The organism is Streptomyces sp. NPDC037290 (genome assembly GCF_055603245.1).
In genome coordinates, this window is the sequence record NZ_JBVJVZ010000001.1 from 775,542 (window position 1) to 888,748 (window position 113,207).

Below are 113,207 nucleotides of genomic sequence, written 5' to 3' on the forward strand. Positions count from 1 at the left end.
GAAGCAACACCTATACCCCCTCCCCCCCCCCCCCCCCCCCCCCCCCCCCCCCCCCCCCCCCCCCCCCCCCCCCCCCCCCCCCCCCCCCCCCCCCCCCCCCGCCACCGGTGTTCTCCGGGGGAGCGGCACTCACATGGGGACCGTGCAGTCGAAGGCGTGCAGATAGGGGTTGACCGGCCGGATGTCGCCGACCCTCAGGCCCGCCGCCTCCAGCCGTCCGACCATGCTCTGCGTGGTGTGCTTGGCCCCGCCGACGTTCAGGAGCAGCAGCAGGTCCATCGCGGTGCTGAAACGCATCGAGGGGGTGTCGTCGACGAGGTTCTCGATGACCACGATCCGTGCACCCGGGCCGCCCGCCTCGACGACGTTGCGCAGCAGCCTGGCCGTGGACTCGTCGTCCCACTCCAGGATGTTCTTGATGACGTACACGTCGGCCTCGACCGGGACCGACTCGCGGATGTCACCCGGCACGATCCGCGCCCGGTCCGCGAGGTCGCCGCCCGGACGCAGCCGGGGCAGGGCGTTCTCCACCACCCGCGGCAGGTCCAGCAGCCAGCCCTGCATCGCCGGGTACTTGTCCAGCAGGCAGGCCACCACATGCCCCTGCCCGCCGCCCAGATCCGCCACCGACCTGCTGGCGGACAGGTCCAGCAGTGCGGCGACGTCGCGCGCCGACTGCTCGCTGGACGTGGTCATCGCCCGGTTGAAGACGTCGGCCGACTCCGGGGCGTCCTCGTTCAGGTAGGCGAAGAACTCCTTGCCGTAGAGGCCCTCGACCACGTTCCGGCCGGTGCGCACCGCCTCGTCCAGCTTCGGCCAGGCGTCCCACGTCCAGGGCTCGGTGCACCACAGGGAGATGTCGCGCAGGCTGTGCGGGTCGTCCTCGCGCAGCAGCCGGGACATCTCGGTGTGGCCGAACGTCCCGTCCGGGTGCTCGGCGAAGACGCCGTAGCAGGACAGGGCGCGCAGCAGCCGGCGCAGCGGCTTCGGCTCGGTCTTCACCGCGGCCGCGAGGTCCTCCACGGCCGTCGGAGCGTCCCCGAGTGCGTCGGCGACCCCGAGCCGGGCGGCCGCGCGGACGGCGGCGGCGCACGCCGCTCCGAACACGAGCTCTCTCAGCCGCATCGACGGCGGCGGGGACGGGGGTGCCCCCTGCGCGGGGGGAGCCGAGAGCTCGGGGGATGGTGCGGTCATGTGCCGCCTTCCTTCCTTGCCTGGGTGGGTTACGGCGCCTGGGCCTGGGTACGGCCGTCCGGTCAGCACAGACCCGCGGGCTTCGAAGCCCCGCAGGCGTTGCGCTGGAAGACGTTGCTGCTCTTGGTGGCTTCCTGGTTGACGAGGTCCGCCGGGCCGTTGCCGGCCAGCGAGTTGCCGCTGATCCGGTTCCGCTCGCTCGTGGCGCCCACGAAGCTCTTGAACAGGACGATCCCGCCCGACAGCGGGGACGCGCCGGAGTTGTTCCTGACCAGGTTGTGCGTCACCAGGGTGTCGTCGGCGCCGGTCAGGATGATGCCGGAGCCCTGCAGGAAGGGCAGCCGCGCGGTCGCCGCGCAGTACTTGTTGTTCTGCTCGATGAGGTTGTGGCTGACCGTCAGGGCGCCCGCCTTCGGCTTGTTCTCGTCGCCGACGACGAAGACGGCCGCGCAGTTGCCGGTGAGGACGTTGTGCTGGACGGTGAGGTTGCGCAGCCTGCGGACGGTGATGCCGATCCGGTTGCCCTCCAGCTGGTTGTGGTCGAGGACGGTGCCGCCGGTGTCGGTGGCGCCCTGCTCCGCCGAGATGGTGTTGGCGAGGAACAGGCCCGCGTCGCCGTTGGACCGGGCGGTGTCGTTGCGGTAGACGCTGCGGGTGGAGCGTTCCTCCGCGATGCCCCACTGGCCGTTCTTGTCGGCGGTCACTCCGCTCACGGTGAGGCGATCGGCGCCCACGGCGACGACGCCGATCCTGGAGAAACCGGTCACGGTCAGGTGGGCGACGGTGACGTCCTGGACGGGCTGGGTCTTGGTTCCGACGACACAGATGCCGTTGCCCTGCTCCGCGCAGCTCTTCTGGGCCTTGGCGCCACTGTCGGCCTGCGCGGTGGCCGCGGCCTCGGCGGACGGTTCGAGTACGGTGGCCGGGCCCACGCCGCGCAGCGTGATCCCGGAGGTGGTCACCTTGACGCTCTCGTGGTACGTGCCGGCCTGCACGAACACCGTGTCGCCCGGCTGAGCGGCGTCCACCGCCTGCTGGATCGACTCACCCGGATGCACGACATGCACCGCGTGGGCGGCCGACGCCGGGGTGGTGCCGAGGAGTGCGCCGAGAAGGGCGGTACTGCAGACAACGTACGGGATATGGCGTTTTGTCACATTCCGAAGGCTAGGAGCGCATGAGCCGATAACCGGCAGGATGCTCCGTTCGGCGGCGTGTCAGGCCCTGGCCCGCGCCACACCGAGGCCCGAGCGCCCCGGGAAAGGTCACCCCGGCTGCTAGCTTCGCCAGCTGTCGAAGGGCCCGACACCTCACGCCGAGCCGGGACCATGCCGAAGCGGAGGCAATGTGACGGACACGAACACACATCCGAACGGACCGACGGCGGCCTCGGCTGGGCCGGCGGGTGCCCCGGTGGGGTTGGCGGTTGCTCCGGCGGGGGCAGTGGGCGCCTTGGACCTGGCGGCGGCTGCCCTGGTGAGGCCGGTGGTCGCCTCGGCTGGGGCGCCGGTCTCGGACGGGGAGGCGGTCGCCTCGGCCGGGGCAGCGGCCTCGGACGGGGCAGCGGTCGCCTCGGCCGGGTCGGCGCGGGCTTTGGCTGGGCCGGCGGGTGCCTCGGTCGGGTCGGGCGTCGCCTCGGATGAGTCGGGGGGCGCCTCGGCTGGGCCGGCGGGTGCCCCGGGTGTTCCGGTCGGGTCGGCGGGGGCCCCGGCCGGGCCGGCGGGGGTCCCGGAGGGGCTTGTGGGCGCTGCGGTCGGGGCAGCGGGCGTCCCGGTTGGTTCGGGTGGGCCAGGGGGTGTGTCCGTTGGGCGGCGGGATTTTTTGGCGTCGGCTGCGTTGGCCGCTGCCGCCCCGGTTCCGGTTGCCGTGCCTGCCGTCGTGGCGGCCGCGCAGGGCGTCGAGATGCCGGCTGCCGTGCCCGGGCACGGCTCCGTGGCCCGTCTGCTCGCGGTGCCCGGACGCGACCGCGGCGTCGACTGGCTGCGGGCGGCGCTGCAGCTCGCCGTGGAGCTGGAACTCGCCACCATCCCGCCCTACCTGTGCGGCTGGTGGTCGGTCAGGGACCGCCGCAGCGAGGCGGCGCAGCTCATCCGGCGCATCGTCGGCGACGAGATGTACCACCTGGGCGTCGTCTGCAACCTGCTCGTGGCCGTCGGCGGACGGCCCCGGATCAAGGACGCCGCACCCCGCTACCCCTGCTCCCTGCCCGGCGGGGTGCGCACCGGGGTGCACGTGTACCTCTCGGGTCTCACCAGGGACTTCGTGCACGACGTGATGATGGCGATCGAGGCCCCCGAGGCCCCGCTCGCCCGGACCGCGGCGGACTCACCCACCATCGGCGGCTTCTACGGCGAACTGCAGGCGGCGTTCCGGCGCACGGCGCCGTATCTGTCGGCCGAGGGGCAGCTGTCCGACCGCATCGGCGCGGACGTGCTGGAGCCGGTCACCGGCCTGGACGACGTCGAGCGGTCCCTCGAGATCGTCAGGGAGCAGGGCGAGGGCACCGCGAGTTCCCCGGCCGACGCCTTCCAGGACGACCACCCGGCCCACTTCTACGCCTTCGCGGAGATCTACCACGGCCGGCGGCTGCGCAGCACCGCGAGCGGCTGGCAGTACACCGGCGCGCCCGTGCCGTTCCCCGACGCACGCCCCATGGCCCCGGTCCCGCCCGGCGGCTGGGACCGCCCCCCGGCACAGGTCCAACGGCTGCTGGACCAGTTCGACAGCACCTACTCCGCGGTGCTGGACGCGCTCGACGAGGCATGGAGCGGCGGTGGCGGCCGCAGCCTGGGTGCGGCGACCCGCGCCATGCGCGGCATGGAGGAGCCGGCGGTGGAGCTGATGGAGACGCCTCTTGCGGACGCCCCGGGCAGCTACGGCCCCCAGTTCCGGCCCGCCCGGTGATCAGGCAGGCCGGACCGGCAGTCCGTCAGCGGCCCTTCGGCATCCGCATGCCCTTGGGCATGGGCCCCTTGGGCAGCGGCATGTTGCTCATCAGGTCCCCCATGGCACGCAGCCGGTCATTGGTGGCCGTCACCTGGGGACCGGTCAGCACCCGCGGGAACTTCAGCATGGTCGTGCGCAGCTTCTTCAGCTCGACCTGACCCTCGCCGTTGCCGACGATCACGTCGTGCACCGGTACGTCCGCGACGATGCGGTTCATCTTCTTCTTCTCGGCGGCCAGCAGGCTCTTCACCCGGTTCGGGTTGCCCTCGGCGACCAGCACGATGCCGGCCTTCCCGACCGCCCGGTGCACCACGTCCTGGCTGCGGTTCATCGCCACCGCCGGAGTGGTCGTCCAGCCCCGGCCGACGTTGTCCAGCACGGCGGCCGCTGCCCCCGGCTGGCCCTCCATCTGGCCGAAGGCGGCCCGCTCGGCCCGGCGGCCGAACACGATCGCCGTCGCCAGCAGACCGACCAGCAGGCCGAAGATGCCCAGGTAGATCGGGTGACCGAGCAGAAAGCCGATCGCGAGGAAGACACCGAGGGTGCCGATGCCGACGGCCGCGAGTACAAGACCGATCTTCTTGTCGGCCTTGCGGGTCATCTTGTACGTGAGAGCGATCTGCTTCAGTCGCCCTGCGTTCGCGGCGTCCGCCGCGGTTTCCTTCCTCGCCATGCCACGAAGTCTACGTGTCCCCGGGAGTGCGGACGACGGCAGTGCCCGGGGCGACGGCGTCAGGAGCGGTCGGCGGCCTGTTCCAGGACGCGCTGCGCCTCGACCCGGTCCTTGGCACGCCGCCGGTCCTCCAGCACGGAGGTCCACGCGTTGCGGCGGGCGGTGCGCTGACCGCCGCTCATGAGCAGGGACTCGACGGCGCGGAGTGCGTCGGTGAAGGACGGGATGGCGGTGGCGCGTACGGGCGCGGCCTGCATGATCGAGGTCCCCCCTCGGATCGGGTGGTGTACGAGGCGTGATACCAGAGTCACTGATTGGTGTTACCAGGGCGTGTCCGACCGGTCAAACACCAATGAAGCCTTGATGCAGAGCACTGAAACGCTGACGCGGCCCTGATGTCCGCCCTCATCAGCGAGGACGGTCAGGACCGCGTCGTCTCGGCCATTACTGGCCAGTAATTGCTTGTGCGCGAATTCACACGGCTTGCGTGGCGATGTAGGTTCCGCGCTTCTCGACCGCCATCTGGTACAGGCGCCCGGCACGGTACGACGACCGCACCAGGGGGCCGGACATCACACCGGAGAAGCCGATCTGCTCGGCCTCCTCCTTCAGCTCCACGAACTCCTGCGGCTTCACCCAGCGCTCCACCGGGTGGTGCCGGACGGAGGGGCGCAGGTACTGGGTGATGGTGACCAGCTCGCAGCCCGCGTCGTGCAGCTGCTTGAGCGCCTCGCTGACCTCCTCGCGGGTCTCACCCATGCCGAGGATCAGGTTGGACTTGGTGACCAGGCCGAAGTCGCGGGCCTCGGTGATGACCTTCAGGGAGCGCTCGTAGCGGAAGCCGGGGCGGATCCGCTTGAAGATCCGCGGGACCGTCTCGACGTTGTGCGCGAAGACCTCGGGGCGGGCGGAGAAGACCTCGGCCAGCTGCTCGGGGACGGCGTTGAAGTCGGGGGCCAGCAGCTCGACCTTCGTACGGCCGCCCTCGCGGTCCGCCGTCTGCTGGTGGATCTGGCGCACGGTCTCGGCGTACAGCCAGGCGCCGCCGTCCTCCAGGTCGTCACGGGCGACGCCGGTGATGGTGGCGTAGTTCAGGTCCATGGTGACCACGGACTCGCCGACGCGGCGCGGCTCGTCACGGTCGAGCGCCTCGGGCTTGCCGGTGTCGATCTGGCAGAAGTCACAGCGCCGGGTGCACTGGTCGCCGCCGATGAGGAAGGTCGCCTCGCGGTCCTCCCAGCACTCGTAGATGTTCGGGCAGCCGGCTTCCTGGCAGACCGTGTGCAGGCCCTCGCTCTTCACGAGGTTCTGCATCTTCGTGTACTCGGGACCCATTTTCGCCCGCGTCTTGATCCACTCGGGCTTGCGCTCGATGGGGGTCTGGCTGTTGCGGACCTCCAGGCGCAGCATCTTGCGTCCGTCGGGTGCGACTGCGGACACGACCGGCTCCCTAAGCTTTGATTCCTCGGCGCACACCAGGGTACGCCCGTGTTCACTGCGCCCTGCCCGGGAGATCAACCTCTCTGTCGCAGGGCGCATTCCCCGGTCAGGCGGAGGCCCTCTCGATCACCCTCGGCTTGAGGTGCGCGTTCTCCAGGATGTCCTTCAGGTGCTTCTCGACCACCGGCAGGACCTCCTCGATCGTGACGTCCCGGCCCAGCTCGCCCGCGAGGGAGGCCACCCCCGCGTCCCGGATCCCGCACGGGATGATCCGGTCGAACCACTTCATGTCGGGGTTCACGTTGAACGAGAAGCCGTGCATGGTGACGCCCTTGGCCACCCGGATGCCGATCTGGGCGATCTTGCGGTCCTCGCGCCGCTGGCCCGCGTTGGAGGGGGCGTACTCGGGGCCGTTGAGGCGGGGGTCGAACTCCTCGTCGGTGAGGCGCGGGTCGAAGTCCAGGGACAGGCCGCCGAGCGCGGGCCGCTGCTCGACCGGGTCGCCGAGCACCCACACACCGCTGCGGCCCTCGACCCGGGTCGTCTCCAGGCCGAACTCCGCGCAGGTGCGGATGAGCGCCTCCTCCAGGCGCCGTACGTGCGCGACCACGTCCACCGGGCGCGGGAGCTTCTGGATCGGGTAGCCCACCAGCTGGCCCGGGCCGTGCCAGGTGATCTTGCCGCCGCGGTCCACGTCGACGACGGGGGTGCCGTCCAGTGGGCGCTCGCTGTCCTCGGTGCGGCGGCCGGCCGTGTACACCGGCGGGTGCTCCAGGAGGATCACGGTGTCCGGGCCCTCGTCGGCGAACCGGGCCGCGTGCACCCTGCGCTGCTCGTCCCAGGCCTCCTGGTAATCGACGGCATCCGCACCGAACCCCATGCGGACGAACCGCAACTCACTCACGGCAAGCGCCTCCCTCAGCGACCGGCGTGTCAGGCACATAACGCGCCCACGCCACTGTACGACCGACCGGCGTACGTCAGCCCCGCGGGCTTTCCTCACACGATCGGATGAATGCCTCGCGAAGGCTGTGATCGCCTGCTCACTCTCCGCTACATTCACGCCGTTCGTGCGGCCGTAAGGGCTGCTCAAAGGCAATCCGGCACTTCAGAGGCACGGAAGGCAGGAGACCGCACCGCAGATGACGGACCGACCCGCGCAGCGCACCCCCAACCGCCAGCTCGCCACGCTCATCGCAGAGGCGGGGTTCTCCAACGCGGGTCTGGCTCGTCGCGTCGACCAGCTCGGCCTGGAGCACGGGCTGGACCTCAGATACGACAAGACCTCGGTCACCCGCTGGCTGCGCGGGCAGCAGCCGCGCGGTACGACGCCCGCCCTGATCGCCGAGGTGTTCACGCGCCGGCTCGGGCGCCGGCTCACCGCCCAGGATCTCGGCCTGGACGCGTGCGCTCCGGTGTACGCCGGGCTGGAGTTCGCGGCCACCCCGGAGGAGGCCGTCGACATCGTCAGCGGGCTGTGGCGCAAGGACTCCGGCAGCCACGCCGAGCTGCGCAAGATCGCCTTCACCCCGGCGGGACTCGTGGTCCCCAGCCGGGACTGGCTGATCGGCAAGCCGGACGACAAGGTGGCCCGTGACCAGGTGCTCCGGGTGCCCCCGCAGGGCCGTCCGGGCCCGGCCAAGGCCCAGGGGCGGGCGGTGCTCGCGGTCCCGCCCCGGGTGCGTGGGCAGGCCGAACGCGCCCCCGGCCACAGGGTCACGGGCGGCGACATCAACGCGCTGCGCTCGGTCGGCGAGCTGTTCCGCACCCTCGACGACCGGTTCGGCGGCGGCCACGCCCGGCAGGCCCTGGTGCGCTACCTGGAGCACGAGTGCGAGCCGATGCTCCGTGGCACCTACGACGAGCAGACCGGCCGCCGCCTCTTCGGCGCCGCCGCCGACCTCACCCGCCTCGCCGGCTGGACCTCGTACGACATCGCCGCGCACGGGCTCGCCCAGCGCTACTTCGTGCAGGCCCTGCGGCTCGCCCAGGCGGCCGGCGACCGCGCGTACGGCTCCTACGTCCTGGTCACCATGAGCCGTCAGGCCGTCTACCTCGGCCACGGCAGGGAGGCCGTGCAGCTCGCCCGCGTCGCCCAGCAGGGCGTGGGGACCGGTGGCCCGCCGGTCGTGCAGGCGCTGCTGCACGCCTCCGAGGCGAGGGCGCACGGCGTGCTGGGCGAGGTGCGGGCGTGCACGGCGGCGCTCGTGCGGGCCGAGCGCGCCCTGGAGGCGGCCCGGCCCGGGGACGAGGTGCCGTACTGGGCCAAGTTCTTCGACGAGGCGCAGCTCGCCGACGAGTTCGGGCACTGCCACCGGGACCTGCAGCAGTTCCGGGCGGCCGCCCAGCACGCCGAGCGCTCGCTCCAGCTCCGGGCGCCCTCCTATGCCCGCAGCCGCCTCTTCTGCCGTGTCGTCCTCGCCACGGCCCGGCTCGGCCTCGGCGAACTCGACCAGGCGTGCGCGCTGGCCGCGGAGGCCGCGGGCCAGGCCGCGGAGATGCGCTCCGCCCGCGCCGTCGAGTACGTGCGGGACTTCGAGCGCCGGCTGGAGCCGTACCGGGACGCGGCTCCGGTGCGGGGGTACCGGGAGAAGGTGGCGGCGTTGGGGTGAGCCCGCCCCTGCCGGGGCGCGTTCACGCCGCCCTCGGCAGAGAGGGCGCCGGTTCCGCGCGATTGAGCGAACCCGCTGCGCCCAGGTCGGCCAGGATCGCCGCCGTCGCCCTGTGGGCCGAGTGCAGTGCGCCCTGGACCGTGCTGGTGTCGCGGTGGTCGCCGCAGACGTACAGGCCCGCCAGGAGGCGTACGGGGCGGCGCAGGTCGTGCGGGGGGCGCATGGCCGGGACCGCCTCCGCGGTGTGGTGCACCGCCAGCGTCTCCCAGCGGCGTGTCGAGGTGCCGTAGAGGCGGGAGAGGTGGATGCGGACGGCCGTGTCGACCCCTTCCGGCGAGGTGCCCAGCACCGTGGAGGAGATCAGCACCCGGCCGGCCGGCGCCCGGCTCGGGTCCACGTTGCTGAGCACCGCCGTGTGCGCCACCGGCCCGCCCCGGTCGGCGTCCAGCAGCAGCGAGGTACCCGTGCGGAACGCCGGCGCCGGATCGTCGGTGGTGTGGTGGACCACGGTCACCGCGTGGAAGTCGGGCACCCTGAGGCCCGGCAGCAGCTGCGCCGCGGCCCGCGCATCCGTCGCCAGCAGCACCGCCCGGCAGCGGATCTCGCCGTGCTCGGCGGTCGTCACCGCGGTCGTGGCCACCGAGGTGACCCGTACCCCGGTGTGCACCGTACCGGGCGGCAGCGTCCGCGCCAGCAGCTCCGGCAGCATCTCGGCGCCGCCCTCCGGCACACACAGCCGGCCGCTCGCGAAGGCGCGCAGCGCGAGGTCGGCGCACCGGCTGGAGGTGGTCAGTTCCGGGTCGCACAGCAGAGTGGCCAGCAGCGGGCGCAGGAAGCCGTCGATCGTGCGCCCGGGCATCCCGCGCTGGGCGAGGGCCTGGCCGGCGGGCATCTCGGGGCGGGCCAGGATGCGCTCGACCGGGGTGGTGGCGAGCCGGCCCAAAGCGGCGCCGAGCCGCGCCTGGTCGACCGCGCCGCCCACCGGGGCGCCGACCCGGCCGGGGGTGGCCGCCGGCCCTCGGGGGGCGCTCGCGAGAGCGCGCACCGCATGCAGTGCGCCCCTTGCGCTCCCTCCGGCCGCCGGTGCGCCCGCTCGCTGCGCGCGTCCGTCGCGGTGCAGCAGGACGCCGGGCGCGAAGGTGCGCAGGACCAGGGAGTCCAGGCCCGGGGTCGTGCGGAGTTCGGGGTAGGACGTGGACAGCAGCTGTCCGATGCGGTCGAGCCGGAAGCCGTCGACCTTCTCCGTCGACATGCGGCCGCCGACGTACGGGGCGGCCTCGAGGACTGCGGTCGAGATTCCTGCGCTGGTCAGCCGATGAGCCGCCGAGAGTCCGGCGATGCCGGCTCCCACGATGACGACGTCCACCTGGTACGCGGGCTCAAGCACGAGGCCCCTCCTGTGGTTGCGCGGCCGGTGGAGACGTCATGCCCCCAACTGGCTCCGGGGATACCCGAGTTCGGGTCGAGGTTAGGGCCGTGATCGGTCACAAACAGTCGCGCATCAACAGAGCACGGTCGCATGGAGGTCGCATGCGGTCACAACAGATCTCAGGAGGTCGCAGGAGGTCGCAGGAGGTCCGCCCTGTCCGTCAGGCCGCCCGGATGGCGTCGTCGATCCCCGGGAACGCAAAACGGAAGCCCGCCTCCAGCAGCCGCTTCGGCACCACCCGTTGACTGCCCAGCACGTCCCCGGCCAGCTCACCCAGGGCCGCCCGCAGCACCGGCGCCGGTACCGCGAACGGCGCCGGACGGTGCAGCACCCGGGCCATCGCCGCCGTGATCTCACGGTTCGTCAGCGGCTGCGGGGCCGTCAGGTTGAACGGCCCGGACAGCGTGTCGTGGTCGATGAGATACCGGATCGCGGCGACCTCGTCGTGCAGCGCGATGTACGACCAGTACTGCCGCCCGTCACCCAGCCGTCCCCCGAGCCCCGCCCGGAACAGCGGGAACAGCCGCCCCCAGGCGCCCCCGCCGCGCGCCACCACCAGCCCCGTACGCGCGAACACCGTCCGCACGCCCGCCTCCTGCGCACGCGCCGCGGCCTCCTCCCACTCCACGCAGAGCGAGGGCAGGAAGCCGTCGCCCGGCGGCGTCCGCTCGTCCACCACCCGGTCGCCGGTGTCGCCGTAGATGCCGATCGCGCTGCCGCTGACGAACACCCGTGGCGGCTCGGGCAACGCGGCCACCGCCTCCGCCAGCGCGGCCGTGCCCAGCACCCGGCTGTCCCGCAGCACCCGCTTGTACGCCGGCGTCCAGCGCCGGTCGCCGATCCCGGCCCCGGCCAGAGAGACCACCGCGGCACAGCCGGTCAGCCCCGCCGCGTCCACGTACCGCCCCTCCGGGTCCCAGCAGACCTCCTGCGGGCCCACGGCCGCCCGGCGCACCAGTCGTACCACCTCGTGCCCGTCCGCGGTCAGGGACCGCACCAGGGCGCTGCCGATGAGCCCGGACGCACCGGCCACGGCGATTCGCATACGCTCCATGGCCCCAGCATGCCCGTGCGAAAACGCTGTGAGGCGCTCCCGCACCCGCCGTAGGGTGATCGTCATGCCGGAGCCGTACATACGCATCGCCGTGGCCGACGACGAAGAGCGACTGGCCGCCCTCGACCGGGCCACCTGGTCCACCCTGCACGCCGTGTCCCCACGCCCGGCCCCGCCGTACCGGCCCTTCTTCGACGAGCGTCACCTCCCGGAGGACTACCTGGTCGCCGAAGCCGGCGGACGGCTCGTCGGCTACGTCCGCATCGCCCGCCCGACCCCGCTCCCCTCCAACGCGCACGTCCTGCAGATCCAGGGCCTCGCCGTCGCGGAGGAGGCGCGCGGCCAGGGGCTCGGGCGCGCGTTGATCCGGGCCGCCGTCGGGGAGGCGCGCGAACGCGGCGCACGGCGGCTGAGCCTGCGTGTGCTCGGCCACAACGCCCCGGCACGCGCGCTGTACGAGTCCGAGGGGTTCACCGTCGAGGGCGTGCAGCCGGAGGAGTTCCTCCTCGACGGCACCTATGTCGACGACGTGCTCATGGGCCGGCGCGTGTGACCGTCCTGGACCGCTAGGAGCTGACCAGCCGGCCCGTGTCCACCCGTGCCGTCGCCCTGGCCGCGCGCTGGGCGTCGGCCGCCACCTCGTCCGCCGTCAGCGCGTACCCCGTCTCGGTGTCCGAGGTGGAGCGGGCGAAGACAACGCCGAACACCCGGCCGTTCGTGGTCAGCAGCGGGCCGCCGGAGTTGCCCGGCCGGACCGTGGACCGGATCGAGTAGATGTCCCGGGTGACCGCGCCGTCGTTGTAGATGTTCTGCCCGGTCGCCCGCACCCGGCTCGCCACCGTCGCCGCCTGCAGGTTCAGGCTGCCGTCCTGCGGATAGCCCGCCACCACGGCCGCCGCGCCGCGTACCGCGCTCGTGTCGAACCGCAGCACCGGGGCACGCAGCCGGGGCACATACAGCACCGCCACGTCCCGGTCGGGGTCGAAGAGCACCACCCGGGCCTCGTACGACCGCCCGACGCCGCCGACCCGCACGCTCGGGTGGTCGATGCCGGCCACCACGTGCGCGTTGGTCATCACGTGCCGCGCGGAGAAGACGAACCCGCTGCCCTCGCGGCCCTCGTTGCCCGAGACGCCCTCGATCTTCACCGTGCTCAGCTTCGCGGCGCGGGTGGCGGCCGGGGTGACGCTGTCACCCGAGGGGCGGGCCACCTGGGCCGTCGACTCGTTCTCGAACGGGTTGAAGACCTGCGGGAATCCCGCCTCCGTCAGCGCCGACGTGGCCCGCGAGAACCATGCGGGCGTGGTGTCCGGCATCGCCTCCTGCACCGCGCCGAGCAGCGCCGAGTTCCGTATCGCCGAGGTCAGGGTCTGGGAGGGGGCCGCGGACAGCACGCTCGCCGCCACCCAGGCCACGATCAGTACCGCGACCGAGTTCGCCGCCGCGCCCCCTATCCCGTCCGCCACCCGCAGCGGGCCCCGGTCCAGCTCCCCGCGCAGCCGCAGCGCCAGCCGGCCCGCCAGCTCGTGCCCCACGACCGCCGGCACCAGCACCGTCACCACGGCGAGCACCGTCGCCTGGGCCGTACCGCGGTCCACCAGGCCGGTCACCCAGGGCAGCAGCCATACGCCGACGACGGCACCGCCGACGAACCCGGCCAGCGAGACACAGCCGGCCACCAGCCCGCGCCGGTATCCGGACGCCGCGTAGACGAGGATGACCAGCACAAGCACCAGGTCGAGCAGGTCCACGGAGCCGCCTTTCTCTCGGACCCCTCAGTACGGACGGGACGGGCCCGGTGATCAGTCACCCACACACGGGCACGGCCACCGGACGGCGAACCGGCCACGTATGTGTGTACCCCCAGAAACGTCCCGGACCAGGACGATGGTTCCGCCGGGTGGCACAGCGCACATCGCGGGCACACCCCGACGCCCCGAGAGTGGGACCATGCACGCCGTCCGAAGAACACTGCGCAAACCCACAACCCGCCGGACCCCACAGCCCCCGGAGAGCGGGGAGCCGCAGCGGAGCCTGGACACGCCGGGGAGCGGGGAGACGCCGGGGAGCGGGGAGACGCCGGGGAGGCCGGATACGCGGGGGACCCCAGAGTCGTCGGGGGGCCGGGAGGCGCAGCGGAGCCTGGAGACGCCGGGGAGCCGGGAGGCGCCGGGAAGCGCGGAGGCGGCCAGGAGTCTGGCGGCGGACGGAGACGGGAACCTGGCGGCGCAGGGCCAAGAGAGGCAGACGCACGGCCAGGAGAGGCACAGGACACCGGAGACGGAGCAGGCCTCTGGGCCGACGCGGAGTGCGGGGACGCCGGAGACACCCGGGCCTTCGGAAACCGCCGACACCTCCGGGCCGCCGCCGGAGCCGTCGAGGCCGTCGGCAGTCTCCGAGACGCGGGCGCCGCAGGTGCCGGAGGATCGGCCGGCAGCCTCCGAGACCCTCGGGACGCCGCCCACACCGGGCTCGTCGGCCAGCCCCGAGACGCTCGGAGCGCAGCAGACGCCGGGGCCCACCGAGACCCTCGACACCTCCGTGCCCCCGGACGCTGCCGACAATCCCCAGCCCCCGGACACCACCCGTTCTCCGGGCACCATCGACACCCCCCGGTCCCCGGACACTGCCCCGTCTCCGGACGCCGCCTCACTATCGGGCACCGCCGACGGCCCCCACCCCCCGGACACCCCCCGGTCCCCGGACGCCGCCGCGCCATCGGGCACCGCCGACACCCCCGGTCCGCCCGAGCGCCCCGCTCCCGAGCCTGCCGAGTCGGGCGAGGCCGGTCAGGCGGTGGGGTGGGGGAGGCGGGCTCGGGGGCGGGGGCCAGGGGTTCTGCTGGTGTTGCTCGGCTGTCTGCTCGGGCTCGTGGCCGTCCTCACGCTCGTGCTGTGCGCCCGTGGTGCCGAGCGCCCCGAGGCGGTCCGTCTCGACCGGCCCGGGCCGGCCCGCGCCCCGGCCCACCGCGCCGCCCGGCCGCGCATCGTGCCCCGTTCCGTGTGGCTGGGCACGGCACAGCGCACCCAGCCGCCCCCGCGCTACGACGACAAGGTGGTCGCGGTCTTCGTCCACCACACCGACTCGCCGGGCACGTACGACTGCGCCGACGCGCCGCGCATCATCCAGCACCTGTACGCCGGGCAGACCGGCGACCGCCGCTGGGACGACATCGGGTACAACTTCCTCGTCGACCGCTGCGGCACCATCTACGAGGGCCGTGCCGGAGGCGTCGAACGGCCCGTCACCGGCGCCCACACCCTGGGCTTCAACCATCGCACCGCCGGTATCGCCGCCCTCGGCACCTTCACCGCCGGTGTCCCCGTGCCCCGGGCCATGACCGACGCGATCGCCGCACTGACCGCCTGGAAACTCGGCCTCGCCGACGTCGACCCACGCACCACCGTCCGCCTGGTGTCCAGCAGCAGCCACAGCCGCTACCACGCCGGCACCACCGCCACCCTGCCCGCCGTCTCCGGTCACAACGCCGGGTTCATGACGAACTGCCCCGGCGCCGCCCTCGCCGCCCGCCTCCCCGAGATCAGGGAGCAGGCCGCCCGCCTGCAGGGCCGGACCGTCCTCCGGCGCCGGACCGCACCGGCGCCGACGTCCTCAGCAACGCCATAGCCGCCACGCAGCCTCCTCCGAGCCCCGCGCCCCACGGTCGTGCACGTCACCGAGCCGATGCCGCGCGGTCGCGACCGTCGTCCTCGGCCCGGCCGCGGTCACCGCGTCCGCGCTCGCCAACGCCGCCCCGCTGCACCACGCGGTGGGAGCGGACCGCACGGCCGGCTGAGCCGCGGCGGGCTACTCCCGGAAGCGGTCCCACAGCCGGGGAAACCGTTCGGCGAGCGCCCGCTCGTTCTCGAAGTCCAGCGGCGTGCCCTCCGGCTCGGCGGGCGCCGGGGCGATGCCCAGGTCGGGCGCGACGGTGCCGGTCAGCTGCTCGTAGGCCTCGTCCGCCGCGTAGCCCAGTTCCTCGCCGTCGCCGTCGATCTCCTCGTCGAACTCGTCCAGCAACTCGGCCAGCGAGTCCGGATCGTGCAGGGCGCCCTCGTAGACCTCCCGGCCCTGGCCGATCAGCCAGCACCGGAAGAAGTCGAACGCGTCGTCGCTGGCCCCGTCCAGCAGCACCCAGGCGGCGCCCCACAGGTCCCAGTGGTAGGCGCGGTTGTACCGGGCCTCGAAGTGACGGGCGAAGTCCAGGACCAGGTCGGGGTCCAGCTGGAGCAGCCGGTCCACGAGCACGTCGGCCTGTTCCTCGGGATCGCCTTCGGCACTCTCGCGGGCGGCGTCGATCAGCTCCCAGAACTCCGTCTCGTCCATCACGGCACCAGCATCGGGCCTCCACCGGAGGGACGCACGCGGAGTGCGCCGGAGTGCGGCGGATCGTTATCCGGTGTCCACACCGGTGTCCGCGCCGGCGCTCGTACGGCCGTACAGAGCGGCCAGCCGGGCCGCGTCCCTCGCGAACCGCTCGCGCAGGCTCCCGGGGGCCAGCACCTCGACGTCCGCGCCGAGCGCCGTCAGCTGCGCGTGCGCGACCTCCTCCGACTCGACCGGCACCGTCACCGTCACCCAGCCCGCCCCGTCCGGCTCGCCCGCCTCGCGCAGCGCCTCGCGCGCCGACATCGGTTCGACGGCGTACCGCAGCCCGCGCACACCCTCCGGGGACAGCCGTACGACCACCTCGGCGCGCAGCAGCGAGCGTGCGAACCGCTCGGCCTGCTCGGACCAGTGGCCGGGCAGGTCGAAGCCGGGATCACGGGTGAAGCGTTCCTCCAGTGGATCCACCGTGCTGAACCGGTCGATCCGGTACGTCCGGAAGGAGCCACCGCCGGCCACCCGCGCGCACAGGTACCAGACGCCCGCCTTCAGCACGAGCCCGTACGGCTCCAGCAGCCGCTCCACCTCGTCCTCGGCCCGCCGGTACCGGGCGGTGACCCGGCGGTCGTCCCACACCGCCTCCGCGACCACCGGCAGCAGCGCCGGCGTCTCCGGCTCCCGGAACCAGGCCGGAGCGTCCAGGTGGAACCGCTGGGCGGCGCTGTCCGGGGCGTCGCGCAGGGACGGCAGCAGTGCCGCGGACACCTTCAGCCGGGCGGCACAGTGGGCGTCCTCCAGTCCCATGTCCCGCAGCACCCCTGGCACCCCGCTCAGGAACAACGCCTCCGCCTCGCTCCTGGCCAGTCCCGTCAGCCGCGTCCGGTATCCGCCGACCAGGCGGTACCCGCCGGCCCGCCCGCGGTCCGCGTACACCGGCACGCCCGCCTCCGACAGGGCCTGCGCGTCCCGTGTCACGGTCCGCTCCGACACCTCCAGCTCGCGGGCCAGCTCGGCGGCGGTCATGGACGGCCGGGACTGCAGCAGGAGCACCATCTTGATGAGCCGGGCCGCACGCATGTCCTTCATCATGCCGGGCGCCACCGACAACGAAGGGGTACGGCAGCAGCCGTACCCCTTCGCAGCACCTCGGTGCCTACAGCCCGTACTTCTCCCGGGCCTCCTTGACCGCCGTGGCCTTCACCTCGCCGCGCCTGGCCAGCTGGGCCAGGGCCGCGACGACGATCGACTCGGCGTCGACGCCGAAGTGGCGGCGGGCGGCCTCGCGGGTGTCGGAGAGGCCGAAGCCGTCGGCGCCCAGCGAGGAGTAGTCCTGCTCGACCCACTGCGCGATCTGGTCCGGGACCTGGCGCATGTAGTCGGAGACGGCCAGGACCGGGCCCTCGGCGCCCTGGAGCGCCTGGCGGACGTACGGCACGCGCTCCTCGCCGCGCAGCAGCGCCGCGTCGGCCTCCATCGCGTCCCGGCGCAGCTCCGACCAGGAGGTGGCGGACCACACGTCGGCGGCAACCCCCCACTCCTCGGCGAGCAGCTTCTGCGCCTCGACGGCCCAGTGGATCGCCGTACCGGAGCCCAGCAGCTGGATGCGCGGGGCGCCCGCCGGGGCGGTCACGCCCGCGGACTCCGCCGTGCTGAAGCGGTACAGGCCCTTGACGATGCCCTCGTCGATGCCGAGGCCCTGCGGCTTGGCGGGCTGCGGCAGCGGCTCGTTGTAGACCGTCAGGTAGTAGAAGACGTTCTGGTCCTCGCCCGGCTTGGCCTCGCCGTACATCCGGCGCAGACCCTCACGGACGATCACCGCGATCTCGTAGGCGAACGCGGGGTCGTACGTCAGCGCGGCCGGGTTGGTCGCGGCGATGACCGGGGAGTGGCCGTCGGCGTGCTGCAGGCCCTCACCGGTGAGGGTCGTACGGCCGGCGGTCGCGCCGACGAGGAAGCCGCGGCCGAGCTGGTCGCCGAGCTGCCACATCTGGTCGGCGGTGCGCTGCCAGCCGAACATCGAGTAGAAGATGTAGAACGGGATCATCGCCTCGCCGTGCGTCGCGTACGCGGTGGACGCGGCGATGAAGTCGGCCATGGAACCGGCCTCGGTGATCCCCTCGTTGAGGATCTGGCCGTTCTTGGCCTCCTTGTAGTACATCAGCTGGTCGCGGTCGACCGGCTCGTACGTCTGGCCCTTGGGGGAGTAGATGCCCAGGGACGGGAACAGCGACTCCATACCGAAGGTGCGCGCCTCGTCCGGGACGATCGGCACCCAGCGCCTACCGGTCTCCTTGTCGCGGACCAGGTCCTTGACCAGGCGGACGAAGGCCATGGTGGTGGCCACGTTCTGCGAGCCGGAGCCCTTGTCGAAGGAGGCGAACGCCTTCTCGGCGGGGGCGGGCAGCGGGGCCAGCGCGTGGGTGCGGCGGGCCGGGGCCGGGCCGCCGAGGGCCGCGCGGCGCTCCTGGAGGTAGCGGACCTCGGGCGAGTCGGCGCCCGGGTGGCCGTAGGGCACCACGCCGTCGACGAAGTCGCTGTCCTTGATCGGCAGGTCGAGCAGGTCGCGCATCGCCTTGAACTCGTCCACCGTCAGCTTCTTCATCTGGTGGTTGGCGTTCTTCGACGCGAAGCCCTCGCCGAGGGTGTGGCCCTTGACCGTCTGGGCCAGGATCACGGTCGGCGCGCCCTTGTGCTCGACGGCGGCCTTGTACGCGGCGTAGACCTTGCGGGCCTCGTGACCGCCGCGGGAGAGGTGGAAGACCTCGAGGATCTTGTCGTCGCTCAGCAGCTTCGCCATCTCGACGAGCGCCGGGTCGGCGCCGAAGAAGTCCCGGCGGATGTAGGCGGCGTCGCGGGTCTGGTACGTCTGGATCTGCGCGTCCGGTACCTGGCGCAGCCGGCGTACGAGCGCGCCGGTGGTGTCGAGCCGGAACAGCTCGTCCCAGGCCGAGCCCCACAGCGTCTTGACGACGTTCCAGCCGGCGCCGCGGAACTGGGCCTCCAGCTCCTGCACAATCTTGAAGTTGGCGCGGACCGGGCCGTCGAGGCGCTGCAGGTTGCAGTTGATGACGAAGGTGAGGTTGTCCAGCTCCTCACGGGCCGCGAGCGCGAGGGCCGCCGTCGACTCCGGCTCGTCCATCTCGCCGTCGCCCAGGAAGGCCCAGACGTGGGACGCCGAGACGTCCTTGATGCCGCGGTTGGTGAGGTAGCGGTTGAAGCGCGCCTGGTAGATGGCGGAGAGCGGGCCGAGGCCCATCGACACCGTCGGGAACTCCCACAGCCAGGGCAGCCGGCGCGGGTGCGGGTACGACGGCAGGCCGTTGCCGCCGGCCTCCTGGCGGAAGTTGTCCAGGTGCGCCTCGTTCAGGCGGCCGTCGAGGAAGGCGCGGGCGTAGATGCCGGGGGAGGCGTGGCCCTGGATGTACAGCTGGTCGCCGGAGCCGTCGCCCTCCTTGCCCTTGAAGAAGTGGTTGAAGCCGGTCTCGTACAGCCAGGCGGCGGAGGCGAAGGTGGCGATGTGGCCGCCGACGCCGTGCTTCGAGCCGCGGGTCACCATGGCGGCCGCGTTCCAGCGGTTCCAGGCGGTGATCCGGGCCTCCAGCTCCGGGTCACCGGGCAGGCCCGGCTCGGCGGAGGTGGGGATGGTGTTGACGTAGTCCGTCTCGAGGAGCTTCGGCAGCGCGATGCCGCCCGCCTCGGCGCGCTCCAGCGTGCGCCGCATCAGGTACGCGGCGCGGTGCGGCCCGGCCTCCCTGGCGACGGCGTCGAGGGAGGCCTGCCATTCGGCGGTCTCCTCCGGGTCGCGGTCCGGGAGCTGGTCGAGCGCGCTCGGCTGGATGGCGTTGGGGTCGGTCATGTCGCCGCCTTCCTCAGTCGAAGGGGGTTCCCTCATCGGTAAGGGTTCGGGGGTGCCCTAGGTCTTTGGCAGGACAGGGCTGGACTTCGGTGGAAGTCCGTCGGCGACTGTAACTCCTTGATCGATGATCGATCAAAGGGTTGAGGGTGAAAAAGTCTTGATTCCGAGAAAGTAGGCACGCGGTGCCTTCGACGATGGCACCGGGTGACGCTGAAGCGCCTTGTTTTCGCAGGTGGGGAGGCGTATGAGCGGGGGTGTGCTCGACTGAAATCAAGGGCGGGGGGCGCAGCCGAGGACGTGCGCCTTCACCAGCTCCGCGATCCGCGGATCCCGGCGCTTGAACGCCTGTACGAGCTCCTCGTGCTCCTCGGCGTACGACTGCTGGACCGTCCCCAGCCAGCGGATCGACAGCGCCGTGAAGACCTCGATGCCGAGGCCCTCCCAGGTGTGCAGGAGCACGGAGTTGCGCGCGGCGCGCACGAGTTCCCGGTGGAAGCCGACCGTGTGGCGGACCTGGCCGGTGCCGTCGGCGTTGCGGTCGGCCTCGTACAGGGCGAAGACGTGCGGTTCCAGGGCCGAGCAGTCCACCGCGAGGCGGTCGGCCGCCAGCTCCGCCGCGATGGCCTCGAGGCCGGCCCGGACCGGGTAGCTCTCCTCCAGGTCCGCCGCCGTGAGGTTGCGGACCCGTACGCCCTTGTTGGGGGCCGACTCGATCAGGCGCAGCGACTCCAGCTCGCGCAGGGCCTCGCGGACCGGGGTCTGGCTGACCTCCAGCTCGGTGGCGATCCGCCGCTCCACGATGCGCTCACCCGGCTGCCAGCGCCCGCTGACGATCCCCTCCACGATGTGCTCGCGGATCTGTTCGCGCAGCGAGTGGACGACGGGCGCGGTCATTGAGGGCTCCTTCGGGAGGGCTGACGTTTAGACAATACGGCGGGTTCGCTTGGCGGGTAGGACCTCTGGGGGTGCTTTTGCGCAGGTGAGACGAGGCTTACACGCTCCGGGTGCCGACAAACACGAACACCCCGCCCGGAGAGGCTCCGGACGGGGTGTCGTACAGGCACAGGACCCGAGGGTTACAGACCGAGCTCGACCTCGAACTCGCCCGCCTCCAGGATCGCCTTGACCGCCGTCAGGTAACGGGCCGCGTCGGCGCCGTCGACCAGGCGGTGGTCGTAGGAGAGGGTCAGGTAGGTCATGTCGCGGACGCCGATGACCGTGCCCTCCTCAGTCTCGATGACGGCCGGACGCTTGACCGTGGCACCGATGCCGAGGATCGCGACCTGGCCCGGCGGCACGATGATCGTGTCGAACAGCGCGCCACGCGAACCGGTGTTGGAGATGGTGAAGGTCGCACCGGACAGCTCGTCCGGGGTGATCTTGTTGGCGCGGACCTTGCCCGCCAGCTCCGCCGTGGCCTTGGCGATGCCCGCGATGTTGAGGTCGCCGGCGCGCTTGATGACCGGGGTCATCAGGCCCTTCTCGGAGTCCACCGCGATACCGATGTTCTCGGAGTCGAAGTAGGTGATCGTGCCCTCGGCCTCGTTGATCTTGGCGTTGACGACCGGGTGGGCCTTCAGCGCCTGCGCGGCGGCCTTGACGAAGAACGGCATCGGGGAGAGCTTGACGCCCTCACGGGCCGCGAAGGAGTCCTTCGCCTTGGCGCGCAGCTTCATCAGGCGGGTGACGTCGACCTCGACGACCGACGACAGCTGGGCCTGCTCGTGCAGCGCCTTGACCATGTTGTCGCCGATGACCTTGCGGATGCGGGGCATCTTGACGGTCTGGCCGCGCAGGGGGGAGACCTCCAGCGCGGGCGCCTTCTTCGCGGCGGCCGGAGCAGCGGCGGCCGGAGCCGGGGCAGCGGCGGCGGCCTTCGCGGCCTCGGCGGCGGCGAGGACGTCCTGCTTGCGGATACGGCCGCCGACGCCGGTGCCCTTGACGGCGGACAGGTCGACGCCGTTCTCGGCGGCGAGCTTGCGCACCAGCGGGGTGACGTAGGCACCCTCGTCGGTCGCCTGGGTGGCGGTCGGCGAGGTCGGCGCGGTGGTCGGGGTGACCGGGGCCGGGGCCGGGGCGGGCGCCGGAGCGGCCGGAGCCGCGGGCTGGGCCGGAGCCGGGGCGGCAGCGGCGGGCGCGGCCGGAGCGGCGGGCGCGGCCGGAGCCGGAGCCGGGGCAGCCGGAGCCGCCGGGGCAGCGGCGGCCGGGGCCGGAGCGGCGGCCGGGGCGGCGGCCGGGGCGGCACCCGGGGCGCCGATGACGGCGAGCTTGGCGCCGACCTCGGCGGTCTCGTCCTCGTTCACCACGATCTCCAGCAGCACGCCGGAGGCGGGCGCCGGGATCTCGGTGTCGACCTTGTCCGTGGAGACCTCGAGCAGCGGCTCGTCGGCCTCGACGGAGTCACCGACCGACTTCAGCCAGCGGGTGACGGTGCCCTCGGTGACGGACTCACCGAGCGCGGGCAGGACCACGTCCGTGCCCTCGGCGCCACCGGCCGGGGCGGCAGCGGGGGCGGGGGCGGCCGGAGCCTCGGGGGCGGGGGCCGGGGCCTCGGCCACCGGAGCGGCCGGGGCCGGAGCCTCGGCAGCGGCGGGAGCCGGGGCGGCAGCGGGGGCACCGGTGCCGTCGTCGATGACGGCCAGCTCGGCGCCGACCTCGACCGTCTCGTCCTCGGCGACCTTGATCGAGGCCAGCACACCGGCGGCCGGCGAGGGGATCTCGGTGTCGACCTTGTCGGTCGACACCTCGAGCAGCGGCTCGTCGGCCTCGACGCGCTCGCCCTCGGCCTTCAGCCAGCGGGTGACAGTGCCCTCGGTGACGCTCTCACCGAGCGCCGGAAGGGTTACGGAAACCGCCATGGTTTCGGTTGCTCCTAACGAATTGCGGAAGTCTGTGTCGTCGCGCCCGTTGACCGAAGGCTCAGTCGTGGGAGTGCAGCGGCTTGCCGGCCAGCGCCAGGTGCGCCTCGCCGAGCGCCTCGTTCTGCGTCGGGTGGGCGTGGATGAGCTGGGCGACCTCGGCCGGCAGCGCCTCCCAGTTGTAGATCAGCTGGGCCTCGCCGACCTGCTCGCCCATGCGGTCGCCGACCATGTGGACGCCGACCACGGCACCGTCCTTGACCTGGACGAGCTTGATCTCGCCCGCGGTCTTCAGGATCTTGCTCTTGCCGTTGCCCGCCAGGTTGTACTTCAGAGCGACGACCTTGTCCGCGCCGTAGATCTCCTTGGCCTTGGCCTCGGTGATACCGACGGAGGCGACCTCCGGGTGGCAGTACGTCACCCGCGGGACACCGTCGTAGTCGACCGGAACGACCTTCAGACCGGCCAGACGCTCCGCCACCAGGATGCCCTCGGCGAAGCCGACGTGCGCGAGCTGGAGCGTCGGGACGAGGTCACCGACCGCGGAGATGGTCGGGACGTTGGTCCGCATGTACTCGTCGACGAGGACGTAACCGCGGTCCATGGCGACCCCGGCCTCCTCGTAGCCCAGGCCCTGCGAGACGGGGCCGCGGCCGACGGCGACGAGGAGGACCTCGGCCTCGAACTCCTTGCCGTCGGCGAGGGTGACCTTCACGCCGTCCTGGGTGTACTCGGCCTTCTGGAAGAAGGTGCCGAGGTTGAACTTGATGCCGCGCTTGCGGAACGCGCGCTCAAGAAGCTTCGAGGAGTTCTCGTCCTCGACCGGGACGAGGTGCTTCAGGCCCTCGATGACCGTGACGTCCGAGCCGAAGGACTTCCACGCCGAGGCGAACTCGACGCCGATGACACCGCCGCCCAGGATGATCGCGGACTTGGGCACGCGGTCCAGGACGAGGGCGTGGTCGGAGGAGATGATGCGGTCGCCGTCGATCTCCAGGCCCGGCAGCGACTTCGGCACGGAGCCGGTCGCCAGCAGGACGTGGCGGCCCTGGACGCGCCGGCCGTTCACATCCACGGAGGTGGGGGAGGACAGCCGGCCCTCACCCTCGATGTACGTCACCTTCCGGGACGCGATGAGACCCTGCAGACCCTTGTACAGGCCCGAGATCACGTCGTCCTTGTACTTGTGGACGGCCGGGACGTCGATGCCCTCGAAGGTCGCCTTCACACCGAACTGCTCGCTCTCGCGGGCCTGGTCGGCGATCTCGCCCGCGTGGAGCAGGGCCTTGGTGGGGATGCAACCCCGGTGCAGGCAGGTGCCGCCGACCTTGTCCTTCTCGATCAGGGCGACGTCAAGGCCCAGCTGCGCCCCGCGCAGGGCCGCGGCGTAACCACCGCTACCACCGCCGAGGATCACTAGGTCGAAAACGGTGCTGGCGTCGTTCGCCACGTCACGTCCTCCATGCATGTGCGCCTTGCGCCGGTCTCCGATGACCGGCGGGCGGCTGGTGTCCGGCCGCTTGATGCTTCGGCCCTTCGGTGGGGGCCCTGTCCTGCCGGGCTCCATCTTTGCACTTGTTCGAGGCGGACGAGACGCCGGGCTGGAGTGTGAGACACCCCACGTACAGCTGAAAACGACGTGCGGGAGAGCAGGGCACGCGGGGCCGTGTCCGATGTGCGGCTCCGCCGCGTGGGCGCGCACAGCCCCCACGCGGCGGATCCGTCCTACCGAACGGACCGGGCCATCAGGCGATTCAGCCCAGGTCACCCGCGGCGGTGAGCTCCGCGAGCCGGACCAGCGTCCGCACCGCGGAACCCGTGCCTCCCTTGGGCGTGTACCCGAACGGACCGCCCTCGTTGAACGCCGGGCCGGCGATGTCCAGGTGCGCCCAGGTGATCCCCTCGCCCACGAACTCGCGCAGGAAGAGACCGGCGACCAGGCCGCCGCCCATCCGCTCGCCCATGTTCGCCATGTCGGCGACCTGCGACTCCATGCCCTTGCGCAGGTGCTCCGGCAGCGGCATCGGCCAGGCCGGCTCGCCGACCTCCTCCGCCGCCTCGTGCACCGCAGAGCGGAACGCGTCGTCGTTGGCCATGACACCGAACGTCCGGCTGCCCAGCGCCAGCATCATCGCGCCGGTGAGCGTCGCGACGTCCACGATCGCGTCCGGGTTCTCCTGCGAGGCCGCCCACAGCGCGTCGGCGAGCACCAGCCGGCCCTCGGCGTCGGTGTTGAGCACCTCGACCGTCTTGCCGCTGTACATGCGCAGCACGTCACCCGGGCGCACGGCGGAGCCGGACGGCATGTTCTCGGCCAGCGCCAGCCAGCCGGTGACGTTGACCTCCAGGCCGAGCCGCGCGGCGGCGACGACGGCGGCGAACACGGCGGCCGCACCGCTCATGTCGCACTTCATCGTCTCGTTGTGCCCGGCCGGCTTCAGCGAGATGCCGCCCGAGTCGTAGGTGATGCCCTTGCCGACGAAGGCGAGGTGCTTGGCCGCCTTCGGGTGCCGGTACGACAGCTTCACCAGGCGCGGGGTGGCTGCCGAGCCGCCGCCGACGCCGAGGATGCCGCCGTAGCCGCCCTTGGCCAGGGCCTTGTCGTCGAGCACCTGCACCTTGAGGCCGTGCTCCTTGGCCGCGGTCTGCGCGATGCCCGCGAAGATGGCCGGGGTCAGGTCGTTCGGCGGAGTGTTGATCAGGTCGCGGGCCCGGTTCAGTTCCTCGACGACCGCGACGGCACGGGCGACGGCACCCTTGTGGGCGGCGTCGCGCGGCTTGCCACCGAGCAGCGCGGCCTCGGCCAGCGGCGCCTTGCCGTTGCCGGCCTTCGCGGCACCGTTCGCCTGGCGGCCGTTCTCCTTGTAGAGGTCGAAGGAGTACGCGCCGAGCAGCACGCCCTCGCCGATCGCGCCGAGGGCGCCCGGGCCGTCGACGGGCAGCGCGAACGCGGCCTTCTTCGAGCCGGCCAGCGCCCGGGCCGCCACGCCGGCGGCCTTGCGCAGCGCCTCGGCGTCGTAACCGGCGTCCTCGCTCTTGGCGTCCGGCTCCGCGCCCAGGCCCACCGCCACCACGAGCGGTGCCTTGAAGCCGGCCGGTGCGGGCAGCTTCGTCAGCTCGCCCTCGGCACCGGAGGCGCCGAGGGTCTCCAGGACGCCGGCCAGCTTGCCGTCGTACGCCTTGTCCACGGCCTCGGCGCCGGGCGCGACGACGGGTCCCTTGGCGCCCTTGGCGACACCGATCACGATCGCGTCGGCCCGCAGGCCGGGCGCCGCGGCGGTGCTGAGAGTCAGAGCAGTCACGGTGGTGAAATCTCGCTTCCGATGTGAAGTTTCTGTGGCCGATGTGGGGGTGGGTCGACCGGGCCCGAGAGCCGACCCTAGGTCCAAACCTGGGCGCAGGTGGCAACCGGGGCCTTCACCCTGTCGGCGAACACCCGGGACGAGACTACGCGCGTGTGCCCGTTCGCTCATTCCTTCGGGTGTTCACCTGTGCGTGGCGTCGTGGCCACTTCCGGCTGCTCGGAGCCCGGGAACCGGCCACGGCCGCCGCGTCCCGGCTCAGCCCTGGGTGGTGCCGCCCAGCGCGGACTCCGCCCGCTTGAACGCGCCCACCACCGAGGTGCCGGCCAGCCGGTCGGCCAGGGAGCGGCGGCCGGGGAAGAACACCGTCAGCGCGTTGACCAGGAACAGCACCACCGCGACCGCCCACACCAGCACCGACAGCGCGAACCGCCCCTCGACCAGCAGCACACAGGCCAGCGCGTACACCGCGACGTCGGCGGCGGTGGTGACGGCGGCCCGGCGCAGGGCGTGCCGGGACAGCCGCGGGGTGACCCGCAGGCCGAGCAGGCCCTTGCCGAGGGTGCGGCCGAGCCAGGTGAGGCAGGCCCACTGGTAGAGGAACGTCACGACGACGAGCGCGCCGAAGGCCTCCTCGACATCCAGCACCACCTTGTCCCACAGGGACAGTCCGAGGTGCTCGGAGGCGCCGATGACGTCACCGCGCGAGGTCACCAGGTCCAGGCCGCCCTTCGTGGCCAGTTCCGGTACGTCGGTCACCAGCGCGCTGATTCTGTGGAAGGTCAGGACGGCGAGCAGGGTGGCTGCCGCCACGACCAGCGCGAAGTCTATGGACCAGGCCACGGTGCGGCGCAGTTTCAGCACGGAATTCCCCCGATGTGCAGTGCTTTGGTGCGGTTCTTTTGTAGGTTCTTTTGTGGTGCGGTTCTTTTGTCCGTGTACGGGCAGAGAGCCTAGCGCTCGGCGTCCGCGCCCGTCCGGGGCCGCCTTCAGCGACCCAGCGCCAGGATCACCAGCGACGCCGTCGCCCCGGTTTCCGCCAGCGCGCCGAACACGTCCCCGGTGACCCCGCCGAAGCGGCGTACACAGCGGCGCAGCAGGAGTTCGGCCGTCGCCAGGGCCAGTACCACCGCGGCTGCGGCACGCACGGCACCGTACGGGCCGAGAGCCGTGCCGCAGGCGGCCGAGCCGATCGTGACGGCCGCCGCGGTCGCCAGCGCGCCCGGCGCCGGCACCACCCCGGCCACCGCCGCCCCCAGCCCCTCCGGCCGGGCGGCCGGCACCCCGGCGCGCGCGGCGAGGGTGAGGGCGAGCCGGGCCGTGACCGCCGAGGTGACGGCCGCCGCGGCCCCCCGGCCCCAGGAGTCGCCGTACAGCTGCGCCAGGACCGCGGCCTGGGCCAGCAGTGTCAGGACCAGGGTGAGGACGCCGAACGGGCCGATGTCGGACTGTTTCATGATCCGCAGCGCGTCCTCCGCGGGCTTGCCGCTGCCCAGGCCGTCGGCGGTGTCGGCGAGTCCGTCGAGGTGCAGACCTCGGGTCAGGGCCGCCGGAACGGCGACCGAGGCGACGGCGGCGAGCAGCGGGCCGGCGCCCAGGGCGAGCAGGAGCAGTCCGAGTCCGGCCGCGCAGGCGCCGACGGCCAGCCCGGCGACCGGGGCACCCAGCATGCCGCCGCGTGCGGCCGGCCGGTCCCAGCGGTGCACCCGGACGGGCAGCACGGTGAGGGTGCCGAAAGCGAAGCGGAGGCCGTCGAGGCGGGGGGACTTGAGCACCGGCGAAGGCTACCCGGCGGTCGCGGAGCCGCTCTCCGTGGCCGGGGATAAGGTGCGCATATGGGGCACTGGTGGGAACGGGACATCGTCGAACCGGGCAAACTCCCGCTGCTGCTCGCCCTCGTCGCCCTCCTGCTGACCTTCCTGGTCACTCGGGTGATCACCCGTCTGATCCGGGCGGGCAAGGGGCCGTTCGGCAACGTCAAGGCGGGCGGGCTGCACGTCCACCACGTCGTCCCCGGGGTCGTCCTCACCGTCGTCGGCGGGTTCGGCGCGGTCGCCAGCGACCGGCACGGTGTGGGCGGGGGCGTGTCCGCCGTCCTGTTCGGGATGGGTGTCGGTCTGGTCCTGGACGAGTTCGCGCTGATCCTGCACCTGGCCGACGTCTACTGGACCGAGGAGGGCCGCAAGAGCGTCGAGGTCGTCGTGGTCACCGCCGCGCTCGTCGGGCTGCTGCTCGCCGGGTTCGCCCCGTTCGGTGTCAACGACCTGACCGACCAGGAGCTGCAGGACCGCGGGGGTGTCCTCGGCACCGTCGCCGTGAACTTCCTCTTCGCGCTCATCGCCCTCAGCAAGGGCAAGACCCGCATCGCGCTCTTCGGTGCGATCGTGCCGCTGGTCGCGCTCTTCGGCGCGATCCGGCTCGCCCGCCCCGGCTCCCCGTGGGCCCGCCGTTTCTACGGCCGCCGCCCCCGCGCCCGCGCCAGGGCCGCCCTGCGCGCCTACCGCCACGACCGCCGCTGGGCCGGGAGGGGCCGTGCCCTTCAGGACTGGATCGCCGGCAAGCCCGACCCCCGCCCGACCGACCTGCCGGACCGCCGCTGACGGCGCCGCAGCCGGGTGCCTGCGGCGACTCTGCGGGGCCCCGCCGCCGTCCCCGCGCCACCGCCGCCGTGCCCTTCAGGACTGGATCGGTGGCAAGCCCGAGCCGCGGCCGGCCCGGCTGGCCGGGCGGCGCTGGCCGCGCCGCAGTGCGTGGCCGTACGCGCGGCGCAGCCGGTGTCCGTGGCGGCTGCGCAGGGCCACCGCGAGGCACAGCATGCCCACGGCCATCAGCGCGGCCAGGTGCTCCTTGCCCGCCAGGTTCTCCTTGAGCAGTACCTCGACGACCATCGCCAGGGTCACCGCGCCCGCCGTGAGGTAGGCGCCGTACCGCCAGCTCACGAACACCGCGAGGCCCACCACCGCCGCCGACGGGCCGGTGTCCACCACCTGCGCGTCCGTCCACGGCAGCCCGAACGCGGCGTGCGTGCCGAGTGAGATGCCGATGCGCGCGTACAGGGTCCCGGCGAGCGTGGCGACGTACGCGATGCCCAGCGTCCGCCACCAGCCGATGCACATCTCGGCGATCCCGAAGACCAGCAGGATCTGTGCCAGCGCGCCCCACACCGGCAGGTCCAGCGCCGGAACGAACAGCGACAGGGGGGTGCGCAGCAGGGCCAGCCACAGCGGGTCCTCGGCCCGTACGGCGCCCGCGTACTGCACGAACTGGTAGCCCCACGACTGGTTCTGCACGTACTGGAGCAGGGCCGTCAGGCACACCGCCGAGACCGTCATCGGGATCGCCCGCAGGCGCCGCTTCAGAAGGGCCTCCCGTACCGTGACGTACAGCAGGCCCCACTCCTCGCGGGCCCAGCGGGCGAGCTCTCTCATCAACGGTTCCTCATCCCCCGTGCGGTCATCTGTGCGTGTCCAGGTGCCTGCGGTGCAGCCACTTGGGCAGTCCCGGCGCCTCCAGGAAGCCCTCCGCGCGGGCCGAGGCGAGGCCGATGCGCAGCAGGTCCGCGCTCTTCTCGAAGAGCAGGAACCGCGGCTCCCAGATGGGCCGGTACTTGGCGTTGGCGCGGTACAGCGACTCGATCTGCCACCAGCGTGAGAAGAAACTGAGCAGCGACCGCCACAACCTCAGCACCGGACCGGCACCGAGGCGCGCGCCACGTTCGAAGACCGAACGGAACATCGCGAAGTTGAGTGACACCTGGGTGATCTCGATCTCTCCGGCCCGCCGCAGCAGTTCGAGGACCATGAACTCCATCAGCCCGTTCTCGGCGTGCCGGTCGCGGCGCATCAGGTCCAGGGACAGCCCGTGCGGGCCCCAGGGCACGAAGGACAGCAGGGCGCGCAGCCGGCCCTCGGCGTCCGTGCACTCCAGCATCACGCACTGCCCGTCCCCCGGGTCCCCGAGCCGGCCGAGCGCCATGCTGAACCCGCGTTCGGTGGCCCCGTCCCGCCAGTCGTCCGCGCGCTCGACGAGGTACGCCAACTCCTGCGCGGGAATGTCCTCGTGGCGCCGGATCCGGGCCTCGTACCCGGCCCGTTTCACCCGGTTGTACGCCTGCCGGACCGTCCGCATCGCCCGGCCCTCCAGCGTGAAGTCGGCGACCTCCACGATCGCCTCGTCGCCGAGTTCCAGGGCGTCCAGCCCGTGCCGGGCGTAGACGGTGCCCGCCTCCTCGCTCGCCCCCATCACCGCCGGGATCCAGCCGTGCGCCCGTGCCTGGGCGAGCCACGGCGCGATCGCGCCCGGCCAGGCCTCGGGATCCCCGAGCGGATCACCGGAGGCCAGGCTCACCCCGCCGACCACCCGGTAGGCGACGGCCGCCTTCCCGGTCGGCGACCACACCACGCTCTTCTCCCGGCGCAGCGCGAAGTAGCCCAGCGAGTCCCGCTCGCCGTGCCGCTCCAGCAGGGCCCGCAGCTGCTTCTCGTCGTCCTCGGTGAGCGGGTCGACGGCGCGCCGGGAGCGGAAGGCGGCGTAGAGCACGGCGAGGACGAGGGCGGTGCTGAGCACGTTGACGGCGACGTTGGCCCAGTTCGGCGGTTCGATGCCCTGGAAGCGGGACTCGTCGGCGGCCACCGACACCAGGCGCAGGGTGCCGTAGTGCCAGCGCTCCAGGAAGGTCGAACGGGCCGCGTCCGGCGCCTGGTTGGTGACGGTCACCAGCATCCCGGCCAGCAGACTGGCCACGAGCCCGCCGCCGAGGGCGACGGTCGCGGCCAGCCGGGGGTTGGACCGGTCGCCCTTGGCGTAGAACTCCCGGCGGCCCACGAGCAGCGCGGCGACGAACGCGGCCGTGAGGACGAGGGAGATCCAGTTCTGCGGGTACCGCCGGAGCTCCGGGAACGCCATGGCGAGTGCGAACAGGGCGAGGAAGGAGCCGCTGAGGACGAGGTTGAGGATCCAGGCGGCCCGCTTCCTGCGCCGCATGGTGATCGCCAGGAACGCGGTGAAGACGCCCGAGGCGAAGCCGGCCGTCAGCAGGTACGGCGTGAAGAAGTCGTCCTGGTTGTGCCGGCGCACGTCCTGGCCCAGCGAGACCCAGACCGCGCTGAGGAAGTTGATGAAGGCGACGGTCCGCAGATACCAGACGGCGAAGGCGGCGGCCCGTCGGGAGCCCCCGGTGAACCGCCGCCTCTCCTCACCCGGGCTCCCCGGCTCGGCCTGCTGCACGGCAATTCGGGCATCTCCCATGGGGCAGGATGATATGGGCGCTGCCCGGGCCAACCGTACTATTCAGCTCCCTGTGGCGTGCGTGCTCCCGGGGCGTCGAACCGGCCGGAACCCGACTACTGCTTCGTCTCTTCCGGCTCTTTCTCGGGCAGCTCCGCGGCCAGCGCCGCCGCCGCCCGGACCAACGGCAGCGCCAGCAGCGCACCCGCCCCCTCGCCGACCTTCACGCCCTGCTCCAGCAGCGGCTCCAGGGCCATCCGGTCCAGCGCCTTCGCCTGCCCCGGCTCCCCGCTGCCGTGCCCGGCCAGCCACCAGTCCGGCGCCCGGAACGCGACCCGCTGGGCGACCAGCGCGCACGCGGCAGCCACGACACCGTCCAGGATCACCGGCAGTTTCCGCACCGCGCACTGCAGCAGGAACCCGGTCATCGCCGCGAGGTCCGCCCCGCCCACGGTCGCCAGCAGCTGCAACTGGTCCCCGAGCACCGGCCGCGCCCGCCTGAGCGCGTCCCGGATCGCCGCGCACTTGCGCATCCACGCCAGGTCGTCGATCGCGAGCCCGCCCCGTCCGGTCACCACCGACGCGTCGGTCCCGCACAGCGCGGCGATCAGCACCGCCGCGGCCGTGGTCCCGCCCACGCTGATGTCGCCGAGCACCACCAGGTCCGTACCCGAGTCCGCCTCCTCGTCGGCGACGGCGACGCCCGCGCGCAGCGCCGCCTCGGCCTCGTCCAGGGTGAGCGCGTCCTCGATGTCGATACGGCCGCTGCCCCGCCGCACCCGGTGCCGTACGACGTCCTCCGGGAAGGCGTCGGGCGCGCAGTCCAGAGCCATGTCCACGATCCGCACGGGCACCTCCAGCCGCCGCGCGAGGACCGCCACCGGGCTCGCGCCCTCCAGCACCGCGCGCACCAACTGCTCCGCACTGCCCGCGGGGCGCGCCGAGACGCCCAGCCCGGCGACTCCGTGGTCACCGGCGAAGAGGATCACCCGCGGCCGTTCCACGGTCCGTACTGGTACGGCGCTCTGCGCGGCGGCCAGCCACTCGCCCAGCTCGTCGAGGCGGCCCAGTGCCCCGGGCGGCACGATCTGGCGCTCCCGCCGGGCCTCGGCGTCGCGGCGCACGCCCCCGTCCGGGCGCTCGATCAGATCGGTGAAGTCGTCCAGATTAAGCCTGCTCATTCGCCGAACAGTACCGCCAGAGAACGAACGCTTCCGTGCCACATCGCCACCACACCCCGACGACATCATTGCACCCAAGATCGGGATCCCATACGTTCCGGTTTGCAGCGGAATGTCGCACAGGGAGCGCCCATGCCGACCTCGCCCTTCACGCCGACGACCCCCTCGCGGTCCTCCGACCCGTTCCTGGAGCCGCGCCGTGAGACGTGCCCCTGGTGCGGCTCGGACCGGCTGCGCACCCGGGTGCGCCCGAGCGACCCCCTGCGCCACCGGCCGGGCAGGTTCGTCGTCGACCGGTGCCGTGACTGCGCCCACGTCTTCCAGAACCCCCGGCTCACGGCGGAGGGGTTCGCCTTCTTCCACCGGGACTTCTACGAACGGCACCTGGAGGAGTTCACCGCCCTCGTCCTGTCCGACCGCGCGACCCGGCGCCGGCAGCGCGCCGCCGCCCGCAGGCTGTCGGCGCTGGCCGAAGCGGAGAGCTGGCTGGACGTGGGCACGGGCCACGCCCGCTTCCCCGAAGCGGCGAAGGAGTTCTTCCCGTACACGAGCTTCGACGGGCTGGACCCGACGGCCCGGGTGCAGCAGGCCCAGCTGGAGGAGCGGGTCGAGGAGGCCCACCGGGGTTTCCTCTCCACGCCCGGGATGACGGCCCGGCTGCGCGGCCGCTACGACGTGGTCAGCATGTTCGGCCATCTGGAGCACGCGCCCGACCCGCGTGTCGAACTCCGCGCGGCGCTGACGGTGCTCCGTCCCGGCGGCCACCTCGTCGTGGAGACCGCCGATCCGCGCTGCGCGTTCGCCGCCCTGCTCGGCAGATGGTGGCTCCCGTACGGCCAGCCCCGCCATCTGCACCTGGTGCCCCTGGCCAACCTGCGCGCGGAGCTGGAGAGCCTGGGCTGCACGGTTCTGGTGACCGACCGCACGGATCCGCACGTGCCGTACGACCTGTCGGCGGCACTCGCCCTCGTCCTGGCCCACCATCCGCTGCTGCGAGCCGCCGCGGCGCCGGTGCGGGCGCTGGCCTCGGCCCTGGACCACGCCCTGGCACCGTTGTTCCGCCACACCCCGTTCTCCAACGCGTACCGGATCGTGGCGCGCAAGGCCGCCGTCTGACCGCACCCCCGCCCGGTACCGGCACCGGGCACCCCGTCAGCCGCGAAGCACCACGGCCTGCCCCGCGACAACCAGCAGCACTTGCTCGCACTCCGCCCCGAACGCCGCGTTCAGCCGGCCGAGCTCATCGCGGTACCGCCGCCCGGACGCGGTCGCCGGCACGATTCCCGAGCCCACCTCGTTGGACACGGCGACAACGGTCCGGCGCGTACGGCGCACCGCTTCGGCCAGCTCCCGCACCCGCTCCCGCAGCACCTTCTCGCCCCCGCCCGCCCACTCCGCGTCGTCCCACGCCCCCACGGAGTCCATGACGTCCGTCAGCCACAGCGACAGACAGTCGATCAGCAGCGGCGGCCCGTCCTCGCGCAGCAGCGGCACCAGGTCCGTCGTCTCCGTCGTACGCCACGACCCCGGCCGCCGCTCCCGGTGCGCGGCCACCCGCTGCGCCCACTCGCCGTCCCCGTCCCGGCTCCCGCCGGTCGCCACGTACAGCACGTCCGGGAAGGTCTCCAGACGCCGCTCGGCCTCGACCGACTTGCCCGAGCGCGCCCCGCCCAGCACCAGCGTGCGGCGCGGCACGTCCGGCACGTCCTCGTACACGCCGACCACCAGCGTCGTACCGTCGGCGACCGCCCGTGCCCCGGCCGCCGCCAGCCGGCGCCGCAACTCCGGGCCGGGCGGCACGTCGTGGTCGAGATGGACGGCGATCACGTCCGTGGTCGGACCGACGGACCCGACCGCCCGCAGCCGGGCCAGCGCGTCCGGGCGGCCCACGACGTCCGCGAGAACCATGTCGTACGACTCCGCCCGCGCCTCCTCCAGACCTGCCGGTACGCCGCCCGGCGGCAGGTAGAGCAGCCGCCGGCCGTCCGGGCCGGTCACCGCGTATCCGGTGCCGCCCGCGTCCATCGCCAGGGCCCGCACCCGATGCCCCGTCAGCAGGGCCAACTCCCGCCCGTCCGGTACCCGCCCGGGCTGCGGCAGCCCGGCCGGCACCTCCACCGCCGGCCCGTCGTGCGGATGGGACAGCAGCACCTGGCGCACTCCGCCCAGCGAATGCCCGGCCCGCGCCGCCGCGAACGCCGCGCCCGGCGTCAGGTCGAGCAGCAGCGCCCCGTCCACCAGCACGGCGGTGGCCGCCCGCGCGCCGGGCCCGAGCGCGGTCGCACAGGCGGCGCAGGGGCAGTCGGGCCGGGGCAGTCCGGGCGGGGCGCCGGTACCGAGCAGAGTCACTTCCACGGATCGATTTTCGCCTGTCTGATCAGCTCTTGCGCTTCCGGCTAGTCTTCCAGCAACTTGGATCACAAGGAGGCCCACATGACGGCATGGACGTGGCGGTTCGAGAAGGCCGACGGGACGGAGGTCCAGCCTGCGGTGCAGCCCGAGGAGTTCACCACGCAGGGGGATGCCGAGTCCTGGATCGGGGAGCACTGGAAGGCGCTGCTCGAGGGCGGGGCCGACCAGGTGCGGCTGTACGAGGACAACTCCGAGATCTACGGACCGATGAGCCTGCACGCCGACGCGGCGTAGTCCGGCCGGCCGGCGGGGAGGGGCACGGCCCGGGTGAGCCCCCGGGCCGTGGCTCCTTCACTGCTCGCCCAGCGTCACCTCCGCGGTCCGCTCGGCGCCGTCCCGCTGGAACGTCACCGTCGTGCGCTGACCCGGCTTGTCCGCCGCCAGCGCCTCCGAGAGCGAGGTGATGGTGGTGATGGGCTCGTCACCCACCCTGGTGATGATGTCGCCGGGCCGCAGACCCGCCCTGCCGGCCGCACCACCGCTCTTCACCGTGACCACCGCCACCCCGGCGGGCTGGTAGCGGTCGTCCACGACGGTCCGCGCGGTGATGCCGAGCGCGGCCCGCCCCGAGTCGACGACCTTGCCGCTCCTGATGATCTGGTCGGCGACCGTCTTCACCATCGACGCGGGGATGGCGAACCCGATGCCGGGCGCCGCACTGCCCCCGAGGTCGGGATCGGCGGCGGCGAGCGTCGGGATCCCGATGACCTGCCCGGCCAGGTTCACCAGCGCGCCACCGCTGTTGCCGGGGTTGATGGCGGCAGAGGTCTGCACCATGTTCGCGATCGTCGCGCCCGTGCCCCCGCCCGAGCTGCCCTCGCTGACGGTCCGCCCGGTCGCCGAGACGATGCCCTGGGTCACGCTGGAGGACAGCCCGAGCGGCGAGCCCATGGCCAGCACGATCTGGCCGACCTCCACCTTCTCGGAGTCGCCGAACTCCGCCGCCTTCAGCCCGGCCGGCACCTTGTCCAGCTTGATCACGGCCAGGTCCTGCTCGGGGTAGGAGTAGACCAGGTGTGCGGTCAGCGGCTCCTCGGTGTTGGCCGTGGTCACCCGGAAGGTCTTCTCCGACTGGACCACGTGCGCGTTCGTGACGATGTGCCCCTTGTCGTCGTAGACCACTCCGGAGCCCAGGCCGTGGCTCGCCTGGATCTGCACGACCGACGGCAGGACCTCCCTGATGACCTTCTGGTACTGGGCCTGCAGATCGTTCGCGGCCATCGGCACGGCCGCCCGCGCGGGAGCGTCGGTGTCCTGGCCGGCCGGGGCGGCGGAGCCGGTGCAGCCGGCGCCGAGGGCCACGCAGCACGCCAGCGCGACGGCGGACAGGGCCTTGTGGAGGGCACGGGTGCGGGAAGCGTCCATGCCCCGAGTCTCACGTCGCGATGATCATCCGGCCCGCGCTGCTCCTCCGAACGGTCTCAGCCGCGTACGCCGCACAGGTGCAGCAGCGCCGCCACCCCGCGGTAGGGGTCCGTGCGCCCGGCCCGTTCCTCGGCCGCGAGCAGCGTCGGGAGGTCGTCCGGGAGCGGTGCGTCGTCCGCCGCGGTGTCCGTGAACACCCGGACGCCGTACCAGGCGTGCAGGGGGGCCGCGATCCCGGCGAGCGTGGCGGTGAGCGCCGACAGCCGGTCGGCCCGTACGTCCAGTCCGAGGCGGTTGCGGTAGGCGGTGGTGTCGAAGGCGGCCAGGGCCCCCGCCCAGTCGCCGGCGAGGCCCGGGCGCACGGCGAGCGCGTCGCCGTTGCGGACCAGGAGGGACAGCAGTCCGCCCGGCGCCAGCATCCGGGCCAGGCCGGCCACCAGCGGGTCCGGGTCCTCCACGTACATCAGGACGCCGTGGCACAGCACCACGTCGAAGCTGCCCGGCAGGAAGTGCACGCCGGTGTCCCGCCCGTCGCCCTGCACCAGGCGGACCCGCTCCCGGATGCCCTCCGGCTCAGCGGCCAGCGCCTCACGCGCGGCGGCGATCATCGTCGCGTCCTGCTCGACGCCGGTCACCTGGTGGCCGAGCCGGGCCAGGCGCAGCGCCTGCGTGCCCTGGCCCATGCCCACGTCGAGCACCCGCAGCCGCTGCCCGACCGGGAAGCGCCCGGATATCTGCTCGTCGAGCTGGCGGGCCACCAGCTCCTGCCGTACGACATCACGCAGCCCGCCCAGCCTGCTCAGCCAGGCGCTTGCCGCACCCCCGGTGAAAGCCTCAGCGCTCAGGGCCGCTCTCCGCGCTTGACCTGCGGCTTCGGCAGCCGGAGCCGGCGCATCTGCAGGGACCGCATCAGGGCGTAGGCGACCGCGCCACGGGTGTTCTCGTCCGGGAAGCGCTCCTTGAGCCGCTTCTTCAGACGGAAGCCGCTGAACGCCGCGTCCACCACGATCAGCACGATCACCACCAGCCACAGCAGCAGCGCGACCGACTGGATCGCCGGCACCCGCACCACGCTCAGCACGAGGATCACCACGGCGAGCGGCAGGAAGAACTCCGCCACGTTGAACCGCGAGTCCACCCAGGCGCGGGCGAACTTGCGGACCGGGCCCTTGTCCCGGGCGGGCAGATAGCGCTCGTCACCGCTGGCCAGCGCCTGGCGCTGCCGCTCCAGGGCCTGGCGCCGGTCCTCGCGCTGGCGCTTCGCGGCCTCCTTGCGGGTGGTGGGCGTGTTGGCCACGCTGCGCCGCTGGGACTGGGCCTCACTGCGCTTGGGCGTGGGCCTGCCCTTCGGGGCCTGCGGGTCACGGGACTGCTTGGAGAGGGTCACCGGCGACTTGTCGGCGGGAGCCTTCTCTTCCTTGGCACGGCTACGGAACACAAAACCCAAGGGTAAGGGCTCCTCCGGCATGGACCCCAGCCCGGCGGGGAACGATCCGGCAACACCGGACGTCTGTAGGGGGACAGAGGGGACGTTACGGCAGCGGATCACGGCAGGGGTTCACCTACTCCTCACGCCGGAGCGGTACCGTCCGCAGTCGTCCTTGGGGATGAGCTCATCACTCCCCGAACAGTGCGGTAATGGAGTCAGGGCCCGTACTGTGGGTCCTGTCGCAGGATCTGTGAGCTGGAGTCCGTCAGAAGGGGGCGCGCGAAGCCCATGAGCGGTGTCATGAAGCGTATGGGGATGATCTTCCGCGCGAAGGCGAACAAAGCCCTTGACCGGGCCGAGGACCCGCGCGAGACCCTCGATTACTCGTACCAGAAGCAGCTGGAGCTGCTGCAGAAGGTGCGCCGCGGCGTCGCCGACGTGGCCACCAGCCGCAAGCGCCTGGAACTCCAGCTCAACCAGCTGCAGCAGCAGTCCACCAAGCTCGAGGACCAGGGCCGCAAGGCGCTCGCCCTCGGCCGTGAGGACCTGGCCCGCGAGGCGCTGTCCCGGCGCGCCGCCCTCCAGCAGCAGGTCACCGACCTCGAGACGCAGCACGCCACCCTCCAGGGCGAGGAGGAGAAGCTCACCCTGGCGGCCCAGCGCCTGCAGGCCAAGGTCGACGCGTTCCGTACGAAGAAGGAGACCCTCAAGGCCACCTACACCGCCGCCCAGGCCCAGACCCGCATCGGCGAGGCCTTCACCGGCATCTCCGAGGAGATGGGCGACGTCGGCCTCGCCATCCAGCGCGCCGAGGACAAGACGCAGCAGCTCCAGGCCCGCGCCGGCGCCATCGACGAGCTGCTCGCCTCCGGTGCCCTGGACGACCCGACCGGCATGGCCAAGGACGACATCGCGGCCGAGCTGGACCGGCTCTCCGGTGGTAGTGATGTAGAGCTGGAGCTGCAGCGCATGAAGGCCGAGCTGGCCGGAGGCTCGCCGCAGCAGGCCATCGAGGGCGGCACCGGCCAGGGGCAGACCCAGCAGCAGCCGCAGGACACCCCGCGCTTCGACAAGCAGTAGCCCGCGCCGGGACCCGAGCCGAGGAGGCCGACGTGATCGTACGGATCATGGGGGAGGGCCAGGTGAAGCTGGACGACTCCCACTTCGTCGAGCTGAACAAGCTGGACGACGAGCTGCTGGCCGAGATGGAGAACGGCGACGAGGAGGGCTTCCGCCGTACGTTCACCGCCCTCCTCGACTCCGTCCGCCGGCTCGGCACGCCCTTGCCGGACGACGCGCTGGAACCTTCCGAACTGATCCTCCCCGCGCCGGACGCGTCGCTGGAGGAGGTACGGGCGATGCTCGCCGACGACGGCTTGATCCCGGGGTAGCGCCACAAGCACCCGCCGTTCCCGCCCGCGGGTGCGGGGGGTGGGTCGCGCAGTGCCCCGCGCCCCTTCGGGGCACCGCCGAGCACCCGTACTGTTCCATCCGTGAGTACCGCCCGCACCCTCGACCGCGCCCGCTGCAGTCTCAGGGCCCACCCGCTGGCCCTGGACGCGTCCATCGCCGCAGGTGTGCTGGTGTGCATGGTCGCCGGCTCCTTCGTCGTACCCCGCGGAGCGCACGGCGTCACCTGGGGCGTCCGTACGCCCGACCCGCTCAGCCTCCTGCTCATGCTGCTCGCCGCGGCCGCCCTCGTCTTCCGCCGCCGCGCCCCCAAGACGGTCCTCGCCGTCACCGGTGCCCTCTCCGTGCTCGAGTGCGTCACCGGTGACCCCCGCGCCCCGGTCGCGATGTCCGCCGTCATCGCCCTGTACACCGTCGCCGCGACCACCGACCGCACCACCACCTGGCGCGTCGGCCTGCTCACCATGACCGTGCTGACGGCCGCCGCCATGCTCGGCGGCCCGCTGCCCTGGTACGCGCAGGAGAACCTCGGCGTGCTCGCCTGGACCGGCATCGGCGCCACCGCGGGGGACGCCGTACGCAGCCGGCGCGCGGTCGTCCAGGCCATCCGGGAGCGCGCCGAACGCGCCGAACGCACCCGCGAGGAGGAGGCCCGCCGCCGGGTCGCCGAGGAGCGGCTGCGCATCGCGCGCGATCTGCACGACGTGGTCGCCCATCACATCGCCCTCGTGAACGTGCAGGCCGGGGTGGCCGCGCATGTCATGGACAAGCGGCCCGACCAGGCCAAGGAGGCCCTGGCCCACGTGCGTGAGGCCAGCCGTTCCGCGCTGGACGAGCTCCGTGCCACCGTCGGGCTGCTGCGCCAGTCCGGTGACCCCGAGGCCCCGACCGAACCCGCGCCCGGCCTCAGCCGCCTGGAGGAGCTGGCCGACACCTTCCGCAACGCGGGCCTGCCGGTGCAGGTGGCCCGCGCCGACCAGGGCACCGAGCTGCCCGCCGCCGTCGACCTGGCCGCCTACCGGATCGTCCAGGAGGCCCTGACCAATGTGCAGAAGCACGCCGGGCCGCAGGCGAAGGCCGAGGTCAGCGTCGTACGGGTGGGGACGGACATCGAGGTGACCGTGCTGGACGACGGCGCGGGGGCGGCCGGTGTGCCCGGCGCCGGGAGCGGGCACGGGCTGCTCGGCATGCGGGAGCGGGTCACCGCGCTCGGCGGCACCCTCACCACCGGGCCCCGCTACGGCGGCGGCTTCCGCGTCCATGCGATCCTGCCCCTCAAGACCCGTACGACGGCCCAGGGGGAGCCCGCATGACGATCCGTGTCCTGCTCGCCGACGACCAGGCACTGCTGCGCAGCGCGTTCCGGGTGCTGGTCGACTCCGAGCCCGACATGGAGGTGGTGGGGGAGGCCCCCGACGGTGCCGAGGCGGTCCGGCTGCTGAAGGAGCGGGGCGCCGACGTCGTCCTCATGGACATCCGGATGCCGGGCACGGACGGGCTCGCCGCCACCCGGCTGATCAGCACCGATCCCTCCCTGGCGGAGGTCCGCGTGGTCATCCTGACCACCTTCGAGGTCGACGACTACGTCGTCCAGGCGCTGCGCGCGGGCGCCTCCGGGTTCCTCGGCAAGGGCAGCGAGCCGGAGGAGCTGCTGAACGCCATCCGGATCGCGGCGGGCGGTGAGGCTCTGCTGTCTCCCGCGGCCACCAAGGGGCTGATCGCCCGCTTCCTCGCCCAGGGCGACGACGACGGCCGTGACCCCGCTCGCTCCGACCGGCTCGGCGCGCTCACCGGCCGGGAGCGGCAGGTGCTCGTCCAGGTCGCCGGAGGTCACTCCAACGACGAGATCGCCGAACGCCTGGAGGTCAGTCCGCTGACGGTGAAGACCCACGTCAACCGGGCCATGGCGAAGCTGGGCGCCCGCGACCGGGCCCAGCTGGTGGTGATCGCGTACGAGTCGGGGCTGGTACGTCCGAGGACGGAGTGATCTCCACCCGGGCCTCCTGCGGATCTCCACCCTGGCGTACTGCGGATCTCCACCCTTGTGTACTGCGGGCGGAGTAGGCCCCGGACAAGGAAATGGACCCTGGGCCTACGGATCGGCCCTCGGTCATGGCTCAGGGTGTGGGGGTGGGCGCTCACCTGCGTCCCTCCGCCGCTTCTGCCGCTCACCGAAGAGAGACCCTGACCCATGTCCTGGCTGTCGAGATTCAGCCTTCGCCAACGGGCCCTGATCGGCCTGATGTCGCTCGTCGCGCTCGTCTTCGGGCTGATCGCGATACCCCAGATCAAGCAGCAGCTGCTGCCCACCATCAACCTGCCCATGGTGTCGGTGATCACTCCGTACCAGGGTGCCTCGCCCGACGTGGTCGAGAAGCAGGTCGTCGAGCCGATCGAGAACAACCTCCAGGGCGTCGACGGCGTCACCTCGGTCACCTCCACCGCCCGTGAGGGCAACGCCGTGATCATGGCGTCCTTCGACTACGGCAACGACACCAAGCGGATCGTCTCGGACGTCCAGCAGGCCGTGAACCGGGCCCGCAACCAGCTCCCGGACGGCGTCGACCCGCAGGTCATATCCGGCTCCACCGACGACATGCCGACCGTAGTCCTCGCCGCCACCTCCGACAAGGACCAGCAGGCGCTCGCGGACCAGCTCGACCAGACCGTCGTACCCACCCTGAAGGACATCGACGGCGTCGGCCGCGTCCAGGTCATGGGCGTCCGCGACCTCCAGGTCACGGTCACCCCGGACGACGCGAAGCTCGCCCGGGCCGGCCTCACCTCCGCCGCGCTCGGCCAGGCCCTCCAGGCGGGCGGCGCGACCGTCCCGGCCGGCTCCTTCGACGAGAACGGCGCGAACCGCACCGTCCAGGTCGGAGGCGGCTTCACCTCGCTGCGGCAGATCCAGGACCTGATGGTCACCGGCCCGAGCGGCGGCAAGCCCGTCCGCCTCGGTGACGTGGCCACCGTCAGGGAGCAGCCGGCCCCGGCCGACTCCCTCACCCGCACCGACGGCAGGCCCAGCCTCGCCGTCAACGTGACGATGGACCACGACGGCAGCGCGGTCACCATCTCGAACGCGGTCAAGGACAAGCTGCCCGGCCTGCGTGAGCAGCTCGGCGCGGGCGCGAGGCTCACGGTCGTCAGCGACCAGGGGCCGGCCGTGTCGAAGTCCATCAAGGGCCTGACCACGGAGGGCGCGCTCGGCCTGCTCTTCGCGGTCCTCGTCATCCTGGTCTTCCTGGCGTCGATCCGCTCGACGCTGGTCACGGCGGTCTCCATCCCGCTGTCGGTCGTCCTGGCCCTGATCATGCTGTGGACGCGCGGCCTGTCGCTGAACATGCTCACGCTCGGCGCGCTGACCATCGCCATCGGCCGGGTCGTGGACGACTCGATCGTGGTCCTGGAGAACATCAAGCGCCACCTCGGCTACGGCGAGGAGCGCAGGGACGCGATCCTGAACGCCGTGCGCGAGGTGGCCGGCGCGGTCACCTCCTCCACCCTCACCACGGTCGCCGTGTTCCTGCCGATCGGCCTGGTCGGCGGCATGGTGGGCGCCCTGTTCGGCTCGTTCAGCATCACCGTGACGGCGGCCCTGCTGGCCTCCCTCCTGGTGTCCCTGACGGTCGTGCCGGTGCTGTCGTACTGGTTCCTGCGCGCCCCGAAGGGCACCCCCGAGGACGCCGAGGAGGCCCGCCGCAGGGCCGAGCAGAAGGAGGCGAACAGCCGCCTGCAGCGCGCGTACGTCCCGGTCCTGCGCTTCGCGACACGCCGCCGCCTCACCAGCGTGCTGATCGCGATCGTGGTCCTGGTCGTCACGTTCGGCATGGGCGGCCTGCTGAAGACGAACTTCTTCGACCAGGGCGACCAGGAGGTCCTCACGGTCAAGCAGGAGCTGAAGCCGGGTACGAGCCTGGCCGCCACCGACGCGCAGGCGAAGCGGGTGGAGAAGCTGCTGGCCTCCACCGAGGGCGTCAAGGACTACCAGGTCACCGTCGGCTCCTCCGGCTTCATGGCGGCCTTCGGCGGCGGCACCGACACCAACCAGGCGTCCTACCAGGTGATGCTGAAGGACTCGAAGTCGTACGACACCGTGCAGAAGCACCTCGAGGACGGCCTGAAGAAGCTCAAGGGCATCGGTACGACCACCGTGTCGGCCGGTGACGGCTTCGGCAACCAGAACCTGAGCGTGGTGGTCAAGGCCTCCGACCCCGGGGCGCTGCGGACGGCGGCCGCACAGGTCCGCTCCGCGGTGGCCGGGCTCGACGGCGTCACGGACGTCACCAGCGACCTCGCGACCAGCGTGCCGCGGATCTCCGTGAAGGCCAACGCCAAGGCCGCGGCGGCCGGGTTCGACGACCAGAAGCTCGGTGCCGCGGTCGCCCAGGCGGTACGCGGGACGACGGCGGCGAAGGCGATCCTCGACGACACCGAGCGCGATGTCGTCGTGCGGTCGGCGAAGCCCGCGACGACGCTGGCCCAGCTGAGGGCACTGCGCCTCGGCCCGGTGAAGCTCGCCGACATCGCCACGGTGAAGCTGGTGGACGGCCCGGTGTCGCTGACCCGGATCGACGGCCGGCGTGCCGCGACCATCACGGCCAAGCCGACGGGTGACAACACGGGTGCGATCAGCACCAAGCTCCAGTCGAAGATCAAGGCGCTGAAGCTCCCGGCGGGCGCGAAGGCGGAGATCGGCGGCGTGACCTCGGACCAGAACGACGCGTTCAAGAACCTGGGCCTGGCCATGCTGGCGGCGATCGCGATCGTCTTCATGCTGCTGGTCGCGACGTTCCGCTCGCTGGCCCAGCCGCTGATCCTGCTGGTCTCGATCCCGTTCGCGGCGACGGGCGCGATCGGCCTGCTGGTGGCCACCGGCACCCCGATGGGCGTCCCGGCGATGATCGGCATGCTGATGCTGATCGGCATCGTGGTGACCAACGCGATCGTGCTGATCGACCTGATCAACCAGTACCGGAGGCAGGGCTACGGCGTGGTGGAAGCCGTAGTGGAGGGCGGCCGCCACCGTCTCCGTCCGATCCTGATGACGGCCCTGGCGACGATCTTCGCCCTCCTCCCGATGGCCCTGGGCGTCACCGGCGAGGGCGGCTTCATCGCCCAGCCGCTCGCGGTGGTCGTCATCGGCGGTCTGATCACGTCGACGCTGCTGACGCTGCTCCTCGTCCCGACGCTCTACGCGATGCTCGAACTCCGCAAGGAGCGGCGGGCGAAGAAGCGGGCGGCCGGGCGAGAGGTGAGGACCGAGCGGGTGCCGGAGCCGGCCGGAGTCTGACGGCATGCGAAAGGGCCGGATCTCGCAGGAGATCCGGCCCTTTCGTGCGTGCTAGGGAAGCGCCAGCATCCGTTCCAGCGCCAGCTTCGCGAACGCCTCGGTCTCCTTGTCGACCTCGATCCGGTTGACCAGGTTGCCCTCGGCGAGGGACTCCAGGGCCCAGACCAGGTGGGGCAGGTCGATGCGGTTCATGGTCGAGCAGAAGCAGACCGTCTTGTCGAGGAAGACGATCTCCTTGCCCTCCGGCGCGAAACGGTTCGCCAGGCGGCGGACCAGGTTCAGCTCGGTGCCGATGGCCCACTTGGAGCCGGCCGGGGCGGCCTCCAGGGCCTTGATGATGTACTCCGTCGAGCCGACGTGGTCCGCGGCGGCGACCACCTCGTGCTTGCACTCCGGGTGGACCAGGACGTTCACGCCCGGGATGCGCTCGCGGACGTCGTTGACCGAGTCCAGGGTGAAGCGGCCGTGGACCGAGCAGTGGCCGCGCCACAGGATCATCTTCGCCGCGCGCAGTTCCTCCGCCGTCAGGCCGCCGTTCGGCCTGTGCGGGTTGTAGACCACGCAGTCGTCCAGGGACATGCCCATGTCCCGGACGGCGGTGTTGCGGCCGAGGTGCTGGTCGGGCAGGAAGAGGACCTTCTCGCCCTGCTCGAAGGCCCAGTCCAGGGCGCGCTTGGCGTTCGACGAGGTGCAGATGGTGCCGCCGTGCTTGCCGGTGAACGCCTTGATGTCGGCGGAGGAGTTCATGTACGACACGGGGACCACCTGCTCGGCGATCCCGGCCTCGGTCAGCACGTCCCAGCACTCCGCGACCTGCTCGGCCGTCGCCATGTCGGCCATCGAGCAGCCGGCGGCGAGGTCGGGCAGGACCACCTTCTGGTCGTCGGACGTCAGGATGTCCGCCGACTCGGCCATGAAGTGCACACCGCAGAAGACGATGTACTCGGCCTCCGGGCGCGCGGCCGCGTCCCGGGCCAGCTTGAAGGAGTCACCCGTGACGTCGGCGAACTGGATGACCTCGTCGCGCTGGTAGTGGTGGCCGAGCACGAAGACCTTGTCACCGAGCTTCTCCTTGGCCGCGCGGGCGCGCTCGACCAGGTCGGGGTCGGACGGCGACGGCAGGTCACCGGGGCACTCGACGCCCCGCTCGCTCTTCGGGTCGGCCTCACGGCCGAGCAGCAGCAGGGCGAGCGGAGTCGGCTGCACGTCGAGCTCCGGGGTCTGGGCGGTGGTCACGACACGCACCCTTTCTACTTTTCGTCTAACTGACGCTATCTATCATAACCGGTTCACGTCACTTTGACGATGGCCATAGCGTCCATGTGACGTGAATCCCGCTCGGGTCCCTCCACAGGCCGCTGCCGCTGCCGACGGGCATGTGCGAGCATGAAGTCAGAAGTAAGAACGCGACAACGCGACTGCCCGGCCCGGAATGAATCCGCGGAAGTGCCGGTTGCACTCGTCGGCAAGCAGTCTCCGTACAACCCGGGAGAGATGTAGATGTCCGTATCGGACGAGACCACCACCGTCACCGACGGCATCATCCTGACCGACGCCGCCGCGGCCAAGGTCAAGGCCCTGCTCGACCAGGAAGGCCGCGACGACCTCGCGCTGCGTGTCGCCGTCCAGCCCGGCGGCTGCTCCGGCCTGCGCTACCAGCTCTTCTTCGACGAGCGCTCGCTCGACGGTGACGTGGAGAAGGACTTCGGCGGGGTCAAGGTCGTCACGGACCGCATGAGCGCTCCGTACCTGGGCGGCGCCACCGTCGACTTCGTGGACACGATCGAGAAGCAGGGCTTCACGATCGACAACCCGAACGCGACCGGCTCCTGCGCCTGCGGCGACTCCTTCAGCTGAGCCGGCGGGCCCTCACGGTCCGACGGAGTGAGAAAGGCGGCGGCCCCCTTCGCGGGGACCGCCGCCTTCACGTTTCCGCGACCGGGCCCGGCCAGGGGTCAGCGGGCCTGGGGTGACGCGTCCGGCCGCAGCGAGCCCGGCCGGGCCCGCGGGATCCGTGCGCCGTCCACCCCGACCACCGTCCGCCCGTCCAGCGGCGCGTCCAGCCGTACGGTCTTCACGTACTCCTTGGCGATCAGCACGCACACCTTGTCCGGCCAGGGCGTCTCGGTGACCGTGACCGTCACCCGCTCGGCGCTCTCCTTGGCCGTGGCCCGGTAGTCGGCGCACACCCCGCCGAAGAAGCTCACCTTCAGCTCCCGGTCGTCGGCCGTGTACCCGGTGACCTTCACGGTGTGCGTGCGGCGGGGCCCAGGCGCCGTGCTCGGCCCGCCGGAGGGAGAAGCCGACGCCAGATACCGGGGATCGACCGCCGGATACGTCACCGTGGACGTGCCCTGGCCCCCGGCCCCGCGCACCTCGAACAGCCAGGACGGCACCAGCGTCTGCCGCCCGGCGACGGAGTGCGTGGCCAGCCCGAACACCGCCTTGTCCACGGTCACCCGGTCCGCCGCCTGCTTCGGCACCCCCGTGGACGCCCCGCAGGGCTGCTCCAACCGGTCCTTCAGCGGCATCGGACTGGCACAGCCACCGATCCCCATCCGGTGGTCGCCCTTGGGAGCCGCGTTCATCAGCTTCAGCGTCCTCGTCGCGCTCAGCACGGGATACGCGGCGCCCTTCACCGGCGCTCCCAGCAGCCCGTGCCCGCCGGCCAGCTCGCCCTGCCGGTCCACGGTCAGGCCGGTCGTCCAGCCGTACGTCGGCAGCCCACCGACCACCGGATCGGCGTTGACCACCCGCTGGGTACCCATGACCTGGCTCGCGTCGATCTTCGCGGCGTCCAGCCCGGCCGCCTTCAGCGCCGGCGCGGCGGCCTCCGTCGCCTTCGCCACGCTCACCGGACCGCCGGTGGGACCCATCGGGTCGTGTGCGCACAGGGGCCCCTTCCGGCAGTCGTCGGTGCCCGGCGCGTACCGGCTGTACGACCAGCTGCCCGGCGCGTCCCGGTTCACCTGAAGGCTCGGCCCGGAGCCGTCCCTGCCCCCGACCCGCCAGATCCGTCCCTCGGCCACCGGAGCGCCGTCGACACCGAGCGCCCTGGCCAGCCGGACCACGGCGTCCTTGCCGACCTCGCCCCTCGGCACGTACACCGGCGCGGAGCCGGGGCCGGCCGGCAGCTCGCCCCGGGCCACGTAGGTCGCGCCGTACGGGTCCGGCTCGCCCGGCGCGACACCGCCCGTGCCGCTCCAGCCGTCCAGGGCCAGCGGCGGGGGAGGGGCGCCGTCGCCGGCCGTACGACCGCCGGAGTCACTGTTCGACGCGAGATAGGCGCCACCGCCGCCGACCAGCAGCACGGCGGCGGCGACACAGACGACGGCGAGCCGCGACCTCCGCCGCGCCGCACGCCCGTCGTCCGCACCGTCTTCCGCGCCGTCGTGCCCCGGAACGACAGCGCCGTCAGAGTCGGGCTTCCCGGAGTCCTCGGAGCCCTCGATGCCCCCGCCGCTCCCGGGGCTCTCAGCGCTCTCGGCCGGCTCGGAGCCCTCGGGTTGCTCGCGGTTCTCGGGTTGCTCGGTGTTCACCGCATCGCTCCTCGCTGGTCGTATCCCGCATCCCCCACCTGAGGGACGGCGATGGGACGCGCGAGGGGAGCGTGCGGTTCCCTGCGGAATGCGCCCCGAGCGTCAGTCGCCGTAGTCCGACATCGCGTCCAGCAGCCGCGCGGAGCGCGCCGGCACGGTCACCCCGTGGATCAGGGACGGCGGCACCGGCCGGGACTCGGCGTGCTCGGGAACCGCCCAGTGCGGAGCCATCCGGGCGCAGTCGCCGCGCAGCGCGGCAAGGTCGCCCTCGAGGTCGGCCGGGGCGGCGGAGCGGAATTTGAGGTTCGTCATGACCGCACGGTAGGCCTGCTTCCGCCCGCGAAGAAAGATCTACTATCGGGTAGTTTCGCCAGCTACAGCCCCGGCGGCCGACCGGGTAGCGTGAACTGTCAATCCCGCCTCCCGCAGGAGAATGCCGACGTGCGCATCGCAGTCACCGGCTCCATCGCCACCGACCACCTCATGACCTTCCCCGGCCGCTTCGCCGACCAGTTCGTCGCGGACCAGCTGCACACGGTTTCGCTGTCCTTCCTGGTCGACAACCTCGACGTGCGCCGCGGCGGCGTCGCCGCGAACATCGCCTTCGGCATGGGGCAGCTCGGCACCGGGCCGATCCTGGTCGGCGCGGCCGGCTTCGACTTCGACGAGTACCGGGCCTGGCTCGACCGGCACGGCGTGGACACCGACTCGGTCCGGATCTCCGAGACCCTGCACACCGCCCGCTTCGTGTGCACCACCGACGCCGACCACAACCAGATCGGCTCCTTCTACACCGGCGCGATGAGCGAGGCCCGCCTCATCGAGCTGAAGACGGTCGCCGACCGCGTGGGCGGCCTCGACCTGGTCCTCATCGGCGCCGACGACCCCGAGGCGATGCTCCGCCACACCGAGGAGTGCCGCTCCCGCGGGATCCCCTTCGCCGCCGACTTCTCCCAGCAGATCGCCCGGATGGAGGGTGAGGAGATCCGGATACTGCTGGACGGTGCGACGTACCTGTTCTCCAACGAGTACGAGAAGGGCCTCATCGAGTCCAAGACCGGCTGGAGCGAGGCCGAGATCCTGGCCAAGGTCGGCCACCGCGTCACCACGCTCGGCTCGCGGGGCGTACGCATCGAGCGGACCGGCGAGGACCCGATCGAGGTCGGCTGCCCCGAGGAGGAGCGCAAGGCCGACCCGACGGGTGTCGGCGACGCCTTCCGCGCGGGGTTCCTGTCGGGACTGGCCTGGGGTGTCCCGCTGGAGCGCGCGGCGCAGGTGGGCTGCATGCTCGCCACGCTGGTCATCGAGACCGTGGGCACGCAGGAGTACCAGCTGCGCCGGGGGCACTTCATGGAGCGGTTCGTGAAGGCGTACGGGGATGACGCCGGTCAGGAAGTGCGGGCTCATCTGGGCTGAGGCCCGAATCGGACACAGCACAGCGCCCCCTGCGGGGCGCTGCCTCCCGGTCGCCTTCAGGAGACCCTTCGGACCACGAACGCCGTTCCCCTGTCCGCCGGCTCCTCCCCGACGTACTCCTGCCCCCGCATCTCGCACCACGCCGGGATGTCCAGACGGGCCGCCTCGTCGTCCGAGAGCACCCGTACGGTCCCACCCACCGGCACCTGCCCGAACACCTTGGCCAGCTCGATGACCGGAATCGGGCACCGCTTGCCCAGGGAGTCGACGAGTACTTCCCCGGGGCCCTGCTGAGCGGCCTGAGCCGCGGGTGCGCCCAGCTTCTCCCGTACGCCCGCCACCACCCCCGGCAGCACCGCGAGGAACCGCTCCACGTCCTCCTCGGCCGTCCCCGCCGGCAGCGAAACGCGCACGTTCCCCTCGCTCAGCACCCCCATCGCCTTCAGCACATGGCTGGGTGTCAGGGTGCTGCTCGTGCACGACGAACCGGAGGAGACCGAGAAGCCCTCCCGGTCCAGTTCGTGCAACAGGGCCTCGCCGTCGACGTAGAGGCAGGAGAAGGTGACGATGCCGGGCAGCCGCCGCTCGGGGTCGCCGACGACCTCCACGTCCGGCACCAGCTCCGGCACCCGCGCCCGGATCCGCTCCGTCAGCTCCCGCAGCCGTACCGCCTCCTGGGCCGCCTGTGCCCGTACCGCCCGCAGTGAGGCCACGGCCGCCACGATCCCCGGGATGTGCTCGAACCCGGGCGCCCGCCCCGACTCCCGCTCGTCCACCGGCCCTTGGACGGCGAACCGCACCCCCTTGCGTACCGCGAGCAGCCCGACCCCGGACGGCCCGCCCCACTTGTGCGCGCTCGCGGTCAGCAGCGACCAGGCACCCTCGACCGGCCCCCAGCCCAGCGACTGGGCCGCGTCCACCAGCAGCGGCACCCCGGCCGCCCGGCACAGCTCGGCCACCTCGCCCACCGGCTGCACGGTCCCCACCTCGTGGTTGGCCGACTGCAGGCACGCCAGCGCGGTGTCCGGCCGCAGGGCACTCGCATAGCCCGAGGGGTCCGCGGCACCGGCCCGGTTCACCGGCACCCGGGTCACCGTGCCCCCGTCCGCCTCGAACGCCTCCGCCGAATGGAGTACGGAGGAGTGTTCGACGGAGGACACGATCAGGTGGCGTCCGACCCGGCGCCTTCCGGCCAACGCCCCCGCGACACCCGTGTGTACGGCCCGCGTACCGGACGAGGTGAACACCACCTCGTCGGCCCGGCAGCCGACGGCTTCGGCAGCCGCCTCCCGGGCGGCGTCCAGCAGCATGCGAGCCTTACGGCCCTCCCGGTACAGCCGCGCGGGATCGGCCCATCCCTCATCCAAAGAGGCCAACAGCGCCTGACGGGCCACAGGATGGAGGGGAGCGGCGGAAGCAGCATCAAAGTAGGCCATACGGCAACGCTAAACCGCCGGTCAGGGCGGCGTCCCGAAGGGGCGCGACCAGCCACAGCAGGCCCGCCGCCGCCAATCCAGCGAACCACCCGGGTTAGTAGGCCCCCCTCCCCGCGAACCCCCGGAGGGCGTCGGCTAGGGTTTGGTCCGCATAAACATCCAAACCCCTGCCCGACGCAGGGCGGCGACCGACCAGCGAGAAGACGGCCGCAGCCGACCGCGCGGGCGAGACTCTCGGGAAGGCGCTACGTGAGTCCCAACGGCTCCGACCGCTCGCCGCGGCGCCCGATGCGGCGGAAGCTGCTGCAGGCACTGACCGCGGGCCTGGTCCTGGCGACCGCAACCGGTTGCACATACAAGGACTTCCCCCGCCTTGGCATGCCCACCCCGACCACGGAAGAGGCTCCGCGGATCCTCTCCCTGTGGCAGGGCTCCTGGGCTGCCGCGCTCGCCGTCGGCGTGCTGGTGTGGGGCCTGATCCTGTGGAGCGCCATGTTCCACCGGCGCAGCCGCACCAAGGTCGAGGTACCTCCGCAGACCCGGTACAACATGCCGATCGAGGCCCTGTACACGGTGGTCCCGATCATCATCATCTCGGTGCTCTTCTACTTCACGGCCCGGGACGAGTCGAAGCTCCTGGACCTCTCCAAGAAGCCCGACGTCACGGTCAACGTGGTCGGCTTCCAGTGGAGCTGGGGCTTCAACTACGTCGAGAGCGTCCCCGGTGTCTCCGGTGACGCGAAGACCGACAAGAACCTGGACGCCATTCCGGACCGGTTCAAGAAGGACTTCCCGGCGAACGCCGGCGGTGTCTACGACGTCGGTACCCCCGGCACGCGGAACCCGCAGACGAACAACCCCGGTCCGACGCTCTGGCTCCCCAAGGGCAAGACGGTCCGCTTCGTGCTGACCTCTCGTGACGTCATCCACTCCTTCTGGGTGGTGCCGTTCCTGATGAAGCAGGACGTCATCCCGGGCCACACCAACGCCTTCCAGGTGACTCCCAACCAGGAGGGCACCTTCCTCGGCAAGTGCGCCGAGCTCTGCGGCGTGGACCACTCGCGGATGCTGTTCAACGTGAAGGTGGTCTCCCCGGCGGCGTACCAGAAGCACCTCCAGGACCTCGCCAAGAAGGGGCAGACCGGTTACATTCCCGCCGGCATCGCGCAGACGAGCCACGAGAAGAACCGGGAGACGAACAACCTGTGAGCATCCTCAACGAACCCCAGGGTGCCGCGGCAGCTGAAGGCACCGCCGACGAGCTACCGGTCAGGCGCAAGCAGCCCGGCAACCTCGTGGTGAAGTGGCTGACGACCACCGACCACAAGACGATCGGCACGCTCTATCTGGTCACCTCGTTCGCGTTCTTCCTGATCGGTGGCGTGATGGCGCTGCTGATGCGCGCCGAGCTGGCCCGGCCGGGCCTGCAGATCATGTCGAACGAGCAGTTCAACCAGGCGTTCACGATGCACGGCACGATCATGCTGCTGATGTTCGCGACGCCGCTGTTCGCCGGCTTCACGAACTGGATCATGCCGCTGCAGATCGGCGCGCCGGACGTGGCGTTCCCGCGGCTGAACATGTTCGCCTACTGGCTGTACCTGTTCGGCTCGACCATCGCGGTCGGCGGTTTCCTCACCCCGCAGGGTGCGGCCGACTTCGGCTGGTTCGCCTACTCCCCGCTGTCGGACGCGGTCCGCTCGCCGGGCATCGGCGCCGACATGTGGATCATGGGTCTGGCCTTCTCCGGCTTCGGCACCATCCTCGGCGCGGTCAACTTCATCACCACGATCATCTGCATGCGCGCCCCGGGCATGACCATGTTCCGCATGCCGATCTTCGTGTGGAACGTGCTGCTGACCGCCGTCCTGGTCCTGCTGGCCTTCCCGGTCCTCGCGGCCGCGCTGTTCGCCCTGGAGGCGGACCGTAAGTTCGGGGCCCACGTCTTCGATGCCGCGAACGGCGGCGCACTACTGTGGCAGCACCTCTTCTGGTTCTTCGGCCATCCAGAGGTGTACATCATCGCGCTGCCGTTCTTCGGCATCATCTCCGAGGTCATCCCGGTCTTCTCCCGCAAGCCGATGTTCGGCTACATGGGTCTGATCGCGGCCACCATCGCGATCGCCGGTCTGTCCGTGACGGTGTGGGCGCACCACATGTACGTCACCGGCGGTGTGCTGCTGCCGTTCTTCTCCTTCATGACGTTCCTCATCGCCGTACCGACCGGTGTGAAGTTCTTCAACTGGATCGGCACGATGTGGAAGGGCTCGCTGTCCTTCGAGACCCCGATGCTCTGGGCGGTCGGCTTCCTGATCACCTTCACGTTCGGTGGTCTGACGGGTGTCATCCTGGCCTCGCCGCCGATGGACTTCCATGTCTCCGACTCGTACTTCGTGGTGGCCCACTTCCACTACGTGGTCTTCGGCACGGTCGTCTTCGCCATGTTCTCCGGCTTCCACTTCTGGTGGCCGAAGATGACGGGCAAGATGCTGGACGAGCGCCTCGGCAAGATCACCTTCTGGACGCTGTTCGTCGGCTTCCACGGCACCTTCCTGGTCCAGCACTGGCTGGGCGCCGAGGGCATGCCCCGTCGTTACGCCGACTACCTGGCGGCCGACGGCTTCACCGCCCTGAACACGATCTCGACGATCAGCTCGTTCCTGCTCGGCCTGTCGATCCTGCCGTTCCTCTACAACGTGTGGAAGACGGCCAAGTACGGCAAGCCGGTCAACGTGGACGACCCGTGGGGCTACGGCCGTTCGCTGGAGTGGGCGACCTCCTGCCCGCCGCCCCGGCACAACTTCGTCACCCTGCCGCGGATCCGCAGCGAATCCCCGGCGTTCGACCTGCACCACCCTGAGATCGCCGCGCTCGAGCAGCTCGAGTACGCCGGTCACGGCACCGCCGTCGCGGGCAGCAAGGAGGCCGGCAAGTGAAGATCCAGGGTCGGATGTTCATCTGGCTGAGCGTCTTCATCCTGATCATGGCCATCGTGTATGGCGTGTGGTCGAAGGAGCCGGCCGGTACCACCGCGCTCTTCCTGGCCTTCGGCCTGAGCGTCATGATCGGCTTCTACCTGGGCTTCACCGCCCGGCGGGTCGACGCGGGCGCCCAGGACGACAAGGAGGCCGACGTCGCGGACGACGCGGGCGAGCTGGGCTTCTTCAGCCCGCACAGCTGGCAGCCCCTCATGCTGGGCTTCGGCGGTGCGATCGCCTTCCTCAGCATCGCGGTCGGCTGGTGGCTGATCTACTTCTCGGCCCCGTTCATCGTGGTCGGCCTGTTCGGCTGGGTGTTCGAGTACTACCACGGTGAGAACCGCACCCAGTAGCACACGAGCGCACACACCGGAAGCCCGGACACTCCATCAGGAGGGTCCGGGCTTCCGGCCTTTCCCGCCGCCGCGCCCGCGAGGCCCCCGCACTTTCCTTCTTCTGCCGTAGTGTCGATGACTCGTACGGATTACGTGCCGCGCCAGTAGGGGCGGTGTCTCATAGCGTGATCATATGAACCACACTCCGCGGACCCGCACCGTCGTCAGCTGCGCCCTGCTGGTGACCGTCCTCGGCGCGGGCGTCACCGCCTGCGGTTCGGACGGCAACCCCCTGTCGGCCAAGCCGTACGACGCAGCGGATTCGATCTCCTTCAACGGCCCCACCGACGCGGGCAGGCGGGCCGATCCCGACAAGCCCCTCGAGGTCACCGTCGACGACGACGGGCGCATCACCGACGTCACCGCCCAGGACTCCACAGGGCGCTATGTGACGGGCGAACTCACCGCCGACGGCAGCCGCTGGCACAGCACCTCCCCGCTGGCCGCCAACGCCCACTACACGGTCACCGTGAGCACCGAGGACGACGACGGCGCACCCGGCCGCAAGGTCTACACGTTCGACACCACCAAGCCCAGCGGCAAGAAGCGCCTGAACGTCACCTTCGGGCCGGACGCGGGCCAGTACGGCGTGGGACAGCCCATCACCGCCCAACTCGACCAGGAGGTCAGGGACAAGGCGCAGCGGGCCGTCGTGGAACGCGCCCTCAGGGTGGACGCCACGCCGGCCGTGCCGGGCTCCTGGTACTGGGTGAGCAACAAGGAACTCCACTACCGCCCCAAGGACTACTGGCCCACCCACGCCACCATCCAGGTGCACAGCAACCTGGACGGCGTCCGGATCAGCGACCGGCTGTGGGGCGGCAGGTCCAAGCCGCTGAAGATCACCACGGGGGAGCGGATCGAGGCCGTCACGGACGCCTCGGCGCACCAGCTGACGTTCTTCGAGAACGGCAAGGTGATCAACCAGGTGCCCGTCACCACGGGCAAGCCCGGCTACGAGACCCGCAACGGCGTCAAGGTCGTACTGGAAAAGCAGTACTTCGTACGGATGCGCGGGGTCACCGTCGGCATCGCCGAGAACAGTTCCGACTCCTACGACCTGCCCGTCTACTACGCCACCCGGGTCACCTGGTCGGGCGAGTACGTCCACGCCGCACCCTGGTCCGTGGGCTCACAGGGCTACGCGAACGTCAGCCACGGCTGCACCGGCATGAGCACCGGCAACGCCGAGTGGTTCTTCGACCACATCCACGAGGGCGACATCGTCAGGGTCGTCAACTCCAACGGCGACCCGATGGAACCGTTCGGCAACGGCTTCGGCGACTGGAACGTCGACTGGAAGAAGTGGCTCACGGGCAGCGCGCTGTCGAACAGCGCCCCGGACGGCCCGGCACCCGAGGACGCGGTACGCCTCCGGCCGACGGCGGTGTGAGCGCCCTGCAGGGGCGCGGGGCCGTGTCCGGCGTGCGGCTGCCGCCGGGCGGGCGCGACGAGCCAGGAGGACCCGTCAGCCGCACCCGAACCCCGCGCCCCGGGCTCCTAGGCGCTCAGCAACCGCTTCTGACGGAGCAGAGAGGCCAGCGCGGACGCGAACTCCACCGGATCCACCGGCAGGGTCACCGCGGCGTCGGCCCGGCTCCACGTGGCCAGCCACGCGTCCTGCGGCCGCCCCATCAGCAGCAGCACCGGCGGGCAGTTGAACACCTCGTCCTTGATCTGCCGGCACACCCCCATGCCGCCCATGGGCACGGCCTCGCCGTCCAGGACGCACACGTCGATGCCCCCCCGGCCCAGCTCCCGCAGCACCGCCTCGGGCGTCGCGCACTCCACGAACTCGACGAGGGGGACGTCGGAAGCCGGCCTGCGGCCGGTGGCCAGCCGTACTTGCTCGCGGGTGTTGGAGTCGTCGCTGTAGACCAGCACCGTGGCGGTCGGCTGCATTGTTCCTCCGGGACGTCAGCGTCGTACGGACGGGACGGACAGGGCCGTTTGGGCGGATGTTACTCCCATGAACACCACGTCAACACCGCTTCGACGGGGGGCAACACTCCGAACGGCACCCCCCGGAGTGAGGGCGGGATAAGCGACCGACATAATGTCGGTCGTGGCGACAGCAACGACAGTAGAAACCGGGCACGCGCACCCGTCGGTCAACCGGCCGAACCTCACCAGCGTCGGAACCATCATCTGGCTGAGTTCCGAGCTGATGTTCTTCGCGGCCCTCTTCGCGATGTACTTCACCCTGCGATCGGTGACGGGTCCGGCGCACTGGAAGCACATGGCCGAGGCGCTCAATGTGCCCTTCTCGGCGACGAACACCACGATCCTGGTGCTCTCCTCGCTCACCTGCCAGCTCGGCGTGTTCGCGGCCGAGCGCGGGGACGTGAAGAAGCTCCGTGGCTGGTTCATCCTCACCTTCATCATGGGTGCGATCTTCATCGGCGGTCAGATCTACGAGTACACGAGCCTGGTGAAGGACGAGGGCATCTCGCTCTCCTCCGACCCGTACGGCTCGGTGTTCTACCTGACCACCGGCTTCCACGGCCTGCACGTGACGGGCGGCCTCATCGCCTTCCTGCTGGTCCTCGGCCGTACGTACATGGCCAAGAGGTTCACCCACGAGCAGGCGACCGCCGCCATCGTCGTGTCCTACTACTGGCACTTCGTCGATGTGGTCTGGATCGGCCTCTTCGCCACGATCTACCTGATCAAGTAGCGGGACCGGCTCCCGCACATCCAGAAGCACCGACGCAGAAGATCCTGACACCGGGGTAATCCGTGAAAAAGCTCTCCGCACGACGACGCCATCCGCTGGCGGCGGTCGTCGTCCTACTCCTCGCGCTGGCGGCCACTGGGGGGCTGTACGCCGCGTTCGCACCCGCGGGCAAGGCACAGGCCGATGATTCCGCCCAGTCCCTGACCATCAAGGAGGGCAAGAAGCTCTACGAGGTCGGCTGCGCCAGCTGCCACGGCACCGGTGGCCAGGGCTCCTCCGACGGGCCGAGCCTGGTCGGCGTGGGTGCCGCGGCCGTGGACTTCCAGGTCGGCACCGGCCGTATGCCCGCCGCCACCTCGCAGGGCGCCCAGGTCCCGCGCAAGAAGGTCGTCTACAACCAGACGCAGATCGACCAGCTCGCCGCGTACATCGCCTCGCTGGGCGCCGGCCCCAACGTGCCCACCAAGGACCAGTACGGCCCGGACGGCGCGGACATCGCCAAGGGTGGCGAGCTGTTCCGCACCAACTGCGCGCAGTGCCACAACTTCACCGGCAAGGGTGGTGCCCTCACCAAGGGCAAGTTCGCGCCCACGCTGGAGGGCGTCGACCCGAAGCACATCTACGAGGCCATGCAGACCGGCCCGCAGAACATGCCGTCCTTCCCCGACACCACGCTGACGGAGAAGAACAAGAAGGACATCATCGCGTACCTGCACTCGGTCGACAGCAGCGAGACGACGAATCCTGGCGGTCTTGAGCTGGGCGGCCTCGGGCCGGTCAGCGAGGGTCTGTTCGCCTGGATCTTCGGCCTCGGCGCGCTGATCGCCGTCGCCGTCTGGGTCGCCGCTCGGACCGCAAAGGCCAAGAAGTCATGAGTAGCCAAGACATTCCAGAAGAGAACCTGCCCGCTGAGCAGGACCACGCGCACGGCGCGGTAAGCGTCGCGGACGAGGAGAACCCGTTCGCCGACCCGGGACTGCCGCCGCACGAGCACCGCATCCAGGACGTCGACGAGCGGGCCGCCAAGCGGTCCGAGCGCATGGTGGCCCTGCTGTTCACGGTGTCGATGCTGGCCACCATCGGCTTCATCGTCGCGTACCTGGTGATCCCGAACGACAAGTCGATCTTCGTCTTCCCGATCGGGCACATCAGCGCGATGAACTTCGCCCTGGGCCTGACCCTGGGCGTGGCGCTGTTCTGCATCGGCGCGGGCGCGGTCCACTGGGCCCGCACCCTGATGTCCGACGTGGAGGTCGCCGACGACCGGCACGCGATCGCGGCCTCGCCCGAGGTCCGTGCGAAGGTCCACGCGGACTTCCGCCAGGGAGCCAAGGAGTCGGCGCTCGGCCGCCGCAAGCTGATCCGCAACACGATGTTCGGCGCGCTGGCCCTGGTGCCGCTCTCCGGCGTCATGCTGCTCGGCGGCCTGGGCCCGAAGCCCGGGACCATGCTCCGGCACACCCTGTGGGCCAAGGGCAAGCGCCTGATCAACATGAACACCAACCAGCCGCTGCGCCCCGAGGACGTCGCCGTCGGCTCCCTCACCTTCGCCAAGCCCGACGGCCTGGAGGAGACCGATGAGGAATTCCAGAACGAGATCGCCAAGGCGGCCCTGATGATCGTCCGGCTGCAGCCGGGCAACATCAAGGACAAGCGCGAGCTCGACTGGTCGCACGAGGGCATCGTCGCCTTCTCCAAGATCTGCACCCACGTCGGCTGCCCGATCTCCCTGTACGAGCAGCAGACGCACCACGTGCTGTGCCCGTGCCACCAGTCCACCTTCGACCTCTCCGACGGTGCCCGAGTGATCTTCGGCCCCGCCGGCCACGCCCTGCCGCAGCTGCGCATCGGTGTGGACAGCGAGGGTTACCTCCAGGCGCTCGGCGACTTCGAGGAGCCCGTCGGTCCTGCATTCTGGGAGCGCGGATGAGTACTGCAGCGAACGAGACGCCCCGCTCTCGCGGGAAGGCCCCGGCCGGCGAGCGGATCGCCGACTGGGCCGACGGCCGGCTCGGGATCTACTCCCTGGCCAAGGCCAACATGCGCAAGATCTTCCCCGACCACTGGTCGTTCATGTTGGGCGAAGTGTGCATGTACAGCTTCATCATCATCATCCTGACGGGTGTCTATCTGACGCTGTTCTTCCACCCGTCGATGAACGAGGTGGAGTACCACGGCAGCTATGTCCCGCTCCAGGGACAGCTGATGTCCGAGGCGTTCAACTCGACCCTGCACATCTCCTTCGACGTGCGCGGTGGTCTGCTCGTCCGGCAGATCCACCACTGGGCCGCGCTGATCTTCCTCGCGGGCATGTTCGTGCACATGATGCGCGTGTTCTTCACCGGCGCGTTCCGCAAGCCGCGTGAGATCAACTGGCTGTTCGGCTTCCTGCTGTTCGTCCTCGGCATGTTCACCGGCTTCACCGGTTACTCGCTCCCGGACGACCTGCTCTCCGGCACCGGTGTGCGCTTCACCGAGGGCGCGATCCTGTCCATGCCGATCGTCGGCACGTACATCTCGATGTTCCTCTTCGGCGGCGAGTTCCCCGGCCACGACTTCGTCGCCCGGTTCTACTCGATCCACATCCTGCTGCTGCCGGGCATCATGCTCGGCCTGATGGTGGCGCACCTGATCCTGGTCTTCTACCACAAGCACACGCAGTTCGCGGGCCCCGGAAAGACCGAGAAGAACGTCGTCGGCATGCCACTGCTGCCGGTGTACATGGCCAAGGCCGGAGGCTTCTTCTTCCTGGTCTTCGGTGTCATCGCGGCCATCGCGGCGGTCGCCCAGATCAACCCGATCTGGGCCATGGGCCCCTACCGCCCGGACCAGGTGTCCACCGGTGCCCAGCCCGACTGGTACATGGGCTTCGCCGAGGGTCTGGTCCGCTACATGCCGGGCTGGGAGATCAACCTGTGGGGTCACACGCTCGTCCTGGGCGTGTTCATCCCGCTGGTGCTCTTCGGTGTCGTCCTGGCGGCGATCGCGGTCTACCCGTTCATCGAGTCCTGGGTCACCGGCGACAAGAGCGAGCACCACATCCTGGACCGCCCGCGCAACGCCCCGACCCGTACCGGGTTCGGTGTCGCCTGGGTGACGGTCTACATGATCGGCCTGGTCGGCGGTGGCAACGACCTGTGGGCCACCCACTTCCACCTGTCGATCAACGCCGTCACCTGGTTCGTCCGGATCGGCTTCTTCGTCGGACCGGTCGTCGCGTTCATCGTCACCAAGCGGATCTGCCTCGGCCTGCAGCGCCGCGACCGCGACAAGGTGCTGCACGGTCGCGAGACCGGCATCATCAAGCGCCTGCCGCACGGTGAGTTCATCGAGGTGCACGAGCCGCTCAGCCAGGAGCAGCTGCACACCCTCACCGCTCACCACCAGTACGAGCCGGCCGAGATCGGCCCGACGGTCGACGAGAACGGTGTCGAGCGCAAGGTGCCGGCCTCGGAGAAGTTCCGGGTGAAGCTGTCCAACGCCTACTACGGCGAGGACAACCAGATCCCGAAGCCGACCGTCGAGGAGTACAAGGAGATCACGAGCGGCCACGGCCACCACTGATCCCGCGTCGCGTCGCCACGCCACGCCGAAGGGCCCCGTCCGTACCCCGGACGGGGCCCTTCGCCGTGCGCCGGGCTGGATAGGGTGGTGTACGACGTTTCAGGACTGTCGACAAGGAGCGGCTGATGAGCGCTGTGACCCCCGCTGGAGGCGACACCGCGGCGGACCGCTCCTGGCCCGCCCTGCTGAACGGTCTGCTCGGCGGGCAGGACCTGTCCGCCGACGACACCGCGTGGGCGATGGACCTGATCATGCGCGGCGAGGCGACCGACGCGCAGATCGCCGGGTTCATGGTGGCGCTGCGGGCCAAGGGCGAGACGGTCCAGGAGATCACCGGGCTCGTCCGGACGATGTACGCGCACGCGAACGTGATCGAGGTCCCGGGACCGGCCGTCGACATCGTCGGCACCGGCGGCGACGGCGCCAAGACGGTGAACATCTCCACGATGTCGTCGATCGTCGTGGCGGGCACGGGCACCAAGGTCGTCAAGCACGGCAACCGCGCCGCGTCCTCCGCGTCCGGGTCCTCCGACGTCCTGGAGAAGCTCGGGATCAATCTGAACCTGACGCCGCAGCGGGTCGCCGAGGTCGCCGAAGAGGCGGGCATCACCATCTGCTTCGCGGTGAGGTTCCACCCCTCGCTGCGCCATGTCGCCCCGGCCCGCGGGCAGTTGGGCATCCGTACGACGTTCAACGTGCTGGGCCCGCTGACCAACCCGGCCAACGTGCGCTCGCAGGCCGTCGGTGTGGCCGACCCCCGGATGGCCCCGATCGTGGCCGGAGTCCTCGCCGAGCGCGGCAACTCCTCGCTGGTCTTCCGTGGCGACGACGGACTGGACGAGCTGACCGTCACCGCCACCTCGCGGGTGTGGGTGGTCCGGGACGGCAAGGTCACGGAGGAGATCTTCGACCCGCGGGACGTCGGCATCGGCCTCGTCCCCGTGGAGGCCCTGCGCGGCGCCGACGCGTCGTACAACGCGGAGGTGGCGCGGCGCCTGCTGGACGGTGAGAAGGGCCCGGTGCGCGACGCGGTGCTGCTGAACTCGGCGGCGGCGCTGGTCGCGCTCGCGCCGACCGACGCGTCCCTCGCGGAGCAGCTTCGGTCCGGTATGGCCAGGGCGGCGGAGTCGATCGACTCGGGAGCGGCGAAGCGGGCGTTGGAGCGGTGGGTGGCGGCGAGCAACCGCTGACGGCCGCGGCCGTGTGACGCGGGGCGCAGTCCAGATGACGGACTGCGCCTTGCGCGCCGAAGATCGTATGGCAGGATACTGAACCAGGTCATGAGTGACAGCCATTCGGCCCCGGCCGGCTGTCCGGCAACCCTCCGTCCGTGGCGGGGTGCCCCGGGTGAGGACCAGGTCGTGGGCAGCGAGGTCCACGGCAAGCGCGGATCCCTCGCACACTCTCGAAGAGTGTGGGACCAGGGATCCTGGTCGTCGAGGAGCCTTCCGTGAGCAAGCGAATGCGATAGGGCCGCAGAGCCCCGCCTCCGCACACCCTTTTCTCTTCTTCCCGTACGTCTTTTCGCGTACGTCCTCACGGGAGTTCCCCATGTCTGTCTTCACCGCTGCCGCCGACCAGTCCGTTTGTGCCCCGCTGCCCGTTCTGGGACGGGATGTCACCGTCCCGCTCGTCACCGGTGGCGAGGTCACCTACGCGGCCCTCGACTACGCGGCCAGCGCCCCCGCCCTCCAGCGCGTCTGGGACGACGTGGCCGCCTACGCCCCCTACTACGGCAGCGTCCACCGCGGCGCCGGCTACCTCTCCCAGCTCTCCACCGACCTGTTCGAGAACGCCCGCAGGACGGTCGCCGGCTTCCTCGACTGCCGGCCGGACGACCAGGTGGTCTTCACCCGGTCGACCACCGACTCCCTCAACCTGCTGGCCCGGGCGATCCCGGCCGACTGCCAGGTCTTCGTCTTCGAGACCGAACACCACGCCTCCCTGCTGCCCTGGCAGGACGCCCGCGTCACCTACCTCAACGCCCCGCGGACCCCGCAGCAGGCCGTCGAGACCCTGGAGCGGGCCCTCGCCGACCGTGACCCCTACGGCCCGGCCCTGGTCTGCGTCACCGGAGCCTCCAACGTCACCGGCGAGCTGTGGCCGGTGCGCGAGCTGGCCGCCGCCGCCCACGCGCACGGCGCCCGTATCGTCCTGGACGCCGCCCAGCTGGCCCCCCACCACCCCGTCTCGGTCCGGGACCTGGACGTCGACTGGGTCGCCTTCTCGGGCCACAAGCTGTACGCCCCCTTCGGCTCCGGCGTCCTGGCCGGCCGTGCCGACTGGCTGCGCACGGCCGAGCCGTACCTCGCGGGCGGCGGCGCCAGCCGCAAGGTGACCCGGCGTCAGGACGGCGGTGTGGACGTGGAGTGGCACGAGACCGCCGCGCGGCACGAGGCCGGCTCCCCGAACGTCATCGGCGTCCACTCCATCGCGTCGGCCTGCAAGGCGCTCACCGAGGCCGGCTGGGACTCCCTGGTCGCCCGTGAGCAGCACCTGATCGCCAGGGTCCGCGCGGGCCTGGCCGAGGTCCCGCAGGTGAAGATCCTCTCCCTCTTCGGTGACGACGCCCCGCGCGTCGGCGTCATCTCCTTCGTCGTCGAGGGCTGGAACAGCTCCCACTTCGCCGCCGCGCTCTCCGCCGAGTACGGCATCGGCGTCCGCGACGGCCTCTTCTGCGCCCACCCCCTGGTCCGCACGCTCCTCGGCAGCGACCCCCAGACCCAGGGTGAATGCGGCGCCCCCGAGGCCGCGCCGGGCGAGAAGTCCCTCAACGCCATCCGCGTGAGCTTCGGCGCGGGCACCCCCGACGAGCATGTCGAGCGTTTCGTCACCGCGGTGAAGGAACTGGTGACCGAGGGTGCGCGGTGGACGTACCGCACGGAGGACGGCCGCTGCGTGCCGGCCGTGTGAGGACCGCCCCCGAGGGAGCGGGGCAGTACCGGACCGCCTAGTTGTCCAGGCCGATCGAGAACGCGGCCTCCAGGTCGTGCTGGGAGTACGTGCGGAACGCGACGTGCGTGTCGGTGGCCTCCACACCGGGGATCTTGCTGATCCGGCCGGGGATGACCTCGGCCAGGTCGTCGTGCCGGCGGACCCGGACCATGGCGATCAGGTCGTAGGTGCCGGTGACCGAGAAGACCTCGCTGACGCTCTCCAGCGCGGCGATCTGCTCAGCGATCTCGGGGATCCGGTCCACACTGGTCTTGATGAGGACGATCGCGCTGATCACGGCTGGTTCTCTCCCTCGGGTGCCGGAGCTGGGGCGGACCTCACTCTAGCTGTACGGCCGTAACGGACCCACGCGTAGCCGAAGCCGAGTCCGAAGCCGACCAGGTGGGCCAGATACGCCACCCCCGGCCCGTCGGAGGCCCGCTCCGCCGCCGCCCACTGCAGCGCCGCCCAGAACGGCAGCACGACCCAGGCCGGGAACCGCAGCGGCAGGAAGAACAGGAAGGGAAGAAGACTGGTCACACGGGCGCGGGGGAACAGGTAGAGGAACGCTCCGAGGACCGCCGAGATCGCCCCGGAGGCGCCGACCAGCGACTGCTCGGAGGTGGCGTTGGCGGCCGCGTAGCCGAGCAGGGCCAGGTAGCCGCAGCCGACGTAGAAGAGGGTGAACTCGACCCGGCCCATCCGTTCCTCGGTCATCGCGCCGAAGACGAAGAGGAAGAGCATGTTGCCGAGCAGGTGCACCCAGCTGCCGTGCACGAACAGGGCCGTGGCCGGGGTGAGGGCCGCGCGCGCCGGTCTGGCGAACAGCTCGGCCGGCACCACGCCCCAGCGCCGGAAGTACACCCGCTGCGCGGCGAGCAGGGCGTCCCCGGAGCCGTATCCCGGGGTGAGCCCCGAGGCCGGGCCCAGCACGAAGAGCAGACAGCACAGGCCGATGAGGACGTAGGTCATGGGTGCGGGTGCGCTCCGGACCGCTCTGAGGGTCCTGCCGGCCGCCGTGCTCCACTCGCTGATCATGAACACAGAGCATGACGTAACGGGACGCAAGCCAACAGACTGCCTCGCCGCCGTGGACGGACGGGCGGCGAGTCCCCGGCAGGCCGTAGGGTTACGGCCACACGCGTCGGCCGGCGGCGCGGGTGCGAGGACGAGAAGGAAGCGGACAGCCACGATGACGGTTCCCCTGCCGACCGCGACGACCCGATGGCGCTGCACCCTGTGCGGCAACCTCACCCGGTTCGACGTGACCCGCTCCTCCAAGGTCGTGGAGTACGTCCACCTCGACCTGGCGGGTGAGCCGAAGGTGGAGGAGCGCGAGGTGGTCAGTGAGACCATCGAGTCGGTGCGCTGCCGCTGGTGCAACGCCGTGGACCAGGTGGAACTCGTGGACAGGCCGGGTGCCGGCTCCTGAGCGGAGCCGCCCCGGAGAAGTGACAGACGTAGTGGGGTGTGACGGATGGCGGAGACCGCAGGCGGGGGGCCGGGCGACGGCACCGCTGAGGTGCTTGACCGTCCGCTGCCCGACGGCGTGCGACGACGGGTCGTGCAGATCGTCTCGGACGGCTTCGGCGGGCTGACCGTGGCGGAACTGCCCGCGCAGCTGCGGCAGTACGCCCGGTTCGCCCCCAATCGCCGGGTCAAGTTCGCCGGGAACGCGATGGCGGCGGCTCTGGAGACCGATCCGCTGTTCCGGCAGCGGATCGGGGAGAAGTTCAGAGAGGCCCAGCCGGAACTCGCCGGCGCCCTCGACTCCGGTTCCCCGCCCCCGGCCGCGGACCCGCTGGACGTGGCGGCCGCGGCCTACGTAATGCGCCCGGCGGGCTGGGTGAAGCTCGTCACCGCGGCCGGCGAGGAGGCCCAGCGCGCCGACGCCGAGCGGGCGGACGAGGAGAGCCGGGCCGAGCTGGAGCGGCTGCGCGCCGAGCTGGCCCAGGCCCGCGACCACACCCGTGCCGAGACCGAACGGCTGCGCGCGGAGCTGGATTCGGCGAAGAGGGAAGCCGACTCGCTGCACCGTAAACTCCGGGCCGCCCTCAGTGACGTCAAGCGCGGCGAGGCCGCCCTGCGCAAGGTCCAGGGCGAGATCGACGCCGTCCGCGCGGAGGCGCACCGGCAGGCGTCGGCCGCCGAGAGCGAGTCCCGCCGCCTCAAGGCGCGCCTGGGAGAGGCCGAGGCCGCGCTGGAGGCCACCCGCCGCGCCGCCCGCGAGGGCCGCAGCGTGGAGGACATGCGGGTGCGGCTGCTGCTGGACACCCTGCTGGAGGCCACCCAGGGCCTCAGACGCGAACTCGCCCTGCCGCCCGTGTCCGTACGGCCCGCCGAGACGGTCGACGCGGTCGAACCGGGACGGATGACCCCGAAGGACATCGCGGCGCGCGCCCTGTCGGAGAACGATCCCGCCATCCTGGACCAGCTGCTCGCGCTGCCGCAGGCGCATCTGGTGGTCGACGGCTACAACGTCACCAAGACGGGTTATCCGCAGATGCCGCTGGAGAAGCAGCGGCTCAGGCTGCTCGGTCAGCTCTCGGCGCTCGCCGCGCAGAGCGGCGCCGAGGTCACGTGTGTCTTCGACGGTGCCGAACTGGCCGCCCCCGTGCTGCTCGCGCCGCCCCGCGGGGTCAGGGTGCTGTTCTCCAAGCCGGGTGTGACGGCCGACGAGCTGATCCGCCAGCTCGTGCGTGCGGAGCCGCCGGGCCGTCCGGTCATCGTCGCCTCCACCGACCGGGAGGTGGCCGACGGGGTCGCGAGGGCGGGTGCCCGTCCCGTCGCCTCTGCGGTGCTTCTCAAGCGGTTGTCCTGAAGGTCCAACGGGCATATGCAATGCCCGAATTGGTCCGGATCATCACGCAACGTAGTGTCGATCGCGCATCACTGCATGTGAGTCAAGTGCAAAGAATGCATTGCGTGATGGGATTTTCTGGTGTGAGGATTTGAACTGATCACAACTGGGTCACTAGGGTCTGGGCTCGAACCTCCGAACGGGTGATCACTCACTCACTCACAAGAAGGAGTTCGTCCCCCGTGGCGTCCCACCGTCGACCCAAGCAGCAGAGTCGCGCTCGCGTGACCGTGCTGACCACCGCAGCCGCCGCTGCCGTCGTACTGAGCGCGAACGCTGCCAATGCCGCGCCGAAGCTCAGCAAGGACCAGGTCAAGGCCAAGGTCGACAAGCTCTACCAGGAGGCCGAGCAGGCCACCGAGAAGTTCGACGGGGCGAAGGAGAAGCAGCAGAAGCTGCAGAAGGAGATATCCACGATCCAGGACAACGTCGCGCGGGGTCAGCAGGACCTCAACAAGCTCCGCGACGGCCTGGGTTCGCTGGCGACCTCGCAGTACCGCTCGGGCGGCATAGACCCCTCGGTCCAGCTCTTCCTGTCCTCCAACCCGGACGACTTCCTCGACAAGGCCTCCACGCTCGACCAGCTGAGCGCCCAGCAGGTCGACGCCCTGAAGAAGATTCAGGACAAACAGCGCGAACTCGCCCAGGAGCGCGCCGAGGCCGCCGAGAAGCTCAAGGACCTCTCCTCCACGCGCACCGAGCTGGAGAACAAGAAGAAGGAAGTCCAGGGCAAGCTCGCCGACGCGCAGAAGCTGCTCAACAGCCTCACGGCCAAGGAGAAGGCGGACCTGGCCGCCCAGCAGCAGCGCGCCGACCGCTCCTCCAGTGCGCGGGTGAACCTCGGCGACACCCCGCCCGCCTCCGGCCGGGCCGGCGCGGCCTTCTCCGCCGCCCAGAGCCAGATCGGCAAGCCCTACGTCTACGGCGCCACCGGCCCGTCCTCCTTCGACTGCTCGGGCCTGACCTCCTGGGCCTACGCCCAGGCCGGCGTCTCCATCCCGCGCACCTCCGAGGCGCAGGCCAACATCGGCACCCGGATCAGCTCCGTCAACGACCTGCAGGTCGGCGACCTGGTCTTCTTCTACGGCGACCTGCACCACGTGGGTCTGTACGCCGGCAACGGCCAGGTGCTGCACGCCCCGCACACCGGTGCCGTGGTCCGCTACGAGGCGATGTCCGACATGCCCTTCCAGTTCGGCGTCCGGGTCTGAGGCAACTGCGACACCCGGAAACGGTGACGTCCGAACGGGCGAATCCCGCGGACCGTAACTGACCCCACGCCCCGCCCATGACCTGCGTCAGTGGCGGGGCGTCACCGTTTTGCGCCGTCGCCGGCTTTCGCCGGCGCCCTTCCCTGCGGCTACTGTCTGCCGCGTTTCCCCGGCGCCGGGGCCTCCCCGTCCCCAGGCGCCGGGGGAGCGGTATCCGTCCGCCAGCAGAAGGACTGCCGTGGGGTCTCATCGCCGCCTTGCCTCGTCCGGGTTCGACCGGGGCGCCGCCGCCCTGTGTGTGCTGTCGGCCGCGGCCGCCGCGCTCGGCGCCGTACCGGCGCACGCCGCGCCGCGCGCCGACAGCCGTGCCGAGGTGGACCGGCTCTACCACGAGGCCGAGCGGGCGACCCAGGCCTACGACAGGGCCCAGGAGCAGGAGGGCACCCTGCGCCGCGAGGTGCGGGACGCCCAGGACCACATCGCCCGGCTGCAGGAGCGCATCAACACCCTGCGCGAGCAGCTCGGTTCGCTGGCGGGCGCCCAGTACCGCGCGGGCGCCATCGACCCGGCCGTCGCGCTGCTGTTCTCCGACGACCCCGCCGACTACCTCGACAAGGCGTCCACCCTCGACCGCATCGGCGCCCAGCAGGCCGGCCGGCTGCGGGAGTTGCGGTCCGCGCTCAGGAACCTCGCCCAGGAGCGCACGGAGGCGGCCGGGAAGCTCGCCGCGCTGGAGAACAGCCGCAAGGCGGTGGCCGCGCACAAGCGGACCGTGGAGACCAAGCTCGTCAAGGCCCGGCAGCTGCTCAACTCGATGTCCGCCGCCGACCGCGCCGCCTACGGCCGGGCCTCGCGCTCCGACGGCCCCGACCGCATCGACCTGCCCGGCCTTCCGGACCTGGCCGGTGCCGTCCTGCCCGACGCCCGCGCCGCCGCCGCGGTGGCCGCCGCCCGCTCCGCACTCGGCCGCCCGTACGTGTGGGGCGCCAACGGCCCCGCGGGCTTCGACTGTTCGGGCCTGATGCAGTGGTCGTACGCGCACGCCGGGATCCAGCTGCCGCGCACCTCGCAGGAGCAGCGCTTCGCCGGCCGGCAGATCCCGCTGTCCGAGGCCCGCCCCGGCGACCTGGTGGTCTACCGCTCCGACGCCAGCCACGTGGGGATGTACGTCGGCAACGGACAGGTCATCCACGCCCCCTATCCGGGCGCGCCGGTGCGCTACGACCCGGTCGGGATGATGCCCATCTCGTCGGTCACCCGGCCCTGACCGCGCCGCGCGCCGTTACGATCGGGAAGTGGCAGGTCGCAGACGGGGGTGGAGCATCGGGGCCGTGGGCCTCGGTCTGGTGCTGCCCCTGGCCGGATGCGGGGTCGCGGGGAACGACACGGCCCGTGGCGAGGTGCAGCACCTGCTCGACCGGCGCTCAGCCGCCCTCCTCGGCCACGACGAGACGGCCTACGACGCGACCGGCACCCGGGCGGAGTACATCCGGCTGCGCGCCCTCCCGCTGGCCTCCTGGAGCTACCGGGTCACCGCCCTGCGCCGCACCTCCTCCGGTGCCACCGCCGACGCCGACCTGAACTACCGCGTCGCCGGGTACGACAGGGCTCCGGTCGACGCCCGGCGCACCCTCACCCTCGGCCGCACCGTCGACGGCAAGTGGTACGTCACCTCCGACGAGCCCGCGAAGGGCGCCGGGCAGCAGCTGTGGGACCAGGGTCCGGTGACCGCCGTGCGGGGCGCGCACAGCCTGGTGCTGGGCACCGGCCGGACGGCCACCGGGCTGCGGGGTTACGTCACCCTGGCCGACCGCGCGGTCCCGGCCGTCTCCCGGGCCTGGGGCACCGGCTGGAGCCGCCATGTCGTCGTCCTCGTCCCGCGGTCCCTCAAGGACATGGGGGCACTGCTGGACTCGCCCGCCGCCGACTACCGGGGCATCGCGGCCGTCACCACCGGCGAGGCGGGAGGGTCCGGCCGGGCGCCCGCGGACCGGGTGGTCGTCAACCCGGACGCGTACGCCGTCCTCGGCGACGTCGGCAAACAGGTGGTGCTCACCCATGAGGCCACCCATGTGGCCACCCGCGCGCAGACCACCGCCGCCACCCCGCTGTGGCTCTCCGAGGGCTACGCGGACTGGATCGGCTACCTCGGCACCGGCCGCACCCCCACCGAGGCCGCGCCGGAACTGACCCGCGCCGTCCAGGGCGGCCACGTGCCCACCGCACTCCCCTCCGACAAGGACTTCCGCTTCACCAGCGACCCGGCCGAGCTGGCGCAGGCCTACGAGGGCGGCTGGCTGGCCTGCCGGATGATCGCGGCCCACTGGGGCACGGCCCGGCTCGGCGCCTTCTACCGCGCCGTCGGCGCCCACGAGAAGCGGGCGGGCGCGGTCGAGGGCGCCCTGAGGACGGTGCTCGGCACGACTCCCGGAGCCTTCACCGAGCGGTGGCGGCAGTACGTCAGGGCGCAGCTCGGCTGAGCGCGTCGACGGCCTCGCGCAACCAGGCCCGCTCCGCCTCCCCGGTGGCCCGGGCGACCCGCAGCATGCCCTCCCGGAACAGGTCCCCGGCGCCCTCGGCACACACCGGCTCGCCCTCCCGGTAGAAGAAGCTCGCCGGGGTCTGGAGGAAGTCCAGCCGCCGGCGCAGTACCGCGGCCTGCTCGGCGGGGTCGTCCAGGTGCCGCAGGAAGGCAAGGAGCGTGTTGAAGCGGACCTGGTCGGTGATCTCCGCCTGCTTCGGACCGCGCAGCCGAGCGAGCAGCTCCTTGCGGCCCTCGGCGGTCAGGGACAGCACCCGGCGCGGGGCGGCGCCGGCGCCGTCCTCGGTGCGCTGGTCGAGCAGTCCGGCGGCGAGGAGCCGGTTGATCGCCGGGTAGAGCGCGCCGTCGCTGACCGGGCGGACATGGCCGCTCAGCGCCCTGATGCGTTCCTTCAGCTCGTAACCGTGCAGCGGCTCCTCGGCGAGGAATCCGAGGATCGACAACTCCAGCACGCGATTTCCTCCTTGCGACGGCCTCGGGCGCCATGTTACCTCTATTCGAGCTACCTCTATTCGAGCTATGTCGAAGCGGGGTGGCTCGACGAGGGGAATCCGTGTGAACGCCCACCGCAAGCAGCTCACCGCACTCGCCCGGCCCGTCTACCTCTCCCTGCTCGCCTCGGTCGCCTCCGGGATCATCAACACCGTCTGGGTCTCCCGGCTCGGGGGCGCGGCCGTCGCCGCCGTGGCCGTCGCCACCAACACCGAGAACGTGCTGCTCGGCGTCGCGCTGGTCTTCGCCTCCGGTACGACGGTGCTGGTGGCGCACGCCCGAGGGGCCCGGGACCCGGCCGCCGTACGCACCGCCGTGCGGGGCGGCTGGGCACTGTGCGGGCTGGTGACGCCCGTGGTCGTGGTGGGCGGCCTGCTGCTGCGGGAGCCCCTGGCCGGCCTGGTCCTCGGCGGCCACGGCGGAGCGGCCCGCAGCCTGGCCGCCGGCTACTTCGCGATCTCCCTGCCCGGCATGGCCGTCTTCTTCGCCCAGCAGCTCGTCGACGGCATCCTCAAAGGCACCGGCGACACGCGCACACCGATGCGGCTCGCCCTCCTCGCCAACGGGCTGATCCTGCTGTGCGACCCCGTCCTGATCCATCTCCACGGTGTCCGGGGCGCGGCGGTTTCCACCGTGCTGTGCCGCTCGGTGGCCCTCGCTGCGGGCCTGCGCGCCCTGCGGCGCAACGCCCTGCTGCGATCGGCGGCCCGGGTCCCGCCCGCCGAACCGGCCGGCGCCGCCCTGCGCCGTACCCTCACCACCGGCCTGCCCATGTCCGCTGACTTCACGGTGCGCCAGGGCGCGGCGCTGGCCCTGGTTGCGATCGTGGCCCGGCTCGGGGTGACGGCGGTGGCCGCCTATGCCATCGCCTACAAGGCCCTGTACGTCGCCACCATGGCCTTCTACGCCGTACGGCAGGCCGCCGCGATCCACACCGCGCACACCCGAGGCGCGGGCGCGGACGCGCGGCGGGACATCGGCCGGCAGGCGGTGCTGGTCTCCGTTGCCCTGGGCCTGACCGCCGCCGCCGGGTGCGCCGCGGCGGCCCCCTGGATCATGGCCGCCTTCGGTGCCGGACCCGACGTCGCCCACCAGGGCGTGCTGTTCCTGCGCTGGGTCGGCCCCTATCTGCTGCTGATGGCCTGCTTCATCGCGCTCGGCGGTGTCTTCGAGGGCAGCGGGGGAGCACCGGCGCTGCTGCGGATCACCCTGCTCGGCACGGCCGTCCAACTGCCCCTCGCGCACGCCCTGTGCGGTCTCGGCCTGCCCGGTATCTGCCTGGCCCTGGCGCTGGCGATGGCTGTACAGTGCGCGGCCGTGACGGCCCTGCTACGACGACCCGAGCACCGCAAAGCCCCCGATCCGTCCCTGACCCACGCGGGCTGAGCCGGGAGGTCGGGTTCTGCAGGGGCCAGGCGGGCCGAGCCGACAGGAGGCCGCGGGCTGCCCGGGGCCAGGCGGGCTGGGTCAGGAGGAGACCGGGGTCTGGCGGGGGTGGGTGGGCTGGGGCGGGAGCGGGGCGGTGGGTGCCGGGGGGACGGTCGAGCGCCACAGCCGGCGGGCCGCCGAGAGCGAGGCCGCGACCAGCAGGCCGTTGCGCACCAGCATCAGCAGGACGCCGTACCAGTCGCTCATCACCACGTGCGAGAAGCCGAGCGGGAACTCCAGGACCGTCACGAAGCACGCCGCCGCCACCATCAGCGCGGGTGCCCCCATCCGGCTCGCCCGGTACGACAGGCAGACAGCCGCCAGCCCGATCAGCCACACCAGGTACTGCGGGCTGATCACCCGGCTGGTGACCGTGAAGAGCAGCACGGCGGTGAAGGCCGCGTCCGCCAGCGTGTGCGGAGCCCTGCGCGTCGCCCGCAGCCGCCACAGCAGCAGCCAGCCGAACGCCGTCCCGGTCAGCACCAGCGCCGCCGCACTGACCTGGTCCACGTGCGGGCCCACGAACTCGATCGACCCGTAGTTCAGCAGCACCTGGCCCTTCCAGCCGAAGTGCCGGGCCACATGGAAGACCAGCGCGCCCAGCGACTCCACCTCGGTGCCCCGGTCCCGCTGGAAGGTCAGGAAGGCGAACGCACCCGGCATGGACACCGCGAACACCGCCGCGAGCCCGGCCGCCGTCACCACCGCCGCCGCCCACGCCCGCCGCCGCACGGCCCCGACCAGCAGCAGCACCGGCCACACCTTCAGCAGCGCCCCGACCGCGGTCAGCGCCCCCATCACCCGCGGCCGCCGGACCCCGGCGAGCAGCGCCGCCACGGCCACCGCGGTCACCATCAGGTCGTAGCGGGCGTACACCGTGGGCCCGAGCAGCGCGACGCCCGCGACCCACAGCCAGGCCCCGCGCAGCGACCGGCCGGAGTGCCGGCCCGGGTACAGCAGCAGCGCGAGCACGACCACGTCGGCGAGGAACGCCAGCACGAAGAAGGCGTGTGCGTAGGACAGGAACGGCAGCACGGCGGGGGAGAGCACCGCCAGGGCCGCGACCGGCGGGTACTGCCAGGTCACGTCGTCCAGCGGAAACGTTCCTTGGCGCAGTACCTCGTACCAGCCCCGGTAGATCACCGACACGTCGGAGGTGACGTCCGGCCCCGGGAAGGTGTACACCCGGAAGACGAACAGCAGCAACGCCACGCGGGTGACGCCCCAGATCGCGAGCAGCCATGCCAGGGACCGCGCGGTGCCCTTCGTCTCCACGTGTTCCCCTGCCGTTCGATTCTCGCTTCGATGGACGCGTCGGGGACCATGATGTCCTGCCCGGCGGTGCGCCTGCCACACGCTCGGCCTCGCCCGGCCCATTGGGTAGGGTCGGCGGCGATGCACAAGACCCTCATCGTCACCAACGACTTCCCGCCCCGGCCGGGCGGCATCCAGGCCTTCCTGCACAACATGGCCCTCCGCCTGGACCCCGGCCGGCTGGTCGTCCACGCCTCCACCTGGAAGCGCGGACGGGAGGGCGCCCAGGCCACGGCCGCCTTCGACGCCGAGCAGCCCTTCACCGTCGTACGCGACCGTACGACGATGCTGCTGCCGACCCCGCGGGTGACCCGGCGGACGGTGGACCTGCTGCGTGAGCACGGGTGCACCTCGGTGTGGTTCGGTGCGGCGGCCCCGCTCGGCCTCATGGCCCCGGCGCTGCGCAGGGCGGGTGCCGAGCGGCTGGTGGCCACCACCCACGGCCACGAGGCCGGCTGGGCCCAGCTGCCCGTCGCCCGGCAACTGCTGCGCCGGATCGGCGAATCGACGGACACGCTCACCTATCTGGGTGAGTACACCCGCTCCCGCATCGCCACCGCGCTCACCCCCGAGGCCGCCGGGCGGATGGTCCAGCTGCCGCCCGGGGTCGATGAGAAGACGTTCCACCCGGCCTCCGGCGGCGACGAGGTCCGCGCCCGCCTCGGCCTCACCGACCGCCCGGTCGTGGTCTGCGTCTCCCGGCTGGTCCCGCGCAAGGGCCAGGACACGCTCATCCAGGCCATGCCCCGCATCCTCGCCGCCGAGCCGGACACCGTCCTGCTGATCGTGGGCGGCGGCCCCTACGAGCGGGACCTGCGGCGGATGGCGGCCGAGACCGGTGTCGCCGGCTCCGTACGCTTCACCGGCACCGTCCCCTGGTCCGACGTGCCCGCCCACTACGGCGCCGGCGACGTCTTCGCCATGCCCTGCCGGACCCGGCGGGGCGGCCTGGACGTGGAGGGCCTCGGCATCGTCTACCTGGAGGCCTCCGCGACGGGCCTGCCGGTGGTGGCGGGCGACTCGGGCGGCGCACCGGACGCGGTGCTGGACGGTGAGACCGGCTGGGTCGTCAGGGGCGGCGAACCGGCGGAGGCGGCCGACCGCATCGTGGCCCTGCTGCGCGACCCCGAGCTGCGGCGCCGCATGGGCGAGCGAGGGCGTCAGTGGGTCGAAGAGAAGTGGCGCTGGGACCTGCTCGCCGAGGAACTCAAGAACTTGCTGTAGGGGCAGCCAACCCAGGGGCGCGGGGAACTGCGCGATCAACCACAACGAACCCGCGGTCGCCGACGACGAGCACCTGGCACCCCACAAGGCGCTCTTCCTCTTGGCGGAACCGAAAAATCCGCCCATGCTGCGCCCATGACAGCAAACCTGATAAGACGTCAGCTGACAAGACGTCACATACTCGGCATGGCCGCACTGCAGACCGCGGCCACCCTCGGCTTCACCCGCATCAGCCTGAAGTCGGCCCAAGCGGCGCAGCCCGACGCGGTCGAAACCGCCCCCGCCATCGTCGTGGGCACCGGATACGGCGGTGCCGTCGCCGCCCTCCGCCTGGCCCAGGCCGGTATCCGGACGCTCATGCTGGAGATGGGCCGGCTGTGGAACACCACCGGGACCGACGGCAGGATCTTCTGCTCCACCGCCGCCCCCGACCAGCGCTCCATGTGGTTCCGCACCCGCACCGAGGCCCCGCTCGCCGCGTTCCTCTGGCTGGACGTGGTCAACAAGGACATCAGTTCCTACCCCGGCGTCCTGGACCGCGTGCACTACGACAACATGTCCGTCTACGTCGGCCGCGGCGTCGGCGGCGGCTCCCTCGTCAACGGCGGCATGGCGGTCACGCCCCTGAGGTCCTACTTCACCGAGCAGTTCCCGACCGTGGACGCCGACGAGATGTACGGCACCTACTACCCCCGCGCCCGCGCCATGCTGGGCGTCAACACGATCGACCCGGCGTGGTTCGAGTCCACCGAGTGGTACCGGTTCACCCGCACCTCCCGCAAGGCCGCCGGCAACGCGGGCCTGAAGACGACCTTCGTGCCGAACGTCTACGACTTCGGCTACATGCAGCAGGAGGCCGCCGGTACGGCCACGAAGTCGGCGCTCGCCGGCGAGGTCATCTACGGCAACAACCACGGCAAGCGGAGCCTCGACAAGACCTATCTGGCCGCAGCCCTCGGCACCGGCAACGTCACCATCCACACCCTGGAGAGGGTGAGGTCCGTCAGCCGGGCGAGCGACGGGTCGTACGTCCTGACCGCCGACCGGATCGACGCCACCGGTGCGGTCGTCGAGACCAAGCAGTACAGCTGCAGGTACCTCTTCCTCGGCGGTGGCAGCCTCGGCACCACCGAACTCCTCGTCCGCGCCCGGGACACCGGCACCCTGCCCGACCTGAACTCCGCCGTGGGCGCGGGCTGGGGCACCAACGGCAACACCATGCTCGGCCGCGCCAACCACGTCTGGGACACCGTCGGCGCCAACGAGGCCACCATGCCGGTGATGGGCATCGACGACTGGGCCAACGCCGACAACCCGGTCTTCGCCGAGATCGCCCCGCTGCCCATGGGTTTCGAGCACTGGATCAGCCTGTACCTCGCGATCACCAAGAACCCCGAACGGGCCGCCTTCACCTACGACTCCGCCACCGGCGCGGTCAGGCTCGGCTGGACCGCGGCCCAGAGCGCGGTGTCGGTGAGCATGGCCAAGAAGCTGTTCGACCGGATCAACCTGGCCAACGCGACCATCTACCGCTACGACCTGTTCGGTCCGACCAGCAAGGTCTTCGCGGACGACTTCACCTACCACCCGCTGGGCGGCTGCGTCCTCGGCAGGGCCACCGACGACTACGGCCGGGTGAAGGGGTATCCACGGCTGTACGTCACCGACGGCTCGCTCGTGCCCGGCAACATCGGCGTGAACCCGTTCGTCACCATCACCGCGCTCGCCGAACGCACGATGGCGCGGGTCCTCGCCGAGGACACCGCGCCATGACGCTCTTCCAGGAAGGAGGCTACTTGGCGTAGATGGCCTCGATGTCGTTCGCGTAGTCCTTCGCCACCACGTTCCGCTTGAGCTTCAGCGACGGGGTGAGGTGGCCCGACTCCTCCGTGAACTGGGAGGACAGAATGCGGAACTTCCGCACCGATTCCGCCTTCGACACCGCGGCGTTGCCGTCGTCGACCGCCGCCTGGATCGCCGCCTGCAGATCCGGGTCGTCCTTCAGCGACGCCGCGGTGGCACCCGCCGGCTTGCCGTGCTCGGTGGCCCAGCGGCCCAGGAACTCCTCGTCGATGGTGACGAGCGCGCCCACGAACGGCCGTCCGTCGCCCACCACCATGCACTCCGCGACCAGCGCGTGCGCCCGGATGCGGTCCTCGATCACCGCCGGGGCCACGTTCTTGCCCCCGGCCGTGACGATGATCTCCTTCTTGCGGCCGGTGATCCTGAGGTAGCCGTCCTCGTCCAGGGTGCCGATGTCCCCGGTGTGGAACCAGCCGTCGGCCAGGGCCTCCGCCGTCGCGCCCGGGTTGTTCCAGTACTCCTTGAACAGGTGCTCGCCGTGCAGCAGCACCTCGCCGTCGTCCGCTATCCGGATCACCGAGCCGGGCAGCGGCTGGCCGACCGTGCCGATCTTCTGCCGGTCCCACGGGTTGAAGGCGGTGGCCGCACAGGACTCGGTCAGGCCGTAGCCCTCCAGTACGGTGAAGCCGATGCCCCGGAAGAAGTGGCCGAGCCGCTCGCCCAGCGGGGCACCGCCGGAGATGGCGTACTCGCCCCGGCCGCCGAGCACCGCGCGCAGCTTGCTGTAGACCAGCCTGTCGAAGACCTTGTGCTTGACCTTCAGCCCGAACGCCGGCCCGGACGGGCTGTCCAGCGCCTTGCTGTAGGCGATCGCCGTGTCCGCCGCCTTGTCGAAGATCGCGCCCTTGCCGTCCGCCTGCGCCTTGGCGCGCGCCGAGTTGTAGACCTTCTCGAAGACGCGCGGCACACCGAGGACCAGCGTCGGCCGGAAGGCGGCCAGCTCGTCGGTGAGGTGCTTGATGTCCGGGACGCAGCCCAGCTTGATGGGCGCCATCATCGGCGCGATCTGCACCAGCCGGCCGAAGACGTGGGCGAGCGGCAGGAAGAGCAGGACCGAGCACTCGCCGGTACGGAACAGCGGGCGCAGCCGCTCCACGATGTTGCCGCACTCGGCGAAGAAGCTGCGGTGGGTGAGCACACAGCCCTTGGGGCGGCCGGTGGTGCCGCTCGTGTACACGATGGTCGCCGGGTCGTCGGCCTTGGCGAGCGAGCTGCGCTCCTCGACGGTCTCGTCCGACACGTCCTGCCCGAGCCGCCCCAGCTCCTCCACGCCCCCGGCCTCGATCTGCCAGACGTGCTTGAGGGCGGGCAGCGACTCGCGCACCGACTCCACGGCCGCCGCGTGGTTGTCGAGCTCCACGATGCACGCGGTCGCGCCCGAGTCGGACAGGATCCACTGCACCTGCTCAGGCGAGCTGGTCTCGTACACCGGCACCGTGATCGCGCCGGCGCTCCAGATCGCGAAGTCCAGGAGCGTCCACTCGTACCGGGTGCGGGACATCAGGCCCACCCGGTCGCCCGGCTGCACCCCGGCGGCGATGAGACCCTTGGCGGCGGTGTGCACCTCGGCCAGGAACTCCCGGGCCGTCACGTCCTGCCAGGCACCGCCGGACTTGCGGGAGATGACGGCGACGTCGGGATGCTGCGCGGCGTTTCTGCGGACGATGTCGGTCAGATTGCCGTCCGCGGGGACCTCGTACAAAGCCGGAAGGCTGAACTCGCGCAAGACTGCTGCTCCTCATAGGGCGCCGGCGCCACGACACTGTGTGATGCGACGGTGCGGTCCAAGGCTCGGGCAGGTGCTCGGGAATTCAGCTGTTGAAATCCAGAGCACGACTGGACTGCCCGGACGTTACCCGCCGGTATGGCGTTCCCGACAGGGGGTCCCGGTGAGATGTTCGCTGCGTCACACATGTTGGCGTTCCTTCGCGCACAGTAGTCCACGGCTGAACCGACCGGCGAGTAACCGCAGGCGGGGCCGACACTGTTCACGCACAACCCACAGGCCTACCCTTGATCGCCATGGCATCCACACGCTCCGGCAACCGAAGGACGCGCGTGCACGTGGTCAGCGACGTGCACGGCAACGCCCGCGACCTGGCCCGGGCCGGTGACGGTGCCGACGCCCTGATCTGCCTGGGCGACCTCGTCCTCTTCCTCGACTACGCCGACCACTCGCGCGGCATCTTCCCCGACCTGTTCGGCGAGGAGAACGCCGACCGGATCGTCGAGCTGCGCACCGCCCGCCGCTTCGAGGAGGCCCGGGAGTTCGGCGCCCGGCTGTGGGGCGGCATCGGCACCGACCGGGCCACGGCCATCGAGAAGGCGGTGCGCAAGCAGTACGCCGAGCTGTTCGCCGCGTTCCCCACCCCGACGTACGCCACCTACGGCAACGTCGACATGCCGCCCCTGTGGCCGGAGTACGCCCGGCCCGGCACCACCGTCCTCGACGGCCAGCGGGTGGAGATCGGCGGCTGGACCTTCGGCTTCGTCGGCGGCGGCCTGCGGACGGCCATGCGGACGCCGTACGAGATCAGTGACGAGGAGTACGCGGCGAAGATCGAGGCCGTCGGCGAGGTCGACGTGCTGTGCACGCACATCCCGCCGGAGGTTCCCGAGCTGGTCTACGACACCGTCGCCCGCCGCTTCGAGCGCGGCAGCCGCGCCCTGCTGGCCGCGATCCGCCGCACCAGACCCCGCTACTCCCTCTTCGGCCACGTCCACCAGCCGCTCGCGCACCGGATGCGGATCGGTGCGACCGAGTGCGTGAACGTGGGCCACTTCGCCGGGACGGGCCGCCCCTGGGCGCTCGAATGGTGATCCGCAGGCCGGCGCCCGGTGCTGTGGGGGACATGGGGTGAAGGCGGCTGGTCGGCGGCGCGGTAGCCTTCACGCTGCACACACGTGCGCACGACGACCTCTGTACCGGCCCGCATCTGGAGGAGCCACGGCGATGGCGGAACACACCAGCTCGAGCATCACGATCGAGGCGGCACCGGCCGACGTCATGGAGGTGATCGCCGACTTCGCCCGCTACCCGGACTGGACGGGTGAGGTGAAGGAGGCGGAGGTCCTCAAGACCGACGACCAGGGCCGCGCCGAGCAGGTCCGCCTCGTCATGGACGCGGGGGCGATCAAGGACGACCAGACGCTCGCCTACACCTGGACCGGTGCCAACGAGGTCTCCTGGACCCTGGTCAAGTCCCAGATGCTCCGCTCCCTGGACGGTTCGTACCTCCTCAAGCCCAGCGGCCCCGGCGCCACCGAGGTCACCTACCTCCTGACGGTCGACGTCAAGATCCCCATGCTCGGCATGATCAAGCGCAAGGCGGAGAAGGTCATCATCGACCGCGCGCTCGCGGGTCTGAAGAAGAGGGTGGAGTCCGGGGAGAAGTAGTCACCCCGTTCGGACCCGGCGCACGACGGTACCGTTCACCCCCATGCGCACCATCCTGATCACGGGCCCAGGCGGCAGCGGTCGTACCACGATCGCCGCCGCCACCGCGCTCGCCGCCGCCCGCGAGGGCACCCGCACCCTCCTCCTCAGCGCCGACCGCACCGACACCCCGGGCGCCGCGCTGGGCTCCGCGACAGGACCGGCCCCCGCCGAGGCCGCCTCGAACCTCACCACCTGGCGCCCGGACGCCGCCGAACGGTTCCGTCAGGACCTCACCGCCTTCCAGAGCCGCGCGGCGAACGTCCTCGACCTCCTCGGCGCCGCCCGGCTGGACGCCGAGGAGGTCACCCCGCTGCCCGGCGCCGAGGAGCTGTCCTTCCTGCGCGCCCTGCGGGACGCCGCCCTCTCCGAGCGCTACGACCTCCTGGTCGTCGACCTCCCGCCCCTTCCTCAGGCCCTCGCCCTGCTCGCCCTCCCCGAGGAGCTGCACCGCTATCTGCGCCGTCTGCTCCCGCCCGAGCGGCAGGCGGCCCGTGCCCTGCGCCCGGTCCTCGGCCGGCTGGCCGGCGTCCCCATGCCCGCCGACTGGCTGTACGAGACCGCGGCCCGCTGGGACGTCGAACTGGGCGCCGTCGAGGCCGTCCTCACCGACCGGAGCACCGCCGTACGCCTGGTCGCCGAACCCGGCCCGGCCGGTGCCGACGCCGTACGCGCCGCCCGCCTCGGCCTCGCCCTGCGCGGCCTGCGGACCGAGGCCCTGATCGCCAACCGCACCCTCCCCGAGGCAGCCCCCGACAGCTGGCTGTCCTCCCTCCTCGCCCAGCAGCGCAAGACGCTCGCCGACTGGCAGGAGGAGCCGTACGGCGTCCACCCCGTCCCCCACCTCGGCCGCGACCCGCGCGGCACCGACGACCTCACCGCCCTCACCCTGCCCGCCGTCAACCCCTCACCCGCCCCGGTCGAGTGGCCCGTCGCCGACCGGATCGCCGAGGACGGCGTACTGGTCTGGCACATCCCGCTGCCCGGCGTGATACGGGAGGAGCTGGACCTGATCCGGCGGGGCGACGAACTCGTCATCACCGCGGGCCCCTTCCGCCGGCTCGTGCCGCTGCCGTCCGCCCTGCGCCGCTGCACCGTCGCCGGTGCCGCCCTCCGCGACGGTGAACTGCGCATCCGCTTCGCCCCGGACCCCGGCCTGTGGCCCGCCGGCGGACGGTGAACCGGATACGCCTGTTCGGGTAACGTCGTAAAGGCGAACCGTAGTCAGGAGTCCGCCATGAGCGAAGAGCGTCCCGCAGCCGACTCGTCCGAGGGACATGAGGAACAGGGGCGGGCGACCGACGCCGACGCCTGGGCCACGGCCTGCGCCGAGGACCTCGCCGCCGAGAAGGCCCGCCGCCGCGCCGAGTACGGCCCCGAGCCCGGCTCGGCCGCCGAGGAACTGAAGAAACTCGTGGACACGGTGGCCGACAAGCTGTCCGGCCTCTCGTCACCGCTCCTCGGCAGCCTTGCGGGGCCGGCCGCCCAGCAGGTGGTGCGCCAGGTTGTCCAGCAGGCCAAGGCCGCCGTCGAGCCCGTCGTGGACCGCAACCCGGACGTCTTCGACCACCTGGCCGCGGCCGGCGGTGAGCTGCTCGCCGCCTACCGCTCCGCCGTCCAGGCCCAGGAGCGCCGCTGGACCGCCCGCACCGCCGACGACCTCACCGGCAAGGGGCCGGACGGCCGGCGCGACGGGGGCGAGGGCACCGGCCCAGGGGAACGCATCGACCTGGACTGAAGCCCCCCTCCAGCAGGGCCTCGGGTACGGTTGGCCGTAGCGGGGCTCGACCGAAACTGAGGGATTCATGGGACTCACCATCGGCGTCGACATCGGCGGCACCAAGATCGCGGCCGGCGTGGTCGACGAGGAAGGCAACATCCTCTCGACCTTCAAGGTGCCGACCCCCACCACGCCCGAGGCCATCGTGGACGCCATCGCCTCGGCGGTGGAGGGTGCGCGTGCCGGACACGAGATCGTCGGCGTGGGCATCGGTGCGGCCGGTTACGTGAACCGGCAGCGCTCGACGGTGTACTTCGCGCCGAACATCGACTGGCGCCAGGAGCCGCTGAAGGAGAAGGTCGAGGCCCGCGTGGGCCTCCCGGTCGTGGTCGAGAACGACGCCAACGCCGCCGCCTGGGGCGAGTACAAGTTCGGCGCCGGCAAGGGCCACCGCAACGTCATCTGCATCACCCTCGGCACCGGCCTCGGCGGCGGCATCATCATCGGCAACAAGCTGCGCCGCGGTCACTTCGGGGTCGCGGCCGAGTTCGGCCACATCCGCATGGTGCCGGACGGCCTGCTGTGCGGCTGCGGCTCGCAGGGCTGCTGGGAGCAGTACGCCTCCGGCCGCGCCCTGGTCCGCTACGCCAAGCAGCGCGCCAACGCCACCCCCGAGAGCGCCGAGATCCTGCTCGGCCTCGGTGACGGCACCCCCGACGGCATCGAGGGCAAGCACATCTCCATGGCCGCCCGCCAGGGCGACCCGGTCGCCGTCGACTCCTACCGTGAGCTGGCCCGCTGGGCCGGCGCCGGCCTCGCCGACCTGGCCTCGCTCTTCGACCCGTCCGCGTTCATCGTCGGCGGCGGTCTCTCCGACGAGGGCGAGCTGGTCCTCGACCCGATCCGCAAGTCCTACAAGCGCTGGCTGGTGGGCGGCAACTGGCGCCCGGTGGCCGACGTGATCGCGGCCCAGCTCGGCAACAAGGCGGGCCTGGTGGGCGCGGCCGACCTGGCCCGGGAGCCCGACCCGATCATGTAGTGAGGCCGTACGAAGGTGCCCGCCGCGTCCGGTCCCGGGACGGGCGGGCATCGTCGTATGTTGATCGGCATGGCGACCAGCACGCTGCTTCCCAACTCCCGTACAGAACCCGACGGTTCCGCGGTCATCCGCGTCCTGAGCTACAACGTCCGCTCGATGCGCGACGACACCGACGCCCTAGCCCGGGTGATCACGGCCTGCGCCCCCGACCTGGTCCTGATCCAGGAAGCCCCCCGTTTCTTCCGCTGGCGCAAGAAGCTGGCCCGGCTGGCGGCGGCATCCGGCCAGGTCATCCTCACCGGCGGGGCCCCCGCAGCGGGCCCGGCGATCCTCTGCTCGCTGCGGGCCACGGTGGAGCGGACGGAAGACGTCCTGCTGCCCCTCACCCCCGGCCTGCACCGGCGCGGCTTCGCCACGGCGGTGATCCGCTTCGGCGGGGTCCGGCTGGGCGTGCTCAGCTGCCATCTGAGCCTGGAGAGCAAGGAGCGGTACGAGCAGGGCCGCATGCTCCTCGACCGGCTCGCCGGCCTGGGCGTGCAGCACGCCGTCGCCGGCGGCGACCTCAACGAGGGCCCCGACGGCCCCGCCTTCCGGCTGCTCTCCGCGAGCCTCCAGGACTGCCGGGCCGCGGCTCCCTGGGGCGGCGGGGACACCTGGCCGCACAGCGAGCCCCCGCAGCGCATCGACGCCGTCTTCGCGACGAAGGGCATCGAGGTCCTCGGCTGCGGGGTCCCGCTCGGCCAGCCGGGCGTCACCCGGGCCGACCTGAACGCGGCCACGGACCACCTCCCGGTCCTTGCGGCACTGCGGGTACCGGCGGCCTGAGTCCCGCTTGAACCAAGGAGGTGGGAGCCGGTCGCCCGCACCAGCCACGGACGGTGCCGCGCCAGTCCGGCGTGTAGAGCTCCGGCAGCTCAGGGTGTCGCGCGGCACGGGCTCACGAGAGGTGAGCCCCACGGAGCCTGGACAAAGTTCAGACCACGGCCCCGCGCCCGGGGTCGTCGTCCTCCTCGTCGCCCGTGCGCATGCGCATCACCAGCGTGGCGAAGCCGCCGAGGAAGCCCCCGATGCCGAGGGTCGTCAGCCACCAGGTCATCTCCCAGCCGAACAGCACCGCCAGCAGAAGCAGGACCGGCCCGCCGACCACACCCAGCCAGGCGAACTTCGCCGTGGTGTCGGCGGTCGGCAGCGGCGGCGGCTCCGGCGGTACGAAGTGACCCTCGTCGTCCTCGTCGAAGTCGTCCTCGGAGGGTTCCGGGGCCGTGTAGTCGCGCGGGCCCACACCGGGCGCGAACGAGACGGAGCTGCCCAGCGGCCGGACCGGTGCCTTGCCGGTGTCGCTCTCGCCGTCCTTCTCCGGCTCGGGCAGCACCAGGTCCTCCACCGGCTTGTAGGGCCTGGCGCCCGGCGGATCCGGCGGCTCCTCGCCGTACCCGGCGACGATGGCGCGCCAGACGGCGTCCTCGTCGAAGGGCACCTTCTGCTCGTCCGGCTCGCGGTCCTCGCGGTCGGACTCGTGCTCAGCCAACTGTGGCCGTCCCTTCCTCGCCGAGACTGGGTGCGAGCCGGCCGATGAAGGCAAGGCTCTTCTCGAAGACCCGGTCCGCATCCTCGTCCAACGTCGCCACGTGGTAGCTGTGTTCCAGCACGATCTCCGTCACGTCCGTGGACGACACCCGGCTCAGCACCCGCGCCGAGTCGGCCGCCGGGACGACATGGTCCTGCGCGCTGCGCAGCAGCAGCAGCGGCTGGGTGACCTGGGGCAGCTCGCCGTCCAGCCGGCGCAGGAACACCCGCAGCGAGTGCGCCGCGTGCAGGGGCACCCGGTCGTAGCCCAGCTCGGCGGCGCCCTCCTTCGCGATGTCGCTGGCGATGCCCTTCGTCGTGCGCACCAGGTGCCGGGCCACCGGAAGGGCGTACGCCGACAGGCCGTGCACCCTGTTCGCCGGGTTGACGGCCACGACGCCCCGCACCCGCTCGCCGTGCCGCGCCGCCAGCCTGAGCGCCAGGGCGCCGCCCATCGACAGGCCCGCGACGAACACCCGGGAGCAGCGCTCGGACAGGACGCGCAGCTCGCGGTCCACCTGCGCGTACCAGTCCTGCCAGCCGGTGAGCTGCATGTCCTCCCAGCGGGTGCCGTGGCCGGGCAGCAGCGGCAGCGACACTGTCAGGCCGTGCGCCGCGTGGTGCTCCGCCCAGGGGCGCAGCGACTGGGGTGAGCCGGTGAAGCCGTGGCAGAGGAGGACCCCCACTTCCCCGCCCTCGTGGCGGTACGGCTCGGCTCCGGGGAGGACCGGCACCTTTGACGCTCCTGTCTTCTGAAAGGGCCCCCACCGGTGGCCGGCAGAGGCGAGGGACAACGCGCGGATGTGGTTCACCGTACGCGACCGCACTGACACCGACCAGGGTCGTCGGGGCCATTGACGGTCCTCCGGGTTAAGGTCTGTTCGACGGAAACAGGAGGCACACGGGTGTTGTACGGGACGATGAAGGTCGCCATCGGCGGGCCGCTGAAGGTCGCCTTCAGGCCCTGGGTGGAAGGCCTGGAGAACGTACCTGCCGAGGGAGCCGCCATCCTGGCGAGCAATCACCTCTCCTTCTCGGACTCGTTCTTCCTGCCCGCGGTGCTGGACCGCAAGGTCACCTTCATCGCGAAGGCCGAGTACTTCACCACCCCGGGCGTCAAGGGGCGGCTGACGGCGGCCTTCTTCAAGGGTGTCGGACAGCTCCCGGTGGACCGGTCCGGGGCGCGCGGCGCCGGTGAGGCCGCGGTCAAGAGCGGCATAGAGGTGCTGGAGCGCGGCGAGCTCTTCGGCATCTACCCGGAGGGCACCCGCTCGCCCGACGGGCGGCTCTACCGGGGCAAGCCCGGCGGCCTCGCGCGCGTGGCGCTCGCCACGGGCGCTCCGGTCATCCCGGTGGCCATGATCGACACCGAGAAGATCCAGCCGCCCGGCAAGGTGATGCCGAAGCTGATGCGGCCCGGCATCCGGATCGGCAAGCCGCTGGACTTCAGCCGCTACCACGGCATGGAGCACGACCGCTTCGTCCTGCGCGCCGTGACCGACGAGGTCATGTACGAGATCATGAAGCTCTCCGGCCAGGAGTACGTCGACATCTACGCCACGGCGGCCAAGCGGCAGATCGCGGAGGCGGCGAAGGTGGCCAAGGAAGCCGAGAAGGCCAGGGAAGCGGAGAAGAAGGCGCAGGGGTAGGCGGGGAGCCGGGGGAATCGGGGGGCCGGGGGACATGCCCGAGCGCGAGCGCGTCATGAGGATGTCGGTCGAGCTGCCGCTGTGGCGCGCGCTCACCGGCTACCGCGTGCTGACCATGCTGTACGCCATCGGCCTGTGCGCCACCGCGTACTCCCGTTTCGTCCGCCCCTGGGTCGCCGTCGCCTACTTCGCCGTCCTGTTCGTGTGGACCCTCGCCACCCTGCCCTGGGTGCGCAACGCGGCGAGCTGCACCAGGCGTTTCCTGGCCACCGACCTGACCGTCGCCCTCGTCGGCATCCTGCTCACACCGCTCGCCGACAACCATGAGCGGATCATGAGCGGCGGCCCCACCCTGCCGTCGATATGGACCGCCGGCTCGGTACTGGCCTTCGCCCTCAAGGGCGGCTGGCGCTGGGCGGCCGCCGCCTCCACGGCCGTGGCCGCCGTGAACCTGGTCGAGCGGGGCACCCCCGCCCGGGACACCGTGCACAACGTGATCCTGGTCTGGGTGGCCTCGATCGCCATCGGCTACGTCGTGGAGGTCGCCCGCGCCTCCGAGCGCACCCTGGCCCGCGCGCTGGAGATCGAGGCCGCGACCCGGGAGCGCGAGCGGCTGGCCCGGGACATCCACGACGGCGTGCTCCAGGTGCTGGCGATGGTGCAGCGGCGCGGCGCGGTCATCGGCGGCGAGGCGGCGGAGCTGGGACGGCTCGCCGGGGAGCAGGAAGTGGCCCTGCGCACCCTGGTCTCCGGCGGTCTGGTGCCGGTCTCCCGGGTGTCGGAGGACGCCTCGGCCGGAGCGGTCGTACGGGTCGTCGAGGAGCCGTACGAGGACGAACCGGACGGCCCGCTCGATCTGCGCTCCCTGCTGGCGCCGTACGCGGGCGCCCGGGTGAGCCTGGCCGAGCCCGGTGCGCCGGTCGAGCTGCCCCGGCCGGCCGCCCGGGAGCTGGCGGCCGCGGTCGGCGCCGCCCTGGACAACGTCCGCAGATACGCCGGGGACGGGGCCCGGGCCTGGATCCTGGTCGAGGACGAGCCGGACGAAATCGTCGTGACCGTCCGGGACGACGGCCCCGGCATCCCCGAGGGCCGGCTCGCCCAGGCCGAGGGCGAGGGCAGGCTCGGTGTGGCCCAGTCGATCCGGGGGCGGCTGCGCGACCTGGGCGGCAGCGCCGACCTCGTCTCCGTGCCCGGGCAGGGCACGGAAGTGGAACTGAAGGTACCGAAGGGCGCCGGACGGGCGCGGGGGAAGAAGGCGGGGCAGCGATGAGCGAGCAGCAGGACCCGATCAAGGTCATGGTGGTCGACGACCACCCGATGTGGCGCGACGCGGTCGCCCGGGACCTTTCCGAGTCCGGCTTCGAGGTGGTCGCCACCGCCGGCGACGGCGAGCAGGCGGTGCGCCGCGCCAAGGCCGCCGCCCCCGACGTCCTCGTGCTGGACCTCAACCTGCCCGCCAAGCCCGGCGTCCAGGTGTGCAAGGAACTGGTCGGCCACAACCCGGCGTTGCGCGTCCTGGTCCTGTCGGCGAGCGGTGAGCACGCCGACGTGCTGGAGGCCGTGAAGTCCGGCGCGACCGGCTATCTGCTGAAGTCGGCCTCCACCGGGGAACTGCTGGACGCCGTGCGCCGTACCGCCGTCGGCGACCCCGTGTTCACGCCCGGCCTCGCCGGTCTGGTCCTCGGCGAGTACCGCCGCCTGGCCGCCGAGCCCACGCCCGCGCCCGACACGGACGAGCCGGGTGCGCCCCGGCTGACGGACCGCGAGACGGAGGTGCTGCGGCTGGTCGCCAAGGGCCTGAGCTACAAGCAGATCGCCGAACGCCTCGTCATCTCCCACCGCACGGTCCAGAACCACGTGCAGAACACCCTCGGCAAGCTGCAACTGCACAACAGGGTCGAGCTGGTGCGGTACGCGATAGAGCGCGGCCTCGACGACGAGTGACCCGTTCAACTGAATTGCCCTTCATGCCTCTCGCTGTGTGACGTGAATCACCATTAGCGTGACCATTCGTCAGGCAACTGCGGCGAAGGGACATTTCATGCGGGTCGGAGTACTCACCGGAGGCGGCGACTGCCCCGGGCTCAACGCCGTCATCCGGGCCATCGTCCGCAAGGGCGTGCAGGAGTACGGCTATGACTTCGTCGGCTTCCGGGACGGCTGGCGCGGACCTCTCGAAGGCGACAGCGTGCGCCTCGACATCCCGGCCGTGCGCGGCATCCTGCCGCGCGGCGGCACCGTTCTCGGCTCCTCGCGCACCAACCCCCTCAAGGTGGAGAACGGCATCCGCCGTATCAAGGAGAACCTCGCCAAGCAGGAGATCGACGCCCTCGTCACGATCGGCGGCGAGGACACGCTGGGGGTCGCCGCGAGGCTGTCCGACGAGTACGGCGTGCCGTGCGTCGGCGTACCCAAGACGATCGACAACGACCTGTCCGCCACCGACTACACCTTCGGCTTCGACACCGCGGTCGGTATCGCCACGGAGGCCATCGACCGCCTGCACACCACCGCCGAGTCCCACATGCGGGTCCTCGTCTGCGAGGTGATGGGCCGGCACGCCGGCTGGATCGCCCTCCACTCCGGTCTCGCCGGCGGTGCCAACGTCATCCTCATCCCCGAGCAACGCTTCGACCTCGACCAGGTGTGCGCCTGGATCACCTCCCGGTTCAAGGCGTCGTACGCACCGATCGTGGTCGTCGCGGAAGGCGCGATGCCAAAGGACGGGGACGCGGTCCTGAAGGACGAGTCGCTCGACTCCTTCGGGCACGTCCGCCTGTCCGGCATCGGCGAATGGCTGGCGAAGGAGATCGAGAAGCGCACCGGCAAGGAGTCCCGCACCACCGTCCTCGGCCACATCCAGCGCGGCGGCACGCCCAGCGCCTTCGACCGCTGGCTCGCCACCCGCTTCGGCCTGCACGCCATCGACTGCGTCCACGACCGCGACTTCGGCACCATGGTCGCCCTGCGCTCCACCGACATCGTCCGCGTCCCGCTCGCCGAGGCCACGGCCCGGCTGAAGACGGTGGACCCGAAGCTCTACGAAGAGGCCGGCGTGTTCTTCGGCTGACGCGCCGACGCCGACGCCGACGCCGGCCCGGCACCGCGTGGCCATGGGCCGTACCCGCGGCCCATGGCCCCCTGCGACAGGCTTCGACGGACTCATGGGCCGCGACATGCACGGGCGCACGCGACGTCCTGGACTACACGGCCGGCCGCCGCTCGGAGAACGTGCTCGTCCCGCGCAGCTGACCCACCAGTTCCCGTACGACCGCGGCGCCGCGCAGGCTGAGGACCGACTCCGGGTGGAACTGCACGCCCGCGAAGCCCGGCCCGCGCAGCGCGTGCACCTCCGCGTTGGCCGCGCGGCTCACCTCGACGCCGTGCGCGGCCAGCTCCCGGGCCGCCTCGTCGTCGCAGCGGGCGACGAAGCTGTTGTAGAAGCCGACGGTCTCGGCCCGCCCGAACAGGTCGATCGTGGTCTGCGCCCCCTGGTACGGCACCTCCTTGCGGACGATGTCCAGGCCCAGCTCGGCCGCGATCAGCTCATGGCCCAGGCAGACACCCAGCACCCCGTGCCGGTGCTCCCTGATCACCGTGGCGGTCAGTTCCCGCAGGAACCGCATCTTCGGGTCGGCGAGGTCCGTCGGGTCGCCCGGACCGGGACCGAGCACCAGCGGGCCCCCGTGCGCGCGCACGGCCGCCCGCAGCCCCGGCTCGTCGTACCGCCGTACGGTCACGTCCAGGCCGGCCGAGCGCAGCACGTGCGCCAGCATCGCGGTGAAGGTGTCCTCGCCGTCGACGACGAGGGCGTGTCCGGTCAGCTCCTGGGCCGGCTCCTGCATCCGCAGCCAGAACGGCGCGAGCGCGGCCCGCCGCCCGTCCAGCGCCGCCCGCACCCGGGGGTCGTCGGCCAGCCGGGGCCGTTCCCGCTCCTCGCGGGGCCGGGACGGCCCCACCCCGAGGGCCGCCAGTACGCCCGCCGCCTTGGCGTGCGTCTCGGCGACCTCGCCCGCCGGGTCCGAGCCGCGCACCAGCGTGGCGCCGACCGGAACGCGCAGGTGCCCCCCGGCGGAGATGTCGGCGGTGCGGATCAGGATGGGGGAGTCCAGGGTCTGCGCACCGCCGGAGTCCCGGCCGAGCAGGGCCAGCGCCCCCGCGTAGTAGCCACGGCCCGCACCGTCGCGCCCGAGGGGCTCGTACCGCTCGATGACCCGGCACGCGTTCTGCACCGGCGACCCGGTGACCGTCGCCGCGAACATGGTCTCCTTCAGCACCTCCCGCACGTCCAGGGAGGACTTCCCGCGCAGCTCGTACTCGGTGTGCGCGAGGTGCGCCATCTCCTTCAGCCGCGGCCCGACGACGACCCCGCCCCTGTCGCCGACGGTGCACATCATCTTCAGCTCCTCGTCGACGACCATCGACAGCTCCTCGGTCTCCTTGCCGTCGGCGAGGAAGTCCAGCAGGTGCTCGGGCGTCGGGCCGTCGGCGGGATAGCGGTACGTCCCGCTGATCGGGTTCATCACGACCGTGCCGCCCGACATCCGGACGTGCACCTCGGGGCTGGCCCCGACCAGGGTGCGGTCCCCGGTGTGCACGACGAAGGTCCAGTAGGCGCCGCGCTCGCCCTCCAGCAGCCGCCGGAACAGCGCGAGCGCGTCGGCCCGGCCGAACCCCGGGATCTCGCCCTCGTAGGTGCGCCGGATCACGAAGTTCGCGCCCTCGCCCCGGCCGATCTCCTCCGCCAGCACCCGCCCGACGATCTCGCCGTACTCCTCGTCACCGACGTCGAAGCCGCCGCCCTCGACGCGCACCTGGTGTGCCGGGAGCCGCGACAGCGCCGTGCCGAGCGGGATCTCGTACGACTCCTCGGGGGTCAGTACCAGCAGCGGGGTGCCGTCGTCGCGGACGTCGAAGCCGCGCTCGCGGATCTGCCGGAACGGGACCAGCGCGAGGCCCTCGCCGGGCAGGTCGGCGAGCCGGTCGCGGCTGCTCACCGGGCCGATCAGCACCTCGACCGGGTGCTCGTCGCGGCCCGGGGTACGACGGCGCAGCAGGGCGAACGGGCGGTCGTCGTGCAGCAGCTGTGCCAGGTCCATGGGTCCTCTTCCGTCGATGTCGGTGAGGAACGACCCCGGACACGCCGAAGGCCGCCCCTCGGGCGGCCTTCGCGAAGTCTTGCGTACGCGCAGTCAGTGGGCCGCCGGAGAAGCGGTCCACCACCAGTTCTGGATCGAAAGCGCGAACATGGCAGGAACCCTACCGCACCCGTCCCCCGTCCACAGGACAAGCGCGGCGTCTCACTCTTCGAGCCAGGGGAGGGGGCATGCGACACGACCCCGTAATGTTTACCGGGTGACCGTGAACGCTAAGACCAGCCCGAGCGCTGGCAACACCTGGCGCAACCTGCCCGCGGCGCAGCAGCCCGAGTACCCCGACCCCGAGGCTCTGCGCGCAGTGATCGCGGACCTCGAGTCGTATCCGCCGCTCGTCTTCGCGGGCGAGTGCGACCAGCTGCGCGCCCGGATGGCGGCCGTCGCCAAGGGAGAGGCGTTCCTCCTCCAGGGCGGCGACTGTGCCGAGGCCTTCGACGCGGTGTCCGCCGATCACATCCGCAACAAGCTCAAGACGCTGCTCCAGATGGGCGCCGTCCTGACCTACGCCGCCTCGGTGCCGGTGGTGAAGGTCGGCCGCATCGCCGGGCAGTACTCCAAGCCCCGCTCCAAGCCGACCGAGACCCGCGACGGCGTGACGCTGCCGACCTACCGGGGCGACTCCGTCAACGGCTTCGACTTCACCGAGGCCACCCGCGTCCCGGACCCCGAGCGCCTCAAGCGCATGTACCACGCGTCGGCGTCCACGCTGAACCTGGTGCGCGCCTTCACCACCGGCGGTTACGCGGACCTGCGCCAGGTGCACGCCTGGAACCAGGACTTCGTGAAGACCTCCCCGTCCGGCCAGCGCTACGAGCAGCTCGCCCGGGAGATCGACAACGCGCTGAACTTCATGCGGGCCTGCGGCACCGACCCGGAGGAGTTCAAGACCGTCGAGTTCTTCTCGTCGCACGAGGCGCTGCTGCTGGACTACGAGTCCGCCCTGACCCGGGTCGACTCGCGCACCGGCAAACTGTACGACGTCTCCGCGCACATGGTGTGGATCGGCGAGCGCACCCGGCAGCTGGACGGGGCGCACATCGAGTTCGCCTCGCGCATTCGCAACCCGCTCGGCATCAAGCTCGGCCCGACGACGACGGCCGAGGAGGCGCTGAAGTACGTCGACCGCCTCGACCCCGAGCGGGAGCCGGGCCGGCTGACCTTCATCGTCCGGATGGGCGCCGACAAGATCCGCGACCGGCTCCCGGAGCTGGTGGAGAAGGTCACGGCGTCCGGCGCGACGGTCGCCTGGGTGACCGACCCGATGCACGGCAACACCTTCGAGGCGGCCTCCGGGCACAAGACCCGCCGCTTCGACGACGTGCTCGACGAGGTCAAGGGCTTCTTCGAGGTCCACAAGGAGCTCGGCACCCACCCGGGCGGCATCCACGTGGAGCTGACCGGCGACGACGTCACCGAGTGCGTGGGCGGTGGCGACGAGATCTTCGTCGACGACCTGCACCAGCGCTACGAGACCGCCTGCGACCCCCGGCTGAACCGCAGCCAGTCGCTGGACCTGGCGTTCCTCGTCGCGGAGATGTACCGGGACCAGTGACCGGTCACCCGTAGTCGCTCTGGGGCGCGGATCACACCCGGTCCGCGCCCCTCCCTCTTTTGCGACTGCTACGGGATGGGTAAGGTTAGGTTTGCCTCACCGAGAAACGGGATGGCAGCAAAGACAGCGATCCCGGCCCGGGAGGTGAACCCGCGTGTACGTCTGCAGTTGCTTCGGCATCACCGAGGCCCAGGTCAAGCAGCACGCGGAGGACGGTGCCTGCACCCCCCGCCAGATAGCCTCCGCCTGCAAGGCGGGCACCGACTGCGGCTCCTGTGTGCGCCGCATCCAGGCTCTCCTCGGCCGCGGCGCGTGCCCGCGCCGTGAGCTGGCCGACCAGGGCAGGCCGGTTCTCACGGCGCTGGACGAGGCGGCCTAGCTCTCCGGCTGTTCGATGATCTGGGAGATGTAGAGCGCCTCGCCGAGCTTGTCCACCAGCTCCAGCTGGGTGTCGAGGTAGTCGATGTGGTGCTCCTCGTCGGCGAGGATCTCCTCGAAGATGTTGGCGGACGTGATGTCCCCCTTCTCGCGCATCACCTTGACGCCCCGCCGGAGCCGGTCGATCGCCTCGACCTCGATCTGCCGGTCGGCCTCGAACATCTCCCTCACCGTCTGCCCGACCCGGACGTGGAACAGCCGCTGGTAGTTCGGCAGCCCCTCCAGGAACAGGATCCGGTCGGTGAGCACCTCCGCGTGCTTCATCTCGTCGAACGACTCGTGCCGCGTGTACTTGGCGAGCTTGGACCAGCCGAAGTTCTCCTGCATCTTCGCGTGCAGGAAGTACTGGTTGATCGCGGTCAGCTCGCCGGTGAGCTGCTCGTTGAGGAACTCGATGACCTCGGGGTCGCCCTGCATCGCGGCGGCTCCTTCCAAACGCGGTACGGGAAAGGGGTGCGGCCGCATGATTGCACCGGCGGCGAAGATCGTCCAGTAAGTGCGTACTTAGTAAGTACGTGCAGGGTTGATGTCACTTGTCCGATTCATGGACGGGTGGTCAAGGGCACTGCCCGAGGTCTGTCAGGATGGATACATGGGTCATCCGGTGGAGCGAGAGTCTGGAGCAGCGGCAGGGTCCGAGCTTCCGCCGGGTCAGCGGCTCCAGCGCGGCTGGCCGGTCACGCACTACGGCCCCGTCCCGAAGTTCCGGCCCGAGCGCTGGGAGTTCCGGGTCTTCGGCGCCACCGCCGACGGTGACAAGCACACCTGGGGTCACGAGGAGTTCACGGCCCTGCCGTACACCACCGTGGTGGCCGATCTGCACTGCGTGACGAAGTTCAGCATGACCGGCGCGGAATGGGGCGGCATCCCCGCCCGCGCCATCCTCGAGCTCGCCCCGCCGGCACCGGACGTCACCCATGTGATGGTCTGGGCCGAATACGGCTTCAGCTCCAACCTGCGCCTGTCCGACTTCACCTCGGACCGCACCATCTTCGCCACCCACAAGGACGGCGAACTCCTCACCGCCGAGCACGGCTTCCCGGTCCGCCTGGTCGTCCCCCACCTGTACGCCTGGAAGGGCCCCAAGTGGGTCCGCGGCGTGGAGTACATGACCGCCGACCGCCGCGGCTTCTGGGAGGAGCGCGGCTACCACAACATCGGCGACCCGTGGAAGGAACAGCGGTACTCCTACCAGGAGGAGCCGGGGGAGGGGCCGGAGCTCTAGAGCTCGGCGGCCGGCTGCCCGTCGCGCAGCCTCTTCAGCCGTTCCACGTCCGCCGCGTGCCCCTCCCTGCCGCCGGGCGTCTCGATGACCAGCGGTACGCCCTCGGTCGCGGGGTGGGTCATGAGCGCCCGGAACGGGTCCTCGCCGATGTGGCCGGCACCGATGTTCTCGTGCCGGTCCTTGTGTGCGCCGACCACGTCCTTGGAGTCGTTGGCGTGGATCAGCTTCAGCCGGCCCTCGCCGACCGTGTCCACCAGCAGGTCCAGGGTCTGGTGCATCCCGCTCGGCCCGGTCAGGTCGTGCCCGGCGGCGAAGATGTGGCAGGTGTCCAGGCACACGCCCAGCTTCGGATGGGCGTCCAGCGCGTCGAAGTACGGCCCGAAGTCCCAGGTGCGCGAGCACAGGGAGGCGCCCTGGCCGGCGGTCGACTCGAGCAGCAGGAACGGGTCGTCGTCGCGGGTCAGCTCGTCCAGCAGCGGCAGCATGTGCTCGCGCACCTGCTTCAGCGCCACGTCCCTGGCCCGTCCCCCGGTCGCGCTCCCGGTGTGCACGACCACGCCCAGCGCGCCGATCTCCCGCCCGCGCCGCAGCGAGTGCCGCAGCGACTCCACGGACCGCTCGACGGTCGCCTCGGTGTGTGAGCCGAAGTTGATCAGATAGGGGGCGTGCACGTACGCCGGGATCGACCGCTCGGCGCACACCTGACGGAACGCCTCGTCCTGCCGCGGGTTACCGGCGGGCGTGGCCCAGCCGCGCGGATTGGCGACGAAGACCTGCACGGTCTCCGCCCGCAGCTCACGGGCGTACGACAGCCCCACGGAGTGCAGGCCCCCGGCCACCGGGACGTGGCCGCCGACGGGGTTGCGCGGAAGGAGTGCCACAGGGGACGGAGCCGCAGGGGACGGAACGGATGAAACGGACGGGGGCTGAACGGGACTCACCTGTTCAGGGTGTCATGCCCGCACCTCCCCCGGACCACGGTCCGCGGTGACCCCCGTCACCGGATGGTGATCGTGATGCTGGACCCCTTGGGCGCCGTGTCGCCGCCCTTCACCGACTGCTTCTTCACGGTGTCGCCGAACAGCCCGAGCAGCCCACGGTCCTCGTCCACCTGGAAGCCGGCGCCCTCCAGCGCCTTGTGGGCGTCGTCGACGCTGTCCCCGACCACATCCGGGACCTCGACCATCTGCGGGCCCTTGGACAGCGTCAGCGTCACCGTGTCGCCCTCGGCGGCCTGGCTGCCGTCGCCCGGGCTCTGCCGGGCCACCTTGCCCTTGTCGACGTCGGAGTTGACCTGAGCCGGGGCGATCACGACCTTCAGCCCGGCATCGGTCAGCTCCTGCCTGGCCTCGTCCACGTCGTCACCGGTGACGTCCGGGACGTCGACCGGGCTGCCCTTGCTGACGGTCAGCGCGATGGCCGAGCCGGCGTGCCGCTTGGTGCCCGCCGGCGGGGTCGTGCCGATCACGGAGCCCTTGGCGACGTCCTCGCTGAACTCCTGGGTGACCATGCCCGGCTCCAGCCCGTCCGCCTTCAGCCGGGCCCGTGCCCCGGCCAGCGGGCGGCCCGCGACATCCGGCACGTTCACCGTCTCCGGGCCCAGCGAGAGGGTGAGCGTCACCGAGTCGTGGTCGCGGATCCGGGCGCCGGGCGCCGGGTCGGTGCCTATGACCGTGCCGCGCTGGACGGTGTCGTCGTACTGGCGCTTGACCTGGCCGACCTCGAGACCGGCGGCCTCGAGCCGGTCCCGCGCCTGCGCCTCCGTCTTCGACAGCAGCGGCGGGACCTTCGTGAACTGGCCGGAGTTGATGTACCAGACCCCGGCGCCCACGCCGAACACCGCCAGCACGGCGGCGACGATCGTCAGGACCAGGCGCCGCGACCGCCGCGCGGGCACGGGCGGCGCCTGCAGCCGGCTCGTGTGCTGGACGGCACCCCCGGCACCCCCGGCCGTCTCGTCCTCGTTCACGGGCAGCGGCCGGGGCACGGTCAGCGAACGCGGGATCACGCTCGTACGGTCACCGGCGTTGTCGTGCTCCGCGGACAGCGCCTGCGGGGGCACCGCGTCCAGCTGCTCGTCGCCCAGCCCCTGGCGCGCCTCGCGCAGCCGGGCGAGCAGTGCCACGGCGTCGTGCGGCCGGACGTCCGGGGTGCGCGCGGTCGCCGACGCGACCAGCTCGTCCAGCTCGTACGGCAGGCCCGGTACCAGCGCCGAGGGCGGCGGCACGTCCTCGTGGACGTGCCGGTAGAGCACCTGGGCGGGGGAGTCCCCGGAGTGCGGCTTGGCGCCGGTCAGCATCTCGTAGAGCACCACACCGCAGGCGTAGACGTCGACGCGCGGATCGGCAGTGCCCTGCTCGATCTGCTCGGGCGCGAGATACGACACGGTCCCGAGGACGGCGCCGGTCGTGCTGGTCACCGTGTCCACGGACCGGACCAGCCCGAAGTCGGCGACCTTGACCCGGCCGTCGTCACCTATCAGCACGTTCTCGGGCTTCATGTCCCGGTGCACGAACCCGGCCCGGTGCGCGGCGCCCAGCGCGGCGAGGACCGGCTCGAGGATGCCGAGGGCCGCGCGGGGCTGCAGCGCGCCCCGCTCGCGCAGCACGTCCCGCAGGGTGCACCCGGCGACGTACTCCATGGCCAGGTACACGTACGACCCGTCGGTCCCCTGGTCGAAGACCTGAACCACGTTGGGGTGCGCGAGCCGGGCGACGGACTTCGCCTCGCGGATGAACCGCTCCACGAAGGATCCGTCGGCCGCGAGCGTCGGGTGCATCACCTTCAGCGCGAGAACGCGGTCCAGGCGGGTGTCCAGGGCCCGGTAGACCGTGGCCATCCCGCCGACCGCGATCCGTGCGTCGACGCGGTATCGGCCGTCGAGCACCTGCCCGACGAGGGGGTCCTGAAGGGTCGTATCCACGCAGGGGAGTCTACGAGGGCCGACCGACAGTGCCGCACGCTGTGCTGTTCCGGGGACGGAATGCAGCACAGCTGTGACGCCCCGCGATCAGAAGGCCGGGCGTTCGGGATCGAGGTGGGCGCGGCCCTGGGCCGGGGAGGAGGCCTCCGCGAAGTGCCTGCGCGGGATCCGCCCCGCCAACCGGGCCAGCCGGCCCCCCTCCACCGCATGCCTCATCGCGGCGGCCATGATCTCCGGCTCCTGCGCCCGGGTCACGGCAGAGGCGAGCATCACCCCCGCACACCCCAGCTCCATGGCCAGCGCGACATCGGACGCCGTACCGGCCCCCGCGTCCAGAATCACCGGCACGCGCGCGTGCTCGACGATCAGCTGGAAGTTGTGGGGGTTGCGGATCCCGAGCCCCGACCCGATGGGCGACCCCAGCGGCATCACCGCCGCGCACCCGACGTCCTCCAGCTTCCGCGCCAGCACGGGATCGTCATTGGTGTACGGCAGCACCGTGAACCCGTCGTCGACCAGCGTCTCCGCCGCCTCCAGCAGTTCCACGGGATCCGGCAGCAGCGTCCGCTCGTCGGCGATGACCTCCAGCTTGACCAGGTCCGTGCCCAGCGCCTCCCGCGCCAGCCGCGCGGTCAGCACGGCCTCGCCCGCGGTGAAACAGCCCGCCGTGTTCGGCAGCACCCGGATGCCTAGCTTCTCCAGCACCGACAGCACCGAGCCGTGCACGGAGGGGTCCACCCGCCGCATCGCGACCGTCGTCAGCTCCGTACCGGAGGCGACCAGCGCCCGCTCCAGCACGTCCAGGCTGGGCGCGCCGCCCGTGCCCATGATCAGCCGCGAGGAGTAGGCCGTACCCCCGAGGACGAAGGAATCGTCGGCCATGGCTCAGCCTCCCTGGACCGCGGTGAGGACTTCGACCCGGTCGCCCTCGGCCAGCGCCGTGGACGCCCACTGCGCGCGCGGGACGACGGTCTCGTTGACGGCGGCGGCCACCCCGGACGGTGACGGGGCCAGCGACCGTACGACGATGTCGAGGGCGGTACCCGGAACGATCTCCCGGCGCTCTCCGTTGACAGAGATCGAGATGCTCATGCGGGCTGCTCCATGAGGACGGCGCCGAAGCGCTGCGGCGTGAACGGACGGGCCTCTTCCGGCAGTTCGCCGTCGGCCAGCAACCGGGCCAGCACATCGCCGGTGACCGGCGTGAGCAGCACCCCGTTGCGGTAGTGCCCGGTGGCCAGCAGCAGCCCGTCCAGCCCGGACGGGCCGAGCAGCGGCGCGTTGTCCGGGGAGCCGGGGCGCAGGCCGGCCCGGGTCTCGGTGAGCGGCAGTTCGGTGATGCCCGGCACCAGTTCATGGGCGTCGCGCAGCAGCTCGTACACCCCGCCCGCGGTGACCGTCGTGTCCCAGCCCAGCTCCTCGCTGGTGGCGCCGACGACCAGTTCGCCGTTCTCGCGGGGCACCAGGTAGACATGGCTGCCGCGGACCACGGCCCGTACGGTACGGCTGAGGAACGGCGCGTACCGGCGCGGCACCGTCAGGCGCAGCACCTGGCCCTTCACCGGCCGCACCGGTGGCAGCAGCGCCTGAGGCACGCCCGCGAGCCGTCCGCTCATGCTCCCGGCCGCGAGCACCACCTGTCCGGCGCGCAGTTCGGTCCCGTCCGCCGTGGTGACCCCGGTGGCCCGGCCACCCGCGACGTCCAGCCGCTCGGCCCACGCGCGGTGGAAGGTGACGCCCGCCCGCTCGCACGCGACCACCAGGGCCGCCGCCAGCCGGCGGGGGTCGATCTGGTGGTCGCCGTCCACCCGCAGGCCGCCGCGCACCCCGGGTGCCAGCATCGGCTCCAGGCGCCGGCACTCCCGCCCGGACAGCCACTCCGACTCCAGGCCCGAGCGCCGCTGCAGGGCGTGCAGCTCGCGCAGATCGGCGCGGTCGTCGGCGTCGAGCGCGACCGCCAGGGTGCCGCAGCGGCGGTAGCCGAGGTCATGGCCAGTCAGCTCGGTCAGCTCGGCCGCGAAGTCCGGGTAGCGGCGGGCCGATTCGAGGTTCAGGGCGAGCAGTCTCTCCTCGCCGTAGTGCAGTTCGGTGACCGCGGCCAGCATTCCGGCCGCGACCCGCGCGGCCCCGCCACCGGGCTCGGGGTCCACCACGGCCGTGGCGAGCCCGCGCTGTGCCGCGCGCCAGGCCGTGACCAGGCCGATGATTCCGCCCCCGATGACCAGGACATCGGGCGTATCGGACGTACGTGACGACATGGGCGTCCAGCCCCTCCCTTCGCCGGCATGACCCGGATCAGGTTCGTACGGTCGGAGGCCGCCAGCCTCCCTCTCAGCCCGGTGCGTCCGGGCTCCCGCGAGTGCTTGTACGGTGGCCACCCTAGCCCGCCGCACTCCTCACCCGTAAGGGAGCCCCTGCCGATGCCCCGCTCGCTCGACGGACTGACCTTCGCCCCCGTGGCGGACCAAGCCCCAGGTCAGGTGGGCACCCGCACCCGGTTCGCGTACCACGAGAAGGACGGCGAGATCTGGGCCGAGTACACGGGCGGCGACGTCGTACGCGGCCATCTGGTCGGCACCCGGGAGGGCGACCGGCTGGACTTCCGCTACGTCCAGCTCAGGACCGACGGGACGACCGCCTGCGGGCACTGCGTGTCCACGGTCGTCGAGCTGCCGGACGGGCGGGTGCGGCTGGAGGAGACCTGGGAGTGGGAGTCCCGGGCGGGCTCCGGCACGAGCGTTGTGGAACAGCTCACCGAGCAAGCCCGCTGACTGACGCTCCGTCACGTGTCTATGGTGATCTATTGACGGAGCTATGTCGAACGTGCTGCTACTAGCGGTTTTGCCGCTGGTAGCAGCGTCGCTCAGGCCGCTTGGGCCGTCGTGAGCTTTCCCGGCCGCTGCATACATGCCGTCCACGGCTGACCGGGTGCGGCTTTCGCTGCTCGGCATGAGGTGCGTGTAGACCTTCAGTGTGAATCCCGGATCACTGTGCCCGAGGTACTGACTTAGAGCCTTGATGCTCTCTCCCGCGTCCAGCAGCACGGAGGCGTAGAAGTGCCTCAGCGCGTGCATGCCGTCCTCACGCGACGCTTGGGCCCGCTTGCCCCGCTCAGGCTTCGGGATGACCCCTGCGGCCACGAGAGCAGGTTTCCGGACACTGAGGTTGAACGTGTTCCGATGCAGCGCTGGACCACTCGAAGTGGAGGGGCCCGCTCGTGGCGGGCCCCTGAGGCGTCACTGATGGGCTGGGCATGTCCGGTGGGTCATGCGGCCCACTTGAATCAGTCGTGAGCGCTCATGCGTTTAGCAGCGGGTGCCGACCGCGGGGTTCAGGAGGCCCACGACCTTGTTACGACAGTGGCCAGAGCGATGGTGGCCAGGACGGAACGAGCTCGCGTGATTCTCTCCCTCGTGTGAACAGCGATCGCCTGATGACTGCGTCGCATTCATCGACAGGAAACGCCCATACAGTGAAAGAGCGAAAAACCAATATAACGGAGGTCATTCCGGCAGTCCTCGTGCTAGCGCAAGCCTGGGTGCCATCCGATGGGTCAGCCCCACTGACCCATCGGACACGCCTTGGGGCCACAGGCTCCTGCTGGACAGCGCCTAGGAACCATGTTCGCGACGCGGGATGGGCACCTGTTTCACGGTGCCTGAGCCGTGGAAGGGCTGATGGGCAATTCTTTGCTCTTTGGAGGACTTCGTGCCGGAAGATTTTGACGACATCCCTGAGGTCGAGGTCGAGGTCGAGGTCGAGGAGGACACCCTCGACGAGACCGGGGTTGACCCCAAGGACATCGAACTGGTCATGGCCCAGACCGGTAAGTCAAGGGCGGTCGCGGTCAAGGCTTTGAAAGAGAGCGGCGGCGACCTCATCAACGCGATTATGGCGGCCGGCGAAGCCAGATGGTGATTGGCCGGCGTCGTCCTCTAGGGGAGGACGAGGGGCTCTGTTCCGATGGACGGGGTGGCCCGCTGCTGCGGGATGGCGGGCAGGGCTGTGACTTCAGCGCGGCGTCTCTCGCAGCGAGACCCGTCCACGACCTCCCCGGGCAGATCACCTAGGCGGGTGTCAGGCCAGGGTGCGCGCCGGGGTCTACTGGGTGGTGGGGCACGGCACCCCACTACCCAGTAGACACCCCAGTAGCGCGCTCAGAAGGCTTCTACCGGCGTGTTTCTACTGGGGACCCCACTACCCACTACCCAGTACCCAGTAGAGCCGCCCACGGCGCCGTCGTGGCAACCGGGGAAGGCGGCCGAAGGGGTGTCCGCCCGAAGGGCGGTCCGAAGCGGCCACCTCCCGCACCCCAGGGCCCGGCGACCTGACGTCGCCGGGCCCTCGGCATGTCGCTGGTCGCTCCCCAGCATCCGCACTTCGTTTGACCAGCGGACGAACTGAGGCGAACAGCGCCCCTGGCCAATTTCGTTTCGACCGTCCTCATCAACTGGCCAGGACAAGCGGAGAACTCTCACTGGAGTCGTAGGACGTTCAGTATCAGATGCTGGGGCTGGTCCCTTGCATCATGCCCAGACCGAGGTCTCCGGTCCCAGTCGTCCACAGGCTGCCGGTGTTGGCCTGGAAGGCGACTTGCCCACCGATGATGCTGGGGCTGGTGCCTGCCGCCATGCCCAGGTGGAGATCTCCCGTTCCGAGTGTGCCGGCCACCCACAGGCTGCCGGTGTTTGCCTGGAACGCGGCTTCATAGCCACCGCCAGGGGCGGTCGCGATGCTGGGGCTGGTGCCTGGCAACATGCCCAAGCCGAGGTCCGCGGTTCCCAGACTGCCCGTCACCCACAGGTGACCCGTATTGGCCTGAAACGCGACTTCATAGCCAGCGCCAGTGGTGGTCGTGATGCTGGGGCTGGTGCGTGCCGCCATGCCCAGGTGGAAGTCACCGGTTCCGAGGCTGCCCGTTACCCACAGGTCGCCGGTGTTGGCCTGGAACGCGACCTCATAGCCATCAACGCCACCAGCATCGACGGTCGTGATGCTGGGGCTGGTGCCTGGCATCATGCCCAAACCGAGGTCTGCGGTTCCAAGACTGCCGGTCACCCACAGATGGCCGGTGTTGGCCTGGAACGCGACTTCATAGCCATAACCGCCACCGGCATCGACGGTCGTGATGCTGGGGCTGGTGCCTGGCATCATGCCCAGACCGAGGTCTGCGGTTCCGAGACTGCCGGTCACCCACAGATGGCCGGTGTTGGCCTGAAACGCGACTTCATGGCCGCCGAAAAAGGACGTGAAACTGGGGCTGGTGCCACGCATCATACCTAGGCCGGCGGGGCGGGCTGGTGCTCCTTCGCCGGCCACCCACAGCTCGCCGGTATTGGCCTGGAACGCCCCCTCAAATGGAGTGGCGGCCCGCAGCGTGCCCCTGTGCTCGGTGGGAGTGGCGGGTTTGACCCGGCCCTGGGCCCCGTGCGGATTAATGCGCATGCTCGCTGGACGGGCAGATCGAGTCTGGACCGATGGCAGCTTACTGTCGGGCCTGACCGCCTTCATTCGTACAGATGCGCAAGAGGGCTCGAGCGTGCGTCGCCGTGCCTCATTCTCGGAGCCGGGCACCGCGGTTAGGCCATCTGCGCTTCGTAACGCCACGCCGGACACGGCGCTGATGCTTGCCGGGGCCGCCGCCGCGGATCCCGATGCACCGATCGCCGCCGCGGTCAGCGCTGCAGCGAACGTCAACGCGGTGAATATGCTTGAAGTTCGTCTAACTGTCACAGCTGTCTCCATCTCGTTCAGAATTGCTGATCGGCGAGGTCCCGATCAGCCGAACACTCATCCCTCCTTTGCTGACTTCAGCGGACTGGCATCCCTCAGAACAGGGCGCAAAGGAGTTCCTTCTCTGGAGAGAGCGCAAAAATTCCAACATGTGACGGGGGTTCGGCTCAGCGGGTGAGAGGTTCATCCTGATCGAGACATCCTTCGATCGATTCCGGGAATTCCTCCACGGGTTAGGCTGCGGGGACAGGTACCCAACAGGTAGCCCAAGCCGCCCGAGGGTGCGCTTGGAGGGTGCCTACATGGTGGTGGTGGGATTCCACGCCCGCGATCGTTCCTAGCAGTCCGGTCTTCCGGTAGTCAGTCGGAGTAACCGGAGCGATCTGTATTGCAATCGAATCTGCCCAGCCTCACGATTCTGATCAAGCAGCGATCAGCTGCCGGGTCCCGCTCGACGAGCACGAAAGGGACGCAGACCCCAAGGATTACCTCTGAGGAGGATCATGGCCAAGCCCCCGCGGCGCATCGTCGCAGCATTATTAGCCGCGCTCACTCTCATCCTGTCCTTAGCGGTCCCGGCCCTTGCCAGCCAGTCGACGCCGCTGCCGTATCCCACCCGGTCGGACTATCACATCAAGGGAATTCAGCCTGACTTCTGGCCGAACAAGGACGAGATCGCCGGCAACAACGCCGGCGGTGTGTCGATGAACCTGGTCTGGGCATTGTGGCAGCCGAGCGTTAAGGCCGCTCCGTGCGCCCCGAACGAGCAGGAGTACGACGGGCTCTGCTTTGTCATCGACGGGGCAGCGGACTCGGCCATCAAGGAGTGGAGCGATCGCGGGCTGGTAGTCACCGCCATCGTCTACGGCACCCCCGCATGGGCACGCCAGGGGCGCCCGTGCCCCCAGGCCCCGCCGATGGACATCTTCTGCGTACCCAACAACCCGGCAGACTTCGCTCGCTTCGCGGGCATGCTGGCCCAGCGTTACGACGGACTGCACGGGCACGGCCGGATCGCGGATTTCGTGATCGACAACGAGGTCAACACCAACACGTGGTTCAACATCGGCTGCGGCAACGGCACCCCCTGTGACGCCAACGCGTGGCTCGACCAGATCGCGGCCAACTACAACGCCGCCTACGACCGCATCACTGCCGAGCAGCCGAACGCCAAGGTGCTGACCTCACTGGAACACCACTTCGGCCGGGAATTCGACAACCCTGCCGGCGGAATGCTGTCCGGCATGACCGTACTGGACGGCCTGGCCGCCCGGGCGGGGAATCGACAGTGGCGAGTGGCCTACCACGCCTACCCCTCGAACCTGTTCAGCCCGTCCTTCTCCGCCGACGACTACCCCATGGTTACTTTCGGCAACATCGGCGTCCTCCTGGGGTGGCTGCACCAGCGCTTCCCGGACAAGCCACACGCCTGGACCGTCCAGCTCACCGAGAACGGGATCAACTCCGGCACCCAGTCCAACGAGGCGGCCCAGGCCAACATGCTGTGCTGGAGCCTCTTCAACGTGCTCGGCACACCGGGCATCGAAAGCTACATCTACCACCGCATGCAAGACAATCCGGGTGAGGGTGGTCTCCAGCTCGGTATGCGCCGAACGGACGGCTCGGCCAAGCCCGCGTGGTCGGTCTGGGCACTGGCCAACCGCAACGATCTGTCCCCAGCGAAACTCTCCTGCGGCTTCGAGCACCTTCCCTACACCGTGCTGATGCGCGGCTACAACCCAAGCCGCGGTCATGTCGCTTCTTCCCGGGCGCTGCCGCCCGGATTCAGCGTCGAAATGAACTGGCATCTCTTCCGTGAAGAACGACCCGGAACAGTCATGCTCTACGAGTGCAAGGTCGGCGGACACTCCATGCTGACCCGAGACCCAGGATGCGAGGGCCAGTTCCCCTTGGGACCCGTTGGCTACATCAACACCAACCCAGTACCCGGGGCCATTCCCCTCTACCGCTGTTACCTCCCCTCCAGCGGCGATCACTTCGTATCGCCACGCGCCGACTGCGAGGGCAACAACCCCGCCGAATCACTCCTCGGCTACGCCATGCAGTGACCCTGGACCCACCGACAGATGACCTAGTCGGGACGGAACTGCCCCAGAGGGCACTGTCACACGACCTATCGGACACTACCTAGGGCCAGGTGTCAGGAAGTGTCAGCGCGCGCTGTCAGGGAGCGTGACACCCGCGCCTGTCTAGGGGTTTGGGTGTCAGGCGGCCGTGACGGTGTTAGGCGTTAGGCGGGTGTCAGGGCAGGCAGGGTGCGCCGCCGGGCTCTACTGGGTAGTGGGGCACGGCACCCCACTACCCACTGCCCAGTAGAGCCGCCCACGGCGGCGACGTGGCAACCGGGGAAGACGACCGAAGGGTCGTCCGCCCGAAGGGCGGTCCTTCTTGCTTTTCTCCGTCGACGGCCTGGCGCCCTGCTCTGCCGGCGCCCGCTTGTCTTGTCGCTTGTCGCCCGCAGAACAAGGACGCCCGCAGACTCGTTCTGGGCGCGAAAACCACGCCTGACCTGCGAGCCGACAAGCGACAAGACAAGACAAACGACAAGCGGGACGACAGGCTGCCGACCGTGTCGCTTGCTCCGGGCCGGGCCGTCTGTGGGCCGTCCGGGGGTGGCCGGCGACGACAGACAACAACAGGCAACGAGTGCTTCATCCCTGGTGACGAGGGCATCGCGTGGCCCATTTGCAGGTAGACGATACCCGTCAGTTGTCTATGGTGATCGGGTGAGCGAGCAGACAACGCAAGAGGGCACGTCACAGGGGCGGCGCGTGGTCGTGGTCGGCGCGGGCATGGCCGGCGTGCAGACCGCGGTCGCCCTGCGGGAACAGGGCTTCAAGGGCACCGTCACCGTCATCGGCGCCGAGCCCCACCAGCCCTACGACCGGCCGCCGCTGTCGAAGGCCGTGCTGCTCGGCACGGCCGAGGGCTCCGCCTTCGACGTGGACTTCGAGTCGCTCGACGTCGAGCTGCGGCTCGGCTGCGAGGTGCTGGGCGTGCGCCCCGCCGCGCACGAGCTGGACACCGAGGCGGGCCCGGTGCCGTACGACGTCCTGGTCCTCGCCACCGGCGCGGAACCGATCGCGCTGCCCGGCACCGAAGGCGTGCCCGGCGTGCATCTGCTGCGCACCCTGGACGACGCCGAACGGCTGCGGCCGGTGCTCGCCCGGCAGCACGAGATCGTGGTCGTCGGCGCCGGCTGGATCGGCGCCGAGTTCGCCACGGCCGCCCGCGAGGCCGGCTGCGCGGTGACCGTCGTGGAGGCCGCCGACCGGCCGCTCGCCGGAGCCCTGCCCGCCGAGGTCGCCGCCCCCATGGCCGCCTGGTACGCCGACGCGGGCGCGGAACTGCGCACCCACGCGCGCGTGGAGCACGTCGAGCCCGGCGCGGTCGTCCTCACGGACGGCACCCGGCTGCCCGCGGACGCCGTCGTCGTCGGCATCGGCGCCCGCCCCGCCACCGCCTGGCTGGCCGGCTCCGGCATCGAGCTGGGCCCGCACGGGGACGTCCTCGCCGACGACCGTCTGCGCACCTCCGAGCAGGACGTGTACGCCGTCGGCGACTGCGCCTCCTTTCCCTCCGCCCGCTACGGCGAACGGCTGCTCGTCCACCACTGGGACAACGCCCTCCAGGGCCCGCGCACGGTCGCCGCGAACATCCTCGGCGAGACCCCGGCCGTCTACGACCCGGTGCCGTACTTCTGGTCCGAGCAGTTCGGCCGCTTCGTCCAGTACGCCGGCCACCACGCCGCGGCGGACCGCACGGTGTGGCGCGGCGATCCGGCAGGCCCGGCGTGGACGGTGTGCTGGCTGCGCGAGGACCGCCTGGTGGCCCTGCTGGCGGTGGGCCGACCGCGTGATCTGGCGCAGGGCCGCAGGCTGATCGAAGCGGGCCGCAGGATGGACTCCGAGGCGCTGGCGGACCCGGGCAGACCGCTGAAGGACGCAACGGCCGACTGATCAACGCCCTGGGCGGCAGCGTGCCCAGGGCGCGGGGAACCGCGCGACCAGCCGCAACGGCGCCGCACCCGGCCGACACCACCCGGCCCCCACCACATCGCGGCCAGTCCGGCGGAGCGCCTACCCTTGGTGCCGTGACCGAGATTGACGCAAAGATCGATGCTCTCGTCCCCGCCTGGCTCACCCTCCCCGACATCGCCGAACAGCTCGGCGTCGAGGTGACGCGTGTGCGGCAGCTGGTCAAGGAGGGCCAGCTCATCGCCGTACGCCGGGGTGAGAACCGTGCGCTGCACGTCCCCGCCGCCTTCATCGACGGGGACAAGGTCGTGAAGGGCCTGTCCGGCACCCTGACGCTCCTGCGGGACGACGGCTTCACGGTCGAAGAGATGATCGAGTGGCTTTTCACCCCTGACCCGACCCTGCCCGGCACCCCCGCGCAGGCCCTGAGCGAGAATCGCGGCACGGAGGTGAAGCGCCGGGCCCAGGCGCTCGCCGTCTGAGCCGACCCGCAGCATCAGCGGTGGCGTGCGGACCGTCGTGATCCGCACGCCCCCGTGCCAGCCGCCCGCACACCCGTCAGGGGGACCACGTATGTCCGACACCGCACGCGCCGCGCTCGCCGACGCCCGTCTGTACCTCTGCACGGACGCCCGCAAGCGCCAGGGCGACCTGCCGGAGTTCCTGGACGCGGTCCTGGCCGGCGGTGTCGACATCGTGCAGCTGCGCGACAAGGGCATGGAGGCCGCCGAGGAGCTGGAGCACCTGGAGGTCTTCGCGGACGCCTGCGCCCGGCACGGCAAGCTCCTCGCGGTGAACGACCGCGCGGACGTCGCCCACGCCGCCCGCGCCGACGTGCTGCACCTCGGCCAGGGCGACCTGCCCGTTCCCGCGGCCCGGGCCGTCCTCGGTGAGGGCGTGCTGATCGGCCGGTCCACGCACGCCGAGTCCGAGGCCGCCGCGGCCGCCGTGCAGGACGGCGTGGACTACTTCTGCACCGGCCCCTGCTGGCCCACCCCCACCAAGCCCGGCCGCCACGCCCCGGGCCTCGACCTGGTCCGGTACACCGCCGGCCTCGGCACCGGCCGCCCCTGGTTCGCGATCGGCGGCATCGACCTCGGCACCCTCGACGAGGTGCTGGACGCGGGCGCCCGCCGGGTGGTCGTCGTCCGCGCGATCACCGAGGCCGCCGACCCGGGAGCGGCCGCCGCGGAGTTCGCCAAGCGGCTGCGGCAGGCCTAGCGAGGCCCGCTGTCCATCTTTTTGTCCAAGGGATGGACAGGGGGGCGACAATTCGGGCAAATTTCCGGCATCCGGTTGGGGGACCGCCCACCCCTGGCTAACCTGCCCGTATGGCCCTCGGAACCGCATCCACCAGGACTGATCGCGCACGGACCGTGCGCGAGATCCTCGCCACCGGCAAGACGACGTACTCGTTCGAGTTCTCGGCACCGAAGACCCCGAAGGGCGAGCGGAACCTGTGGAGCGCGCTCCGGCGGGTCGAGGCGGTCGCGCCCGACTTCGTCTCCGTGACCTACGGTGCCGGCGGTTCCACCCGCGCCGGCACGGTCAAGGAGACCCAGCAGATCGTCGCCGACACCACGCTCACCCCGGTCGCCCACCTCACCGCGGTCGACCACTCCATCGCCGAGCTGCGCAACATCATCGGCCAGTACGCGGACGCCGGGATCCGCAACATGCTCGCCGTGCGCGGCGACCCGCCCGGCGACCCCATGGGCGAGTGGGTCCCGCACCCGCGGGGCCTGACCTACGCCGCCGAACTCGTCCGGCTCATCAAGGAGTCGGGCGACTTCTGCGTGGGCGTCGCCGCGTTCCCGGAGATGCACCCCCGTTCCACGGACTGGGACACCGACGTCGCCCGCTTCGTGGACAAGTGCCGTGCAGGCGCCGACTACGCCATCACACAGATGTTCTTCCAGCCGGAGTCGTATCTGAGGCTGCGCGACCGTGTGGTGGCCGCGGGCTGTGACACCCCGGTGATCCCCGAGGTCCTGCCGGTCACCAGCGTGAAGATGCTGGAACGGTTGCCCAAACTCTCCAACGCGGTCTTCCCGGACGCCCTGAAAGAGCGGATCCTCACAGCGAAGGACGATCCGGCGGCGGTACGCTCCATCGGTATCGACTTCGCCACGGAGTTCTGTGCTCGGCTGCTCGCCGAGGGAGTGCCCGGACTGCACTTCATCACGCTCAACAACTCCACGGCGACCCTGGAAATCTACGAGAACCTGGGCCTGCACCATCCCCCGCAGGCCTAGACCGGCCGCACCGCGATACGACACACTGCGTAGCGGTCACTGGGAGAGGGGCGTACATGGGCTGGACGGTCCTCTACATCGCGTTCGGCGTCGTCGCACTGTGGTTGCTCGGCGAGGTGCTGCTGCAGTACAAGGCGCGCCTGCGCTGGCGGCTGCTCGCGTTCGCCGGCTTCCTCGGTGTCGTGGTCGGTGTGCTGATGCCGTCCGTGATCGTGATCGGCGTCGGCGCCATCGCCTTCGCGATCGGCCAGACCTACGTCACGCTCTCGTTCCGCCGCGGTTTCGCCGCCGGCTGGGCGGTCAAGCGCCCCGACGCCGAGACCGGCGGCGCCAGCAAGCGCCGCCGCGGCAGGTCGGACCGGCACGAGGCGGAGCCGGAGGGAGCCGGCCTGGAGGCCGACGGCCCGGCCGACGACCGGGACCACGGGCAGGCCGCCTACCCGCAGGACCACGGCGCCTACGACGACTACGACCGCGACGACGTCTTCACCCCGGCCCCGCGCCCCGGCGAGCCGACCGCGGCCGAGGCCACCACCGTCTACGAGCCCCAGCCTCTCCCCGAGGACACCGGCTCCTACGGCGTCTACGGCGACACCGCCGCGTACGCGAGCGCCGCCCAGTCCCAGGGCGCCGAGCAGCAGAACTACGCCTACGACTACTCGGGCTACGGCCAGCAGCAGGGCTACGGCTACGACACCAGCGGGCAGCAGCAGGCCTACGCCAACTACTCCGACCCGTACATCGGCAGCCAGTCCTACGACGGTGCCTCCTACGACACCGGCTACTCGGGGCAGTACGGCCAGCAGGGCTACACCCAGGACCCGTACGCCGGCGGCGACTACGGCGCGACCCCCGCGGGCGGGGTGTGGGTGCCGCAGCAGCGCACCGACGAGACCTACGGCGGCGAACTCCCGCAGGAGCAGCCCTACCCCTACCAGGGCCATGCCCAGCAGCCGCAGCCCGGTGCCGGGTACGACGAGCAGTACCGTTTCTGAGGGCTGAGCCCCGCTCACCGGGAGCCGCGGAACTCCGGCCCCTCCACGATCAGCCCCGCCACCAGCGCGCCCGACATGCCGGCGTGCGGCAGGCCACCGCCGGGGTGCGACCAGCCGCCGACGGTGAACAGGCCGGCCAGCTCGGTGGTGTTGCCCGGGTGCAGCAGGCGTCCGGCGCCGGCCGCGAGCGCCGGGGCCGGTACTGCGCCGCCCACCGCGCCCGTGGCCTCCTCGATGGCGGCAGGGGTGCGCACCTCCTTCCAGAGGACCCGGTCCCGCAGGCCGGGCACGGCCCGCTCCGCCACCTCGATCATGGCCTCGGCGTGGCCGTCGAAGGCCTCCCCGCCGGCCCGGCCCTCCTCCTGGAGGACGGCGGGGACCACCGAGGACAGGACGACCGCCTCATGGGCGGCGTCCGGCACCAGCGCCGGGTCGTCGGGCCGCAGCACGGTGACGGTCGGGCGGGCCACCACCCCGCCCGGGGTGCCGAACAGCAGCTCCCGCTCGGTCTCCCGGTCCTCCGCGTGGACCACGGTCCGGTGGGCCGCGCCCTGCGGCCGCTCGCCGCGCAGTGCCAGCAGCACCGTGAGCCGGCTCGGCATCCCGCGCTGCGGCGTGACCCCGTCGTCGCCGCGCACGGCCGTGCCCGCGACGAACCGGCCGAGGACGTCCGGGGCGACACCGGCCACCACGAAGTCCGCCTCGGCCACCTCGCCGTCCCTCAACTCCACGCCCGCCGCACGGCCGTCCTTCTCCAGGATCCGTACGACCTCCGCGCCGAAGACGAACTCGACCCGGCGCTCCACGCACCGCTCGTACACCGCGCGCGCCAACTCCCGCAACCCGCCGCGCACGTACCAGGTGCCGAAGGCGTGCTCCATGTAGGGGAGCACGGCCGCGCTCGCGGGAGCGGTGCGCGGATCGAGGCCGTGGGCGAGTGCGGAACTCTCCAGCACGGCCGCCAGACGCTCGTCGCGCAGCTCGAGGGAGCCGATCCCGGACAGCGTGCGCGCCGACCGCGTGCGCAGCAGACGCCGGTGCGGGACGGCCGGATACGGTTCCTTCTCGGCCAGCACCTGCCAGTTGGGCCACAGCGGCTCCTCCAGCAGCGGCCTGCGCGTGCGGTCCCAGGCCTCCCGGGCCCGCACCAGGAACGCGCCCCAGCGCTCACCCGCGCCCGCGCCCAGCGCCTCGTCCAGGGCCGCGACCACACCCGCGCGCGAGGCGTTCGGCAGCGACACCACGCTGCCGTCCGGGAAGACATGCCGCGCGGACGGATCGACCTGGACCAGCTCGACGCGGTCCTCCAGCGGCTCCTTGCCGGTCTTGACGAACAGATCGCGGTACACGGCGGGCAGCGTCAGCAGTCCCGGGCCGGTGTCGAAGGCGAAACCGTCCCGCTCGAGGCGGCGCACCGCGCCGCCGTACGTCTCCGTACGCTCGTACACCGCCACCCGGTGGCCCGCGACGGCCAGCCGGGCAGCGGCCGCCATCGCGCCCATCCCGGCGCCGATCACCGCAATCCGTGCCATGCCTGCGACTTTATCGACCGCCACTGACAGTCCGCTCCGCGGGCAGGTCAGGGGGGCGCGCGGCCGGTCCGGGCACGCCCGTGGCCGGCTGAGTACGCGTACTCAGATCGCGAGATGAGTACGCGCACGGATGAGCCGGGACCGGTGCGGACGGGAGAGTGGAGACACGGCAAGGGGCGCGGCCCGGCACCGCCGGCACGGGGCGGCGGAACGGCGCCCGCCACCTGGCCGCTCCTTCCGCCGATCCGTCGGCGGAAGCGAGTCGGGGGACCCGGGGACGACCACCCGGGGGACCATCGGGGGAAGACCGTACGGGGGAGTACGGGGAGTGCGAAGGCGCCGGTCCGGCAGCGGACCGGCGCCTTCCTCGTCTGCTCAGCCCTTCCCGCTCACGCGCCCCTGGAGCAGCCGGGACAGAGCCGCGTGGACGTCGTCCAGGGAGCGCTCCGGCTGGAACGACTTCCAGTCCAGCGCGGCCACCAGGACCATGCCGACCAGCGCGGCCGCCGTCAGCTGGACGTCGATCTCGTCGCTGAACTCGCCGGCCGCCACGCCCTCGCGCAGTACGCCCTCGACGACCGCGACGGCCTCCTGCCGCACCACCATCAGCGTGGACTGCCAGGCCCGGTTGGTGCGCCACAGCTCGGCCACGTACAGCTGGGTGAAGGCCGGGTAGCGGTCGATGAAGACCAGGCCCGCGCGGACCATCGCGTCCAGCGCGTCCACCTTGCTGCCGCCCACGCGCGCGGTCTCCTCCGCCGCCTCCTTCAGAGAGGCGGTGAGCAGGCCCACCCCGTGCCGCAGCAGCTCCTCGAAGAGGACCGACTTGCTCGCGAAGTTGTAGTAGACCGTGCCCTTCGCGACCCCGGCCCGCTCCGCGATCTCGTCCACCGTGGTCGCGGAGAATCCCTGCTCGGCGATGAGCGTGACGGCCGCCTCGTAGAGCTTCTGCCGGGTGGCCTCGCGGCGGGTGCTGCCGCCTGACCTGGCGCTGCTGCTTTCCATGGCCCTGATTCTCACAGGTACGCGCGCGTGCGGTGGCCGCTTGCCGATCACAGGCTCAGCTCGGGGTGCAGCCGGTCCAGCGTCCACACCTGGCGGCGCCGGGCCGCGAGGGCGGTCAGCGCGAGGGCGCCCGCGGTGAACGCCGTGAGCACGGCGCACGCCTGCCAGACCGGGCCGAGCCCGCCGCCCGTGATCAGCCGGCGCAGCGCCGCCACGATGTAGCTCATCGGCAGGAACGGGTGGATCGCGTTGAAGAAGCCCGGGCTGGTCTGCACCGGGTACGTGCCGCCCGCCGAGGTCAGCTGCAGCATCAGCAGTGCGAGCACGAGGATCCGGCCGGCCGCGCCGAAGCGGGCGTTCAGCCACTGCACGATCGCCGCGAAGCACGCCGTGACCAGGCACAGGAAGCCGATCGTGCCCGCCGCGCGCAGCATCTGCAGACCGATCGCCCAGTGCAGGACGGCCATCAGGGCCGCCACTTGGAGCACGCCCACCGCGACCACCGGCAGCCAGCCCGCGAGCGCGATCCGCCAGGCCGGCGAACCGGCCGCCAGGGCACGCCGGTTGAGCGGCGGGATCAGCATGTAGGCGACCATCGCGCCCACCCACAGCGACAGCGGGATGAAGTACGGGGCGAAGCCGGTGCCGTAGTTGGGTGCCTTGTGCAGGTCGTGGGCGGCCAGCTGGACCGGGTCGGCCATCACGCCGGTGCGCTGGTCGCGGTCCTTCTTGTCGTAGTCCGGGATCTTCCTGGCGCCGTCGTGCAGTCCGCCGGCGAGCTTGTCCGAGCCGTCGGACAGCTTGTACAGGCCGCCGTTGAGGGTCTCGGCGCCCGAGGCGGCCGTGCCGATGCCCTGGTCCAGAGCGGTCGCGCCGGTCTGGGCGGTGCCGATCCCGGTGTGCAGCTTCTTGGCGCCGGCGGCGACCTGCTGGGCGCCGTCGTTCAGCTTGTTGATCTTCGCGACGGCGTCGTCGACGTCGTCGTACAGGTGCGGTGCGCGCTCTTCGAGCGCCGTGGCCTGCTTCTGGAGGGTGCCGAGGTTGTCCCGCATCGTCTTGAGGTCGCCGTCCTGATCGGCGATGAGCGTGTTGAGGTCGTCGGCGAC

102 protein-coding genes, 1 pseudogene and 2 riboswitches (1 of these 105 only partly in view) are annotated in these 113,207 nt (G+C 71.4%); of the genes and pseudogenes, 53 read left to right on the top strand and 50 right to left on the bottom strand.

Annotated elements, in window-relative coordinates; genetic code table 11:
* Nucleotides 1–129: 129 nt before the first annotated feature.
* Complete coding sequence (locus ACZ7HQ_RS03580; RefSeq protein WP_470984110.1) at nt 130–1,194, bottom strand: methyltransferase; 1,065 nt, start codon at nt 1,192–1,194, stop codon at nt 130–132.
* Nucleotides 1,195–1,256: 62 nt separating this feature from the next.
* Nucleotides 1,257–2,351 carry a right-handed parallel beta-helix repeat-containing protein gene (locus ACZ7HQ_RS03585; protein ID WP_470984113.1) on the bottom strand — a complete coding sequence of 365 codons (1,095 nt, stop codon included), beginning with the start codon at nt 2,349–2,351 and terminating at the stop codon, nt 1,257–1,259.
* A 709-nt stretch (nt 2,352–3,060) separates the two neighbouring features.
* Between ACZ7HQ_RS03585 and ACZ7HQ_RS03590 the strand changes: the two genes are divergently transcribed.
* Nucleotides 3,061–4,098, top strand: a complete 1,038-nt coding sequence (locus tag ACZ7HQ_RS03590; protein WP_470984115.1) for a ferritin-like domain-containing protein — start codon at nt 3,061–3,063, stop codon at nt 4,096–4,098.
* Nucleotides 4,099–4,123: 25 nt separating this feature from the next.
* Here the strand turns inward: ACZ7HQ_RS03590 and ACZ7HQ_RS03595 are convergent, their stop codons facing one another.
* The 4 genes from ACZ7HQ_RS03595 to lipB form a co-directional block, all read right to left on the bottom strand.
* A complete protein-coding gene (locus ACZ7HQ_RS03595; protein ID WP_470984117.1) occupies nt 4,124–4,813 on the bottom strand; it encodes a DUF4191 domain-containing protein in 690 nt (229 codons plus the stop codon).
* A 59-nt stretch (nt 4,814–4,872) separates the two neighbouring features.
* Entirely contained in the window at nt 4,873–5,070 is a 198-nt protein-coding gene (locus ACZ7HQ_RS03600) for an SCO2195 family GlnR-regulated protein (RefSeq protein WP_069781302.1), read from the bottom strand.
* A 217-nt stretch (nt 5,071–5,287) separates the two neighbouring features.
* A complete protein-coding gene (gene lipA, locus ACZ7HQ_RS03605) occupies nt 5,288–6,253 on the bottom strand; it encodes a lipoyl synthase (protein ID WP_470984120.1) in 966 nt (321 codons plus the stop codon).
* A gap of 106 nt (nt 6,254–6,359) precedes the next feature.
* Nucleotides 6,360–7,157, bottom strand: coding sequence for a lipoyl(octanoyl) transferase LipB (gene lipB, locus ACZ7HQ_RS03610; protein WP_470984122.1), 798 nt, complete (start codon nt 7,155–7,157; stop codon nt 6,360–6,362).
* Between the two features lie 238 nt (nt 7,158–7,395).
* Between lipB and ACZ7HQ_RS03615 the strand changes: the two genes are divergently transcribed.
* Nucleotides 7,396–8,865, top strand: a complete 1,470-nt coding sequence (locus ACZ7HQ_RS03615) for a regulator (RefSeq protein ID WP_470984125.1) — start codon at nt 7,396–7,398, stop codon at nt 8,863–8,865.
* A gap of 22 nt (nt 8,866–8,887) precedes the next feature.
* Here ACZ7HQ_RS03615 and ACZ7HQ_RS03620 read toward each other — a convergent pair whose 3' ends face one another.
* Both ACZ7HQ_RS03620 and ACZ7HQ_RS03625 read right to left on the bottom strand, forming a co-directional pair.
* Nucleotides 8,888–10,252 (bottom strand): NAD(P)/FAD-dependent oxidoreductase, encoded by a 1,365-nt coding sequence (locus tag ACZ7HQ_RS03620; RefSeq protein WP_470984128.1) that lies wholly within the window; start codon nt 10,250–10,252, stop codon nt 8,888–8,890.
* Nucleotides 10,253–10,454: 202 nt separating this feature from the next.
* A complete protein-coding gene (locus ACZ7HQ_RS03625; protein WP_470984131.1) occupies nt 10,455–11,348 on the bottom strand; it encodes a TIGR01777 family oxidoreductase in 894 nt (297 codons plus the stop codon).
* Between the two features lie 64 nt (nt 11,349–11,412).
* Between ACZ7HQ_RS03625 and ACZ7HQ_RS03630 the strand changes: the two genes are divergently transcribed.
* Complete coding sequence (locus ACZ7HQ_RS03630) at nt 11,413–11,901, top strand: GNAT family N-acetyltransferase (RefSeq protein ID WP_470984133.1); 489 nt, start codon at nt 11,413–11,415, stop codon at nt 11,899–11,901.
* Nucleotides 11,902–11,914: 13 nt separating this feature from the next.
* On the opposite strand, the gene ACZ7HQ_RS03635 is transcribed toward ACZ7HQ_RS03630, so the two are convergent.
* Complete coding sequence (locus ACZ7HQ_RS03635) at nt 11,915–13,099, bottom strand: MarP family serine protease (protein ID WP_470984135.1); 1,185 nt, start codon at nt 13,097–13,099, stop codon at nt 11,915–11,917.
* A gap of 1,093 nt (nt 13,100–14,192) precedes the next feature.
* Here ACZ7HQ_RS03635 and ACZ7HQ_RS03640 point away from each other — a divergent pair.
* The gene (locus ACZ7HQ_RS03640; protein WP_470985193.1) at nt 14,193–14,975 is read left to right on the top strand and encodes a peptidoglycan recognition protein family protein; all 783 of its coding nucleotides are present in this window, start codon (nt 14,193–14,195) and stop codon (nt 14,973–14,975) included.
* 180 nt (nt 14,976–15,155) lie between these two features.
* On the opposite strand, the gene ACZ7HQ_RS03645 is transcribed toward ACZ7HQ_RS03640, so the two are convergent.
* The 9 genes from ACZ7HQ_RS03645 to ACZ7HQ_RS03685 all read right to left on the bottom strand — a co-directional run bounded on the left by ACZ7HQ_RS03645 (nt 15,156) and on the right by ACZ7HQ_RS03685 (nt 27,465).
* Complete coding sequence (locus ACZ7HQ_RS03645; protein WP_470985196.1) at nt 15,156–15,674, bottom strand: DUF4240 domain-containing protein; 519 nt, start codon at nt 15,672–15,674, stop codon at nt 15,156–15,158.
* A 66-nt stretch (nt 15,675–15,740) separates the two neighbouring features.
* Complete coding sequence (locus ACZ7HQ_RS03650) at nt 15,741–16,751, bottom strand: helix-turn-helix transcriptional regulator (RefSeq protein WP_470984137.1); 1,011 nt, start codon at nt 16,749–16,751, stop codon at nt 15,741–15,743.
* A 76-nt stretch (nt 16,752–16,827) separates the two neighbouring features.
* Nucleotides 16,828–19,530: a pyruvate dehydrogenase (acetyl-transferring), homodimeric type gene (gene aceE, locus ACZ7HQ_RS03655; protein WP_470984140.1), complete on the bottom strand. Its 2,703-nt coding sequence runs from the start codon at nt 19,528–19,530 to the stop codon at nt 16,828–16,830.
* A gap of 270 nt (nt 19,531–19,800) precedes the next feature.
* Nucleotides 19,801–20,424 (bottom strand): GntR family transcriptional regulator, encoded by a 624-nt coding sequence (locus tag ACZ7HQ_RS03660; protein ID WP_470984143.1) that lies wholly within the window; start codon nt 20,422–20,424, stop codon nt 19,801–19,803.
* A 182-nt stretch (nt 20,425–20,606) separates the two neighbouring features.
* Nucleotides 20,607–22,388, bottom strand: coding sequence for a 2-oxoglutarate dehydrogenase, E2 component, dihydrolipoamide succinyltransferase (gene sucB, locus ACZ7HQ_RS03665; RefSeq protein WP_470984145.1), 1,782 nt, complete (start codon nt 22,386–22,388; stop codon nt 20,607–20,609).
* A 61-nt stretch (nt 22,389–22,449) separates the two neighbouring features.
* Entirely contained in the window at nt 22,450–23,838 is a 1,389-nt protein-coding gene (gene lpdA / locus ACZ7HQ_RS03670) for a dihydrolipoyl dehydrogenase (RefSeq protein WP_470984148.1), read from the bottom strand.
* 304 nt (nt 23,839–24,142) lie between these two features.
* Nucleotides 24,143–25,690 carry a leucyl aminopeptidase gene (locus ACZ7HQ_RS03675; protein ID WP_470984151.1) on the bottom strand — a complete coding sequence of 516 codons (1,548 nt, stop codon included), beginning with the start codon at nt 25,688–25,690 and terminating at the stop codon, nt 24,143–24,145.
* Between the two features lie 258 nt (nt 25,691–25,948).
* Entirely contained in the window at nt 25,949–26,554 is a 606-nt protein-coding gene (locus tag ACZ7HQ_RS03680; protein WP_470984153.1) for an RDD family protein, read from the bottom strand.
* Between the two features lie 125 nt (nt 26,555–26,679).
* Nucleotides 26,680–27,465 carry an adenosylcobinamide-GDP ribazoletransferase gene (locus ACZ7HQ_RS03685; RefSeq protein WP_470984155.1) on the bottom strand — a complete coding sequence of 262 codons (786 nt, stop codon included), beginning with the start codon at nt 27,463–27,465 and terminating at the stop codon, nt 26,680–26,682.
* Between the two features lie 60 nt (nt 27,466–27,525).
* Between ACZ7HQ_RS03685 and ACZ7HQ_RS03690 the strand changes: the two genes are divergently transcribed.
* Nucleotides 27,526–28,290, top strand: a complete 765-nt coding sequence (locus ACZ7HQ_RS03690) for a hypothetical protein (protein WP_470984158.1) — start codon at nt 27,526–27,528, stop codon at nt 28,288–28,290.
* Between the two features lie 75 nt (nt 28,291–28,365).
* Here the strand turns inward: ACZ7HQ_RS03690 and ACZ7HQ_RS03695 are convergent, their stop codons facing one another.
* The 3 genes from ACZ7HQ_RS03695 to cobT form a co-directional block, all read right to left on the bottom strand.
* On the bottom strand, nt 28,366–29,118 hold the full coding sequence (locus ACZ7HQ_RS03695; RefSeq protein WP_470984161.1) for a hypothetical protein: 753 nt from the start codon (nt 29,116–29,118) through the stop codon (nt 28,366–28,368).
* 25 nt (nt 29,119–29,143) lie between these two features.
* A complete protein-coding gene (locus tag ACZ7HQ_RS03700; protein WP_470984163.1) occupies nt 29,144–30,937 on the bottom strand; it encodes a phosphatidylglycerol lysyltransferase domain-containing protein in 1,794 nt (597 codons plus the stop codon).
* Nucleotides 30,938–31,032: 95 nt separating this feature from the next.
* A complete protein-coding gene (gene cobT / locus ACZ7HQ_RS03705; protein ID WP_470984165.1) occupies nt 31,033–32,097 on the bottom strand; it encodes a nicotinate-nucleotide--dimethylbenzimidazole phosphoribosyltransferase in 1,065 nt (354 codons plus the stop codon).
* 132 nt (nt 32,098–32,229) lie between these two features.
* Between cobT and ACZ7HQ_RS03710 the strand changes: the two genes are divergently transcribed.
* On the top strand, nt 32,230–33,213 hold the full coding sequence (locus ACZ7HQ_RS03710) for a class I SAM-dependent methyltransferase (RefSeq protein WP_470984167.1): 984 nt from the start codon (nt 32,230–32,232) through the stop codon (nt 33,211–33,213).
* Between the two features lie 36 nt (nt 33,214–33,249).
* Here ACZ7HQ_RS03710 and ACZ7HQ_RS03715 read toward each other — a convergent pair whose 3' ends face one another.
* The gene (locus ACZ7HQ_RS03715; protein ID WP_470984169.1) at nt 33,250–34,452 is read right to left on the bottom strand and encodes a bifunctional adenosylcobinamide kinase/adenosylcobinamide-phosphate guanylyltransferase; all 1,203 of its coding nucleotides are present in this window, start codon (nt 34,450–34,452) and stop codon (nt 33,250–33,252) included.
* Nucleotides 34,453–34,530: 78 nt separating this feature from the next.
* On the opposite strand from ACZ7HQ_RS03715, the gene ACZ7HQ_RS03720 reads away from it, so the two are divergent.
* A complete protein-coding gene (locus ACZ7HQ_RS03720; protein ID WP_470984171.1) occupies nt 34,531–34,743 on the top strand; it encodes a hypothetical protein in 213 nt (70 codons plus the stop codon).
* A gap of 57 nt (nt 34,744–34,800) precedes the next feature.
* Here ACZ7HQ_RS03720 and ACZ7HQ_RS03725 read toward each other — a convergent pair whose 3' ends face one another.
* The 3 genes from ACZ7HQ_RS03725 to ACZ7HQ_RS03735 all read right to left on the bottom strand — a co-directional run bounded on the left by ACZ7HQ_RS03725 (nt 34,801) and on the right by ACZ7HQ_RS03735 (nt 37,342).
* Nucleotides 34,801–35,874, bottom strand: a complete 1,074-nt coding sequence (locus ACZ7HQ_RS03725) for a S1C family serine protease (protein WP_470984173.1) — start codon at nt 35,872–35,874, stop codon at nt 34,801–34,803.
* A gap of 56 nt (nt 35,875–35,930) precedes the next feature.
* On the bottom strand, nt 35,931–36,632 hold the full coding sequence (locus tag ACZ7HQ_RS03730; RefSeq protein ID WP_470984176.1) for a class I SAM-dependent methyltransferase: 702 nt from the start codon (nt 36,630–36,632) through the stop codon (nt 35,931–35,933).
* Between the two features lie 83 nt (nt 36,633–36,715).
* Nucleotides 36,716–37,342 carry a DUF3043 domain-containing protein gene (locus ACZ7HQ_RS03735; protein ID WP_470984177.1) on the bottom strand — a complete coding sequence of 209 codons (627 nt, stop codon included), beginning with the start codon at nt 37,340–37,342 and terminating at the stop codon, nt 36,716–36,718.
* 249 nt (nt 37,343–37,591) lie between these two features.
* On the opposite strand from ACZ7HQ_RS03735, the gene ACZ7HQ_RS03740 reads away from it, so the two are divergent.
* The 5 genes from ACZ7HQ_RS03740 to ACZ7HQ_RS03760 all read left to right on the top strand — a co-directional run bounded on the left by ACZ7HQ_RS03740 (nt 37,592) and on the right by ACZ7HQ_RS03760 (nt 44,006).
* Nucleotides 37,592–38,383, top strand: a complete 792-nt coding sequence (locus ACZ7HQ_RS03740) for a PspA/IM30 family protein (protein ID WP_470984179.1) — start codon at nt 37,592–37,594, stop codon at nt 38,381–38,383.
* 32 nt (nt 38,384–38,415) lie between these two features.
* Entirely contained in the window at nt 38,416–38,694 is a 279-nt protein-coding gene (pspAA, locus tag ACZ7HQ_RS03745; protein ID WP_470984181.1) for a PspA-associated protein PspAA, read from the top strand.
* A 102-nt stretch (nt 38,695–38,796) separates the two neighbouring features.
* Nucleotides 38,797–40,026, top strand: a complete 1,230-nt coding sequence (locus tag ACZ7HQ_RS03750; RefSeq protein ID WP_470984183.1) for a sensor histidine kinase — start codon at nt 38,797–38,799, stop codon at nt 40,024–40,026.
* Nucleotides 40,023–40,700, top strand: coding sequence for a response regulator (locus ACZ7HQ_RS03755; protein WP_470984185.1), 678 nt, complete (start codon nt 40,023–40,025; stop codon nt 40,698–40,700). The genes ACZ7HQ_RS03750 and ACZ7HQ_RS03755 overlap by 4 nt, the downstream gene beginning before the upstream one ends.
* 204 nt (nt 40,701–40,904) lie before the next feature.
* Nucleotides 40,905–44,006: an efflux RND transporter permease subunit gene (locus tag ACZ7HQ_RS03760; protein ID WP_470984188.1), complete on the top strand. Its 3,102-nt coding sequence runs from the start codon at nt 40,905–40,907 to the stop codon at nt 44,004–44,006.
* 51 nt (nt 44,007–44,057) lie between these two features.
* On the opposite strand, the gene nadA is transcribed toward ACZ7HQ_RS03760, so the two are convergent.
* Entirely contained in the window at nt 44,058–45,242 is a 1,185-nt protein-coding gene (nadA, locus tag ACZ7HQ_RS03765; RefSeq protein ID WP_470984191.1) for a quinolinate synthase NadA, read from the bottom strand.
* Nucleotides 45,243–45,506: 264 nt separating this feature from the next.
* On the opposite strand from nadA, the gene ACZ7HQ_RS03770 reads away from it, so the two are divergent.
* A complete protein-coding gene (locus ACZ7HQ_RS03770) occupies nt 45,507–45,863 on the top strand; it encodes an iron-sulfur cluster assembly accessory protein (RefSeq protein ID WP_023551351.1) in 357 nt (118 codons plus the stop codon).
* 98 nt (nt 45,864–45,961) lie between these two features.
* Here ACZ7HQ_RS03770 and ACZ7HQ_RS03775 read toward each other — a convergent pair whose 3' ends face one another.
* Together ACZ7HQ_RS03775 and ACZ7HQ_RS03780 are read right to left on the bottom strand one after the other, a co-directional pair.
* Nucleotides 45,962–47,545 (bottom strand): hypothetical protein, encoded by a 1,584-nt coding sequence (locus tag ACZ7HQ_RS03775; protein WP_470984193.1) that lies wholly within the window; start codon nt 47,543–47,545, stop codon nt 45,962–45,964.
* Between the two features lie 102 nt (nt 47,546–47,647).
* Entirely contained in the window at nt 47,648–47,857 is a 210-nt protein-coding gene (locus ACZ7HQ_RS03780) for a hypothetical protein (RefSeq protein WP_470984194.1), read from the bottom strand.
* A gap of 129 nt (nt 47,858–47,986) precedes the next feature.
* On the opposite strand from ACZ7HQ_RS03780, the gene ACZ7HQ_RS03785 reads away from it, so the two are divergent.
* Nucleotides 47,987–48,961: a carbohydrate kinase family protein gene (locus tag ACZ7HQ_RS03785; RefSeq protein ID WP_470984197.1), complete on the top strand. Its 975-nt coding sequence runs from the start codon at nt 47,987–47,989 to the stop codon at nt 48,959–48,961.
* Between the two features lie 56 nt (nt 48,962–49,017).
* Here the strand turns inward: ACZ7HQ_RS03785 and ACZ7HQ_RS03790 are convergent, their stop codons facing one another.
* Nucleotides 49,018–50,397 carry an aminotransferase class V-fold PLP-dependent enzyme gene (locus tag ACZ7HQ_RS03790; protein ID WP_470984199.1) on the bottom strand — a complete coding sequence of 460 codons (1,380 nt, stop codon included), beginning with the start codon at nt 50,395–50,397 and terminating at the stop codon, nt 49,018–49,020.
* Between the two features lie 249 nt (nt 50,398–50,646).
* Here ACZ7HQ_RS03790 and ctaC point away from each other — a divergent pair, with 249 nt between their 5' ends.
* The 4 genes from ctaC to ACZ7HQ_RS03810 all read left to right on the top strand — a co-directional run bounded on the left by ctaC (nt 50,647) and on the right by ACZ7HQ_RS03810 (nt 55,163).
* A complete protein-coding gene (gene ctaC / locus ACZ7HQ_RS03795; protein WP_470984201.1) occupies nt 50,647–51,606 on the top strand; it encodes an aa3-type cytochrome oxidase subunit II in 960 nt (319 codons plus the stop codon).
* Nucleotides 51,603–53,333: an aa3-type cytochrome oxidase subunit I gene (gene ctaD, locus ACZ7HQ_RS03800; RefSeq protein ID WP_470984204.1), complete on the top strand. Its 1,731-nt coding sequence runs from the start codon at nt 51,603–51,605 to the stop codon at nt 53,331–53,333. Before ctaC ends, ctaD begins: the two co-directional genes overlap by 4 nt.
* Nucleotides 53,330–53,728 carry a cytochrome c oxidase subunit 4 gene (locus ACZ7HQ_RS03805; RefSeq protein WP_023551358.1) on the top strand — a complete coding sequence of 133 codons (399 nt, stop codon included), beginning with the start codon at nt 53,330–53,332 and terminating at the stop codon, nt 53,726–53,728. The genes ctaD and ACZ7HQ_RS03805 overlap by 4 nt, the downstream gene beginning before the upstream one ends.
* Nucleotides 53,729–53,903: 175 nt before the next feature.
* The gene (locus ACZ7HQ_RS03810; RefSeq protein ID WP_470984206.1) at nt 53,904–55,163 is read left to right on the top strand and encodes a L,D-transpeptidase; all 1,260 of its coding nucleotides are present in this window, start codon (nt 53,904–53,906) and stop codon (nt 55,161–55,163) included.
* Nucleotides 55,164–55,270: 107 nt separating this feature from the next.
* Here the strand turns inward: ACZ7HQ_RS03810 and ACZ7HQ_RS03815 are convergent, their stop codons facing one another.
* Nucleotides 55,271–55,672 carry a response regulator gene (locus tag ACZ7HQ_RS03815; RefSeq protein ID WP_470984209.1) on the bottom strand — a complete coding sequence of 134 codons (402 nt, stop codon included), beginning with the start codon at nt 55,670–55,672 and terminating at the stop codon, nt 55,271–55,273.
* A 154-nt stretch (nt 55,673–55,826) separates the two neighbouring features.
* Here ACZ7HQ_RS03815 and ctaE point away from each other — a divergent pair, with 154 nt between their 5' ends.
* The 6 genes from ctaE (at nt 55,827) to ACZ7HQ_RS03845 (ending at nt 62,924) form a co-directional block, all read left to right on the top strand.
* Complete coding sequence (gene ctaE / locus ACZ7HQ_RS03820; RefSeq protein WP_023551361.1) at nt 55,827–56,447, top strand: aa3-type cytochrome oxidase subunit III; 621 nt, start codon at nt 55,827–55,829, stop codon at nt 56,445–56,447.
* A 62-nt stretch (nt 56,448–56,509) separates the two neighbouring features.
* Nucleotides 56,510–57,322, top strand: a complete 813-nt coding sequence (qcrC, locus tag ACZ7HQ_RS03825) for a cytochrome bc1 complex diheme cytochrome c subunit (protein ID WP_470984212.1) — start codon at nt 56,510–56,512, stop codon at nt 57,320–57,322.
* Nucleotides 57,319–58,377: a cytochrome bc1 complex Rieske iron-sulfur subunit gene (gene qcrA / locus ACZ7HQ_RS03830; protein WP_470984214.1), complete on the top strand. Its 1,059-nt coding sequence runs from the start codon at nt 57,319–57,321 to the stop codon at nt 58,375–58,377. The genes qcrC and qcrA overlap by 4 nt, the downstream gene beginning before the upstream one ends.
* Nucleotides 58,374–60,011, top strand: coding sequence for a cytochrome bc1 complex cytochrome b subunit (gene qcrB, locus ACZ7HQ_RS03835; protein WP_470984216.1), 1,638 nt, complete (start codon nt 58,374–58,376; stop codon nt 60,009–60,011). Before qcrA ends, qcrB begins: the two co-directional genes overlap by 4 nt.
* Nucleotides 60,012–60,136: 125 nt before the next feature.
* A complete protein-coding gene (gene trpD, locus ACZ7HQ_RS03840) occupies nt 60,137–61,201 on the top strand; it encodes an anthranilate phosphoribosyltransferase (protein ID WP_470984219.1) in 1,065 nt (354 codons plus the stop codon).
* A gap of 86 nt (nt 61,202–61,287) precedes the next feature.
* A riboswitch (SAM riboswitch) is annotated at nt 61,288–61,404 on the top strand.
* 158 nt (nt 61,405–61,562) lie between these two features.
* The gene (locus ACZ7HQ_RS03845; protein ID WP_470984222.1) at nt 61,563–62,924 is read left to right on the top strand and encodes an aminotransferase class V-fold PLP-dependent enzyme; all 1,362 of its coding nucleotides are present in this window, start codon (nt 61,563–61,565) and stop codon (nt 62,922–62,924) included.
* Nucleotides 62,925–62,961: 37 nt separating this feature from the next.
* Here ACZ7HQ_RS03845 and ACZ7HQ_RS03850 read toward each other — a convergent pair whose 3' ends face one another.
* Both ACZ7HQ_RS03850 and ACZ7HQ_RS03855 read right to left on the bottom strand, forming a co-directional pair.
* Nucleotides 62,962–63,243, bottom strand: a complete 282-nt coding sequence (locus ACZ7HQ_RS03850; protein ID WP_470984224.1) for an Lrp/AsnC family transcriptional regulator — start codon at nt 63,241–63,243, stop codon at nt 62,962–62,964.
* On the bottom strand, nt 63,240–63,983 hold the full coding sequence (locus tag ACZ7HQ_RS03855) for a rhomboid family intramembrane serine protease (protein WP_470984227.1): 744 nt from the start codon (nt 63,981–63,983) through the stop codon (nt 63,240–63,242). Before ACZ7HQ_RS03855 ends, ACZ7HQ_RS03850 begins: the two co-directional genes overlap by 4 nt.
* Nucleotides 63,984–64,137: 154 nt before the next feature.
* Between ACZ7HQ_RS03855 and ACZ7HQ_RS03860 the strand changes: the two genes are divergently transcribed.
* The 5 genes from ACZ7HQ_RS03860 (at nt 64,138) to ACZ7HQ_RS03880 (ending at nt 69,496) form a co-directional block, all read left to right on the top strand.
* Complete coding sequence (locus tag ACZ7HQ_RS03860) at nt 64,138–64,377, top strand: hypothetical protein (RefSeq protein WP_055541554.1); 240 nt, start codon at nt 64,138–64,140, stop codon at nt 64,375–64,377.
* 45 nt (nt 64,378–64,422) lie between these two features.
* Nucleotides 64,423–65,766 carry an NYN domain-containing protein gene (locus tag ACZ7HQ_RS03865; RefSeq protein ID WP_470984229.1) on the top strand — a complete coding sequence of 448 codons (1,344 nt, stop codon included), beginning with the start codon at nt 64,423–64,425 and terminating at the stop codon, nt 65,764–65,766.
* A 221-nt stretch (nt 65,767–65,987) separates the two neighbouring features.
* A complete protein-coding gene (locus ACZ7HQ_RS03870) occupies nt 65,988–67,016 on the top strand; it encodes a C40 family peptidase (RefSeq protein WP_470984232.1) in 1,029 nt (342 codons plus the stop codon).
* A gap of 238 nt (nt 67,017–67,254) precedes the next feature.
* Nucleotides 67,255–68,283, top strand: coding sequence for a C40 family peptidase (locus tag ACZ7HQ_RS03875; protein ID WP_470984233.1), 1,029 nt, complete (start codon nt 67,255–67,257; stop codon nt 68,281–68,283).
* A 28-nt stretch (nt 68,284–68,311) separates the two neighbouring features.
* Complete coding sequence (locus tag ACZ7HQ_RS03880; RefSeq protein WP_470984234.1) at nt 68,312–69,496, top strand: hypothetical protein; 1,185 nt, start codon at nt 68,312–68,314, stop codon at nt 69,494–69,496.
* On the opposite strand, the gene ACZ7HQ_RS03885 is transcribed toward ACZ7HQ_RS03880, so the two are convergent.
* Nucleotides 69,477–70,010, bottom strand: coding sequence for a PadR family transcriptional regulator (locus tag ACZ7HQ_RS03885; protein WP_470984235.1), 534 nt, complete (start codon nt 70,008–70,010; stop codon nt 69,477–69,479). The two genes, ACZ7HQ_RS03880 and ACZ7HQ_RS03885, sit on opposite strands and share 20 nt — an antisense overlap.
* Nucleotides 70,011–70,113: 103 nt before the next feature.
* Here ACZ7HQ_RS03885 and ACZ7HQ_RS03890 point away from each other — a divergent pair, with 103 nt between their 5' ends.
* The gene (locus ACZ7HQ_RS03890; protein ID WP_470984248.1) at nt 70,114–71,436 is read left to right on the top strand and encodes an MATE family efflux transporter; all 1,323 of its coding nucleotides are present in this window, start codon (nt 70,114–70,116) and stop codon (nt 71,434–71,436) included.
* An 81-nt stretch (nt 71,437–71,517) separates the two neighbouring features.
* Here the strand turns inward: ACZ7HQ_RS03890 and ACZ7HQ_RS03895 are convergent, their stop codons facing one another.
* Nucleotides 71,518–72,753, bottom strand: a complete 1,236-nt coding sequence (locus ACZ7HQ_RS03895; RefSeq protein ID WP_470984258.1) for a glycosyltransferase 87 family protein — start codon at nt 72,751–72,753, stop codon at nt 71,518–71,520.
* Between the two features lie 120 nt (nt 72,754–72,873).
* On the opposite strand from ACZ7HQ_RS03895, the gene ACZ7HQ_RS03900 reads away from it, so the two are divergent.
* Nucleotides 72,874–74,016 carry a glycosyltransferase family 4 protein gene (locus ACZ7HQ_RS03900; RefSeq protein ID WP_470984260.1) on the top strand — a complete coding sequence of 381 codons (1,143 nt, stop codon included), beginning with the start codon at nt 72,874–72,876 and terminating at the stop codon, nt 74,014–74,016.
* Nucleotides 74,017–74,151: 135 nt separating this feature from the next.
* Nucleotides 74,152–75,789 carry a GMC oxidoreductase gene (locus ACZ7HQ_RS03905; protein WP_470984262.1) on the top strand — a complete coding sequence of 546 codons (1,638 nt, stop codon included), beginning with the start codon at nt 74,152–74,154 and terminating at the stop codon, nt 75,787–75,789.
* A 19-nt stretch (nt 75,790–75,808) separates the two neighbouring features.
* Here the strand turns inward: ACZ7HQ_RS03905 and ACZ7HQ_RS03910 are convergent, their stop codons facing one another.
* Nucleotides 75,809–77,605 (bottom strand): AMP-dependent synthetase/ligase, encoded by a 1,797-nt coding sequence (locus ACZ7HQ_RS03910; protein ID WP_470984265.1) that lies wholly within the window; start codon nt 77,603–77,605, stop codon nt 75,809–75,811.
* Between the two features lie 296 nt (nt 77,606–77,901).
* On the opposite strand from ACZ7HQ_RS03910, the gene ACZ7HQ_RS03915 reads away from it, so the two are divergent.
* From ACZ7HQ_RS03915 to ACZ7HQ_RS03940, 6 genes are all read left to right on the top strand, one after another.
* Nucleotides 77,902–78,699: a metallophosphoesterase family protein gene (locus ACZ7HQ_RS03915; protein ID WP_470984266.1), complete on the top strand. Its 798-nt coding sequence runs from the start codon at nt 77,902–77,904 to the stop codon at nt 78,697–78,699.
* A 133-nt stretch (nt 78,700–78,832) separates the two neighbouring features.
* Entirely contained in the window at nt 78,833–79,276 is a 444-nt protein-coding gene (locus ACZ7HQ_RS03920; RefSeq protein WP_470984269.1) for an SRPBCC family protein, read from the top strand.
* A gap of 43 nt (nt 79,277–79,319) precedes the next feature.
* Nucleotides 79,320–80,495: an ArsA family ATPase gene (locus ACZ7HQ_RS03925; RefSeq protein WP_470984270.1), complete on the top strand. Its 1,176-nt coding sequence runs from the start codon at nt 79,320–79,322 to the stop codon at nt 80,493–80,495.
* A gap of 57 nt (nt 80,496–80,552) precedes the next feature.
* Entirely contained in the window at nt 80,553–81,053 is a 501-nt protein-coding gene (locus tag ACZ7HQ_RS03930) for a DUF5304 domain-containing protein (protein ID WP_470984273.1), read from the top strand.
* Between the two features lie 67 nt (nt 81,054–81,120).
* Nucleotides 81,121–82,074 carry an ROK family glucokinase gene (locus ACZ7HQ_RS03935; RefSeq protein WP_360088034.1) on the top strand — a complete coding sequence of 318 codons (954 nt, stop codon included), beginning with the start codon at nt 81,121–81,123 and terminating at the stop codon, nt 82,072–82,074.
* Nucleotides 82,075–82,143: 69 nt separating this feature from the next.
* Entirely contained in the window at nt 82,144–82,899 is a 756-nt protein-coding gene (locus ACZ7HQ_RS03940) for an endonuclease/exonuclease/phosphatase family protein (RefSeq protein WP_470984275.1), read from the top strand.
* Nucleotides 82,900–83,047: 148 nt separating this feature from the next.
* Here the strand turns inward: ACZ7HQ_RS03940 and ACZ7HQ_RS03945 are convergent, their stop codons facing one another.
* The gene (locus ACZ7HQ_RS03945) at nt 83,048–83,602 is read right to left on the bottom strand and encodes a hypothetical protein (RefSeq protein WP_470984278.1); all 555 of its coding nucleotides are present in this window, start codon (nt 83,600–83,602) and stop codon (nt 83,048–83,050) included.
* On the bottom strand, nt 83,595–84,374 hold the full coding sequence (locus ACZ7HQ_RS03950) for an alpha/beta hydrolase (protein WP_470984280.1): 780 nt from the start codon (nt 84,372–84,374) through the stop codon (nt 83,595–83,597). The genes ACZ7HQ_RS03945 and ACZ7HQ_RS03950 overlap by 8 nt, the downstream gene beginning before the upstream one ends.
* 174 nt (nt 84,375–84,548) lie before the next feature.
* Here ACZ7HQ_RS03950 and ACZ7HQ_RS03955 point away from each other — a divergent pair, with 174 nt between their 5' ends.
* The 4 genes from ACZ7HQ_RS03955 (at nt 84,549) to ACZ7HQ_RS03970 (ending at nt 88,359) form a co-directional block, all read left to right on the top strand.
* Nucleotides 84,549–85,289 carry a lysophospholipid acyltransferase family protein gene (locus tag ACZ7HQ_RS03955; RefSeq protein WP_470985199.1) on the top strand — a complete coding sequence of 247 codons (741 nt, stop codon included), beginning with the start codon at nt 84,549–84,551 and terminating at the stop codon, nt 85,287–85,289.
* 34 nt (nt 85,290–85,323) lie between these two features.
* Nucleotides 85,324–86,559, top strand: a complete 1,236-nt coding sequence (macS, locus tag ACZ7HQ_RS03960; protein WP_470984282.1) for a MacS family sensor histidine kinase — start codon at nt 85,324–85,326, stop codon at nt 86,557–86,559.
* The gene (locus ACZ7HQ_RS03965) at nt 86,556–87,233 is read left to right on the top strand and encodes a response regulator (protein ID WP_470984285.1); all 678 of its coding nucleotides are present in this window, start codon (nt 86,556–86,558) and stop codon (nt 87,231–87,233) included. Before macS ends, ACZ7HQ_RS03965 begins: the two co-directional genes overlap by 4 nt.
* 97 nt (nt 87,234–87,330) lie before the next feature.
* Nucleotides 87,331–88,359 carry a 6-phosphofructokinase gene (locus ACZ7HQ_RS03970; protein WP_470984287.1) on the top strand — a complete coding sequence of 343 codons (1,029 nt, stop codon included), beginning with the start codon at nt 87,331–87,333 and terminating at the stop codon, nt 88,357–88,359.
* A 133-nt stretch (nt 88,360–88,492) separates the two neighbouring features.
* Here the strand turns inward: ACZ7HQ_RS03970 and ACZ7HQ_RS03975 are convergent, their stop codons facing one another.
* Both ACZ7HQ_RS03975 and ACZ7HQ_RS03980 read right to left on the bottom strand, forming a co-directional pair.
* Complete coding sequence (locus ACZ7HQ_RS03975) at nt 88,493–90,388, bottom strand: anthranilate synthase family protein (RefSeq protein WP_470984288.1); 1,896 nt, start codon at nt 90,386–90,388, stop codon at nt 88,493–88,495.
* Nucleotides 90,389–90,481: 93 nt separating this feature from the next.
* Nucleotides 90,482–90,538 carry a trp operon leader peptide gene (locus ACZ7HQ_RS03980; protein ID WP_073894098.1) on the bottom strand — a complete coding sequence of 19 codons (57 nt, stop codon included), beginning with the start codon at nt 90,536–90,538 and terminating at the stop codon, nt 90,482–90,484.
* 106 nt (nt 90,539–90,644) lie between these two features.
* Here ACZ7HQ_RS03980 and ACZ7HQ_RS03985 point away from each other — a divergent pair, with 106 nt between their 5' ends.
* The gene (locus tag ACZ7HQ_RS03985) at nt 90,645–91,997 is read left to right on the top strand and encodes a class II 3-deoxy-7-phosphoheptulonate synthase (RefSeq protein WP_470984290.1); all 1,353 of its coding nucleotides are present in this window, start codon (nt 90,645–90,647) and stop codon (nt 91,995–91,997) included.
* Nucleotides 91,998–92,151: 154 nt separating this feature from the next.
* Nucleotides 92,152–92,376, top strand: coding sequence for a (2Fe-2S)-binding protein (locus ACZ7HQ_RS03990; protein WP_470984292.1), 225 nt, complete (start codon nt 92,152–92,154; stop codon nt 92,374–92,376).
* Here the strand turns inward: ACZ7HQ_RS03990 and bfr are convergent.
* Nucleotides 92,373–92,852 (bottom strand): bacterioferritin, encoded by a 480-nt coding sequence (gene bfr / locus ACZ7HQ_RS03995; protein ID WP_470984294.1) that lies wholly within the window; start codon nt 92,850–92,852, stop codon nt 92,373–92,375. The genes ACZ7HQ_RS03990 and bfr overlap by 4 nt on opposite strands.
* 175 nt (nt 92,853–93,027) lie before the next feature.
* On the opposite strand from bfr, the gene ACZ7HQ_RS04000 reads away from it, so the two are divergent.
* The gene (locus ACZ7HQ_RS04000) at nt 93,028–93,660 is read left to right on the top strand and encodes a sulfite oxidase-like oxidoreductase (RefSeq protein ID WP_470984297.1); all 633 of its coding nucleotides are present in this window, start codon (nt 93,028–93,030) and stop codon (nt 93,658–93,660) included.
* On the opposite strand, the gene ACZ7HQ_RS04005 is transcribed toward ACZ7HQ_RS04000, so the two are convergent.
* The 5 genes from ACZ7HQ_RS04005 to thiO form a co-directional block, all read right to left on the bottom strand.
* Entirely contained in the window at nt 93,657–94,541 is an 885-nt protein-coding gene (locus ACZ7HQ_RS04005; RefSeq protein ID WP_470984299.1) for a deoxyribonuclease IV, read from the bottom strand. The two genes, ACZ7HQ_RS04000 and ACZ7HQ_RS04005, sit on opposite strands and share 4 nt — an antisense overlap.
* Nucleotides 94,542–94,657: 116 nt before the next feature.
* The gene (gene pknB / locus ACZ7HQ_RS04010; RefSeq protein ID WP_470984300.1) at nt 94,658–96,583 is read right to left on the bottom strand and encodes a Stk1 family PASTA domain-containing Ser/Thr kinase; all 1,926 of its coding nucleotides are present in this window, start codon (nt 96,581–96,583) and stop codon (nt 94,658–94,660) included.
* An 87-nt stretch (nt 96,584–96,670) separates the two neighbouring features.
* Nucleotides 96,671–97,465, bottom strand: coding sequence for a thiazole synthase (locus tag ACZ7HQ_RS04015; RefSeq protein WP_470984302.1), 795 nt, complete (start codon nt 97,463–97,465; stop codon nt 96,671–96,673).
* 3 nt (nt 97,466–97,468) lie between these two features.
* Nucleotides 97,469–97,669, bottom strand: a complete 201-nt coding sequence (gene thiS / locus ACZ7HQ_RS04020; protein ID WP_470985201.1) for a sulfur carrier protein ThiS — start codon at nt 97,667–97,669, stop codon at nt 97,469–97,471.
* 2 nt (nt 97,670–97,671) lie between these two features.
* A complete protein-coding gene (gene thiO, locus ACZ7HQ_RS04025) occupies nt 97,672–98,841 on the bottom strand; it encodes a glycine oxidase ThiO (protein WP_470984305.1) in 1,170 nt (389 codons plus the stop codon).
* Nucleotides 98,839–98,950: riboswitch (TPP riboswitch) on the bottom strand. It overlaps the preceding gene by 3 nt.
* A 53-nt stretch (nt 98,951–99,003) precedes the next feature.
* Here thiO and ACZ7HQ_RS04030 point away from each other — a divergent pair.
* Entirely contained in the window at nt 99,004–99,354 is a 351-nt protein-coding gene (locus ACZ7HQ_RS04030; protein WP_470984307.1) for an avidin-fold protein, read from the top strand.
* A 123-nt stretch (nt 99,355–99,477) separates the two neighbouring features.
* On the opposite strand, the pseudogene ACZ7HQ_RS04035 reads toward ACZ7HQ_RS04030, so the two are convergent.
* Nucleotides 99,478–99,762 (bottom strand): annotated as a pseudogene (locus tag ACZ7HQ_RS04035) (tyrosine-type recombinase/integrase); the annotation flags it as partial.
* A 517-nt stretch (nt 99,763–100,279) separates the two neighbouring features.
* Here ACZ7HQ_RS04035 and ACZ7HQ_RS04040 point away from each other — a divergent pair.
* Nucleotides 100,280–100,501 carry a UBA domain-containing protein gene (locus ACZ7HQ_RS04040; RefSeq protein ID WP_470984308.1) on the top strand — a complete coding sequence of 74 codons (222 nt, stop codon included), beginning with the start codon at nt 100,280–100,282 and terminating at the stop codon, nt 100,499–100,501.
* Nucleotides 100,502–101,083: 582 nt separating this feature from the next.
* Here the strand turns inward: ACZ7HQ_RS04040 and ACZ7HQ_RS04045 are convergent.
* Nucleotides 101,084–102,028 (bottom strand): hypothetical protein, encoded by a 945-nt coding sequence (locus tag ACZ7HQ_RS04045; RefSeq protein WP_470984311.1) that lies wholly within the window; start codon nt 102,026–102,028, stop codon nt 101,084–101,086.
* A gap of 791 nt (nt 102,029–102,819) precedes the next feature.
* Between ACZ7HQ_RS04045 and ACZ7HQ_RS04050 the strand changes: the two genes are divergently transcribed.
* The 6 genes from ACZ7HQ_RS04050 (at nt 102,820) to ACZ7HQ_RS04075 (ending at nt 109,564) form a co-directional block, all read left to right on the top strand.
* Nucleotides 102,820–104,385, top strand: a complete 1,566-nt coding sequence (locus ACZ7HQ_RS04050; protein WP_470984314.1) for a DUF5722 domain-containing protein — start codon at nt 102,820–102,822, stop codon at nt 104,383–104,385.
* 678 nt (nt 104,386–105,063) lie between these two features.
* Nucleotides 105,064–106,296 (top strand): NAD(P)/FAD-dependent oxidoreductase, encoded by a 1,233-nt coding sequence (locus ACZ7HQ_RS04055; RefSeq protein WP_470984317.1) that lies wholly within the window; start codon nt 105,064–105,066, stop codon nt 106,294–106,296.
* 134 nt (nt 106,297–106,430) lie between these two features.
* Nucleotides 106,431–106,796 (top strand): Rv2175c family DNA-binding protein, encoded by a 366-nt coding sequence (locus ACZ7HQ_RS04060; protein WP_055707421.1) that lies wholly within the window; start codon nt 106,431–106,433, stop codon nt 106,794–106,796.
* A 91-nt stretch (nt 106,797–106,887) separates the two neighbouring features.
* On the top strand, nt 106,888–107,535 hold the full coding sequence (gene thiE, locus ACZ7HQ_RS04065; RefSeq protein WP_470984319.1) for a thiamine phosphate synthase: 648 nt from the start codon (nt 106,888–106,890) through the stop codon (nt 107,533–107,535).
* Nucleotides 107,536–107,645: 110 nt separating this feature from the next.
* Nucleotides 107,646–108,569: a methylenetetrahydrofolate reductase [NAD(P)H] gene (metF, locus tag ACZ7HQ_RS04070; protein ID WP_470984322.1), complete on the top strand. Its 924-nt coding sequence runs from the start codon at nt 107,646–107,648 to the stop codon at nt 108,567–108,569.
* A gap of 56 nt (nt 108,570–108,625) precedes the next feature.
* Entirely contained in the window at nt 108,626–109,564 is a 939-nt protein-coding gene (locus ACZ7HQ_RS04075; RefSeq protein ID WP_470984324.1) for an SCO2102 family sporulation regulator, read from the top strand.
* A gap of 14 nt (nt 109,565–109,578) precedes the next feature.
* On the opposite strand, the gene ACZ7HQ_RS04080 is transcribed toward ACZ7HQ_RS04075, so the two are convergent.
* The 3 genes from ACZ7HQ_RS04080 to ACZ7HQ_RS04090 form a co-directional block, all read right to left on the bottom strand.
* Nucleotides 109,579–111,096, bottom strand: coding sequence for a phytoene desaturase family protein (locus ACZ7HQ_RS04080; protein WP_470984326.1), 1,518 nt, complete (start codon nt 111,094–111,096; stop codon nt 109,579–109,581).
* Between the two features lie 375 nt (nt 111,097–111,471).
* A complete protein-coding gene (locus tag ACZ7HQ_RS04085) occupies nt 111,472–112,101 on the bottom strand; it encodes a TetR/AcrR family transcriptional regulator (protein WP_470984329.1) in 630 nt (209 codons plus the stop codon).
* Between the two features lie 47 nt (nt 112,102–112,148).
* Nucleotides 112,149–113,207, bottom strand: partial view of a YhgE/Pip family protein gene (locus ACZ7HQ_RS04090; protein WP_470984331.1) — the 3' portion only. It continues 1,026 nt past the right edge of the window; 1,059 of the gene's 2,085 nt are visible here — the last part of the coding sequence; its start codon lies beyond the right edge, outside the window — the gene reads right to left on this strand; the stop codon is at nt 112,149–112,151.

What these genes read in the sequence shown, in the direction of transcription:
- ACZ7HQ_RS03580 (WP_470984110.1), bottom strand. Translation starts at nt 1,194, where the DNA reads ATGACCGCACCATCCCCCGAGCTCTCGGCTCCCCCCGCGCAGGGGGCA.
- ACZ7HQ_RS03595 (WP_470984117.1), bottom strand. Translation starts at nt 4,813, where the DNA reads ATGGCGAGGAAGGAAACCGCGGCGGACGCCGCGAACGCAGGGCGACTG.
- ACZ7HQ_RS03600 (WP_069781302.1), bottom strand. Translation starts at nt 5,070, where the DNA reads ATGCAGGCCGCGCCCGTACGCGCCACCGCCATCCCGTCCTTCACCGAC.
- ACZ7HQ_RS03615 (WP_470984125.1), top strand. Translation starts at nt 7,396, where the DNA reads ATGACGGACCGACCCGCGCAGCGCACCCCCAACCGCCAGCTCGCCACG.
- ACZ7HQ_RS03625 (WP_470984131.1), bottom strand. Translation starts at nt 11,348, where the DNA reads ATGGAGCGTATGCGAATCGCCGTGGCCGGTGCGTCCGGGCTCATCGGC.
- ACZ7HQ_RS03630 (WP_470984133.1), top strand. Translation starts at nt 11,413, where the DNA reads ATGCCGGAGCCGTACATACGCATCGCCGTGGCCGACGACGAAGAGCGA.
- ACZ7HQ_RS03645 (WP_470985196.1), bottom strand. Translation starts at nt 15,674, where the DNA reads ATGGACGAGACGGAGTTCTGGGAGCTGATCGACGCCGCCCGCGAGAGT.
- ACZ7HQ_RS03650 (WP_470984137.1), bottom strand. Translation starts at nt 16,751, where the DNA reads ATGCGTGCGGCCCGGCTCATCAAGATGGTGCTCCTGCTGCAGTCCCGG.
- aceE (WP_470984140.1), bottom strand. Translation starts at nt 19,530, where the DNA reads ATGACCGACCCCAACGCCATCCAGCCGAGCGCGCTCGACCAGCTCCCG.
- ACZ7HQ_RS03660 (WP_470984143.1), bottom strand. Translation starts at nt 20,424, where the DNA reads ATGACCGCGCCCGTCGTCCACTCGCTGCGCGAACAGATCCGCGAGCAC.
- sucB (WP_470984145.1), bottom strand. Translation starts at nt 22,388, where the DNA reads ATGGCGGTTTCCGTAACCCTTCCGGCGCTCGGTGAGAGCGTCACCGAG.
- ACZ7HQ_RS03690 (WP_470984158.1), top strand. Translation starts at nt 27,526, where the DNA reads ATGGGGCACTGGTGGGAACGGGACATCGTCGAACCGGGCAAACTCCCG.
- ACZ7HQ_RS03695 (WP_470984161.1), bottom strand. Translation starts at nt 29,118, where the DNA reads ATGAGAGAGCTCGCCCGCTGGGCCCGCGAGGAGTGGGGCCTGCTGTAC.
- ACZ7HQ_RS03700 (WP_470984163.1), bottom strand. Translation starts at nt 30,937, where the DNA reads ATGGGAGATGCCCGAATTGCCGTGCAGCAGGCCGAGCCGGGGAGCCCG.
- cobT (WP_470984165.1), bottom strand. Translation starts at nt 32,097, where the DNA reads ATGAGCAGGCTTAATCTGGACGACTTCACCGATCTGATCGAGCGCCCG.
- ACZ7HQ_RS03710 (WP_470984167.1), top strand. Translation starts at nt 32,230, where the DNA reads ATGCCGACCTCGCCCTTCACGCCGACGACCCCCTCGCGGTCCTCCGAC.
- ACZ7HQ_RS03720 (WP_470984171.1), top strand. Translation starts at nt 34,531, where the DNA reads ATGACGGCATGGACGTGGCGGTTCGAGAAGGCCGACGGGACGGAGGTC.
- ACZ7HQ_RS03725 (WP_470984173.1), bottom strand. Translation starts at nt 35,874, where the DNA reads ATGGACGCTTCCCGCACCCGTGCCCTCCACAAGGCCCTGTCCGCCGTC.
- ACZ7HQ_RS03735 (WP_470984177.1), bottom strand. Translation starts at nt 37,342, where the DNA reads ATGCCGGAGGAGCCCTTACCCTTGGGTTTTGTGTTCCGTAGCCGTGCC.
- ACZ7HQ_RS03740 (WP_470984179.1), top strand. Translation starts at nt 37,592, where the DNA reads ATGAGCGGTGTCATGAAGCGTATGGGGATGATCTTCCGCGCGAAGGCG.
- ACZ7HQ_RS03755 (WP_470984185.1), top strand. Translation starts at nt 40,023, where the DNA reads ATGACGATCCGTGTCCTGCTCGCCGACGACCAGGCACTGCTGCGCAGC.
- ACZ7HQ_RS03760 (WP_470984188.1), top strand. Translation starts at nt 40,905, where the DNA reads ATGTCCTGGCTGTCGAGATTCAGCCTTCGCCAACGGGCCCTGATCGGC.
- ACZ7HQ_RS03770 (WP_023551351.1), top strand. Translation starts at nt 45,507, where the DNA reads ATGTCCGTATCGGACGAGACCACCACCGTCACCGACGGCATCATCCTG.
- ACZ7HQ_RS03780 (WP_470984194.1), bottom strand. Translation starts at nt 47,857, where the DNA reads ATGACGAACCTCAAATTCCGCTCCGCCGCCCCGGCCGACCTCGAGGGC.
- ACZ7HQ_RS03790 (WP_470984199.1), bottom strand. Translation starts at nt 50,397, where the DNA reads ATGGCCTACTTTGATGCTGCTTCCGCCGCTCCCCTCCATCCTGTGGCC.
- ACZ7HQ_RS03810 (WP_470984206.1), top strand. Translation starts at nt 53,904, where the DNA reads ATGAACCACACTCCGCGGACCCGCACCGTCGTCAGCTGCGCCCTGCTG.
- ACZ7HQ_RS03815 (WP_470984209.1), bottom strand. Translation starts at nt 55,672, where the DNA reads ATGCAGCCGACCGCCACGGTGCTGGTCTACAGCGACGACTCCAACACC.
- ctaE (WP_023551361.1), top strand. Translation starts at nt 55,827, where the DNA reads ATGTCGGTCGTGGCGACAGCAACGACAGTAGAAACCGGGCACGCGCAC.
- qcrA (WP_470984214.1), top strand. Translation starts at nt 57,319, where the DNA reads ATGAGTAGCCAAGACATTCCAGAAGAGAACCTGCCCGCTGAGCAGGAC.
- qcrB (WP_470984216.1), top strand. Translation starts at nt 58,374, where the DNA reads ATGAGTACTGCAGCGAACGAGACGCCCCGCTCTCGCGGGAAGGCCCCG.
- trpD (WP_470984219.1), top strand. Translation starts at nt 60,137, where the DNA reads ATGAGCGCTGTGACCCCCGCTGGAGGCGACACCGCGGCGGACCGCTCC.
- ACZ7HQ_RS03845 (WP_470984222.1), top strand. Translation starts at nt 61,563, where the DNA reads ATGTCTGTCTTCACCGCTGCCGCCGACCAGTCCGTTTGTGCCCCGCTG.
- ACZ7HQ_RS03855 (WP_470984227.1), bottom strand. Translation starts at nt 63,983, where the DNA reads ATGATCAGCGAGTGGAGCACGGCGGCCGGCAGGACCCTCAGAGCGGTC.
- ACZ7HQ_RS03860 (WP_055541554.1), top strand. Translation starts at nt 64,138, where the DNA reads ATGACGGTTCCCCTGCCGACCGCGACGACCCGATGGCGCTGCACCCTG.
- ACZ7HQ_RS03865 (WP_470984229.1), top strand. Translation starts at nt 64,423, where the DNA reads ATGGCGGAGACCGCAGGCGGGGGGCCGGGCGACGGCACCGCTGAGGTG.
- ACZ7HQ_RS03900 (WP_470984260.1), top strand. Translation starts at nt 72,874, where the DNA reads ATGCACAAGACCCTCATCGTCACCAACGACTTCCCGCCCCGGCCGGGC.
- ACZ7HQ_RS03905 (WP_470984262.1), top strand. Translation starts at nt 74,152, where the DNA reads ATGACAGCAAACCTGATAAGACGTCAGCTGACAAGACGTCACATACTC.
- ACZ7HQ_RS03915 (WP_470984266.1), top strand. Translation starts at nt 77,902, where the DNA reads ATGGCATCCACACGCTCCGGCAACCGAAGGACGCGCGTGCACGTGGTC.
- ACZ7HQ_RS03920 (WP_470984269.1), top strand. Translation starts at nt 78,833, where the DNA reads ATGGCGGAACACACCAGCTCGAGCATCACGATCGAGGCGGCACCGGCC.
- ACZ7HQ_RS03925 (WP_470984270.1), top strand. Translation starts at nt 79,320, where the DNA reads ATGCGCACCATCCTGATCACGGGCCCAGGCGGCAGCGGTCGTACCACG.
- ACZ7HQ_RS03930 (WP_470984273.1), top strand. Translation starts at nt 80,553, where the DNA reads ATGAGCGAAGAGCGTCCCGCAGCCGACTCGTCCGAGGGACATGAGGAA.
- ACZ7HQ_RS03935 (WP_360088034.1), top strand. Translation starts at nt 81,121, where the DNA reads ATGGGACTCACCATCGGCGTCGACATCGGCGGCACCAAGATCGCGGCC.
- ACZ7HQ_RS03940 (WP_470984275.1), top strand. Translation starts at nt 82,144, where the DNA reads ATGGCGACCAGCACGCTGCTTCCCAACTCCCGTACAGAACCCGACGGT.
- macS (WP_470984282.1), top strand. Translation starts at nt 85,324, where the DNA reads ATGCCCGAGCGCGAGCGCGTCATGAGGATGTCGGTCGAGCTGCCGCTG.
- ACZ7HQ_RS03965 (WP_470984285.1), top strand. Translation starts at nt 86,556, where the DNA reads ATGAGCGAGCAGCAGGACCCGATCAAGGTCATGGTGGTCGACGACCAC.
- ACZ7HQ_RS03970 (WP_470984287.1), top strand. Translation starts at nt 87,331, where the DNA reads ATGCGGGTCGGAGTACTCACCGGAGGCGGCGACTGCCCCGGGCTCAAC.
- ACZ7HQ_RS03975 (WP_470984288.1), bottom strand. Translation starts at nt 90,388, where the DNA reads ATGGACCTGGCACAGCTGCTGCACGACGACCGCCCGTTCGCCCTGCTG.
- bfr (WP_470984294.1), bottom strand. Translation starts at nt 92,852, where the DNA reads ATGCAGGGCGACCCCGAGGTCATCGAGTTCCTCAACGAGCAGCTCACC.
- ACZ7HQ_RS04000 (WP_470984297.1), top strand. Translation starts at nt 93,028, where the DNA reads ATGGGTCATCCGGTGGAGCGAGAGTCTGGAGCAGCGGCAGGGTCCGAG.
- ACZ7HQ_RS04015 (WP_470984302.1), bottom strand. Translation starts at nt 97,465, where the DNA reads ATGGCCGACGATTCCTTCGTCCTCGGGGGTACGGCCTACTCCTCGCGG.
- thiO (WP_470984305.1), bottom strand. Translation starts at nt 98,841, where the DNA reads ATGTCGTCACGTACGTCCGATACGCCCGATGTCCTGGTCATCGGGGGC.
- ACZ7HQ_RS04030 (WP_470984307.1), top strand. Translation starts at nt 99,004, where the DNA reads ATGCCCCGCTCGCTCGACGGACTGACCTTCGCCCCCGTGGCGGACCAA.
- ACZ7HQ_RS04045 (WP_470984311.1), bottom strand. Translation starts at nt 102,028, where the DNA reads ATGCGCATTAATCCGCACGGGGCCCAGGGCCGGGTCAAACCCGCCACT.
- ACZ7HQ_RS04050 (WP_470984314.1), top strand. Translation starts at nt 102,820, where the DNA reads ATGGCCAAGCCCCCGCGGCGCATCGTCGCAGCATTATTAGCCGCGCTC.
- thiE (WP_470984319.1), top strand. Translation starts at nt 106,888, where the DNA reads ATGTCCGACACCGCACGCGCCGCGCTCGCCGACGCCCGTCTGTACCTC.
- metF (WP_470984322.1), top strand. Translation starts at nt 107,646, where the DNA reads ATGGCCCTCGGAACCGCATCCACCAGGACTGATCGCGCACGGACCGTG.
- ACZ7HQ_RS04075 (WP_470984324.1), top strand. Translation starts at nt 108,626, where the DNA reads ATGGGCTGGACGGTCCTCTACATCGCGTTCGGCGTCGTCGCACTGTGG.
- ACZ7HQ_RS04080 (WP_470984326.1), bottom strand. Translation starts at nt 111,096, where the DNA reads ATGGCACGGATTGCGGTGATCGGCGCCGGGATGGGCGCGATGGCGGCC.
- ACZ7HQ_RS04085 (WP_470984329.1), bottom strand. Translation starts at nt 112,101, where the DNA reads ATGGAAAGCAGCAGCGCCAGGTCAGGCGGCAGCACCCGCCGCGAGGCC.